Genomic DNA, 114,023 nt, shown 5'->3' with positions numbered 1-114,023 from the left:
CCTTCATCGTCGGCCTGCTCAATACCTTGTTGATATCCGCACTGGGTGTCATCGCCGCGACCGTGATCGGCTTCGTTATGGGGGTCGCGCGTCTGTCCCCCAACTGGCTGATCTCTCGGCTGGCGGCGGTCTATATCGAAGTCTTCCGCAACATCCCGCTGCTGCTGCAGATCTTCTTCTGGTATTTCGCCGTCCTGAGAACCCTGCCAAGTCCGCGTGGCTCGCTGTCGCTGGGCGAGGCGTTCTTCCTCAACGTGCGCGGTCTGTTCGTGCCGGCCCCCATCACCTCCAGCGGTTTCTCGGTGGTGATTGCCGTGTTCGTGCTGGCCGTCGTCGCCAGCGGCATCTTCAGCTACTGGAACCGTCAGCGTCAGGCGCGTACCGGGCAGCGCCTGCCGGCGGGCTGGATCTCGCTCGGTCTGATCATCGTGGCGCCACTGCTGGCCTACTTCGCGATGGGCATGCCGCTGAGCTGGGAACTGCCGGAACTCAAGGGCTTCAACTTCCGTGGCGGCATCACGGTCGTCCCCGAGTTCCTCGCCCTGTGGGTCGCGCTGTCGGTCTATACCGCAGCCTTCATCGCCGAGATCGTGCGTTCCGGTATCGAAGCGGTACCGCACGGCCAGACCGAAGCGTCACGGGCGCTGTCGCTGTCCGGTGGCATGACACTGCGTCTGGTGGTGGTGCCGCAGGCGCTGCGCGTCATCATCCCGCCGCTGACCAGCCAGTATCTGAACCTGATCAAGAACTCGTCGCTGGCCACGGCCATCGGCTATCCCGATCTGGTCTCGGTCTTCGCGGGTACCACGCTCAACCAGACCGGTCAGGCCATCGAGGTGATCGCCATGACGATGCTGGTCTATCTGACCATCAGTCTGCTGGTCTCCATGTTCATGAACTGGTTCAACGCCCGCATGGCGTTGGTCGAGCGCTGAGGGTCTGCCCATGTCGATTGAAAAGACCCTGTCACGGGTCACCGAGAAGATGATCGATTCCCGTCCGGCGCCGAGCGACAGCATCGGCGCGGTGGCCTGGTTGCGCAGCAATCTGTTCGCCGGACCGATCAATACGTTGTTCACGCTGTTCGCGCTGTATCTGGTCTATCTGCTGGTGGTGCCCAGCCTGCAGTGGGCGCTGATCGATGCCAGCTGGAGCGGCACCTCACGAGAGGACTGCACGGGGGAGGGCGCCTGCTGGGTGTTCATCAGTGCGCGTCTCGATCAGTTCATCTACGGCTTCTACCCGAGTGAGGAAACCTGGCGGGTCGATATCGTCTTCGCCGTCTTTGCGGCTCTGATCGCCTGGCTGGCGATTCCGAAGCTGCCGGCCAAGGGCTGGGTCGCCATCGTCAGCCTGGCGGTGTTCCCCTTCATTGCCTACTTCCTGCTGCATGGCGGCAGCTTCGGCCTCGAGATCGTCGGTACCCACGAGTGGGGCGGCCTGATGCTGACGCTGGTGCTGGCGGTGGTGGGTATCGTGGCGGCACTGCCGCTGGGGATCCTGCTGGCGCTGGGGCGTCGCTCCGAGATGCCGATCGTGAAGAGCATCTGTGTGGTGTTCATCGAGTTCTGGCGCGGTGTGCCGCTCATCACGGTGCTGTTCATGGCCTCGGTGATGCTGCCGCTGTTCGTGCCTGGCGAGGTCAATCTCGACAAGCTGGTGCGCGCGCTGATCGGCATCACCCTGTTCCAGAGTGCCTACATGGCGGAAGTGGTGCGTGGTGGCCTGCAGGCGATCCCGAAGGGACAGACCGAGGCCGGCATGGCGCTGGGGCTGGGCTACTGGCGCAACATGGGGCTGATCGTGCTGCCCCAGGCGCTCAAGCTGATGATTCCCGGCATCGTGAATACCTTCATCGCCCTGTTCAAGGACACCTCGCTGGTACTGATCATCGGGCTCTTCGATCTGCTCGCCATCGTGCAGGCCGGTCTCGCCGACCCCAAATGGCTGGGCTACTCCATCGAGGGCTACGCCTTCGTGGCGCTGGTCTTCTGGGTCTTCTGCTTCAGCATGTCGCGCTACAGCCAGTATCTCGAGCGCCTGCTGCATACCGGTCACAAGAAGCGCTGATCACGGCGCCAAGGAATCTTCATCATGACAACGACAACATCCGCCTCGCAGGGCAACACCGGCGCCGATGAGCGCCCGATGATCGAGCTCAAGGGTCTCAACAAGTGGTACGGCGACTTCCACGTGCTGCGCGACATCAATCTGAGCGTGCGCAAGGGCGAACGTATCGTCATCTGTGGCCCTTCGGGGTCCGGCAAGTCGACGATGATCCGCTGCATCAATCATCTCGAGGAGCATCAGGAAGGCGATATCGTGGTCAACGGCATGCCGCTGACCCAGGACATCAAGCAGATCGAGGCGATCCGTCGCAACGTCGGCATGGTGTTCCAGCACTTCAACCTGTTCCCGCACCTGACGGTGCTCGAGAACTGCTGTCTGGCGCCGATATGGGTGCAGAAGCGGCCGCGCCGCGAGGCGGAAGCGGAAGCCATGAAGTACCTGGAGCGCGTGCGCATCGCCGATCAGGCCCACAAGTTCCCCGGTCAGCTGTCCGGCGGCCAGCAGCAGCGTGTCGCGATCGCGCGCTCGCTGTGTCTGAGCCCGGAGGTGATGCTGTTCGACGAGCCGACCTCGGCGCTGGACCCGGAGATGATCAAGGAAGTGCTGGATGTCATGGTCGAACTGGCCAATGAAGGCATGACCATGCTGTGCGTGACCCACGAGATGGGTTTCGCCAAGACCGTCGCCGACCGCGTCATCTTCATGGATCAGGGCCAGATCATCGAAGAGAACGCGCCGGAGCCGTTCTTCAACAACCCGCAGTCCGAGCGGACCCAGCTGTTCCTCAGCCAGATTCTGGGGCATTGAGGCCACGGACTGACCGGATGCTGTAAGCCGTAAAAAGACAACGCCCCGCGTGATTTTCATCACGCGGGGCGTTTTCGTGTGTGAGTCGAAAGTCAGTCAGTGGGTGATCACTATCAATTCATTCCGCTGAATAAAGAGGCTCGCTTAGAGGCTGGGCTCGGTGCGGCGTACTTCGCTGCTGTTGGTGTCTGGCAGTTCTTCATCGCTGCCCAGGCTTGGCTCCTGCGGCTTGGCTGCGGCCTTGGGCGATGCAGCGGCAGGTGTATCGGCAGATGTCGCCGTCGCCGCTGTGGCAGTGGGCGCTTCTTCGCCTTCGCGCGGCCAGGTGACGCTGCGCGGCTTGCCGACCCAGCTGTCGTCATTGTCGTGCACCGCCGGGCGGCGCGAGATGGAGCGCGTCACCAGCGCCGCGGCATCCAGGGTGTGGTTGCCCCCGCGAATGCTCAGCAGGTGATGCGGCGCCATCAGCAACTCGAACAGCAGGCGCGTCATCACGAAGGCCAGCAGGAAGCCGCCGACACCTTGCGCCAGTACCGGCCACTGCGCGACCAGCGAGTTGTCAGGCCCGATGGGCGTCAAGTGCTGCAGCGTCCAGCCGCAGGCAGCCGCCAGCAATCCCAGCTGCAGCATCAGGTGAGCGGTGACCAGCACGCGCCGGGGCAGCGGGCGGCGCATCAGGAGCAGATTGCGCATCGAAACTTCTCCGAGAAAAGACCACAGGATGAGGGGAGCGGTGGCAGACGGGCAGGCGGCACCCCGCGTTGGGCGGATGTTAGCACGCACTTCGCCATCGATGTCATGTCCGGGAGTCGCGACGCCAGTGTCGGTTCTGGCGACGATGGAGGAGCGTTGCATGTGGCTGGCGGGGTAAAGGAAAGGCCGGGCATGCCGATACAGAGAGCGGCACGTACCGATGATGACGCCGGTACACCGCATGCCTGCATGCCTTGCCACCGAGGGGCAGACCGACGCGCTCTGCGCTGGCGCCCCCGGCCCCCTTCCCGATGGATTTGAACCAAGGAGTGGCGATGTTTGCCTCGTTACGTGCGCGCATCACGTTAGCCTGTGTGGCGATAGTGCTGGTGGCGCTGGTGGTCGTCAGCAGCCTGAATGCCTGGACCACGTTCCGCAATACGCATGCCGATGAGAGCGACTACCAGCAACAGTTGCTGAGATCGAACGCCGCCCAGCTGAGCCAGTGGTTCAGCGTGCATATCAATGCGGTGAGCGGCATCGCGGCCAGTAGCCTCGAGAACTTCCCCGATGCCGCCTTGACCCAGGCGATGAGGCAGGGCGACTTCAGCAAGACCTATGTCGGCTTCCCGGATGGTCGCTTCCGTTACTTCGATGGGCGCCCGGGGCGGGCAGGTTATGACCCGCGCCAACGTGGCTGGTATCAGGCGGCGGTGGCGACCGGCAAGCCCGTCATCACGGCGCCCTATGTCGGTGCCACCAGTGGCGAACTGGAAATCAGCGTGGCGGCGCCGGTCTATCGCGGCTCACGGCTGGTCGCCGTGGTCAGTGGTGATCTGCCGCTGGCGTTCATCACCCGCACGGTCGCCGAACTCTCGCCGACGCCCAACAGCTTCGCCTTCCTGATCGACGATACCGGCACGCTGATCGCCCACCCGGATGATGCCCTGGTGCTCAAGCCGATGAGTGCACTCGCATCGGCGCTGACGCCCGAGACCCTGGCCAGCAGCAATCGCCTGGTGGCCGCTGGCCAGTCGGCACTGGAGGTCGATATCCAGCAGCGCGACTACCGCATGTTCAGTGCCGAGCTGGATTCGGCAGGGCTGGGAGACACCGGCTGGCGTCTGGCGCTGGCCCTGGATGTGGCCGACTCGGATGCACCGCTTTATGCCCAGCTGTGGACCACGCTGGCCATGACGCTGCTGGTGTTGCTGGGGGCGGCCGCCGTGATGTCGTGGATCGCCAGCCGCAGTCTGCGCGGCCTGGCACTGGTGCGTGATGCGCTGGTGGATATCGCTGCAGGCGAGGGCGATCTCACGCGGCGCATTCAGGTCAGCGGGCGTGATGAAGTCGCCGAGATCGGCAATGCCTTCAATCGCTTCGTCTCGACTCTCAATGGCGTGCTCAGCGAGATTCGCCTCGCCAGCGGCGCGGTGCAGACCGCCGCCGCCGAGATCAGCCAGGGCAGTCAGGATCTGTCGTCACGTACCGAGCAGGCGGCGGCCAATCTGCAGGAAACCTCGGCCTCGATGGAGCAGATTTCCGGCACCGTCGCCCAGTCCGCGGACTCCGCACATGAAGCTGACGGGCTGGCCAAGTCGGCCAGTGAGGTCGCGCGTCGCGGGGGTGAGGTGATCGGAGAGGTCGTCACCACCATGCAGGGCATCGATGACGACTCGCGCAAGATCACCGAGATCGTCAGTGTCATGGACTCCATCGCCTTCCAGACCAACCTGCTGGCATTGAATGCCTCCGTCGAGGCGGCACGCGCCGGCGAGCAGGGACGTGGCTTCGCGGTGGTGGCCGGTGAGGTACGTACCCTCGCCCAGCGCTCTTCCGAGGCCTCGCGGGAAATCGCCACGCTGATCAGCTCCGCCAACGAGCGCACGCGCAATGGTGCCGAACAGGTCAGGGTGGCCGGCAGCACCATGAACGAGATCGTCGCCAGCGTGATGCGCGTCAGTGAGGTGATCGGCGAGATCAGCCATGCCACCCAAGAGCAGAATCACGGTGTCGGACAGGTCTCCAGCGCCGTGGCCGAGCTGGATCAGGTGACACAGCAGAATGCGGCACTGGTGGAGGAATCCGCCGCGGCAGCGGATGCGCTCTCCGAGCAGTCGGCGCGTCTGGCCGAGATGGTGGGCCGCTTCCGTCTGGATGGCCCTGCACAGCCGCCCGCAATGGCGCCGCGCAGCGCAGGCACCCTGTCCGCACAGGGCTCCCGTCCCCGCGCTGCCAGGCCCGTCGCATCGGAGGAGCTGGATTGGCAAGCCTGGTAAGGCCGTCAGCATGCGAGCCTGTCAGTCGCCAGTGACAGGCATCAAACGCCAGGGCCGCCCTTCGGGGCGGCCCTGGCGTTTTTGGTTATCTGCTTGCCTGTCGACCTTCAGGCGTCGGGCTGGCGGGGCGGTGTGCGGGAAATGAGCGGCAAGGGTTGAATGTGCGCAAGGGTGCCAGCATGTAGTCAATTGAAAGCGAAGCGATGATCGTCATTCTTCATCAACGACGCCTCACGAGAGACAGGGAGTGTGTAAATGGTTACTTACATCGTTGCTGCCGACGCCGCACGTGCACGTATCTTTGCCCGTGCCGCTGGCAAGGTCACCGAAGTGGAAAGCCTCGTACATCCTGAAAGCCGCCAGCATACCGGTGACCTGAGAACCGGTGGCAAGGGTGAATCCAGCGGCGGGCACGGCAGCCTGCATCAGACTGGCGATGATGGCGCGACCTCTGACAAGCATCAGGACTTCTTCGCCAAGGAAGTCGCGCAATACCTCAAGCAGACGGCCAATGACGGCAAGTTCGATCAGCTGATCATCGCCGCCGCGCCCAAGTTCCTGGGGGCGCTGCGCGACAAGCTCGACAAGCCGGTCGCCAAGCTGGTGACGGAAACCGTCGACAAGGACCTCTCCCACGAGAGCGCTGATGAGATCAAGGCACGTTTCACCGGCCTGACTCACTGATCACTCCCCCGTCATCCAGAGACCAGGACGCCGCCAGCGGAAACGCTGGCGGCGTCTGTGTGTGAGTGGTCACTATTGTTGTGAGCCTCACTTTATGAGGGGCTTATCTCAGGGGCCTGGTGTCATCCGGGGCTGGTGACATCAGGCTCGGTTGCTGAAGGCTATGCATGTACGAATCACGGCACCTGCGGCAGGATGATCTCGTCACTGCGTGAGGCGCTGCCGCTCAGGTTGCGGCAACCGGCGACGAATTCGCGCATCGCCTGGGTGATGAAGCGATCACGATGGTGGACGAAGCGATAGGCGCGCGTCAGCTCCAGCCATGGAGTGGGCAGCTCGACGAGACTGCCGCGCCGAAAGGCATCTCTCAGCGCGAGACGCGAGATGCAGCCGATGCCGAGCCCCGCTTCCACGGCGCGCTTGATGGCTTCGGTATGTTCCAGCTCCAGCATGATGTCGAGGCGCTGGGAAACGCTGGTCGAAGGCCCGTCCAGATGTGGGCGCAATGCCTGCTCGAAGGTGCCGCGTGTGCCGGAGCCACGCTCGCGCATGATCCAGCGTGCCGCCAGCAGGCGCTCAAGCGTGACCTCGCCCTGTGCCAGCGGGTGTGACGGCGCACAGAAGATGCTCAGCCGATCACTGACCCAGTGGGTCGCCTCCAGCAGCGGGTGCTCCACCTCGCCTTCCACCAGCCCGATGTCCAGTTCGAAGTGCACCAGCTTGTCGATCAGCTGATGGGTGTTGTGCACGTGCAGCTCGACGCGGCTGGCGGGGTGATGATGCAGAAAGTCACCGATGATCTGAGGCGCCAGATAGTTGCCGATGGTCAGCGTCGCGCCGATCTCCAGCGAGCCGGTGGCATCCTGCTGACCGAGCAGCTGCTCCAGTTCCTCGGCCTGGTCCAGCAGCGCGATCGCCTTGGGCAGCAGCTCACGCCCCAGGCCATTGAGCCGCAGGCGCTTGCCATGGCGATCGAACAGCCGGCAATCGAACTGACGCTCCAGCTCGGCCAGTGCCGTGCTGGCCGCTGATTGCGACATGGCCAGACTGTCGGCGGCCAGCGAGACATTGTCATGCCGCGCGACCGCCACGAAGACGGCCAGCTGGCGAAGGCTGTAGCGCATTCGACCTCCCGGGGCATGCAGTGAAGGGGCAGAGATGAGGAGGCGAAAGTGAACGCAACGCTGGATTCGCCGTCAGAGCGGACGGACCCTGCACGATCGAGGTTGAAATGCGATTCATTCGCAACCAATATTGGTAAACTAGATAACCTATATCCAGATAAACCATTTAACGCATAACCCTACAGTGACTACAATCGCTGCATAGTTCATTGGGTCATAAGCTGTTATTTGTTTATGCCAATAGAGAATATCGAATTCGAGGGGCCACGCCCCGGGAGGCCATCAGGTGAGCAGTCTGACCACAACCGAAGTCATCGACGTCCATCACTGGAACGATTCGCTGTTCAGCTTCCGCACTCAGCGTGAAGACAGCCTGCGCTTCAAGAACGGCCAGTTCGTGATGATCGGCCTGGAAGTCGAAGGCAAGCCGCTGATGCGCGCCTACTCGATCGCCAGCCCGAACTACGAGGAGCACCTCGAGTTCTTCTCCATCAAGGTGCAGGACGGCCCGCTGACCTCACGCCTGCAGCACCTGCAGCCGGGCGATCAGATCATGGTCTCTCGCAAGCCGACAGGCACGCTGGTACTGGACGACCTGCTGCCGGGCGAGAACCTTTACCTGTTCTCCACCGGCACTGGCCTGGCGCCCTTCCTGAGCGTCATCCAGGACCCGGAAACCTATGAGCGCTATGACAAGATCATCCTGATGCACGGCGTGCGCCATGTCTCCGAGCTGGCCTATGCCGACATGATCGCGGAAGAGCTGCCCAAGCACGAGTATCTGGGCGAAGAGATCGCCGAGAAGCTGATCTACTACCCGACCGTGACGCGCGAGGAGTTCCGCAACCAGGGCCGCATCACGGATCTGGTCGAGAACGGCAAGCTGTTCGAGGACATCGGCCTGCCGCCGCTGGACCCGAAGCGCGACTGCGCCATGATCTGTGGCAGCCCGGCGATGCTCGACGACATCAGCGCCATGCTGGATGCGCGCGGCTTCGCCATCTCGCCGAAGATGGGCGTGCCGGGTGACTACGTGATCGAGCGTGCCTTTGTCGAGAAGTGATCCGCGAGCATCACGCATGAGCGACAAGTGCTGAAACGAAAAAACCGCAGGCCGATGGCCTGCGGTTTTTTTGTGTGCTCATGTCACCCGTCGGGGCAGCACGTCAGTGCCAGGGGCTTGCGCCAGAGGCTCAGACGGCGTCCTTGCCGGTCTCGCCGGTACGGATGCGAATGACCTGCTCCAGCGGCGAGACGAAGATCTTGCCGTCGCCGATCTTGCCGGTGTTGGCGACATTGGTGATCGCCTCGATCACGGAATCGATCATGGCGTCATCCACCGCGACTTCCAGCTTCACCTTGGGAAGGAAGTCGACCACGTACTCGGCACCCCGATACAGCTCGGTATGGCCCTTCTGGCGGCCGAACCCCTTGACCTCGGTCACGGTGATACCCTGCACGCCAATCTCCGACAGGGATTCGCGCACGTCGTCGAGCTTGAATGGCTTGATGATGGCAGTGACCAGTTTCATCGTGTCTCTCCTTGGGTGATGGTGCGGGTAACGAGGCCTGCTCGTCACGCCGGTCTCTGACTCAAGCATACACCGCTTATCCAGTCAGGAAAAAAGACTCCCGCCAGGTGGCGGGAGTCTTGATGCTGCAGGTGCTGTCGCGTCCAGGCTTACTTGCGGCTGGAGGTGAATTCCGGATAGGCCTCCATACCACATTCGGCCAGATCCACACCTTCGTACTCTTCTTCCTCGCTGACGCGAATCCCCATGATGGCCTTGATGATCAGCCACACCACGAAGCTTGCGATGAACACCCAGGCGAAGATGGAGGCGGCGCCCAGCAGCTGTGCGGAGAAGGTGGCATCGTCATTGGTCAGCGGCACGGCCAGCAGACCCCAGAGACCGACCACACCGTGCACGGAGATGGCGCCGACCGGATCATCGATCTTCAGCTTGTCGAGACCGACGATGGAGAACACGACCAGCAGACCGCCGATGGCGCCGATCAGGGTGGCAGCACCGACGCTCGGTGCCAGCGGACCCGCAGTGATGGCGACCAGGCCAGCCAGCGCGCCGTTGAGGGCCATGGTCAGGTCAGCCTTGCGGAACCACAGACGGGCGAGGATCAGCGCGGCGATGACACCACCACAGGCGGCGGCATTGGTGTTGACGAAGACCTGAGCGACCGCGTTGGCCTCATCGATGTTGGACAGCACCAGCTCGGAGCCGCCGTTGAAGCCCAACCATCCCAGCCACAGGATGAAGGTACCCAGCGTGGCCAGCGGCAGGTTGGCGCCCGGGATGGCATTGATCTCGCCATTCTTGCCGTACTTGCCCTTGCGAGCGCCCAGCAGCAGCACGCCTGCCAGTGCGGCGGAAGCGCCGGCCATGTGCACGATGCCGGAACCGGCGAAGTCGCTGAAGCCCGCTGCGCTCAGGAAGCCGCCACCCCAGGTCCAGTAACCCTGCACCGGGTAGATGACGCCGGTCATGACCACGGCGAAGGCCAGGAAGGCCCACAGCTTCATGCGCTCGGCGACCGCACCGGAGACGATGGACATGGCGGTAGCCACGAACACGACCTGGAAGAAGAAGTCGGAACGTGCGCTGTAGTAGATGTCGCCACCGGAAGCGAGCGCTTCCTCAGCGGTATTCTCGGCACCGATCAGGAAGCCCAGGCTCGGCAGGAAGCCGCCTTCGGCGCTCGAGTACATGATGTGATACCCGACGACCATGTACATGGTGCAGGCGATGGCGAACAGCGCCACGTTCTTGGTCAGGATCTCGGTGGTGTTCTTGGCGCGGACCAGACCGGCCTCGAGCATGGCAAAGCCGGCTGCCATCCATAGCACCAGGGCGCCACAGACCAGGAAGTAGAAGGTATCAAGTGCGTACTTGACCTCGATGATCTCGTTCATGCGGGGTTCTCCTTGTTATTGTGCGCGGGGCTCAGACAGCGTCGGCGCCGCGTTCACCGGTGCGGATACGGATGACATCGTCCAGCGGAGTGACGAACAGCTTGCCGTCGCCGATCTTGCCGCTGTTGGCCGCCTGGGTGATGGCGTCCAGTACCGATTCCACACTGCTGTCATCGACAGCCACTTCAATCTTGACCTTGGGAAGGAAGTCGACGACGTACTCGGCACCGCGATACAGCTCGGTGTGCCCCTTCTGACGTCCGAAGCCCTTCACTTCGGTGACGGTAATCCCCTGCACGCCGTTGTCGGCCAGTGCTTCTCGCACGTCGTCCAACTTGAAGGGTTTGATGATGGCGGTGATCAGTTTCATGTGCTGCCCCCGTTCGCTACCGGAATGATCATTCTTGTTAAGCATGGCCAGTCAGATGAGCTGGCGGCCTGTTCCTGACAAGTGCATCGCACGAGATGTGCCATGCGGCTGAAAATCCTTGTAACTCATCTGGTTATCGCAGGATGGCTGACAGTCTTTCGGCCTGTGCAAAGATGGCTGAATCCGAAGGTCACCTGGCATGCACCGTAATGGTGCTGTTTCTGCGCCTTTGGGTGTGGGGGCAAGTGCTAATGTGGTGCAGGTGTGTGCCTGCCGATGAGGATTGTCTGGTGCAGGGCGATGCGGGGCATGCACCCGACTCCAGGGTTGCGTATCCTTGCAGCAGGACACGACGGCCCCATGTACAGGGGTGTCATCATTTTCTGACCGGCAGTCCGCACGACGCGGCCGCCGGCCCGCAACGGCTGAGGTGCAGCATGTTCAAGAATGACGTCATCGGGCGTATGGCCCAGCAGATCGGTGAGCGCCTGCAGGATGCCTCGCATGGCCCGGAAGAGCTGCAGAAGTCCGTGCAAGGGGTGATGCGCGGTGCCTTCGACCGCATGGAACTGGTCTCGCGTGAAGACTTCGACATCATGATGGATGTGCTGACGCGTACGCGCAGCCGCGTCGAGTCGTTGGAAAAGCAGGTCATCGCCCTCGAGGCACTGCTGGAAAAGCAGGGGCTGGTAGCGGGCAATGCACCGGCTGCCGAGCCCGCCACGCCAGTGGATGACGAGGGGGAAGCCGCGGTAGCGAAGCGTGAAGCCGCCAGTCACGCCGCGGAGATCGAGCGCCAGCGCGACGCCTGATTCCGTCAGGTGACGGCTGAACCAAAACCGCCACGCCCTTTCGGGGCGTGGCGGTTTTTTGCGTCATGGGCGCCGCTGATTCTGAGGGGCGGCCTCAGGCAGTCTGGGGACGAGTGCCCAGCATCCAGCGCACCAGACCTACCACTGAGGCGATGATCCAGAAGATCTCGATCACGAAGCTGGCGAGGTTGAAATTGATGCACAGGCTGATCAACAGCAGGATCGCCCCGCTCAGATTCATCAGGTTGTAGGTCAGGCTGCGGGCATCGAGTCTGCCGATCTGCAGCAGGAAGAAGGCGCCGACGACCAGAGCGGTGCCTAGCATGCCGATCACATCCGCCAGGGATGCCAGCGGGGCAAGCATGTCTTGCATGGGTAGTGCTCCTGAAACAAGCCGAAGTCGTCCTGAATGGCTGGCCCTTTCCGTGGGTTGGACGATTCTCTGCCGCGCAGCGGCGGCGTTCCGTGAGACAGCTTGGCGGTCATCCCGGCGAGGCCGGGACAACCGATCAAATATACAGCAGTCCCCGTCTGGCGGCACTCTTGTGGCTCTCTCGAGGGCGCTATCGGCCCTGTATGAGCACTTTCTTGGTGCAGGCAGGTCTCGAGTCGGCCCCACACCATGCCTGTATGGCGCCTAGCGGCGCTGGAATGCGCCAAAACAGGCGCTTTTGCGTGGAAAGTGCTGCCAAAACCGCTACTTTTAATTCGCCGCGAGCGTTTGTCGGCAATGCTGGCGAGCGACCCGCAGCGTCAGCACCCAGGCGCGTCGCGGCGCGTGAAGCTGGAATGGCAGTCGCAGCCGCAGATGCAGGGCACCAGACGCTCTCAATCACCAGGCAGCCGTGAGCCGTCACCCAGCGCCAGGTCCTCAGGCGCCAATCCCGGCATCAACGACCCGATGCTCGTGCAAAGTCCTCGAACGCAGCGCATGCACCTTCTCTGACTCCTCTTCGCCAGGCGCCTCATGAGCCCCTCTGGCTCAATCTGATCTCCGACATGGCTTTCATCACTCGACTGAGTCGATCGTCCAGCACCCTGCCTGCAGTTATTGAGTTTAATTTCTGTTGGTTGGTGCTTGTGAGTTGAGGTCGGGCTGTGGGTGTCCTGGTCTTACGTTGGCTCGCTTGATCATCGATGGTATCAGTGCCTTGAATGATGAAGTTTTGAGCGCTCAAAAAATGTCCACACGCAATGATTATGTAATCTTATCCACAGCCTGTCTTTTTGTTACGCATCCAGTAATTGCGTGAGCCTGAGGCGTAAAGAAATTTACGTTATAGGCGACAGAATCGTCACCTGAACACGTATTTCCAGGCGGCGCATGGCAGTGTCGTGGGGGTATGCGAAGCCTTGCGGCAATTGTCGAGCGCCCGAGCGTTGAGGCGCTCGCCTTCTGGGGAGTATGAGGTTTGCCATGCTGGGAGGGTTGGCAGCGGTGTGTGCCTTCATGCTCATGGCAGGCCAGTGCCTGCTCCGATTGCGCCGTGCAACTGAGAGGCGGCATCACGCAGGGAAGGCTCATGTCATTGGCAATGTTGCGCACGCGCGCGTCACTTGGTCTCGAAGCACCGGAAGTTCAGGTGGAGGTACACCTTTCCAACGGCTTGCCGGGGCTGTCCATCGTCGGCTTGCCGGAAGCGGCGGTGAAGGAGAGTCGCGAGCGGGTGCGCAGTGCGCTGCTCAATGCCGGGTTCGAGTTTCCGGCGCGGCGCATCACCCTCAATCTGGCGCCAGCGGACCTCCCTAAGGAAGGCGGACGCTTCGATCTGCCCATCGCGCTGGGGATTCTGGTCGCCTCAGGGCAGATACCGGAAGAGGCCGTGGCAGCGATGGAGTGCCTCGGCGAGCTGGCGCTGGATGGCAGCATCCGTGCCGTGACCGGCGTGCTGCCAGCCGCACTCTGCTGTCGCAAGGCGGGGCGGACGTTGGTGGTGCCGCGCGGCAATGCCGACGAGGCGGCGCTCGCCGAGGAGTTGGAAGTACTGGCGGTGGGGCATCTGCTGGAGTTGGTGGCTCACCTGCTGGGGCGCGAGCGCCTCACGCCGCATGTGTGTTCGATCATTCCCCAGGCGCGCCTGCCTGAGCCCGACCTGAGCGAGGTGCGTGGCCAGCATCAGGCACGCAGGGCATTGGAGATCGCCGCGGCCGGCGGCCACAACCTGCTGTTCGCTGGTCCGCCGGGCACCGGCAAGACGATGCTGGCCAGTCGCCTGTCCGGCATCTTGCCGCCACTGGGCGAAGGTGAGGCGCTGGAAGTCGCGGCGGTGCGCTCGGTATGTGGTCTGCCGATCATGGAGCGCTGGGGTCAGCGGCCATTCCGCGCCCCGCACCACACGGCCAGTGGGGTCGCGTTGGTGGGCGGTGGCTCCAAGCCGCGCCCGGGCGAGGTGTCGCTGGCGCATCATGGCGTGCTGTTTCTGGATGAGCTGGCGGAGTTCGACCGTGGCGTGCTGGAAGTGATGCGCGAGCCGCTGGAGAGTGGCCGTATCCTTATCTCGCGCGCCAGCCATCAACGCCGTTTCCCGGCGCGCTTCCAGCTGGTCGCGGCGATGAACCCCTGCCCCTGCGGCTACCTCGGCGACAGCCGCCGCAATTGCAGCTGCACCCCAGCGCAGATCCAGCGCTATCAGGCGCGTCTGTCCGGCCCGTTGCTGGACCGCATCGACCTGCAGGTCGAGGTGCCGGGCCTGCCCGCCGAGGAGCTGACGTCCGCCACTCCCGGCGAGGCCTCGGCCGGCGTGCGCGAACGAGTGCTGGCCGCTCGCGCGCGCCAATTGGCACGCGGCGGCCTGAATGCCCATCTGGATACCCACGCGCTGGAAGCCGCCTGTCAGCTGGAAGACGGCGAGCGCCAGTGGCTGGCCGGCGTGCTGTCACGCCTCAATCTCTCGGCGCGCGCCTATCACCGGGTGCTGCGTGTCGCGCTGACACTGAGTGATCTGATCGACCAGGACGGCGTGCAGCGGCCGCAGCTGATGGAGGCCATCGGCTATCGCCAGCTGGACCGCATGATGGGCAGGGACCCGGCTCGCCCGGGCGCCAGTGCCCAGCAGCGCAGCGCCTGATGTCGGCGGATCAGGATGTCAGCCCTGCTCGGGCTCAGTAGGAGGGTCTGTCCGCGCCGGGGATGCCCTCACGAATCAGGCGTGAGAAGTCGCCGTCCGGATGCTCATCGGCGGCGATGGCGGCGGGATTGATCAGGCTGCTGGCCTTGAGTTCCGCGAAGGGCGCAGCGTCACTCAGGGCGTTCTGGTCCGCGACATATTCCGGCAGATAGCCGGAGAGCAGCAGACGGTAGTCCAGCGGCAGACCGTCAGTCAGGCGCGTCATCATCGCGTAGACGAGGGTGGTGCAGTTGCTGGTGGCGGTGTTGTAGAAGCGTGGCTGAGTGCGCAATGTCTCGGCTTCGTCGACGTAGGTCAGCAATAGCTCGCGGATCATCTCGCGCGGCATCTGCACCCGATAGAGGTGTACCTGTTCGCCGCGCATGTTGCTGCGCACGCGGATGATGTCGCGTTCGTCGGCGGCGATCACCGCCAGTTCGTACTGCTTGAACATGCCGCCGAGGGTCGAGAACTGCTCGGTGCGCTCCTTGCGGATCTCCACCGAAAAGGCCAGATAGCGACCATCGGCAAAGCCGAAGCTGACCAGCGTATGGGCGATCTGCGGGCCCATCCAGTGACTGGTCAGCAGGTCCACCGAGGTCAGCTCCTCCAGCGGATAGTCGCGGCTTTCCCAGCGCGGCGTGTAATCCTCGGCGCTGTGCCATACGAAGTTGCGTACCTGCTCGAGATGCAGCACTTCACCCTGCGTGGCAGCCTCGGCCCTGGCGCTTGCCGGCGATGCCTCATCCCGTGCTGGCGTGACCACCTGCCCCTCGACCAGATGCGCCACCTCCGGTGCCCAGTCGCGGTCCGCCCGTGGCGTGATGCTGGCCCACCAGGCAAGGCTTGCGACCAGCAGCATCAGGTAGCTGCCCATCAGCCGCCAGCGAATCGCGCTGGCCTGTGGCCACCACAGGGCAATCACGCACACGAGCCCCAGCACCGCTGCGAGAGCAGCCACGGTGGTGCGCAGCCCTTCCGGCCCCGGCAGGCGGAACCACAGTGCGGGCACCAGCCAGAGGCTCGCGCCCACCACGGCGAGGCTGCTCAAGGCACGGGCCGCGAGGCTGACCAGCGTCATCGCGAGGCCCTCACGATAAATCGTTCATGAACGGCGCTCTTCGGCGATGGCCTGCTCGAGACGCGCGAGACGGCCCGGTACCAGACTGTCTTCGAGTGTCGAGATGCGCAGGATATGGCCAAGCGAAGGATGCGGGGAGCGAGTGATCAGCACGCCTTGAGCCATCAGCTGCTGCTGCACCTGCGCTGCCAGTTCGGCGCTCTTGAGGCGCACGCAGAGGAAGTTGGTCGCGCTGGGCAGCACTTCCGCGCCCAGCGAGCGCAGGTGCTCGGCAAGACGATCGCGACAGTCGATCACGCCGGCGACGTGCGCTGCCGCCTCTTCAGGGTGCGCAAGCAGCAGCTCACCTGCCGCCATTGCCGGGGCGCTGACCGCGAAGTGAATCCGTACCTTGGTCAGCATGGCGACATCGTCAGGCTCGGCGATCATGAAGCCGAGACGCAGGCCCGCCAGTCCATAGGCCTTGGAGAAGGTGCGCAGGCGGAAGGTGCGCGCCATCGGCGCATGGTCGGCGTGGGCGGCGTCCGGGCGGAAGTCGTGATAGGCCTCGTCCAGCAGCAGGCTGCAGTTCTCCGGCAGGGCGTCGCGCAGGGCGCGCACATCGGCGTCAGAATGCAGGTGGCCGCTGGGGTTGTCAGGGTTGGCGAGATAGACGACGCGGGCATCGTGCTGCCTTGCCGCGGCGAGCAGCGCCGCGAGGTCCGGTGCCAATCGCGACGATGAGGCGTCATCGGCCGTGGCGAAGCTCTCGCTGTAGGGCACCTCGATGACCTCGGCACCCAGCCCGCGGGCGAAGTACGCCAGGGTCGGATAGGTGCCGGCGCTGGTGATCACGCGCTCGCCCGCACAGACGGTGGCGCGCATCACCAGTGCCAGCAGGCTGTCGGCACCGGCATCGACCAGCAGGTTCTCGTAGGCGACTCCCAGACGCTCAGCCAGTTGCTGGCGCAGTTGCCAGGCATCGGCGTCGGCATAGCTGCGGCTCAGGTCGGCCAGGGCAGTGCCCAGCGCGCCGCCCAGCGTGTGGTGCGGCATGTCGAGCCCTTCGTTGGAGCCATACTGATACGGCAGCGCGTGTCCCAGTCTGCGTTCCAGCGCCTTGATGCCGGGGAACGGGTTATGCGGCCCATCCTGATAGAGGTGGGCAAGAAAGCGACGGGGGCTGGCGGTGGTCATGTTGGCTCCGGAAAAGCAGAAAGCGGTAAAGGGTGAATCAGGGGTGGCGGGGGCCACGGCGCAGCTGGGCGCAAGACTCTGGACTCAAGACCTGGAGCTCAGGGCGCGGGGTGATTGCGCGCCAGCGACTCGAGGGCCGCCTGGTCGAAGGCGCCGCTCAGGGTGAAGGTGCGCGTCTCATTGCGCTCGGCACTGGCGCTGCGGACCAGCGTCAGCTGCAGCTGGTACGGCTGCAGCGTGCGGTCTGACAGGGTCAGTGCGGCGCCGCTGGCCTCGAGAGTGGTCTCGAGACGCCACTGGCGGCTATCGACGGCGGGGCGGTCAGTGCTCCAGTTGAGCACCTGAGGCCCGTTCTTGAGCGCCAGCAGTGCGCGGGTCAGCGCCTCGTTCAGCGCGCCCGGGTTGGCCTGCAGCGTGGCATCCACCTCGGGCGGCGCGAGCAGCAATACCTGTTGTTCGAGCGGGGGTGTCCAGGGCTGCTCGGCGATCAGGCGCGCCGCGCTCTGGCCGAGACCATAGATGGGGTCGCGTTCGGCACGCGGCACCTGGTCCAGGCTCATGCAGCCCGCCAGCGTGGAGAGTAGCAGGGTCGCAGCCAGCATGCGCAGGCGATGCATGGCCATCATGCCGTGCGCCCCTGCTGCGGCAGGTCTGACGGGCGCTGCGACAGGGCATCGAGGAAGGCGTCCAGCTCGGCAAACAGCTCCTTGCGAATCGGCTCGGCTTCATTGACCAGGTGGTGCTGGGCCTCGGGATGGCGGTAGATGCGCGCATTGGGGAACTTGCTCGCCAACACGCCGAGATTCCACTGCCAATCGACGGTGGTGTCCTGCTCGCCCTGCAGGATCAGGGTCGGCAGTGAGCAGGGGGGGAGGGCGCGCAGACGGGGGATCCACTCCCGCATCGCCGTCACCCACTTCACCGCAAGGCGATCGGCCTGCAGCGGATCATTGGTGCTGAGAAACTCGTAGAAGGCCACGTCATTGGTATTCGCGCGGTACTTGCGCGGAATGGAATCGATGAAGGGGCGCGCCATGCTGTGCAGCCAGCGTGACTGCGACCAGCCCCAGGGCCGTACCAGCGGTGCGAGCAGGGCGATTCCCTGCCAGCGCGATTCATCGCCGCGCATCAGGGCGTCGGTGGCCAGCACCGAGCCGCCGGTGCTCTGGCCGATGCCGAACCACGGGTGCGGCGCCAGGCTGTGGTCTTCCAGGTAATCCTGGAAGGCCTGCAGGCAGCCGACATAGTCGCCGAAGTCATCGATGGAGGCGGGCTCGCCGGATGACAGGCCATGCCCCGGCAGGTCCCACAAGGCAACCTGCCAGCCGTTGCGCAGCAGATGCGCCAGCAGATGGCGATAGAGGGCGAGGTGGTCGAAGTAGCCGTGGACCACGAAGACGGTGCCGCGCGGCTTGCGCGGTGTCCACAGCTGGGCCCACAGGCGGAAGCCCCCGGCCTCCAGGTGGCCGGCATGCACGGCGATGTCCTCGCTGCGCAACGCATCGAGACCATAATGGCCCAGGTAACGCTCCAGTGGACTGGACGTCTGGCCCGGCAGCATGTCAGGCAGGCGGATAAAGGGGCCGTGGTCGAGCAGTTCACTGAAATCGGGCATGGTCATCTCCATAATGCTGCCATGCTAGCGGCTGGCGCGGCTGCGAGCTACACAAAGAACAGTGTTTCTTCACTGTTTTCCCCGCCTGTCGCCGAGCAACAACAGCGACGCGGAATCAACGCTGGGCGGGTAATCGGGCTCCATGGGCTTGTTCATTGGTCATAGCAGTCCTTTCGCCGGCCTCGCCATCGGGTATGGTGATGGGATTCGTCCCCGCCGGGCAGGTGACAGCGTCTTCCTGCCCGGCGTCTCGATGGCTCACGCTGGTCTGGCAGTCGCGCGTCAGCAGTCGCGTCAAACGCCGCGCCAGTGAGTGCCGTCTGGCGAAAATCCTTTTGAACACCACTGCTTGCAGTGTTGTCAGCCGTTGAGGGTTTCCAGCGATTCGTTTTCAGGGAGAGCAAACGCATGACCGACCGTATTCAACTTCAGCGCCTGGCCATCGACGCCAGCCTGCACCGCTTCATCGAGCAGGAAGCGCTGCCGGGCACAGGGATCGCGCCGGAGACCTTCTGGGCGGGTGTCGATTCACTGCTGCACGAACTGGCACCGCGCAACCGCGAACTGCTGGCGACCCGCGAGCAGCTGCAGGGCGAGATCGACGCCTGGCACCGCGAGCATCCGGGCAAGGTAGACCTCGAGGCCTACAAGGCGTTTCTGCACAGGATCGGCTATCTGCTGTCGGAGCCGAATACGGTCGAAGCCAGTACCGCCTTCGTGGATAGCGAGATCTGCCAGCAGGCCGGCCCGCAGCTGGTGGTACCGGTGATGAATGCCCGCTACGCCCTGAACGCCGCCAATGCGCGCTGGGGTTCCCTCTATGATGCGCTCTACGGCACCGACGCGATCAGCGAGGAAGATGGCGCCGAGCGTGGCAAGGACTACAACCCGGCGCGCGGGGCCAAGGTCGTCGCCTATGCGCGCCAGGTGCTGGATACCATCGCGCCGCTGGCCGGCGGCAGTCACCACGACAGCGAAGGCTACACGATTCGTGATGGTCATCTGCTGGTGCGTGCCGGAGGGCGTGACCTCAGCCTCAAGTCGCCGGAACGCTTCCTCGGCTATCGCGGCGATGAAAGCGCGCCGAGCGCGATCATCTTCGCCCACAACGGCCTGCACGCCGAGCTCGTGATCGATGCCGAGCACCCCATCGGTAAGACCGATCCCGCCAACGTCAGTGACCTGATCATGGAGGCCGCGCTCTCCACCATCATGGACTGCGAGGACTCGGTGGCCGCTGTCGATGCCGAAGACAAGGTGACGGTCTATCGCAACTGGCTGGGCCTGATGAAGGGCGACCTGACCGAGACGCTGGAGAAGAATGGCCGCAGCATGACGCGCAAGCTGAATGCGGACCGCGAATACACCGGCGCCGATGGCACCACGCGCGTGCTGCATGGTCGCTCGCTGATGCTGATTCGCAACGTCGGCCATCTGATGACCAACCCGGCCATCCTGCTCGAGGACGGCAGCGAAGCGCCGGAAGGCATCATGGACGCCATCTTTACCAGCCTGATCGCGCTGCACGACCTCAAGGGCGACAAGCAGGACCGCGGCGGCATCTGCAATTCGCGCACCGGCTCCGTCTACATCGTCAAGCCCAAGATGCATGGCCCCGAGGAAGTTGCCTTCGCCGATGAGCTGTTCGCGCGGGTCGAGCAGCTGCTGGGGCTGCCGGACTCCACGCTCAAGATGGGCATCATGGATGAGGAGCGCCGCACCACCGTCAACCTCAAGGCCTGCATCGCGGCCGCCAGTTCCCGCGTGGCCTTCATCAACACCGGCTTCCTGGACCGCACCGGTGACGAGATGCACACCTCGATGGAAGCCGGCCCGATGCTGCGCAAGGGCGACATGAAGGGCGCCGCCTGGATTCAGGCCTACGAGAAATGGAACGTGGATGTCGGCCTGGAATGTGGCCTGCGGGGCCGTGCCCAGATCGGCAAGGGCATGTGGGCCATGCCCGACCTGATGGCCGCGATGCTCGAGCAGAAGATCGGCCATCCGCGCGCCGGTGCCAACACCGCCTGGGTGCCGTCACCGACCGCCGCCGTGCTGCATGCGCTGCACTATCACCAGGTCTCGGTGAAGGACGTGCAGCATGATCTGCTCAGCCGTACGCGTGCCAGCCTCGATGACCTGCTGACCATCCCGCTGGAGCTCGATCCCCAGTGGAGCGCCGAGGAGATCCAGGCCGAGCTGGACAACAATGCCCAGGGGATCCTCGGTTATGTGGTGCGCTGGATCGATCACGGCACCGGCTGCTCCAAGGTGCCGGACATCCACGATGTCGGCCTGATGGAAGACCGCGCCACGCTGCGCATCTCCAGCCAGCACATCGCCAACTGGCTGCATCACGGCATCGTCGACAGCGCCCAGGTGCAGGACACGCTGGAGCGCATGGCCGGCGTGGTGGACCGCCAGAATGCCGCGGACCCCAGCTATCAGGCGATGACGGATGACCTCGAGGGCTCCATCGCCTTCCAGGCCGCCTGCGAGCTGGTCTTCCAGGGGCGTGTGCAGCCGAGCGGCTACACCGAGCCGGTCCTGCATCGCCGTCGTCTCGAGAAAAAGCAGCAGGCGCGCTGATCGCAGGGCGGCTGACGACAGGAAACAGTGAACACGACAACGGCGACCCTGGGTCGCCGTTGTCGTCTGTCGGCGAGCAGGAATTGCCCGGCCACTATTTTGCCAGGCGCATGTTTCCCGAGACCGCATTTGCCGCTAGCCTTGCCCCAGAAACCGCGTAACCGCGCGATCGGACCCAGTGTGTCGAGGAGAATGTCATGCCCGTGATGAGCGCCGCCGCCATCGAGGATTTCCTCGATGAAGTCTTCCCCCAGCGTCTGGGTACCATCGAGGCCGTCGGCGATCGCTGGGCGACCATGGGGCTGGCCATCGAGGACGAGCACCTGCGTCCCGGCAGCTGTGTGTCCGGGCCGACGATGATGGCGCTGGCGGATGTCTGCCTGTATGTCGCGATTCTCGGCGAGATCGGCCCGGAGCCGATGGCCGTCACCAGTGACCTCAGCATCCACTTCCTGCGTCGTGCGCGCGGCGACCGCGATCTGATGGCCACCGCGCGTATCCGCAAGCTGGGTCGGCGGCTGGCCGTCGGCGAGATCGAGCTTTTCAGCCACGGTGATACGGACCCGGTCGCCATCGTGACCGCGACCTATACCTTGCCGGACAGCGATGACTGACCCCGGGGCGGTCGTGGGCCACGCCTTGGGCCAGTCCGCTACAGCTTGTTGATGTCCTTCTCTTCGCTGCCGCGCTGACGCCAGCCGGTGACGGCCAGGCTCAGCCAGCCGGCGATCAGCAGCAGGCCGCCGATGGGCGTGATGATGCCCAGCTGGGTGCGCGCCGTGGTCGCCAGGGCATACAGCGACCCCGAGAACATCAGGATGCCGGCGGCCCACAGCCCCAGCGTCAGCATCTGGCCGCGCAGCGGCTGCACCGAGCGCCAGGCGAGTACCCCGACCGCCGCCAGCACGTGCCACATCTGATAGCGGACGCCGGTCTCGAACACTCGCAGCATGTCCGCGCTCAGGGTGCCGCGCAGGCCATGACTGGCGAAGGCACCCAGCGCGACGGTGGACATGCCGGCCAGTCCCATGGCCAGCCACCAGTGGCGGGAGTGGGTGTCGTTGTGACGCATAGACAATAATTCCTTGAGGGCAGGTGGCGCGGCACGATGTGCCTACGCCTGTCCACGTAAAGCCGCTACAATAGCGGCCTCTTTTCGCGGGAGGACAGCATGCAGATACAGCTCAACGGTGAAGACCACGTGGTGACGGACGACACGACGATTGCCGCCCTGGTCGAGAGTCTCGGTCTCCAGGGCCGCCGACTGGCAGTGGAACGCAATGAAGACATCGTGCCACGTAGCGCGCACGCCGACACCCGTCTGCATGCCGGTGACCGCATCGAGATCGTCCATGCCATCGGTGGTGGCTGATTCGTCCTGTTTCCAGGATTGACACTTTTCACTACTCGCTCGCGCTCAGCGCGTTCACGTCCAGCTCGATGAGGTCATCATGACAGACAGTTCTGCCCCGACATTGAACAATCCCGTCACCCAGGTCGCCGGCGACAGCCCGTTGATCGTCGCCGGTCGCGAGTTCTCCTCGCGCCTGCTGGTCGGTACCGGCAAGTACAAGGACATGGACGAGACACGCTCCGCCATCGAGACGTCCGGCGCGGAAGTGGTCACCTTTGCGGTCCGCCGTACCAACCTGGGTCAGAACGCTGACGAGCCGAACCTGCTCGACGTGCTGTCACCGGATCGCTATACCTTCCTGCCCAACACCGCCGGCTGCTACAACGCGCGTGACGCGGTGCGTACCTGCAAGCTGGCTCGTGAACTGCTGGATGGCCACAACCTGGTCAAGCTGGAAGTGCTGGGCGATCAGGACACGCTGTATCCCAATATCGTCGAGACGCTCAAGGCCGCTGAAGAGCTGGTCGCCGATGGCTTCGACGTGATGGTGTATACCTCCGACGACCCCATCGTCGCGCGCCAGCTCGAGGAAATCGGCTGCTGCGCCATCATGCCGCTGGGCTCGCTGATCGGTTCCGGCCTCGGCATTCTCAACCCGCACACCCTATCGCTGATCATCGAGCGCGCCAATGTGCCGGTGCTGGTCGATGCCGGTCTGGGTACGGCGTCAGAAGCCGCCTTCGCCATGGAGCTGGGCTGTGATGGCGTGCTGATGAACAGCGCCATCGCCCACGCGCGCCAGCCGCTGTTGATGGCAGATGCCATGCGTCAGGCCGTGATTTCCGGCCGTGGTGCCTTCCTGGCCGGCCGCATGCCGACTCGCCTGACGGCACGTGCCTCCTCACCGGGCGCTGGCCTGATCACTGGCTGAGCCCTGAAACATTCGAATCCGATGCTCGCGCATCGTTCATGCAAAGACCAAGACGACCCCATGACTGACGAGACTTCCAAGCCGCAGGACGACACGTCCACTTCTGCTCCCGCTGACGATGCGCAGCAAGAGAGTGTGCAGAACGAGAGCGCGCAGCCCGAAAGCGTGCAGACCGAAAGCGCGCCAGCGACCCCTTCCGTTGCCGATGAAGCCGTCGCCCGCAAGCGTGGCATCAAGAGCTACGTGATTCGTGGTGGCCGCATGACCCAGGCCCAGACCCGTGGGCTCGAAGAGGTCTTCCCGCGCCTTGGCCTGCGTCACGAGCAGGGCGAGCTGGATCTCGAAGCGCTGTTCGGGCGTCGGGCACCGCTGGTGATCGAAGTCGGCTTCGGCATGGGCAAGTCACTGTGTGAACAGGCGCAGGCCAACCCGGACACCGACTTCATCGGCATCGAAGTGCACGCGCCGGGCGTCGGCAAGCTGCTGGATGATGTCGACAAGCTGGGCCTGACCAACCTGCGTGTCTATCGTCACGACGCGCTGGAAGTGCTGGCGGATTGCGTGCCGGCCGGTTGCGCCGACACCTTCCAGCTGTTTTTCCCGGACCCGTGGCCGAAGAAGAAGCACCACAAGCGTCGTATCGTTCAGCCGGCCTTCGTCGAGCTGGTGCGTCGTGTGCTCAAGCCGGGCGGCCACTTCCACATGGCCACCGACTGGGCCAACTACGCCGAAGCGATGGCGGAAGAGATGGCCGAAGCGCCGGGCTTTGCCAACACCGCTCCGGCGGAAACCGCGCCCTACGTGCCGCGTCCGGACTTCCGTCCGCTGACCAAGTTCGAACAGCGCGGCGAGCGTCTCGGCCACGGCGTGTGGGACCTGATCTTCGTCAAGCAGGACTGATCAGCGCCTCGTGCGCAGTGGCGGCGTCTTCATGACGCTGCATCGCGGCCGCCTTCGGGTGGCCGCTTGCGTGTGAGGCCCATCGCCATGGCGCGGTTCTGCGTGCCAAGGCCATTTGCCTGCGTGGCGGCCTGTGCCGCTTGCCGTGTTTGCTGCCCTTTTCTTTTCCCGTCCCGAGAGTTGCTGACCATGACGACGCCTACCGCCGACTCGGCTGATCGCCCGACCATGACCCCGCTGACGGCCCTGACCTGTCCGCTGGATGCCCAGCCGCTGGTACGTGATGGCCAGAGCTGGTGCTGTGCCGACGGGCATCGCTTCGATATCGCACGCCAGGGGCATGTCAATCTGCTGCCGGTGCAGCGCAAGCGCAGCCTGGACCCCGGCGACAGCAAGGCGATGGTGAGTGCCCGTCAGCGCCTGTTCGCCCTCGGCGGCTATCAGCCGTTGGCGGCGGCCCTGGCCAGCCGTGTGCTGGCATTGGCGGCGGCCCAGACGACTCAGGCGCCGCTGGCCGTGCTGGATGCCGGCTGCGGCGAAGGCTTCTATCTGCGTCAGCTGGCGTGCACTGCCGGTGAGCAGAATCTCTCGCTGACGGCGGCGGGGCTGGATATCTCCAAGCACGCGGTGCTGGCCGCGGCGAAGCAGTCACGTGATGCCGCCTGGCTGGTGGGCACCAACGCGGCTCTGCCGCTGGAAGATGCATGTGTGGATGTCGTCATCTGCGCCTTCGGCTTCCCTGTCTGGCAGGAATTCGCGCGAGTCCTCAAGCCCGGTGGCCACGTCGTGCTGCTGGAAGCGGGGGGCGAGCATCTGCTGGCGTTGCGCAAGATTCTCTACCGCGAGCTGAAGCCCGCGCGTGGCGAGGCCGGACTGAGCGCTGCCGAGTCCGCTGGCTTCGCCATCAGTGGCGAGGTCGAGCATCTGCATGCGGGGCTGTCATTGACCAGCAATGAGCAGATTCGGGACCTGCTGACCATGACCCCGCATCTGTATCGCGCCGAGCGTGATGGCCTGGCGCGTGCGGAAGCCATGACGGCGTTGGAGGTCGAGCTGCATGCGGAGTTGAGGGTGTTCTCGCTCGAGGATGTAAAAGATAAAGCTTAAATAGAAATTCTTCGCATTTGCCTTGCAAAAGCAAATGAGAATGATTATCTTGTCTGTGCGGTGTCCGGGCAGACATCGCAGGGCGCAAGCCCAGCCGTAGCGGCGGAGTCAGGCCCCCGCTACGGTGTTTCTCCTCATCAAGCTAGTCACGGTCTTGGGCATCCTCATCTGGGGATGCCCTTTTTCTTGTGCGCTTTGCGCATTTTGTTGTGCGCTGCGCACACTGCGAGTTCTCACGTCGCGTTCGGATGTGCGGTCGTCAGCTCGACAACTCGACAGGAGCTCAGGTCGACAAGAGCTCAGGCCGCCAGCCACAGGGGCAGGGTCAGCATCGCCAGTAGCGTCTGGGCGGTGATCAACGCCGCCATCAGCTCGGCATTGCCGCCCAGCTGGCGGGCCAGAATATAGGCGGAGGTCGCGGTGGGCAGCGCCGCGAACAGAATCGCCACATCACGCGCCACTCCCTCGAGGCCGAACCACCGGCAGAGCACGACCACCAGTGCCGGCATCGCCAGCAGCTTCAGCAGGCTTGCCAGCCACGCCACGCTGCCACTGCTCACCAGTACACGCGGACGCAGCGCCACGCCCACCGCGACCAGGCCGAGCGGCAAGGCGGCGCGCCCCAGCAGGCTGATGGCGTCACCACTCCAGCCCGGCAAGCCGATGCCGCTCAGGTTGAGCGCCGTGCCGGCCAGACACGCCAGCACCAGCGGATTGCGGGTCAGCGCCTTGAGCGAGCGCAGCAGACCGCCTTCGCCCAGGGTGCCTGCCCCGATGAAGGCCATCACGCACAGCAGGTTGGCGGCCGGCACCATCAGCGCCAGCGCCACGGCCGCGACGGTTGCCCCGGCACTGCCATGCAGCGCTGCTGCCCCGGCCACGCCGACGTAGCTGTTGAAGCGGATGCTGCCCTGGAAGAGCGAGGTAAAGGAGGCGGCGTCGCCCATATGACGGCTCAGCCAGTCCGGCGCGTGACGCCAGCTCAGCCATAGCGCGGCGGCGAACAGCAGCATCGCGCCCAGCATCACGCTGGCCAGCGCCACGACCGGCACGCTGGCCATGTCGGCGCGTGCCAGCGTGGACACCAGCATGGCGGGGAACAGCACGTAATAGATCAGGCGTTCCAGTTCGCTCCAGAAGCCTTCGCCGGGGAAACGCTTCCACCCGAGTAGCGCCCCCGCGAGGATCAACAGGAAGAGGGGGCCGAGCGCCTGCTGTACACTTGCCATGCTGACTCCTTGTCGGGGCTGAGTGCGAATGCCTTGAGAGCGATGTGGCGTGCGCGTGACATGATGTCTCGCCTGCTGCCGCGGTGAGGCGGGCTGGTAAGCTTGTCATGACTCGCTCAGCGCTGCACTTGGACTCAGGTCTTGTTCGCCGGTCACGCGTGCCGTCATGTCGTGACTGAGCGCAGACCATTCCCATCACGTCACTTTCTTTCCCATTCGGGGCGCCTTGCCTGTCGATGCGCTGCCGGACCGTTGCCGGAACTGCCATGTATCGCGTAGAAGAAGACAATGCCCGCCCGCGGCTGCTCAATCTGCTGATCATCGTCACGCTGATCACCATCGTGGTCTCGCTGTATTACCTGATCGACTATTACCTGGTACGCGATGGCAGCAACGGCAAGGTGACCTGGTTTGCGCCCAATCAGTCCTGCGAGCTCAATCATGCCCCCTGTACTGCCGAGCTGGGCCGCTTCGGGCGTATTACCCTGGCGCTGGAGGGCGATATCAGTCCGCTGACGCCGCTGGGCATTCGCGTGATGACGGAAGGCGTCTCACCGGAGGGGGTCGAGGTGGACTTCATCGGCCGCCACATGGACATGGGCGTGAAGCGCAGCGTGCTGAACACCACCGATGCCCAGAGCCTCGAGCGCCAGCATTGGCAGGGGGAAGGGCAGCTGGGGTTCTGCAGCAGCGCGACCATGGCGTGGCGTGCGCAGGTGATCGTCACCACCGAGCGTGGCCGACTGGGCAGCTGGTTCGATTTCGATAGCCACCCGCAGGCCACCACGGCAGAGCAGCTCGAAAGCTCGGTCGATCAATTGTTTCGCAGTGATACCCGCCCGACGCATCAGGGCAGCTAGCCGCTGGCGCTGAGCCCGGCCGGCAGGGACGTCGTTTCAGGCAGAAGGCACCGGGAGGCAGGGATGGGCGCAGAGCGAAAGTCACAGGACGGGCAAGCAGGCACTCGCCGACAAGAGAGCCATCAGCTGGACAAGGGCGTCGCCAGACGCTGGTGGCTGCTGGGTGCCGTCGGCCTGGCGGCCGTGATCGGTGCCGGTGTCGCCTGGCAGCAGGCGCAGCGGGATCTGGCGCCGGTCGCGGGCATGCAGGCCTGGGCCAGTCTGGGCGGCCCCATCCAGCTCGAATCACAGCAGGGTGACTTCACGCTCGCGGAGGTGACGATGGGCGAGGCCGCAGACGCGCAGGCCACGCCGGTCGTCGCGCTCTACTTCGGCTATACCCAGTGCCCGGATGTCTGCCCGATGACGCTGGCGGCGCTGCGTCAGGTGATGTCTGAACTGCCACCCCAGGCGGCGGCGCGCGTGGTGCCGGTGATGGTGTCGCTGGACCCCGAGCGCGACACCCCTGCCCGGCTGGCCGAATACACCGGGCACTTCGGGCCGCGCTTTCAGGGCATCACCGGCAGTCAGGCGGCACTCGCCGATGTGGCGCAGCGCTATGGCGTCAGCTATCGGCGTGTCGAGGCACAGGACTCCGCGCTGGGTTACACCATCGATCATGGCGCCGCGCTCTATCTCGTCTCTGCCCAGGGGCGCATCTACGATCGCATTCCATTCACGCCGGGGCCCGCCGGTGTTCGCGCTGGCGTGACGCGCGTCCTGAGCGCGACCGCCGATTGAGCGCTGCGAGGCACTCGCTGAATGCGCCGCGTCTTGAGGCCTTTCTCAGGGGTGAAATACACATTGTCCACAAGTTGGCAAGCGCTCAAGGAAAATTTTGTGGATAATCATGACGCCTCGAACACGCAACGCAGTGCCGTCAAGTGCTGATTTATAAAGGCTAGTAAAAACAAACTGTTACGCGATATCGACTAAAAATATCAAGTCAGTGGTTGCTTTGCGTTCAACCAGCATCACTGCCGCGACAGGCCCCGGAAAGGCCGGTTGTCAACCTGTGGTCAATAGCTTCCCCACAGATTTATCCACAGGCTGGCGGCGTCCGCACCGGGCCTTCTGGAGGGGAGAATCAGCGGACATCAGCCATTGCCGTAGTGATGGCATGCACCGTTGTCCTGTGCGCAGCATGCGCTTGGATGAGCTTGCCACTGGCCCTCATCCGGCCTTGCCAGAAACGCAAAGAGCCGCCCGATGGGCGGCTCTTTCGTTGCTACCGGCAGCAGTGCTTGCCGGTTACCAGCAGGGGAGGCTCACGCCGCCATTACTGCTTGGCGTCGGCCTTGGTCACGTCGAGCAGCTCGACCTTGAAGGTCAGCGTCTCGTTCGGGCCGATCGGGCCGCCGGTGCCAGCCTTGCCGTAGGCAAGCTCGGCCGGGACGTAGAGCATCCAGGTGTCGCCGACGCTCATTTCCTGCAGTGCTTCCTGCCAGCCCTTGATGACCTGGTTGACCTTGAAGCTGACCGGCTCGCCACGCTGATAGGAGCTGTCGAAGACGGTGCCGTCCAGCAGCTTGCCTTCGTAGTTCACCTTGACGGTATCTTCAGCGGACGGGGTCGCGCCGTCACCGGATTCCAGCACCTTGTACTGCAGGCCGGAATCCAGTGTCTTCACGCCGTCCTTCTTGGCGTTGTCGGCGAGGAACTTGTCACCCTCTGCCTTGTTGTCGGTCGCTTCCTGCTCGACCATCTTCTTCTGCTCTTCCATCTTCTTCTGCTGGAAGCGGGAAAGCGAATCCGCGATTTCCTGGTCGCTCATCTTCATGTCGCCCTTGGCGTAGACATCACGAACGGCTTGAGTGAAGGCGTCGAGATCCAGATCGGTGATGTCCTGGGAAAGGCTCTTGCCCAGAGTTGCACCGATGCCATAGCTGAGCTGTGCCTGCTCGTCTGCGAGGCTGTCATCGGCGGCAAAGCTGAACGGGGTGACCAGGAGGGCGCCGAGCGCGACGGCACTGACCAGCTGTTTCATGAAAACTCCTTCAGGATGGAATGGGCCTGAGACGGGCCCGAAACACGCAATTGGCACCGAGGCGGCATGGCCTGCCTCGGGCACTAGTGTTACTCCGACTCTACCAGCCGCGTACAAGTTCCGCATCTCGCTGGCGTTGTCAGGCGCCGGCGGGCACGCGGGCCAGTGCCAGGCGGCGCAGGGCACGTGCCGACGGGTGGTCCCCCACGGCGAGCGTCGTCTTGCCGCTCAGCAGGGCCAGCGATTGCTGAAAGGCCTGCAGCGGGTCCGCGACATGCGCGAAGGGCGCCCGCAGGCCGGTCGCGCCTTCGGCTGACGACAGCGCAGGACTCAGCTCTTCCAGCTGGGCGAGGGTCTCCTGCTCGGCGGAAAGCTCGCAGGCCTTGAGCTGCTGATAGAGGCGTTCCAGGCGTTGCACCGCGGCCGGGTCCTGGGTCGCGGGCAGCGTCGTCAGCTCCTGCTTCAGCTGGCGGCGCCGCTCGCGCAGCATGCCGGTCATCCAGCCCTGCCAGTCGCGCACGTCTTCCAGCAGGCGAGTGGGCGAGGCGGCCAGGGCGATGCCGTGGGCGGACAGCCAGTGAATCCACAGCAGCTCGCAGACATCGAGGCCCGCCTCGTCCTGCAGCAGCAGGCAGGTACTCATCATGTCCGGCGTCGGCTGAGGGTTGCCCGCAGAGCCGACCTCGCCGGGCAGGGCATACAGAGACAGCGCGTAGTCCCACAATCCGATAGAATATGCGCCCATCAAGTCGGCCTCTTCGTGTGTCACGGATGATGTCTCTTCATGTGTCACGGATGATGTCTCTTCATGTGTCACGGATGATGTCTCTTCACGTGCCACCGATGATGTCTCTTCACGTGCCACCGATGATGTCTCTTCACGAGTCGCGCCCAGCAGCTTGCTGAGTCGTAGCGCTCGTGTCGGTGGCGGTGAACGGGAGCCCGACGTCCCCCGTATTTTCTGATCGAGGTTGTCATGATTGCACTGCGCCAGCTCGCCCTGCAACGCGGCGGAGCACCGCTGATCGACGAAGCGGACCTGACGCTGCATGCCGGTCACAAGGCCGGTATCGTCGGCCCCAACGGCGCCGGCAAGTCGAGCCTGTTCGGCCTGATCCTCGGCGAGCTGACGCCCGACAGCGGCACGGTATCGCTGGCCGGTGGCGTGCGTGTCGCGCACATGGCGCAGGAAATCGATGCGCTGGAGCGTCCGATCGTCGACTACGTCATGGACGGAGACCACGCGCTGCGCGAGACCGAGCGCGCCCTGGCGGCCGCCGAAGAGAGCGGTGAGCACCAGCGTCAGGCCGAGCTGCACGCCCATTTCGACACCCTCGATGGCTACACCGCGCGGGCACGTGCCGAGCAGCTGCTGGTCGGCCTCGGCTTCAGTCAGGCGCAGCTCAGTCAGCCGCTGGCGGCCTTCTCGGGTGGCTGGCGCATGCGTGCCAATCTGGCGCGTACCCTGTTCACGCCCTCTGACCTGCTGCTGCTGGATGAGCCGACCAACCACCTGGATCTCGATGCGCTGCTGTGGCTTGAGCAATGGCTGGCGCGTTATCCCGGCGCGCTGCTGCTGATCTCCCACGACCGCGACTTCCTCGATGCGGTGTGTGATCACATCATTCACTTCGATCGCCGCAAGCTGGTGGTCTACAAGGGCAACTACAGCCGCTTCGAGCGCACGCGTTCCGAGCGTCTGGTGCGTGAGCAGGTCGAGCACGAGAAGACCATGGCGCGGCGCGCCGAGATCGAGGATTTCGTGCGCCGCTTCAAGGCCAAGGCCACCAAGGCGCGTCAGGCCCAGAGTCGCATGAAGATGCTGGAGCGCATGGAAGAGACGGCGGCGGTCAAGGCCGATTCCCCGTTCCACTTCACCATCCCGTGCTCCGACAAGATCTCGCATCCGCTGCTGGGGCTGGACCGCGCGGTGATCGGCTATCCCGGTCAGCCGCCGCAGCTCTCCGGGGTGCGCTTCTCGCTGCTGCCGGGGCAGCGCATCGGCCTGCTCGGCCCCAACGGCGCCGGCAAGTCGACGCTGATCAAGGCGCTCACCGGCGAGCTTGCGCTGGTCGAGGGGCAGCGTACCGCCGGCGAGCATCTGGCCATCGGCTACTTCGCCCAGCATCAGGTGGACGGGCTCGACCTGTCCTCGACGCCCTTCAATCATGTGCTGCGCCTGTCACCGTCGGCGGGCGAGCTGGAGATCCGCACCTTCCTCGGCAGCTTCGGCTTCCACGGCGATGAGGTCTACGCCACGGTGGAGTCGTTCTCCGGTGGCGAGAAGGCGCGTCTGGCGCTGTCGCTGATCGCGTGGCAGAAGCCCAATCTACTGCTGCTGGATGAGCCGACCAACCACCTGGACCTCGACATGCGCGAGGCGCTCACCGATGCACTGGCGACCTTCGAGGGCACCGTGATTCTGGTCTCCCACGACCGCCACCTGCTGCGTGCCTGCGTCGATGAATTCTGGTGCATCGCCGATGGCCGCGTGACGCCCTTCGATGGTGATCTGGATGACTACCGTGCCTGGCTCAAGGCGCGGGTCGAGGGCGAGCGGCGGGAAGCGCGCGCCCAGAAGGATGCCGATGCAGGGACAGACAGCACGCGCACGCCGGACCGCAAGGAAGCGCGCCGTCAGGCGGCTGAACTGCGCGAGAAGCTGCGTCCGCTCAAGAAGGTCAGCGACAAGGCCGAGCAGAAGATGAGCAAGGCGCAGGGCGAGCTGGACAAGATCGAGGAAGCGCTGGGCGATGCCACGCTCTACGAGGCGGACCGCAAGGCGGAGCTGACCAAGCTGCTGGCCAGCCAGGGCGAGATCAAGAGTCGCCTCGATGAGGCCGAAGCCGAATGGTTCGAGGCTCAGGAAGCGCTGGAAGAGATGGAAGCTCAGCTCAAGGCGGCGGACTAGGCCATGCGGCTGGACCGCTGGCTGACACGTCAGCCACAGCTCAACCGTCGCCATGCGCTCTCGGCGCTGGCGGCGGGGCGCGTGCGGGTCAACGGCGCGACGATCAGTGACCCGCTGCATGAGGTCGGCCCCTTCGATGACATCCACCTGTCAGCGCCTGACGCGACCGTCTGCCTGCAGGTCGCGCGGCGTCCGCGTCATATCCTGCTCAACAAGCCCGCCGGGGTCGTGACGGCCTGTCATGACCCCGAACACCCCACCGTGATCGATGTGCTGCGTGACACGCTGAATGCACGCGGCGAGGACAGCGGCTGGCTGGCCGAGATCCACCATGTCGGGCGTCTCGACCGTGCGACGACCGGTGCCCTGCTGCTGACCAACGACGGCGATGTCTCGGCGCGCATCAGCGATGCGGGGCTCGAGGGGCCCGCCAAGCGCTATCGCATGGGGCTGGAGCGGCCCCTGACGGAGGCCGAACAGGAAAGCGCGATCGCACAGGTTCGCCAGGGGGTGCTGCTCGAACATGATCCGCGCCCGACACTGCCGGCCCAGCTTGCGTTTCTCACCGCGGACCAGGCACGCCTGACGCTGCACGAGGGCCGCCATCATCACGTCAAGCGACTGTGGCGCAGCCTGGGCAATCGCGTGGTGTGGCTGCACCGTGAGTCGGTGGCGGGCTTGAGTCTCGAGGGGCTGGCGCCGGGGGAGTGGCGCGAGCTTACCCGCGAGGAGTGTTCACGGCTGGGGGCCGCGCAGCTTCGCGGGTGAGGCCACCCGGCGGGTGGCGTCTTGCCGACACCGGGTTATCCACACCCGCCTGGCGCGGCGCCAGCGCGTGCCGGCTGCGATGGGGTGTGGATAGATCGTGCTGAATCGTCGTCAGCGCTGCTCAGCTGCCGGTCGCCTGACTGGGCAAATCCTCTGCCGTGATGCTCGCCTCATCATCGTCGCTGGAGCTTGCCTCCGGCGTCGACAGGCTGACCAGCTCGCCCTCGGCATTGCGCGTGAAGTTGCGCACGATGACCCCGATATCCTCCGGTAGCGGCGCAAACTGGCTGCAGCGGCTCAGCACTTCCTGCATGTCCTGATAGCCACTGTCGCGACGCGAGTCGATGGTCGCGCGCGAGAAGTCGATATCCTTCAGTGAGGTCTCGCCCGGGCGCGCCGAGGCCAGCAGGCGCACCACGTTGATCGAGGGCTGCTGGGTCATGGCGAGGATACGCTGGATCTTCGGCGACTGGCGCAGCTCCTCCGGCAGATGGTCGGCGAGATTCTCGATCCCCATGCGCAGCGCCTGATTCTCTTCCAGCAGATTGAGGTGCTCGCCGGCACGGCTGGAATACTGGATATCCTTCTCGCGCAGCTGCGCCTCCTGCAATGTCTCCGGCACCTTGCCATCGGCACTCCACAGGTCGATCACGTAGCAGTTGACCACCGTCTCGCCATGCGGACGCTCCGACAGCACCCAACTGACGGGCGTATTGGAGTACAGGCCGCCATCCCAATAGGCTTCGCCATCGACCCACACCGGCGGGAAGGCCGGTGGCAGGGCGCCGCTGGCCAGAATATGGCGGTGATCCAGCGCTTCATGCGAGGAATCGAAGTAGCGCAGCGCGCCGCTGCCGATATTCACCGCCCCGACCGATAGGCGAACGTTCTCCGGGTGGCGGGCATCCAGGCGCTCGAAGTCCACCAGCCGGTTGAGCGTGTCGCCCAGCGGCTCGGTGTCGTAGAGGCTGGGCGGCTCGCCGAAGAAGCTCTGCCAGATCGGTACCGTCCACAGCGGGCGCGGGCGGAAGAAGCCCGGAATGCCCCACAGCATGGCGGAGGTACGCGCGACACTGCGCTCCCACGGATGAAAGGCGGGCCCCATGCTGGCAGCGGGTTGGGCGATGCCATACCAGAATGACTCGAGGGCCTTGAGGCGCTCGCCCTCCGGATTGCCGGCGATCAGGGCACCATTGATGGCGCCGACCGAGGTGCCGACCACCCAGTCGGGCTGGATGCCGGCTTCGGCCAGCGCCTCGAAGATGCCGATCTGGTAGGCGCCGAGCGCACCACCGCCTTGCAGCACCAGAATATTGAGCGCATCGGCGCAGAAGTCGCAGGATGTATCACGCATGAAACCTTCTCCTCTCTAGCAGTGCAGCACTCCGCCGGGGAATGCCCGAGGTCAGGGGGACCGTCGCGAGCGTGACGCCATGTGATGGGGGAGGCGTGGGCTCGTGGAGGCGGCGCAAGGGTGACGAGGTGCATATCAAGGGCAGCGAAGCACCTGATCAAGGCAATGAGGCACTGGTGAAAAGCAATGAAAGTGCTTTTATTGTGCAGTGCAGCATGGCGCCTGTCAGCATAGCACGCATCCTCGCCTTGCGTGTCTGCGATCTCATTCAAGCGACTGTCTGAGGCAGCAGGGACAAAGACGAGGGTGAGGTTAGGAACAGGAACAGGAGCAGGAGCAGCAGCCGTGCGGCGGTCATTGGCACCAGGGCGTCAGCCACAGGTCGGCTGCCAGCAGCAGCAATGCATAGCGTCCGCCCTTGGCGATCACGATCAGGACGATGCTTTTCCACCACGCCAGCCGGAAGATACCTGCCAGCACCGTCAGCGGGTCGCCGATCAGCGGGGCCCAGCTCAGCAGCAGGCTCCAGGCGCCGAAGCGGCGATACCACAGGGTGCCGCGCGCCAATGCGCGCCGCGAGACCGGAAACCAGCGCCGTGTGCGCAGACGACGGGCGCCACGCCCCAGGGCGACGTTGATCAGGCTGCCGAGCGTGTTGCCCAGCGTCGCCGCGATCCATAGCGCCCAGGGCGCGTGCCCCTGGCACCACAGCCCCGCGAAGGCCGCCTCCGATCCGCCGGGCAGCAGGGTGGCGCTGGCCAGCGAGATCACGGCGAGCGAGATCAATGCCGGCAATGACAGTAGGGCCACTTCATTCATATCACTTTCTTCTGTTTTTCACGGTGGCAGGGCGCTGGGGGTGGCTTTCTTCCCACCTCAGCTCGGGTATGCTGTTGGCACGTCAAAGCCATATTTCGGGAGCTTCCTGCATGCATATTCCGTGCGTCCTGACGATAGCGGGCTCAGACCCCTCCGGGGGAGCCGGCATTCAGGCGGACCTCAAGACATTCTCTGCGCTGGGCGCCTACGGGGCCAGCGTGATCACGGCGCTGACGGCGCAGAATACCTGCGGTGTGCGCAGCGTGGAGGCGGTCTCGCGGGAATTCATCGCCGCACAGCTGGACGCCGTGCTGGATGATCTCGATATCCGCGCCGCCAAGATCGGCATGGTGGCCGATCCGCTGGTGGTGGAAATGCTTGCCGACCGCCTTCAGCAGCGTCGCCCGCGCTGGGTCGTGCTCGACCCGGTGCTGGTCGCCAAGAGTGGCGATGCGCTGGTCAATGATGCTGCCATCCAGTCGGTGGCCGAGCACCTGGTGCCGCTGGCCGACATCATCACGCCCAACCTGCATGAAGCCGCGGTGCTGCTGGGCGAGCGGCGCCTGATCGGGCGCTCCGACATGCCCGAGGTCGCCCGCGAGCTGCGTGCCCGAGGCGCGAAGGCGGTGTTGATCAAGGGCGGGGCGCTTGAGGGGCAGGCCTGTGATGACCTGCTGGTCAGCGATGCCGGCGAGCAATGGCTGTGCGCGCCGCGTATCGAGACCGACAATCTGCACGGCACCGGCTGCTCGATGTCTTCCGCCATCACGGCGCGACTGGCGAACGGTCTGCCGTTGCCGCAGGCGGTGGTCGAGGCGCGCGAATGGCTGCTGGGCGCGCTGCGCGCCTCCGACCAGCTCAACGTCGGCAAGGGCCGTGGGCCGGTGCATCATTTCCACGCCCTGTGGTAAGCCAGCCAGAGCCAGGCCTGTGAAACCCAGTCTGCAGGAGTGATGAACCCCGCAAGCTCCCCTTTATCACTGCCAGACAACGAGTAGATGCCATGCCTATATCGCCGCTGTATCGCTTGTCCGTGTCAGCTGTCCGTGGCGCCGCTTGCAGCCTGAACGCCGCCTGTCATGCCGTCAGCCTGCCGGTGGCGAGTGCGTCGCGCTGGCTGGCCGCGGGCGTGATGGGGGCGTTGCTTGCCACCACCAGCCCGGCGGCGCTCGCCGTCGAGATCAAGGGGGTGACCTTCGCGGATCAGGTGACCACACAGTCCGGCCAGCCGCTGACGCTGATCGGCAGTGGGCTCTTCACCTACCTGCTGTGGGACGCCTATGTCGGCGCCTATTATCAGGATGCGCGTCGCCCGCGCCCGGCGCCGCTCAAGGATGTCTCGCGTCGCCTGGTGCTGGAGTACTTCCATGCCATCGATGCCGAGGATTTCGCCAAGGCGACCACCAAGGGCGTACGCAAGAACCTGGCAGCGGCGGATTTCGCGGTGATCGAGCCTGAATTGACGCGCTTCAATCGCGCCTATCAGGACGTCGTGCCGGGGGATCGCTATGCGCTGCAATGGCTGTCCGCCGGTGGCGGCAGCGGCAGCGGCACGCTGTCGCTGGTGCTGAACGGGCAGGTCATCTTCGAAAGCGATTCACTGGCGCTGGCCAACGGCCTGTTCGCGATCTGGCTGGGCGATGAACCGGCCCAGCAGGATTTCCGTACCCAGCTGCTGGGGCAGTAGCGCGCGCTCTCCATCTGGCCCCTCTCTAGCTTATCTAGCCTATCTGGCCCATCTGTCGCGGCATCGCCATCGTCTTGCACCTCTGTCGCGCCTCTATCGAGACACCACGAAAAACGCCCCTGCCGGGAGTCCCGGCAGGGGCGTTTTTTCATGCTCGCCTTTCTATCTTTCTAACATTCCAACTTTCTATCTTTCCATCACTCTTTCGATCCTTGCTATCTCCCTGGTGGGGCTGACGCGCCTGCCTGGGGCTTACTTGCCTTCGGCAGCCTTGATGTCGGCCTGCAGGGTGTCGAGGATCTTGCTGCCGCGCTCACCGGATTGCTCACGATAGACTTCCCAGCCCTTCTCGCCGACCGGGCGGAAGGCTTCGCGCTGCTCATCGGTCAGCGTGATGATCTCGATGTCACTGTCTTCCTTGATCTTCTCCAGGCGGTCGGCGTTGTACTCCTCCTGCTTCTCGAAGATGTACGGACGCATCTCGTTGGTGACCTTGTCGAGCATCTGCTGCTGCTCGTCATCCAGACCGGAATAGAAGTCACTGGAGGCCACCAGCGTGGTGATGAACTGCGCCTGCTTGGCCTGGATCATGTAGTCCTGAACTTCGTAGAAGCTCATTTCCTGGATGGCGAAAACCGGGTTCACCTGGCCGTCGATCTGGCCCAGCTGCAGGCCGGAGTAGACCTCGGAATAGGGCATCGGCGTCGGGTTGGCACCGTAGCCGCGATAGCTCTCGACCAGAATCGGCGAGGTCATGGTGCGGATCTTGAAGCCTTCCATGTCCTCGGGTGTCTTGATGTCACGGTTGCCGGTCCACACCATCCAGCCTTCCGGAATCACGCCCAGCAGCTGGAGATTCTGCTCGGTGTAGGCCTCGGACAGCATGTCGATGGCCTTGGAGTTGCCGAGTACCTCTTCATTGACGGCATTGTCGTCGGAGAACAGGAAGTGCAGCGTGAAGACGCCCGACTCCGGAATCACCGAGGCCAGGTGACCCGGTGAGGCAAAGGTCAGCTGGATGGCATCGCTCTGCACCAGTTCGGTGAGCTGTGAGGAGGTACCCAGTGCACCGTAGGGGTAGATCTCGACATCGATGTCACCACCGGAAGCCTCTTCGATGCGCTTCTTGAATTCCTGGGCGTAGGCATCCTGAACACTGCCGGAGACCTCCTCCAGCGCGAAACGCCAGGTGTCCGCCTGCACGCCCGCGGAGGCCAGCGCCGCCATGCCCAGGCCGGACGCGAGGGCGCCTCCCTTGATGAACGCGGCGAGACGAGAAAGGGGAACAGGAGTCCTGGACGTCTCGCGATTCTGCTCGGGTGACGGGTTCCATTGCATCGTCATCTTGTTCTCCTTGTGTGATTTCCATCAGCGTCGGGCGGCTCTGGGCATACCCGGCGTGCAACTTGCATCATTTAGATAATATTGCCATTCTTAATATAATAAAAAAATTACCAAATTGGATAGTATGATTAGAATTTATTATGAATAAGCTGAGCCTGTGCGCATGAGTCTCTGGTACTCGAGCTCTGGTGCTTGAGCTCTGGTGCTCGAGGATCTGTCCGTCGCTCGCCAGAGCTTCGCGCTCGGTCTTCACGATCGGCCCCGGCGCCAGACCGACATGCCGCGCGTCGGCCGCATACTGATTTCAAGCGCCGCTAATAAAGCTAGAACAAGAGTAGCCAAAGTGAAAATCACGGCGGCGCCGCGGAAAATTTCAATGGATCGTACTGGCAAATGCAGGCCGTCTGGCGCAAACCACTGCGCTCATGACGTCTGATAGAAAGCCTATCTGGCAGGATGCCACATCAACAGGAAGCCGCTTCATGAACTCGCCCCCCTCCAAGTCTCCCTCCGCTGACGAGACCCGCCCCGCCCCGGCCGAGACGAATGGCGCTCAGGACCCCCTTGCACATCTGCCTGCGCCGCTGCGCCGTCTGGCCGCCTGGTTCGAACGTGGTGACCAGGGCCTGGCGCATGTCGAGCGCTGGTTGATCGCCCTGTGCGTGCTGGGCATGGCGACGGCCAGCATCGCCAATGTCATCGGGCGCAACGTCTTCAACTACAGCCTGCCGTTCACCGAAGAGCTGATGCAGATCCTGCAGCTGTGGCTGACCTTCCTCGGCATCAGTTACGGCGCGCGCGCCGGGCGCCATATCCGCGTGACGGCGCTGCTGGACTTCATGCCGCCGTGGTTGCGCAAGGTGCTGCTGATCGCCGGACAGGTCATCACCTGTGCCTTGCTGGCCTACCTCGCCTGGCTGGCGGTGGATTATCTGCAGAGCCTGGCCAAGTCCGGGCGTGTCACGCCGTCGCTGCGCTGGTCGCTGGCGGCGCTCTATGCCGTGGTCCCGCTGGGGCTGGCGCTCGGGGCGCTCCAGTACCTGATGGCGATTCTGCGCAATCTGCTGGCGCAGGGCGCCTGGCTGTCATGGCGTACGGCGGAGATGGACGAGAACGAGGAAGTCGACGGCAGTGGCGCGCTCTAGCCACTGCGTCGGGAATGTCTTCTCGATGTCTCGATAGACGATTGATCACACTTCATTGACCCAGGGACGGAAGCTGCGATGTGGATTCTGCTCGTGATGGTGGGGCTGCTGTTGCTTGGGGTACCCATGATGGTGCCATTGAGCGTCGGCACCTTTTTCTTGTTGTTCAGCGATTTTCCCTTCCTCAAGCCGGAGCTGGTGATCCAGCAGATGATCGGTGGCCTGCAGCCGGTGGTACTGACGGCGGTGCCGATGTTCATTCTGGCGGCCGATATCATGCTCAAGGGCTCCACTGCCCAGCGCCTGCTGGATCTGGTCGAGCGCTTCGTCGGCCACTGGCGCGGCGGCCTGCCGGTGACCACCGCGCTGGGCTGCACCCTGTTCGGCGCGGTGTCCGGCTCCACCCAGGCCACGGTGGTGGCGATGGGGCGCCCGCTGCGCCCGCGGCTGCTGGAAGCCGGTTACAGTGACAAGTTCACCATCGCGTTGATCATCAATGCCTCCGATATCGCGCTGCTGATCCCGCCCTCCATCGGCATGATCATCTATGGCGTCGCGACCGGTACCTCTGTGGGTGACCTGTTCATCGCCGGTATCGGCCCGGGGCTGATGATCCTGGTGCTGTTCTCGCTCTACTGCATGTGGAAGTCGTGGAAGCTGGGCATCGCCCCGCAGCCCAAGGCGGACTGGCCCGCACGCCTCAAGGCCTTGAAGCGCGCCAGCCTGCCGGCGGGCTTCCCGGTGATCATCATCGGCGGCATCTACTCGGGCATGTTCTCGCCGACGGAGGCCGCCACGGTCTCGGTGATCTACGCGCTGATTCTCGAGATGCTGATCTATCGCGGCGTGACCCTGAAGGACCTTCCCAGTGTGGCCTTCTCCACGGGGCTGATCACCGCGGTGGTGTTCATCCTGGTAGCGGCGGGGGCGGGCTTCTCGTGGATGATCTCCTTCGCCAAGATTCCGGATGCCATCCTCGGCGGCTACATCCCCTACCTGTCGGAGCATGCGCTGGCGCTCTTGGCGGTGATCGCGGCGGCCTACTTCGTCGGTTGCATGTTCGTGGACCCCATCGTGGTGATCCTGATTCTGGCACCGGTGTTTGCGCCGGCAGTCGATGCCGCCGGACTGGACCCGGTGCTGGTCGGTACCCTGGTCACCCTGCAGGCGGCGATAGGTTCGGCGACTCCGCCCTTCGGCTGCGACATCTTCACGGCGGTGGCGGTGTTCCGAAAACCGTACATGGAGGTCATCCGGGGGACGCCGCCCTTCATTGCCCTGCTGTTGCTGGCGACGGTGCTGCTGATGCTGTTCCCGCAGATCGCGCTGTTCCTGCCCAGCCTCGCCAACTAGCAGCTCGCCAACTGGCAGCTCGCCCAATCGAGTAACACCTGTCGCGCCCCGCAGGCTCAGTCTGCGGGGCGTTCGCGTCTGGTATGCTCCCGAACACGAAATGTCATGAACATCATCCATCTCTTGAAGGAGCAAGCGGCATGCGAGCATTGATCCAGCGCGTCACACGGGCGGAAGTCGTGGTCGAGGACGAGAGCGTCGGCGCCATCGAGGGCGGTCTGCTGGTACTGGTGGGCGTCGAGAAGGGCGATGATGAGGCGCGTGCCGACAAGCTGCTGCACAAGCTGCTGCATTACCGGGTCTTCGCTGACGAGAACGACAAGATGAACCTCAATGTCCAGCAGGCGGGAGGCAGTCTGCTGCTGGTCTCGCAGTTCACGCTGGCGGCGGACACCGGCAGCGGCATGCGCCCCAGCTTTTCCTCGGCGGCGCCACCGGCGGAGGGCGAGCGGCTGTTCGCCTATCTGGTCGACAAGGCGCGTGAGCACGGGCGAGAACTGGGGGTGGGAATCGAGACCGGACGCTTCGGTGCCAACATGCAGGTCTCGCTGCTCAATGACGGGCCGGTGACCTTCCTGCTCGAGAGCTGATCGCGCAGACCCAAAAAAGCCGCCCCCGAGGGGGCGGCTGCAAGCATTGGATGACAAGACTGCGCCGTCTCGCGGGAGCGCGGCGCAGGTAACGCAGTCTTACTGCACGCCTTCCGGGTTGCGTGCGTTCAGGTAGGCCTGCTCAGAGACCTCATGCCACTTCTCGACCTTGCCTTCGAAGGTGGTGTAGGACTCGTAGATGCGGCCTGCCAGCTCATTGGAGTCGCCGAGTTTCTTGACCACTTCGCCGGACAGCTCACGCGCCTTGTCGAGCACGTCCTGCGGGTAGCGGCGCAGCTCGACCTTGTGCTCGTTGAGCAGTGTCTCGAGGGCGTCGTTGTTGCGCGCGGTGTACTCGTCGAGCATGTCCTGGTTCACGTCACGTACCGCGGAACGCAGGATGGCCTGCAGGTCCTTGGGCAGCTCGGCCATGGCGTCGTCATTGACGATGGCCTCGAAGGTGACGGTCGGCTCGTGCCAGCCCGGATAGTAGTAATACTTGGCGGCCTGATAGAGACCGAAGGCCAGGTCGTTGTACGGACCGATCCACTCGGTGGCATCGATGGCCCCGGACTGCAGCGAGGTGAAGATCTCGCCGCCCGGCATGCTGACCGTCGCCACGCCCATCTGCTGCATGACATCGCCACCCAGACCCGGGATACGCATCTTCAGACCATCGAGGTCGGCGACCGAGTTGATCTCCTTGTTGAACCAGCCGCCCATCTGCACGCCCGAGGCGCCGCCCGCCATGACTTCGACGCCGAACTTGTCGTAGACCTCGTTCCACAGCTCCAGACCGCCGCCGTAATGCAGCCAGGCGTTCATTTCCTGCGCGGTCATGCCGAAGGGCACGGCGGCGAAGAACTGGGCTTCCGGCGCCTTGCCTTTCCAGTAGTAGGAAGCCGAGTGACCGATCTGCGCGGTACCGGAAGATACGGAGTCGAGGACCTCGAAGCCCGGGACCAGCTGGCCTGCGCCATAGACCTTGATCTTGAGACGGCCGTCGGACATCTCATCGACCAGACGTGCAAGGCGTTCCGGCCCCTGGCCCACCCCCGGGAAGTTCTTCGGCCACGAGGTGACCATCTTCCAGGTGAAGGTATCTGCGGCGTTGGCGACGGCCGGCAGGGTGCCCATGGCGGTCATGGTGCCGACGGCGATGCCGAAGGCGAGTTTGTTGAGTTGCATGGCATGCTCCTTGAAGTGCCCGATTGTTGTTGTGCACCGGTCATGAACTGGCGCTGGGCAAGAGGTGGGCCGCGAACGACCCCCGGATATGATGCATCTGCATGAGCCGACTGGCGGCTCTCCCATCAGCTGGCGGGGCAGGCCCCGCCAATTCAGTTGCTGGTCTGTCTTTGTTCTGTCCGTGTTCTGTATTTGTTCTGTCCGTGCTCTGTCCTTGTGCTGTCTCGTCAGTCGTGGCCTAGAACTGGGCCGGCAGCCAGGTCGCCAGCCCCGGGAAGGCGGCCAGGGCGCCCAGCATGCACAGCTGGATCAGGATGAACGGCACGACACCCTTGTAGATCTGGCTGGTGCTGACTTCCTTGGGCGCCACGCCGCGCAGGTAGAACAGCGCGAACCCGAAGGGCGGCGTCAGGAAGGAGGTCTGCAGGTTGATGGCGATCATGATGCCCAGCCAGATCGGATCGAGGCCCATGGCCAGCAGCACCGGACCGACGATCGGCACCACCACGAAGGTGATCTCGATGAAGTCGAGGATGAAGCCGAGCAGGAAGATCACCAGCATCACCACCAGGGTGGCACCGATGACGCCGCCGGGCATGTTCTCGAAGATCTCGGTGACGACCTCTTCGCCGCCGAAGCCGCGGAACACCAGCGAGAACAGCGCCGCACCGATCAGGATCAGGAACACCATCGAGGTGACATTGGTGGTGGAGCGCACCACTTCCGTCAGGGTCTTCAGGCTCAGCTTGCGGTTGGCGAGGGCCAGCATCAGCGCACCGAATGCACCCACGGCAGAGGCTTCGGTCGGGGTCGCGAGACCGCCGAGAATCGAGCCGAGCACACAGACGATCAGCACGATCGGCGGCACCAGCCCCTTCATCAGCAGCCAGAAGATGCTGCCGGTATGCCCCAGCTCTTCCATCAGCGCATCACGATCGACGGCCGGCGCCTTCTCCGGCTTCAGCCAGGCGACCATGGCGATGTAGACGATATAGGCGAGCACCAGGATCAGGCCCGGAATCAGCGCGCCGATGAACAGGTCACCCACCGAGACGGTCTTCGGGCTCCAGATACCCATCGACAGCTGCGCCTGCTGATAGGCGGAAGACAGCACGTCGCCCAGCAGAACCAGCGCGATGGATGGGGGGATGATTTGCCCTAGGGTGCCGGTGGCACAGATGGCGCCGGTGGCCAGTGACGGGTCATAACCGCGCTTGAGCATGGTCGGCAGTGACAGCAGGCCCATGGTGACGACGGTCGCGCCGACGATACCGGTGGAGGCGGCCAGCAGCATGCCGACGATGGTCACGGAAATCCCCAGCCCGCCACGCAGCGAGCCGAACATCAGTGCCATGGCGTCGAGCAGCGTCTCGGCGACCTTGGACTTCTCCAGCAGCACGCCCATCAACACGAACAATGGCACGGCAAGCAGGGTCTGGTTGGTCATGGTGCCGTAGAGGCGGTTGGGCATCGCGGACAGGAAGCTGGCATCGAATACGCCCTGGGTAATGCCCAGCGCATCCAGCCCCATGCCGAGTCCGGCGAAGGCAAGCGCGGTACCGGCCAGTGACAGCGCCACCGGATAGCCCAGCATCAAGACGATACAGATACACACGAACAGCAGCAGTGGCATGATCTCGAGCATTACACCAGCTCCTCATCGTGGTCAGGGGTGTCATCGCTCGCATGCGGAGAGGGCAGGCGGCCCATCAGGAACAGCAGATGGCGGCCGGCTTCCGCCACGCCTTGCAGCATCATCAGGATGGCGATGGCCGGAATCAGGGTCTTGAGCAGGTAGACGCCCGGCAGGCCGCCGGATTCGGGCGAGGCTTCCTTGATGCCCCAGGAATCGCCCACGTAACCGAGGCTGGAGAGCAGGATGAAGGTCATCACCGGGAACAGCAGGAACAGGGTGCCGCCGAGATCGACCCACGACTTACCGCGGTGCGACATGCGCTGATAGAAGATATCCACCCGCACATGGCCGTCGTGCTTGAGCGTGTAGCTGGCGGCGAGCAGGAAGACGGCCGCGTGCATGTACATCACGGATTCCTGCATGGGGATGCTGTTGATGTTGAAGGCGTAGCGCAGCATCACGATGGTGAATTCGACCAGCATCATGATGACGACCAGCCAGGACACGCAGCGTCCCAGCCCCTCGGTCATGCGGTCGAGCCCTGTGAGCCAGCCGGGGGTAGAGGCATTGGCAGACATGGAGTCCCCTTGGCCTGCGGGTAGCAGGTGATGATTGTTGGTGTTGTTGTTGCTTTGCCGACAGCGTCTGCTGTGTCTTTGCCAAGCGCTTGTGTTGCAAGCGCTTGTGTTGCAAGCGATTGCTGGCAAGGTCGCCAATTCAGATGTTGCTCATGTTGTGGTCAGTCGCGGTGTCCAGCAAGCCGTGATGGCATCGCTTTGAACAACGCTATTCCACGCTTCATCCCTGTAAGTGACGTCGCTCGGATACGGCATGCCATCAGTCATCGCTAAGTCAACGATTAATCCACGTCATTGGCAGACAAAGAGTAGCGAGCGGCGCCGCAACAACAAATGGATCATTGGTCTGACAGGCGGTTTTTGTCTTTGCTTACAGTGAGATAGGCGAAAAAATACCGTCAGGCAGGCAAGGAAACGGGCAAGTAAGGGCGCGGCAGATCGCGTCATGCGCATCCAACAGCCCGCAAGCGATGCGCCGCAGACGCGGCGGCAGGGGTGAGCATCATGGCGCAGACAGCTGCCGGCAAGCCGTAGCTGAGGGAAGCCTGGGTCGGGAGAGTCAGGCGGGAAAGCCAGGTGGGAGAGCCAGGTGGGAGAGCCAGGCAGCAGAGGGGCGATATGCGAGGGATCGATATCCGAGGGGCAGGCGTCAGAGATGCCTATGCAAGAGAGACAGGCGTCAGGCGAGCCCGATCGCCTTGCGGCATGCGGCTGGCAGATGGACTTCTACCGCAAGCGGCAGATGGTCGGAGAACAGGTGCGACAGCGTGGTCGGGTGGCTCAAGCGCAGCGTCGAGGAGACCAGGATATGGTCGAGCCCACGGCGTGGCTGCCAGGCCGGGTAGCTGTTGATGGCCTTGCTGGGGCGGGAGTCGAGTGCCTCGCTGAACGCCTTGTGCTGACGAAGCTGGGCCAGCGTGCAATTGAGGTCGCCCATCACGATGACATGCTTGAGGGGCGCGATCAGCTCGCCGAGGTACTGCAGCTGACGATGCTGGATACGGGCACCGAGTGCCAGGTGGGTCACGAAGACATGCAGGGCGTGTTCGCCTTCGCCGAAGCGGGCATGGATGGCTCCGCGTCCCGGCAGCGTACCGGGCAGACTGTGCTCTTCGAGATGGCTGATCGGCAGGCGCGACAGCAGGCCGTTGCTGTGCTGAGCCAGGCGGCCCAGATTGCGATTGAGCTGCTGATAGCGATGCGGGAATTCGGCCGTTTCGGCCAGTGAATCGACCTGATTGACGTTGCCGGAGCGGAAACTGCCACCGTCCACTTCCTGCAGCCCGACGATATCGTAGGGCGTGATGGCGGCGGCGATCAGCTCCAGACGCTTGCGGCGCATCGGGTGTGGCAGCACATGCTGCCAACCGCGGGTGACGTAGTGATGCCACGCCGCGGTATGGATACCGACCTGCATGTTGAAGGTCAGCAGACGCAGGGGAGGTGCCGTCTCGTCGAGTCCGGCACCTCCCGCGGCGCTGGCGGCCACTGGGTCAGCAGCCGCTGCCATCAAGCGGCGTCCTTGCTGCCGGCTTTCTCTTCACGTACCTGCTCGACCAGCTCGTCGGTGATCTTGAGCATGTTCTGCAGTGAGCCAGCCGTGCTCGGCGAGATGACATAGCGGCCATCCACGATCAGTGCCGGTACGCCCATGATCTTGTAGGCGCGCATCTGGGCGTGGGCCTGATTGACCTGGCTCTTCACGCCGAAGGAGGTCAGAGACTTCTTGGCGTCTTCTTCGCTGACGCCGTAGTCGCTGTAGAACTTGGCGATATCATCCGGATCGGTCAGACGCTGGTGGTCCTGATGGATGGCATCGAAGAAGGCCTTGTGGGTCTCGTCGAGGATGCCCAGGTCCTTGGCGGCATAGAAGGCATAGGCGTGCTTGACCCAGTCCTGCCCCATGGTGGCCGGCAGACGGTTGAAGGTCACGTCACTCGGCAGCTCGTCGACCCACGGCTCGAGGCTGGATTCCAGCTTGTAGCAGTGCGGGCAGCCATACCAGAACGCTTCGACCACTTCGACATTGCCCGCCGGCGCGTCGGTCTTCACCGGCTCGTCGAGTACCTGGTAGTCCTTGCCAGCTTCAGCGGCGAACACGCTTGCTGACAGGCCAAGGCCCGCCACCAGAGTCAGTAGGGGTTTCCACTTCATGGAACATCTCCATCGGATTGAGGCATGCCCGGGCATGATACCCGGCAACATTAGTGATGCATCGAGTATGCGTGTCAGCCACCACTGCTGTCGAGACTGCCGGGCGGGACACGGCGGATCACTGTCGGGCCAGCCTAGCGTGACAAGGTTGACCGTTGGATGAACGCCGTTCGATCACGCGCCGTACAAGGCGTCGCTCGATCACGCCCCGTGAATGGCGTGCTGGTGCCGGTCGTCATCAAGTCAGTCATACGCGACAACCGGCTGAACGGATGCCTCAGCGCAGGCCGTGGAGATATTCGGCCACCTGCTGCATGTCGCTGTCACTCATGCGCGCGGCGATGCTGCTCATGATGGCGTTCGGGTCGTTGTCGCGGCTGCCGTCGCGGAAGGCCTTGAGCGCCGTCACGGTATAGGCGGGGAATTGCCCGGCCAGCGCCGGATAGCCTGCCGAGTCGATGCCTTCACCACGCGGACCATGACAGGCTGTGCAGGCCGCGATGCCGCGCTCGAGCGAGCCGGCCCGATACAGCACCTCGCCTGCACGGGCCGCCTCTGGCTCGGCCTGGCCGCGATTGGCGGGCTGCGCGGCGTAATGGGCCGCGATATCGGCGATGTCCTGATCGCTCAGGTTGTCGGCGATACCGGCCATCTGCGGCACCGAGCGGCGACCATCCCGGATGTCGGCCGTCTGCTTGCGCAGGTAGTGGGCCTGCTGGCCAGCAAGATGGGGGAAGGCCGGCGTCGGCGAGATGCCCTGGGCGCCATGACAGGCAGCACAGACGGCAGCCTTGGCCTTGCCTGCCGCGGCATCGCCGACCAGCGACTCGGCGGCGGCCCCCGTCGGCAAGGTGGCGGCCAGCGTCGTGGCAGCAAGTGCCAGCAGCAGGCGCAAGGGGCGCTCGGGGGTCTGCCTTGGTCTCATCAGCTCATCCATTTCACTGGTCCCTGTTTCACGAAGAGGCCCGTTCGGGGCTTGTATCATCCGGCGTGGATGGTGGCCTCTGTCATTTCCCCGGTGCCCGCGCCGTGCTGCGCGCGGTGAGAAGTGCACCCCACTCTCGCAGCCCGTGAGAGCGGGGTGGTACACTAGGCCTCATGATCGCCATGCTGACCTTGCAGGCAGTATAGCGAATCCCCTCAGGGCGCGTGAGCGTGCCTGTCGCCAGTCGTGTCATCGCAGTAATCCAGAGCATCTTCCCGCTGTCGTCGGCAAGTTGCAGCGCCGATGGCAGGGCATGCGGCACTCTTTTTCGTTACACCGGTCGTTTCTTCTGCTCTCTCGTGATGTCGCGCGGGCGAGACGTCCGCCTTCAACAGGTATTCAGAACTCCCATGGCCGAATCAGCTCCTTCGACCCCCAAGCTCCATTATCGTCAGGCGCGCTTCCTGATCAGTGCCGCGACTCTGGCCCAGTGCCCGACGGACGTGGGTGCCGAAGTGGCCTTCGCGGGTCGCTCCAATGCCGGCAAGTCCAGCGCCATCAATGCGCTGACCTCGCAGAAGGCGTTGGCCCGTACCTCCAAGACCCCCGGCCGCACCCAGCTGATCAACTATTTCACCATCGGTGAAACGGGCCGCCATCTGGTCGATCTGCCCGGCTATGGCTATGCCAAGGTGCCGGACAAGGTGAAGCGCGAGTGGCAGTCACATCTGTCCAACTACCTGCGCAACCGCCAGTCGCTGCGGGGCCTGGTGCTGCTGATGGATGTGCGCCATCCGCTGTCCGAATTCGACCAGATGATGCTGGGCTGGGCCGATGAGGCCAAGATGCCGGTGCATATCCTGCTGACCAAGGCGGACAAGCTGAAGCGCGGGCCTGCTGCGGCAAGCCTGCAGAAAGTGCGTCACGCGCTCAAGGAGTGGGAAGACCTGGTCACCGTGCAGCTGTTCTCGTCGCTGAAGTACTCTGGTGTCGAGCAGGTGCATGCCAAGCTCGACGAGTGGCTGGCGGACCCGTCGGTGATGGACGGCGTGGAAGAGATGGCAGGCGATGAGGCACCGCAGGACCCCTTCGACGACTGACTGAAGGTGTAAGGCGATTTGGGGCGAATCCTCGAACTACGCCACCTTGCATGACGAAACGGCCACCCCTCGGGGTGGCCGTTTGCGTTACGACAGGCGCGCTATCACTCACATCTGCACTGCTGCCCTTCCCCAAGGCCCACTCACATGAACAGGCTGCGCGGCGCGCTGCTGATGGGGTCAAGGCGGGTCAGGGAGCTCGTCTCCCTGGGCGCCGAGAGAATATGCGGCACCTTTGCCGCGGGCTCGACGACTTCTGGCATCGTCACGGCCTCGCTGGGGACGAGCAGGCTGCGCATGGCCTCCTGTGGTGAGGCTGCCGGGGCCTCCTGCACGCCGGATTGCAGCGTCGCGAGGCTGGCACGCCCACTGTAGACCGCCACGATGACCAGCAACGCGGATGCCAGCACGATGGCGACGCCTTTCAGCAGGGCGCGGCTGGTCTGACGCGAGGGCGTCATGATCGGCGCGCGTTGCTCGCCTTCACCATGCAGGGGCGGCCTCTGGGGAGAGGAAGATGACACACGGTAGCGCGGGAGTGAGTGGGTGCTCATGCTGGCCTCTCCTTTTGAGGTCGAGGTGGCAGGCATCTCCCAGCGCAGATTCAGGAACCCCAGACAGGGTTCAATATCGACGACGCTGAGAAACTTGTACATGAAATATGGTTGAGGCGTCATTTTTGTACAAGTTTTAATTCACTCAGCCATTGGGCACACCAGGCGCATCAGGCGCGCCACACCTTGAGCCTCAGCCGTCGGTCGTTCAGTCATTCCCACACTCAGTCATTCCGCCACTTGCACCGTCACTCACTCATTCCGTCACTCAGTCATTCAGGCGTGCAATCAGCGCCGGCAGCTCGCGGACATGCGAGATGACATGTACGCCTGCCGGGACGGGGCCCGGTGCGCCCTGGCCCTTGACGTCGATCCAGGCGGCCTGCATGCCCAGGCGCGCGGCAGGCAAGGCATCTTCCTTCCATGAGTCACCGACATGCAGGGTGGTGGAGGGGCGGCTGCCCAGGCGTGCCATGGCGGCGAGGAAGGGGCGCGCATCCGGCTTGGGCGCCAGCCATTCGCCGGCGGCGATGCTGAACTCGAAATGATGATCCAGCGCGAGGCGAGCCAGGTCGACATTGCCATTGGTGATGGCACCAAGACGGTAATCGCGGGCGAGGGAGTCGAGCAGCTCGCTGGCTTCCGGGAAGGGCGTCAATTCGTGGCGCAGCGCCAGGAAGCGCTCGATGGCGGCGCGTGACCAGTGGCCCGCCTGCTCATCATCATGCCCGGCATCGCGCAGCATGGCGTGCATGGCCTCGCGGCGCAGCCAGGTGAAGTCACCGCGGCGCAGCGGGTGCTCCAGCCCCAGCGCCATGCGACGACGCGTGTATTCCTCGAGGGGGAAATCGTTGGCATGCCCGATCTCTCCATCCAGCCAGGCGTAATGCTCGGCCTCGGCGCGCTCCATCACCGCGCGATTGGCCCACAGGGTGTCATCGAGATCGAAGGTCAAGGCCGTCAGGCGAGGCGCGTTGGCAGGCGTCACAGGGTGTCATCCTTGAGTGGGGCATCAATAGGGGAGGTGGCGTCGGTGTCTGACGTTGCCGTCGCTGATCCGCGCTGGCGGCGGGCGCGAGGGTGCGCCTGATCATAGGCGCTGGCCAGTTGCTGCCAGTCGAGGCGCGTATAGACCTGGGTGGTCGAGAGGTGGGCGTGTCCCAGCAGTTCCTGCACGGCGCGCAGATCGCCGCTGGATTCGAGCAGATGACTGGCGAAGGAGTGGCGCAGGCGGTGCGGGTGCAGATGCTCGGGCAGGCCACGTTCTTTCGCCTGCGTCACCAGCCTGAGCTGCACGCCACGCTGACCGAGGCGACGCCCCTGCTGGCCGACGAACAATGCCGGCTCGTCCCGGGCGGCGAGCTGGCCACGCACCACCAGCCAGGCATCCAGCGCCTGGCGGGCGCGTGAGCCGATCGGCAGCTGGCGGGGCTTGTCGCCCTTGCCGCGTACGCGCAGGCGGCGGGTTTCCAGCATGTCGAGGTCGAGGCTGACCAGCTCCGAGAGACGCAAGCCCGCGCCGTAGAGCAGTTCCAGCATTGCCTGATCGCGGATCGCCAGCGGCGTGCCGTCATGTGGGCAGTCGAGAAAGCGCGCCAGACTGTCGATATCCACCGGGCGTGGCAGATGGTCCGGCAGGCGCGGGGTCTGCACCAGCCCCGCCGGGTTGTGTGGCAGCACATCCTGCTCGACCAACCAGCCACAGAAACGGCTGATCGCCGCGCGCCGCCGCGCCAATGAGCGCGGCGCGAGGCCACGACTGCGCTCGGCACCCAGGAAACGCCTGAGCGTCGGTACGTCCAGCGCCTGCCAATCCTGCGGCAGGGGCGGCGCGTCCTTTGCACGAGCGGCGCTGCTGTCCGCTGCGGGGCGCAGCATGAAAGCGGTCAACGCCTGCAGATCACGCGCGTAGGCGCTGACGGTCGCGTGGCTGCTGTCGAGGGCAAGCTCGGCCAGAAATTTCCGACAGGTCGCGGACAGCGCCTGCTCGGCGGCAACACGCTCGGCGCTGCTCGCTGAGGCGTCGTCGGTGGATGTGTCGACGACCGAGGTGCCGTGGACCGTCTCGAGGCGACTCATCGGCTGGCCTGGTCGTCACGGCTCGAGGAGCGCAGTGGCGCCTGGCTCGGGGCATCGCGGCCCAGGCAGCGGGCCAGCACGTCGCCGAGATATTCGGGAAACAGGGTGTCGAGACCGGCCCGGAACTGCTCGGCATCGGCACTCGCCACCACCAGATAGCCGAGGCACTCGCCACGGGTCAGGCGCACGATGACGGCAGAGCCGCGCGTGGCATCGGCCTGGCTGGCATCGACGAGGTCTGCGCAGTCGGCGCCGAGTGGCCATTGATGGTCGGGCAGCAGGGCTTCCCAACGCGTGCGTGGCATGGCCAGGCAGCGACTGGCGCGACCCTCGAGCAGACGCTCGAACTGCTCGCCGCGTGCATCGTCGAGTGCCTGGCGCGGTGGCTGTGCCGAGGCACCGGCATCGCGCTGCCACAGACAGACGGCCGCGATGTCGAACAGCTCGCTGAGACGCGTGGCCAGCGTTTCGGCCAGCGCATCATCGGACTCGGCATCGAGCAGATCCAGCACCAGCTGACGCAGACGCTGATAGCGACTCTCGTTGTCGCGCGCGGCGGTCAACAACTCCTCGAGGCGCTCTTCTGCCTGATCGGTCCGCCCGCGCAGGTCATGTACCAGCCGCTCCAGCAACGAGATGCTGCCGCCGCGCGCTTCCGGGTGTGGCACCCGCATGCGTTGCAGCAACCCTTCACGCCCCTCGAAGAAATCGGGATGCGTGGCCAGCCATTCGGCGACCCGATCCGGGTCCAGCGTGCGCGGGCGACGTGACACGGGTGACTCGGCCATGTGGGACTCCTTGCGGACGGTTGGCAGCGGGGCGCTGTCGGCCATGTTTCCGGCAGCGTCCCTCGGCTGGGGCTGGCGCTCTACAGGATGATGCGGCCTTCGAATACGGTCTCGGCGGGGCCGGTCATGAATACCGGCTGGCCGTCGCCAGCCCATTCGATGCTCAGGGTACCGCCGGGCAGCGTGACATTGACCGGGCTTGCCAGCAGGCCGCGGCGAATGCCGGACGCGACCGCCGCACAGGCGCCGGTACCACAGGCCAGCGTCTCGCCGACGCCGCGCTCGAAGACGCGCAGGCGCGCTTCGTGCGGCGAGACGACCTCGAGGAAGCCGGCATTGACGCGCTTGGCGAAGCGCGGATGCGCCTCGATCAGCGGGCCCAGCGTCAGCACCGGGGCCTGTTCGACACTGTCGACCAGCAGCACTGCGTGGGGGTTGCCCATCGAGACGACGCCGATTTCCAGCGTCTCGCCGTCGATGTCCAGGGTGTGCACCGGCAGGTCGGCCTCGGCCTCGAAGGGCAACGCGGCCGGGGCGAAGCGCGGCGCGCCCATGTCGACGCGCACACGGCCATCTTCGGCCACGACCAGGGTCAGCGGGCCGCCGGCCGTCTCGACGCGAATCTCGCGCTTGGTGGTCAGGCGCTGTTCACGCACGAAGCGCGCGAAGCAGCGCGCCCCGTTGCCGCAGTTCTCGACTTCACTGCCATCGGCATTGTAGATGCGATAGCGGAAGTCCATGTCCGGGTCGCGGGGCGGCTCGACCACCAGCAGCTGGTCGAAGCCGATGCCGAAGTTGCGGTCCGCCAGACGGCGGATATCGGCATCGCGCAGGCGACTGCGCTGCGAGATCAGGTCAATGACCATGAAGTCATTGCCCAGTCCGTGCATCTTGGTGAAGTTCACCAGCATCAGGCATCACCTTCCGGCAGCAGTTGCTCACCGGTCCACAGTTCTTCGAGGCGCTCGCGACGACGCACCAGGTGCATCTCGGGGCCATCTACCATCACCTCGGCAGGACGGCAGCGGCTGTTGTAGCTCGAGGCCATCACGAAGCCGTAGGCACCGGAAGAGCGCACGGCGAGCAGGTCGCCCGGCGCGATGGCCAGCTCGCGGTCCTTGCCGAGGAAGTCACCGGTCTCGCAGACCGGGCCGACCACATCGTAGCTGGCGGACTTGCGCGCCTCGCGCGTATCGACGGTGACGATGTTCTGCCACGCCTGATACAGCGACGGACGGATCAGGTCATTCATGCCGGCATCGATGATGGCGAAGTTCTTCTCTTCACCGGGCTTGAGGTACTCGACGCGGGTCAGCAGCACGCCGGCGTTGGCGGCGATGGAGCGGCCCGGTTCGAACAGCAGCGTCATCTCACTGCCGTGCTCATAGCGGGCCAGACGCTCCAGCAGGGCGCTGGCGTAGGCGAAGGGCTCCGGCGGTGTCTCGTTCTGGTAGGGCACGCCGAGGCCGCCGCCGAGATCGAGGTGCTCGATGACGATGCCGCGTTCACGCAGGCGATCCAGCAGCACCAGCAGGCGTTCGAGGGAATCGAGGAAGGGCGCCAGCTCGGTCAGCTGGGAGCCGATATGGCAGTCGGCACCGACCACCTGCACGTGCTCCATGGCGTTGGCGATCTCGTAGACCTCCAGCGCCTGTTCGACCGGAATGCCGAACTTGTTGGCCTTGAGGCCAGTGGAGATGTACGGGTGAGTGCCGGCATCGACGTCGGGATTGATGCGCAGTGACACCGGCGCGACGCGTCCGAGACGGCCGGCGACGGCGTTGAGGCGCTCAAGCTCCGGCAGCGACTCGACGTTGAAGCACTTGATGCCCAGCTCCAGTGCACGCTCCATCTCGCCTGCCTGCTTGGCGACGCCGGAGAACACCACCTTGGCGGGGTCGCCGCCGGCCTTGATGACGCGCTCCAGCTCACCGGCGGAGACGATGTCGAAGCCGGCGCCCAGACGTGCCAGCACATTGAGCACCGCCAGGTTGGAATTGGCCTTCACGGCATAGCAGATGAGATGCGGGTGGTCGCCCAGCGCATCCTGATAGGCCTTGAAGTGGCGCTCGAGCGTGGCACGGCTGTAGACGTAGCACGGCGTGCCGAATTGCTCGGCCAGCGTGGCGAGCGAGACGTCTTCGGCGTGCAGCACGCCATCCTGATAAACGAAGTGATCCATGATCCGGCCTGCAAGATGTCGCGCCGGCGGGCATCACCCGCCGGAGATGAATAAGGGGGCTCAGGCGTCGCTGCCGGAAGTCTCGGCAGCGGCAGTGCTCTCTGTCTCGGAGGCGTCAGCGGCCGGCGCGGGGGCTTCGGCACGCTGACCACCGGCATCGGCGTCCGCCGGCAGATAGAGCGGGCCTTTCTGGCCGCAGCCGGCCAGCAGGCCAGCACCCAGCAGCAGCGCCGCGAGGGTGCGAAGGGTATGACGGGCGGACTGGCTCATCAGATGACGCATCGGGCGGCCTCCTGGCAGCAAGCGATAGAGCGATGCGGGCCCGGTTGCCATAGGTGGCGACCAGGCCCGAAAGAGGATGATCAGGCGCGCGAGGCCAGGGCGTCACGCGCGCGCTGCACGGCAGCGCGGACCTGGTTCGGCGCGGTGCCACCGATGTGGTTGCGCGCCGCGACGGAGCCTTCCAGCGTCAGCACGTCGAAGACGTCCTGCTCGATGGTGTCGGAGAACTGCTGGAGCTCTGCCAGGGTCATCTCGGACAGGTCGCGCTGCTGCTCGATGCCGAAGGCGACGGACTTGCCGACGATCTCGTGGGCATCACGGAAGGCGACGCCCTTGCGCACCAGGTAATCCGCCAGGTCGGTCGCGGTGGCGAAGCCCTTGCTGGCCGAGGCGTACATGTTGTCGGACTTGGCGCGGATCGCCGGAATCATGTCGGCGAAGGCACGCAGGCTGCCGCGCACGGTATCGATGGTATCGAACAGCGGCTCCTTGTCTTCCTGATTGTCCTTGTTGTACGCCAGCGGCTGGGACTTCATCAGGGTCAGCAGGCTCATCAGGTGGCCATAGACACGGCCGGTCTTGCCGCGCACCAGCTCCGGCACGTCCGGGTTCTTCTTCTGCGGCATGATGGAGGAGCCGGTGCAGAAGCGGTCAGGCAGGTCGATGAAGTCGAACTGGGCGCTGGTCCACAGCACCAGCTCTTCGCTCATGCGTGACAGGTGCATCATCAGCAGGCTGGCGAAGCTGGTGAATTCGATGGCGAAGTCACGGTCGCTGACTGAATCGAGGCTGTTCTCGGTCGGACGGTCGAAGCCGAGCAGCTCGCTGGTGACGTGACGGTCGATGGGGAAGGTGGTGCCGGCCAGCGCCGCGGCGCCCAGTGGCAGCACGTTCATGCGCACGCGGCAGTCACGCAGGCGGTCCTGGTCGCGGGCGACCATTTCCTGCCAGGCCAGCAGGTGGTGGCCGAAGGTGACCGGCTGAGCGCTCTGCAGGTGAGTGAAGCCCGGCATGATGGTGTCGGCTTCCTGCTCGGCCAGCCCCAGCATGCCTTCGCGCAGACGCGTCAGTTCGGCGTCGATGGCGTCGATCTCGTCACGCAGATAGAGGCGGATGTCGGTGGCGACCTGGTCGTTGCGTGAACGGCCGGTGTGCAGCTTCTTGCCGGTGATGCCGATCTTGGCGGTCAGGCGTGCCTCGATGTTCATGTGCACGTCTTCCAGTGCCACGGACCACTCGAATTCGCCCCGCGCGATCTCTTCACTGATTTCCTTCAGTCCCGCGATGATGACGTCGCGTTCTTCTTCGCTCAGCACGCCGACACCGGCCAGCATGGTGGCGTGGGCGATGGAGCCCTGGATGTCGTGCTGCGCCATGCGCTGATCAAAATCGACGGAGGCGGTGAAACGTGCCACGAAGGCATCGGTCGGCTCGCTGAAGCGGCCGCCCCAGGACTGATTGGTAGATTCGCTCATCGGGATCTCGAATTGTGGTGACGTGTCCAGAGTTCGGCGTCCGGTGCACGGTCGCGCAGCCGGTATCGTTGACCTTGGAGTGTACCAGACTCCTGCGCGTGGGCGAGGGGCCGCGGCCAGTCCGGCGGATCGCAGGAAAGCGTGCCACGGATTTTCCCCCTGAGGTGACTGGCTTTATGATAAGTGTCATCAGAGGGCAGCGCTGTTCGTCAGTCAGGTTTGCTCAACAACTTCGAATCAGATGGCGTGCATTGCGCGCCACCAAGGAGAATGCCGTGCCCCGCCGTGAGATTCTGCGTATCGCGACCCGCAAGAGCCTGCTCGCCCTGTGGCAGGCCGAACACGTCAAGGCGCGACTCGAGGCCCTGCATCCTGGCCTGAGCGTCGAGCTGGTGCCGATGTCGACGCGTGGTGACAAGATTCTCGATACCCCGCTGGCCAAGATCGGCGGCAAGGGGCTGTTCGTGAAGGAGCTGGAAGAGGCGATGCTCGACGGTCGCGCCGATATCGCCGTGCATTCCATGAAGGACGTGCCGATGCACTTCCCGGAGTCGTTGGGACTGGCGGTGATTCTCGAGCGTCACGCCCCGACCGACGCCTTCGTGTCCAACACCTGTGCCAACTTCGATGCCCTGCCGCAGGGCGCGCGCCTGGGCACCTCCAGCCTGCGTCGTGGTCTGCAGGCCAAGGCGGCACGCCCGGACCTGGAAGTGCTGAGCCTGCGCGGCAATGTCCAGACGCGTCTCGGCAAGCTGGATGCCGGCGAGTTCGATGCCATCATCCTGGCCACTTCCGGCCTGCAGCGCCTCGAGCTGGATGCGCGCATCACCGCCGAGATGGACGCCGAGACCTGCCTGCCAGCCTGTGGCCAGGGCGCGCTCGGTATCGAGTGCAACCTGCAGGACGAGGAGATTCTTGCGCTGCTCGAGCCGCTGGCCCATGAAGACTCCAGCCGTTGCGTGCTGGCCGAGCGCGCCATGAACACGCATCTGGAAGGTGGCTGTCAGGTGCCGATCGGCGGCTATGCCGTGCTCGAGGAAGGCGGCAGCCAGCTGTGGCTGCGTGCGCTGGTCGGCAACCCCGACGGGACGGTCATCCTGCGCGCCGAAGCGCGTGGCCCGTCCGATGCCCCGGAGGCGCTGGGCGTCGCCGTTGCCGAAGACCTGCTCTCCCAGGGTGCCGGCGAGATTCTGGCGGCGGTCTACGGCGACGCTCGTGGCTGAGGTGTCAGCGATGGCAAAGGCGTCGCGTCTTGAGGTGTTGACGACGCGGCCGGGCTCGCGCGGAGCGGTTCTCGATGCGATGCTGAACGAGGCCGGCTGCGAGGTGGAATGCCTCAAGCTGATGGCGCTCGAGGCCTTGCCGCTGGAACCCGCCGCGCGCCAGGCGATCATCGATGTCGATCTGTATCGCGGCGTGATCGTGATCTCGCCCCAGGCCGCCGGCTATCTGGCCGATTGGCTGGAGGAGTGGTGGCCACAGCTGCCTGAAGGCGTCAGCTTCTATGCCGTCGGCGCGGCCACGGCCGAAGTGCTGCATTCGCGGCTGGGCGTGCCGGTGCGTGTTCCGCCGCGCGCCACGCGCGGTGAGCATGGCGAGCGCGATGCGCCGGTCGGCACCACCAGCGAAGCCTTGCTGTCGCTGCCATCGCTCAGGGCGCTTGCGGGTCAGCGCTGGTTGCTGGTGGCCGGTGAAGGCGGGCGTCCGCTGCTGGAAGAGACGCTGGTGGCACGGGGCGCTCAGGTCACGCGTCTGGCACTTTATCGACGCCTTCCGTTGGCTTTGTCGCCGCAACAGGCTGGCCGTCTGGCGGCGGGCGCGTATGATGCAATGGTGGTGACCAGCAATGAACTGCTCGAGACGGTGATGGCATCAGTGACGCCGCAGGCCTTGCACCAACCGCTAATCGTGTCGAGCCACCGTTTGGCTACACTGGCACACGCTCATGGTTTCGAGCGCGTGACGGTCGCCGAGGACGCTTCACCCGGGGCCCTGACGCAGGCAGTACTTCGCGCCTGCGCCCCCATCATCAAGACTCGCCATGCAGTGACCGGCGCCACTGCGCCTGGTCCGCGTGAGGCCATCGATTCCCAAGAATCCGGAAAAGGGCAAGCGTAGATGAGCAACCGAGAACACGATCAGGAAGATAACGGCTCTGCCGGCATGACGCCCGGCAAGTCGGGCGACAAGGATGCTGCCGCTCGCGCATCAGATGCTTCTTCCGCTTCCGGCGTTTCCGCCGATGACACTGCCTCTGGCCGCCCTGGCGCCGAGGCCTCCCGTTCGTCCTCTTCCTCGTCATCCGACACGGCTGATGCCCCGCGCGAGCGCCGCTCGCGAGGTGGGCGCAATCGTCGTGGGCGTGGCAAGGGGCAGGGCAGCTCCTCCTCTTCAACCTCATCCTCCACTGCCAGTGAGTCCACGCCCGTGAGCCAGACTTCAGACGACAACGCATCGACGCCTTCCGGCGCAAAATCGCCGCTTCCGGAGCGTAGCGAACCCGCCAAGGAGGCGTCTGCCGCCAAGCCGAGTGCTGGCAAGGCCTCTTCCAGCAAGGCGACTCCCGGCAAGCCCTCCACGCCGGCTGGCAAGACGGCCGGCGCGGGTGGTGCAGGCCTGGGTGGCACGACGGCACCCGGTACGCCGCCGCCCGGCGAGCCGCAGGGCAAGAAGAGCAAGGCCGGCAGCATCGCGCTGATTCTCGTCATCGTGCTGGCCATCGTGGTCGCGGTGCTGGCGTGGTTCGGCTGGCAGCGTCTGAATGCGCTGCCGGATGCCCAGGGCCTCGACAAGCAGGTCAGCGAGAGCGTGACCCAGCAGGTCGGCCAGGTCTCCAGCAAGGTCGATGGCCTGTCGAGCACGCTGGAGAAGAACGAATCCCGCGTCAGCGAGCTCGACAAGCGTCTGTCCAGCGAAAGCCAGGACACCGAGCAGGCCCTCAACAAGGTGCTCGAGGAGCTCAGCAAGTCCCAGCAGACCGACGCGCGTGACTGGCACTACGCGGAAGCCGAGTACCTGCTGCGCCTCGCCAACCAGCGTCTGCAGCTGGAGCGTGACGTGAACGGTGCCGATGCGCTGCTCGAGAACGCCGATGCGCGCATCGCGGCAGCCAACAACCCGGCGCTGCTGCCGGTGCGCAAGGCTATCCAGTCCGAACTGGCCAGCCTGGACAGCGTGCCGCGCGTCGATCGCAGCGGTATCTATCTGGCGCTGCTCGCCGAGCAGGAACAGCTGGCGCGTCTGCCGCTCAAGCAGGACGTGGCCGAGATCGCCGCCAAGGTCGAGAACGACGAAGCGCCGACAGGCGGTTGGCAGCAGCAGCTGGCCCGCTTCGGCAACGAGCTGAAGGACCTGGTCACCGTGCGTCGTCATGACGAGGCACTGGAAGCCTTGATCACGCCGGAGCAGGAATCCTACCTGCGTCAGAACGTGCGTCTGGTGCTGGAACAGGCGCAGCTGGCGCTGCTCAAGGAAGAGCCGAAGCTCTACCAGGCCGCCATCGACAAGGCCATCACGCTGGTCAATGGCTACTACGACACCAAGACCGATGGCGTGCAGAATGCCGTCGCCAAGCTGGAAGAGCTCAAGAGCCAGACCATCCGTCCGGAGCTGCCTGACATCTCCGCCTCTCTGAGCAAGCTGCGTGAGCTGATCGAGCGTCGCGCCCAGCAAGGGGGTGGCAACGCATGAGAGTCCTGATACTGCTGATCATCATCGGGCTGGCCATCGGTGCCCTGTTCGGGCAACTGATGCAGGCCTTCCCGGGCTACTGGCTGATTCGCGTCGGCGATACCTCGGTCCAGACCTCCTTCTGGTTCGGCTTGATCCTGCTGTTCGCGGGCTTCGTGGTGCTGCACTTCGGTCTGCGCCTGCTGTCGCGCTTCGCGCATCCGTTCTCCCGCCTCAAGGTGTGGAACAGCCGTACCCGTCACCGCAATGCCACGCGCAAGACCGTACGGGGTCTGGTGGCGCTGGCCGAAGGCCGCTGGAAGCGGGCCGAGAAGTCGCTGACTCACTCGGCGGAAGATTCCAGCACGCCGCTGGTCAACTACCTGTCCGCCGCCCTGGCCGCGCACTATCAGGGACGTTTCGAGCAGGCGGACACGCTGCTCAAGCGGGCGCACGAGTCCACCCAGGGCTCCGAGAGTGCCGTGGGTCTGGTGCAGGCACAGCTGATGCTGGACCGCCAGCAGCATGAACAGGCGCTGGCGACCCTGACGCGTCTCGACAAGCAGCTGGGCGAGCACCCGCAGGTGCTCAAGCTGCTCAAGCAGGCCTATCTGGCGGTCAATGACTGGGATGGTCTGCGTCGTCTGATGCCGCGTCTCGACAAGCAGGACCTCATCTCCCCCGAGGAGAAGAAGGAGCTGGAACAGCGTGCCTATGTGGCGCTGATCCAGCAGGCCGCGCGCAATCCGGAAGACATCGAGCGCGTGCGCAACCTGTGGGCCGACATGCCGGACCACCTGCGTACCGACGTGAATCTGGTCGCGCTCTACGCCGAGGCGCTGATCGCCGGTGGTCAGGAAGGTCTGGCCGAGCGTCTGCTGCGTCACTCCCTCAAGGAGTGCTGGGATTCGCGTCTGGTGCTGCGTTACGGGCTACTGGACGTGGATGCACCGCGTCAGCTGGTGTATGCCGAGAAGTGGCTGCAGGAGCGTCCGAATGATCCGGACCTGCTGCTGTCGCTGGGCCGTCTGGCACTGCGCAACGCCAGCTGGGGCAAGGCTCAGGAGTACTTCGAGGCTAGCCAGCGCCAGCGTCCGAGCGGTACGGTGTGTGCTGAACTCGCGCGTCTGTTCGCCAACCTGGGCGAGCACAACAAGAGTCAGCTCTACTACCGTCAGAGCGTCGAGCTGCTGGATCGCTCACTGCCGGCCCTGCCGCAGCCGAGCAAGGACAACGCCTGAGGGGCGGCCGCCGAGTGTCAGTCAACCGTCGAGCGCCAGCCGCCTGTTGCCAACCCCCGAGTGCCAACTAAGGCACGACAGGCGTCATGAGGGCTGGCGGACAAGACACTCGGCGGCTTGCACGATGTTTCCTTGTTTGATGAAAGGTATTGCCCAATTGCACCGGTCGCGCTGTCGGCCGGTGATGCAGGTTTCTCTCCGGGGTATCCACGTTCACACGCTGTGTGACGGGATGCCCTTCTTTTTGCCCGTATGACGGGCGCTGTGGGCATTCTCGCCCAGGCTTTCGCCCTATCAGCACGCCGCCGTGAGATGTCGGCGGGTGCATGCTGGCGTGGGCATGGCCGGTGCCGGATTTCTCGTTGCTGATCCGGCAACGATGCGTCCGGGCCTTCACGGCCGGAGCGTGATCGTGTGGCGCTGGCTGGAAGCGATTCCTCCGTGCGATGATTCTGCGTGTCGGATGCGCCCATGCACGTGGTGCATCTTCGGGCCGAGTCCGGTCCGTTTCCCCAAGCGATGATGGAGTCTGCATGTTGCATAAGTCCCTGGCCCTGATGGGCGCCTCTGTACTGGCCGTGTCACTGGCCGGTTGTGCCGCTACCGGTAACAGCTCTTCCAGCAACGCCGCCAGCTCCTCCAGCTCGCCCAGCTCCATGATGAGCCTTGCCAGCAGCATGCTGAGCAGCCAGACAGGCCAGTCCCTGCCGGCGGCCGACCTGATGTCCAGCCTGACCTCCCAGCTGGGTGTGTCTTCCACTCAGGCGCTGGGTGGCTCCGCTGCCATGCTGGCCCTGGCCCAGTCCCAGCTTGGCACCAGCGCGACCTCCGAGCTGTCCACCGACGTGCCGCAGCTGTCCAGCCTGACCAGCAGCAGCTCGCTGTCCACGCTCTCCAGTCTGGCGAGCCTGAGCGGCAACGACAATGCCACGGCATTGGCCAGCACCGTCGGCAATGTCGATGACAGCGCGTCTCTGGACAGCGCCTTCTCCGCGCTGGGCATGGACAGCAGCATGGTCTCCCAGTTCGCGCCGGTGCTGCTCAGCTACATGGGCGGCGAAGGCGTCAGCTCGACGCTGCTGAGCTCGCTGTCCAGCATGTGGGGCACCGGCTCCTGAGCCAGCCTCGTGCATGAGGCGTGAGGCAGCATTTTAAGCCCGCACATGAAAACGCCCCCGAGCCAGTGGCTCGGGGGCGTTTTCGTTTCAGTATGGCTGCCTGCGCAGGCAGCCGTGTCGGGATAGCCGTGTCGGGATAGTGCAGGCGCTTGATCAGTCGCCGTCGGCATCCGGTTGGGTGGTCTGACGGATGCGTTGTTCCTCGGCATCCACGACTTCGCCGTCTTCGGTGGCATGACGCGTCAGCGGATTCTCCTCACGACGCTTGGCGACCTTGGCGGCTGCCTCGCGCTGCTCGGGGGTCTTCGGCTGACCGGCGGCCGAGCCATCGATCACGAACGGCGCCTGCATGGTGCGCACGTTGGCCGGCGGCGCGCCACCGTCCTTGTCCTGACCGAAGTACATGGTCATGTGCGGGAACGGGATCTCGATGCCAGCGGCGTCGAAGTGCTGCTTCACGAGCTTGTTGTACTCGCGGCCGATGGCCCACTGGTTGCCCGGGCTGGTCTTGATCATCACGCGGATATTGACCGAGCTGTCGGCCAGGGCCGAGACGCCGGCGATGGTGACCGGTTCGAGAATCTCCGGACCATAGCTGCCTGCCTCGAGCTCATCGAAGGCCGCACGCAGGTGCACGATGGCGTGGTCGACATTCTCGCGATAGGAGATGCCGTATTCGCCGACATGGTAGGCGAAGTCACGCATGTAGTTGGAGACGGTATCCACCGACGAGAACGGCACGATATGGAAGGTGCCGGACAGGTCACGGATGCCCACCGAGCGGATGGTCAGGCGTTCCGCGGTACCGGTCACGCCACCGGCAGAGACCACATCGCCGGTGTTGATGGCGTTCTCCAGCTGGATGAACACCCCGGTGATGATGTCCTGCACCATCTTCTGGGCGCCGAAGCCGATCGCCAGACCCAGTACCCCGGCACCGGCCAGCAGCGGCGCGATGTCGATGCCGATCTCGGACAGCACGATCATCGCGGTGAAGACGATCATCGCGATGGCGATGGCATTGCGGAACAACGCCAGCAGGGTTTCCACCCGCGAGGACGGCTTGCCCTTGCCGGTGTCCGGATTGAGCTTGTGCTCGATCAGGCTGGCGATACCGACCCAGACCGCGATGGCGAAGGCGAGAATGAACAGCACATGGAAGATGCGCGACAGCAGCAGGGCACCGGCATCGGTTGCCAGCCACTCGCCGAGCGCCACGATGTGCCAGGCATTCAGCACCATGCCGACCACCACGATCAGGATGATGGCGCGCATGATGCGCAGCGCGGTGGGGATGTAGGAGTTGAGGCGCTTCTCGAGCAGCGGCAGCTGGCCGCGCAGCTTGTCGGAGATCTGGATGCGCTTGCCGATCAGCTGCGTCACCACGCGCGACAGCAGAGCACCGCCGCCGATGGCGAGCAGCGTCTTGAGCGTCGCCCCCATCATGAACGGCAGCGCCTCTTCAGGCGTCGTCTGCGAGATGATGAACAGGGTGGCGAAGTAGGCCAGCGCGATCAGATGCCAGGTGCGCGCCAGAATGCGCAGGCACACGGCGATGAGCGCGTTGTTCGCCTCGCGGGCCTGAGTGAGCAGGCGGTCACGCAGAATGATGCGATTGCGCGAGATCACCACGATGGCCCAGACGAGGGTGATGGCCATGATCAGCAGATTGACGAAGCTGCCGACGGCCGGCGCCAGGTTGTTGTTGATCATCGGCACCACGACCAGGATGCCGTAGCCGATGAAGCCGGCCAGCATGGCCAGGGAGCGGTTCCAGTACCGCGCCACCTCATCCGGCATCGGCAGCAGACGCAGCCCCTTGTAGCCGGAGGAGAACAGCATGCGCATCAGGGCCTTGAACAGCTCGATGACCAGATAGGCGTTCAGGAACATCGACTCGCGCTGACCGATCACGCCCTGTTCGCCATAGGCGAAGATGGCGAGCAGATAGCCGCCGAGGAAGGCGAGACCGATGACCGCGATGTCCACCACCGCCGCGACCAGTACCGCCAGCAGGGTGCGCAGCAGCGGGCTGCGGTGCTGGCCATCCAGTGACCACTGGCTGACACGTGAGAACAGCGGCTTGGCGAGTCTGCGCAGCACGAGGAACAGCGCGATGGTCGAGATGACGACCAGCCCGAGGCTCACGGCCTCGCTGGTGAAGCGACTCCAGTCGATCTCGTCGGCGTCCTCGTTGGCCAGACCGTCGAGGGTGCCCAGCATGCGGTCCAGCGTGGCGGAGAGATCCGCGACCAGGTCCTGGCTGATGGCCGCCAGCTGGCGCGACAGTGACGGCGAGTCCTCGCTCAGGGTGACGTCTTCCCCCGCCACCTCGACGGCTTGTTCACTCGCCTTGCTGTCCAGCTGTCGCAGGCCTTCGATCAGGGCCTCGCGCTGACTGGGGTCTTCCAGCAGCGTGGCCAGGCTCTCATAGGAGGATGTCGCGCCATCGCCGCTGCCGTCCTCGGCCGGGGCGGCATGGGACAGGCTGCTGAACCCGAGGCTCAACACCATCAACAGCATCATCAGGGCGGACATCAGCCAGGCAGGTCGCCATGAGTCCGGTTGGCGCGAGGCAGCAAGGGCGGGAGGGGAGTGCGGGGGTGTCGGAATCGCCACAGATGGCTTCTCCATGTCGGTGAGTGTGTGAGGCGTCGGGGTAGAGAGTGAGCGCAGACTCCGCAGGTGCATCAGAGGCTCGCAAGCGTCCCATCAATAACGCGAGGATCTGTCAGGTAGATGTTGAAGGGGCGTCACGCGCGTCCTGCGCGCACGCCAAGCAAGAGTCCATCCCTCAGTTATCGGGGCACTTGCTGCTATCCCAACCCCTGCGGGGACTCCGCCAGAGACATTCTTGCGCACAGCCTGCGGCAGGCGCCGCCAACCTTCAAGGTCTTCAGGCGCTGCTCGGGGGGGGGGGCGGGGCCTGCTGCCACGCAGGATGTTGCAATGTCGCGTTGCATGAACTGGTGTGGTGAGTCACAGGATGAGTCGGTATTGTTGCGATTGATTATTATTCGTTGTTCAGGTGTGATAGTCATGCGCACAGGGGCCGCCTTGCGGTATCGTCCTGCGCAGGATCACGCCTGCCTTCGCTTGAGTGCGAGATCATTTCCTTCATTTCGGAGTACTGCATGACCGTCTCGTCGACTGCTTTTACTGCTCGTGGCATGACCCGGCCTGCATGGTTCAAACAGGGCCTGATGGCGACCTTGGCGGTAGCGCTGATGGGGGCTTCCCTGTCTGCCGAGGCACGCAGTGTCGAGACGGCCTACGGTGAGCTGGACATCGAGGGCACGCCGCAGCGTGTCGTCACCCTGTACGAAGGTGCGCTGGATGTGGCCGTCGCCAGTCAGGTGACGCCGCTGGGTACCGTAACCACACGCGGCGGTGATGGCGTGGCGAGCTATATCCAGCCGCAGGTGCCGGACATCAAGATCATCGGCACGCCGCGTGAGTTCAATCTCGAGGCGATCGTCGCGCTCAAGCCGGACCTGATCCTGGCGCCGCCGGGCCTCGACAAGACCCAGTACCAGCTGATGTCGCGTCTGGCGCCGACCGTCGTGCCGAGCGCTTCGGCGCTGAGCCAGCAGGGCTGGAAGGAGCAGAGTCGTGTCTATGCCGAGGCGCTGGGCGAGACGGCCGAAGCGGAACTCGAGACACGTCTAGCTGCCATCGACGCGCACGCCGCGCGTCTGAAGGCCGAGATGACCACCCCGGAAACCGCCAGCCTGGTGCGTCGCATGCCGGGTGGTCTGATGGCGATGTCCGACCAGCTGTTCGCGACCGGCCTGATGGCGGCCAGCGGCTATGAGCTGGTCGGCGGTGATCTGGTCAAGCCGGGTCGCCCGCATTCCGATCCGCTCAGCGACGAGAACATGGCACGCATCGATGCGCAGACCATCTTCCTCGCCACCATGGACGACTCCTCTGATGCCGCGGTTGACGCCCTGGCGGCAGAGCCGGCCTTCCAGCGTCTCGAGACAGCGGACCGCGACAGCCTGGTCGGCGTGAATGGCCAGCTGTGGACCAGCGCCAGCGGACCGTTGGCCGCGGAAGCACTGCTGAAGGATATCGACCGGGCGCGCGATGATGGCTAGTCGCAGTCATGTCGGTGCACCACGTTTGACCCCTGCGCAGGCAGGGGACCTCTCGCAACCGCGACGCGGGAGGTGGTATGCAGGCTGAAGAGACCTCTCCACAGGTCCGCAGGCCACGCGCACATGCCGCCCGGATGACCCACAAGGTCTCCGGGCGTCTTGCGTTGCGTCAGGTGATGCCGCTGGCCTGCCTGAGTGCCCTGCTGACCTGTCTGGCCAGCCTGCTGTGGGGGGCTGGCGATGTCGGCCCCTGGCAGGCGTTGCAGGTGCTGGCCGGACAGGGCAGCGATCAGGCGCGCTTCGTGGTGCTCGAGCTGCGCGCGCCGCGTACCCTGATCGGCATGGTGGTCGGCATGATGCTCGCCTGTGGCGGCGCCCTGATGCAGGTGGTGGCACGCAACCCACTGGCGGAGCCGGGCTTGCTGGGCGTGAGTGCCGGGGCCTCCTTTGCCGTGGCCGTGGCCTTGTTGCTGGGGATGGAAGCGACCGGCATGCACGTGATGGTGGCGCAGAGTGGTGCGCTGCTGGGCTGTCTGTTCGTGATGAGCACCGTGCGGATGAGCGGCGCACGTCAGGACCCGGTGCGCCTGGTGCTGGCCGGCGCGGCGCTGTCGAGCCTGCTGGTGGCGCTGACGTCTCTGGCCTTGCTGATCGACCAGCGCGCGGCCGACGAAATCCGCTTCTGGGTGATCGGCAGTCTGGCCGGGCGCTCGCTGGAGGCGCTTTACAGCAGCCTGCCCAGTATCCTGCTCGCGGTGCTGCTGACGCTGTGGCTGGCGCGGCCGCTCTCCGCGATGGTGCTGGGTGAGCAGGTCGCCAGTGGCCTGGGCCATCATCCCAAGCGCGTGCGCAAGGTCGCGATCCTGGTGGTGGCGCTGCTGGTCGGTGCCGCGACGGCCCTGGCAGGGCCGGTGGCCTTCGTCGGCCTCGCCGTGCCCTATGTGGCGCGAGCGCTGTGCGGCGCCGATGTGCGGCGCACGCTGTGGCTGTGCCTGCCGCTGGGCGTGACCATGCTGCTGAGCGCCGATGTGGTGTCGCGGCTGGTCGTGCCGCCCTCGGAGCTGCCGCTGGGGGTGCTGACGACCCTGATGGGCGCGCCCGTGCTGATTGCCGTGGTGCGTGCCCGTCGTCTGCCCACCCTGTAGCGACTGGTGCCTCTGGCGCTTGCGGCGTGAATGATGATGGAGGCCAGGCTGGCGCGCATGCCGGCGCCATCGCCTCATTGCTTGAATCGACCGGCCCTGTCAGGCGTTGTCCTGACAGGGCCTTGTTTGGAATCGATGATGTCTAGACCTTCACCGCTTGACCCCCTCCGCTCGGCCCCTACCGGCACGCTCTGGTGGCGACATGGCAAGCTGTCCCTGCTGCTGTTGCGTGCGCCATTGCTGGCGGCCGGAATACTGCTGCTGGCGCTGCTGATGGCCAGTGTCGCCTCGCTGATGCTGGGCAGTGCCGGCCTCGGGCCGTGGGATGCCTTCAAGGCGGCCTTCGGGCACGGCGAGTTCGCCACCGTCTTCGTGGTGCAGGAACTGCGCCTGCCGCGCCTGCTGGCCGGTATCGCCACAGGCGCTGCCTTCTCGCTGGCGGGCTGTCTGATGCAGACCCTGGCCGGCAACCGTCTGGCGACGCCGGGCATTATCGGCATCGACAATGGCGCGACCGCCTTCGCGGTGGCCTCCGTGGTCGGGATGGGCATCTCGCTGGCGCCGCCGGTGATGGCGCTGAGCGGTGCCGTGATCGCCACTGCGCTGGCCTTCGGGCTCTCCGGCGGTATCGGCACGCGCGGCTATCGCTTCCTGGTCGCCGGTATCGGGGTCGGGGCGCTGTTCGGTGCCGGAACGCAGCTGATGCTGGCAAGAGTCTCCATCGATGCCGCCAACAGCGCCTATCCGTGGACGGTCGGCAGCCTCAATGCGCGTGACGCCGATTCGCTCACCTGGCTCGGGCTGGCCCTGCTGATCGGCGTGCCGATCGCACTCTGGCTGGGACGCGGGCTGAATACGCTGCGCTTCACCGACCGCGTGGCGACCGGGCTGGGGCAGCCGGTCTCGCGTGTACGCCTGATCACGCTGTGGCTGTCGGTCGTGCTGACGGCGGCGGCTGTCGCGGTGGCCGGGCCGGTAGGCATGGTGGCGCTGGTGGGCCCCGAGATCGCACGTTACCTGTCGCGTCACAAGGGCGTGCCGCTGCTGGCCTCGGCGCTGGCCGGCGCGCTGGTGATGGTGCTGGCAGACCTCGCCGGGCGTACCCTGCTGTCGCCGCTGGAAATCCCGGTAGGTATCGTGATGGCCGTGGTCGGCAGCCCTTATCTGCTGTGGATACTGCTGCGCAGCCCGCGCTAGCCGTTGCCCCTATTTTCCTGCTGAGCGGCCCAGGGCCAGCCCTTGCCGCTCAGCGTCGCACGACATGTTTCAGCGGCTGATGATGTTCCAGCGGCCGATGATGTTTCAGGAGAGTGCGCCATGAGCGCTGAGACGATGCTTGATCCGCGAGCGATGAATTCCCCGGCCGATCGCCACGCCGCGGCTACCACCGACACCCTGCGAGCGAACGAGCTGTCGCTGGGCTATGGCGCGCGTCAGCGCCATGTCACCGTGATCGATTCGCTGACCCTGGGGCTGCCCGACGGCAAGGTGACGGCGATCGTCGGGCCCAACGGCTGTGGCAAGTCGACACTGCTGGCAGGGCTGGCTCGCCTGCAGTTGCCTGAGTCAGGCGCGGTGCTGCTGGAAGGCAAGGACATTCACGCCTACAAGCGGCGCGAAGTGGCCCAGCGCATCGCGCTGCTGCCTCAGGAGACGCATTCGCCCGAGGGGGTGACGGTGCATGAGCTGGTGCGTTTCGGTCGTCAGCCCTATCAGGGCGCGCTGAGTCAGTGGTCTGAGGAGGATCAACGCCTGGTAGCCGAGGCGATGGCCGCCGCCGATATCGAGAGCCTGGCGGACCGTGAGCTGGCCTCGATGTCCGGTGGGCAGCGCCAGCGCGCCTGGATCGCCATGGCGCTGGCACAGCAGACACCCTTGCTGCTGCTGGATGAGCCGACCTCGGCGCTCGATCTCGGTCACCAGATCGAGGTCTTCGAGCTGATCCAGCGGCTGGCCCATGAAGAGGGCAAGACCATCGTGATGGTGGTGCATGACCTGGCCAGCGCCTGCCGCTATGCCGACCACATCGTGGCCATGCACGCCGGCCACGTGATCGCCGAGGGTGCGCCCTCCGAGGTGGTGACGCCGGAGCTGGTGCGCAAGCTCTATGGGGTCGAGTGCCGCCTGATCCCCGACCCCGACACCGGCACGCCGCTGCTGATCGGCGTGCGCCGCACCAGCGAGCGCCTGAGCGGCAGCGCGACCTGAGCCCGAGGCTGTGGCCATGATGGGCGCTGTGGCGCCTGCGTGGCCGCTGCCGGGCCTTGCGCAGGCCTGAGAGAGGGGCTTGAGAGGCCTGAGAGGGCGACTTGAGGGGCGGTCTGCCACTGACAGGAAAAGGTCAGCCAGAACTGATCGCCCACAAACAGAAAGGCCTCCCCGAAGGGAGGCCTTTCTATCACGGATATGGTGGAGGCGACGGGAGTCGAACCCGTGTCCGCCGGCACTCCGCCTTCGGCTCTACATGCTTAGTTTCATTATTTGATTTAACACGACTGCCGCCAATGAACAGGCTACAGCAATGCGATTCTCTGAGTTTTAATCTCGACCTTAGAGACGTCGGCCAAGACGATCCTGTTTATACGGGCTCGTTCTCAATCCACCTTGAACAGGCGCAACGGTATCATGAGCAGCTTATGCAGCTAGAGCGTAGTTGTCGTCGTTTGCGACTATATATTTGCAACGTTTTATTTACGAGATACGTTACGATCTCGGCATGCACCTCAGGGTTTGCCACCAGCGTCGAATGCCAGAACGCCCCCATAACAGTGTTACCACTTTACTGCGTTGCTACGTCTTCATCATAACAGGTGGGGACTGTGCTACGCCAGTTCAAGCGTTCAGGAAAATTTCTGACCTGACAGTAGCTTGCTGGCGTGAGCTGCCTCACGCTGCCCTCAGCGGTCGCGCAGGATACGGGCTTTCTGACGGTTCCAGTCACGGTCTTTCTCGGTGGCGCGCTTGTCGTGCAGCTTCTTGCCTTCCACCAGCGCGATCTCGCACTTCACGATCGCATTCTTCCAGTACAGCTTGACCGGCACACAGGTGTGGCCCTTGTCCTGGGTGCGCGAGAAGATGCGTGCGATCTGCTTCTTGTGCAACAGCAGCTTGCGCGTACGCTGCGGGTCCGCCACCGCGTGGGTGTTGGCGGTTTCCAGCGGGTGGATGTGGCAGCCCAGCAGCCAGGCTTCGGCATTCTTGATCACGATATAGGTATCGGTCAGCTGGCCCTTGCCTGCGCGCAGCGCCTTCACTTCCCAGCCTGCCAGTACCAGACCCGCTTCGAAGGTTTCCTCGATGTGGTACTCGTGGCGTGCCTTTTTGTTCTGGGCGATCAGACTGCCGCCCTGTTCGGGTTTCTTTTTCTTGCCCATGTTGCCTCATTTGTCGTGTGCGCCTGCCGTCATCCAGTGTGGATATGGCACATCCTTCTGGATGGGGGGAGGCGTGTTACCATTCAAGGCCAGACGGCACTTCATGCGCCGGCCCATTGTTCATGATACGCATGCTGCGTATCCAAGTCAGCGGAGAGCTAGATGCCTACGGTCAACCGGTCTGCCCTGGTGCGGCATTCGGCCCGGGCAATGTTCGATCTGGTCAATGATTTCGAGCGTTATCCCGAATTCCTGTCCGGCTGCAGCAACGCGGAATTGCTGGAACGTGATGAGGACCATCTCAAGGGCAGGCTTACCCTGTCCAAGGCAGGCATGCAGCAGAGCTTCGTCACGCGCAATGACCTGTATGCCCCCGAGCGGATAGAGCTGAACCTGGTCGATGGCCCCTTCAAGCGTCTGCAGGGGACCTGGCTGTTCACTCCACTGGGCGAAGACGCCTGCAAGGTCTCGCTCGAGATGGACTTCGAGTTCAGCAATCGCCTGCTGGGCATGGCGTTCGGCAAGCTGTTCAGTCAGGTCGCCGCTCAGATGGTCGAGGCCTTCACGCGCCGCGCTGACCAGATCTATACCCAGCGCTGACACATGGCCGTTGGCCAGGGTGGAACGCCGCGCAGGTGATATATCGCACAGGTGGTATATAAAGGTGGCGAGAGCAAAGGAGCAGACATGACAGACAGAATCACGGTCGAGGTGGCCTATGCGCTGCCCGACAAGCAGAAGATCGTCTCGCTGGCGGTCGCCCCCGGCACCACGGCGCGCGAGGCCGTGCGCATGGCGCGTCTGGAGCAGCACTTTCCGACGATTGCCGCCGAGGTGTTTCTCGAGGCGGACCTGGGCATCTTCGGCAAGGCGCTGCGCAAACCCGATGAGCATGTGCTGGACGCCGGGGATCGAGTCGAGGTCTATCGCGCCTTGATCACCGACCCCAAGCTTGCACGCAAGCGGCGCGCCGACAAGGCCGCTCGCGCCGCTCAGTAAGACGAGATACCGGCGAGAATCAAAAACAGCGGGGCACCTTGAAAGGTGCCCCGCTGTTGTTCTGGCTTGTCACTGAGTGAAGAGGACAGTGATCAGCGCTCTTCAGGCAGGTCGGCTGCGCCTGCCTTGGGTTCAGCACGGTTAGGCTGTGCCGCGCGAGGGTCGATGTCCAGGTCCGGCACGATGACGGTTTCCTGGTCGATGTCGCCGCTCTTGTCGATGTTGGAGAGTGAATCGCCTGCGAAGGTCAACGTCACGCGCTTGTTGATGATTTCGCCATCCGCTTTCTTGAGGCGATAGACGTAGTCCCAGCTATCCTCACTGAAGGGGGCGGTCAGCAGCGGTGAGCCCATCACGTAGATGACCTGTTCGCGGCTCATGCCCGGCTTCAATTGCTCGACCATTTCCGGCTTGATCAGGTTGCCCTGAGGAAGGTCGCGCTTGTAGACGCTGAAGTAGCTGCACCCGGTGAGCAGCGACAGGGCGCTGCAAAAGGCGACTGTTTTGATCAAGTTTTGCATTTGCCCTGAAGATTCCCTATCGTTTTGCCTTGGCCGATCATACCTGATACATCAAGCGACTGCGAAGAGTACCCCAGCATGGCCGATCAGAACCATGAACTGCGCAAGGCGGGACTCAAGGTAACCCTACCGCGAGTCAAGATCCTGCAGATCCTCGAGAAATCGACGGATCGACACCTGAGTGCCGAGGACGTGTACAAGGCGTTGCTTGAGGCTGGCGAAGATGTCGGTCTGGCGACGGTTTATCGTGTGCTCACACAGTTTGAAACAGCGGGACTGGTGATGCGTCACAACTTCGATGGCGGTCACGCCGTCTTCGAACTGTCCCAGGAAGAACACCATGACCACATGGTATGTCTGGACAGCGGCGAGATCATAGAGTTCTGTGATCCCGAGATCGAGCGCCGTCAGCGCGAGATCGTCGAGGAGCACGGCTATGAGCTGGTCGAGCATGCGCTAGTGCTCTACGTGCGCCCCAAGGGCGACAAGAGCGACAGCTGACGCGGGTTGCGTCAGGGATGACGTGGCCGGAGAGCCTTCTCCGGCCAGATACACGAACGGCCGCCCACAGGGGCGGCCGTTCGTGTATCTGGCGTTCATGTTTCCTCAATCCATGACTCTGGCGTTCGTCTTGTAGAGGAGCATCATTGGACGAATGGACGTCGCTGGCAGTGCATGAACGGCGACTTTGACGACAGCGCTCAGTGGCGGCTGTCGGCAGCGCCCAGCATCTCGCGGGCATGGGCGAGGGTCTGCTCGGAAAGGTGAATGCCGCCCAGCATGCGTGCCAGCTCGCGCACACGGCCGCTTTCATCCAGTAGCGCCATGTGCGTGCGGGTCGTGTCCTTCTCGGCCTGCTTCTCTATATGCAGGTGCTGATGCGCCTGTGCGGCGACCTGCGGCAGGTGAGTGACGGTCAGCACCTGGCCCTTGTCGCCCAGGCGACGCAGCAGCTGGCCGACGATCTCGGCGGTAGCGCCGGAGATGCCGACATCGACTTCATCGAAGACCAGGCTGGGGATGGTCGAGCGACTGGCGGCCACGACCTGGATCGCCAGTGACACACGCGAGAGCTCACCGCCGGAGGCGACCTTGGCCAGCGCACGTGGCGGCTGGCCCGGGTTGGCGCTGATGCGGAAGTGGATACGCTCCATGCCTTCCGGCTGCGGGCGCTCCCGCGCCTCGATGGCGACCTCGAAGGTGGCCTTGCCCATGCCGAGGAAGGCCAGCTGGTCCTGGATGTCGCTGGCCAGTTGCGGGGCGGCAGTGGCGCGTTTGGCGCTTACCTCACTCGCCAGCCCCTTCCAGGCCTCGCGACGCTGAGCCACTTCTTCGCGCAAGGCTTCGATGGCCTCCTCATCGCCACCCAGGCCGTCGAGTTCTTCGCTCAGGCGCTGATGAAGGCCATGCAGCTCGTCCGGCATCACATGATGCTTGCGCGCGATCTGATGAATGCGGCTCAGGCGCTCATCGACGAAGGCCAGACGCTCGGGATCGAGTTCGGTGACTTCCACGAAGCGATGCAGTTCACGCGCCGCTTCTTCTATCTGGATGCGCGCTTCCTCGAGCATGCCCAGTGCACTGGCCAGTGAGCCGTGCTCGTTGCCCGGCAGATGCGCCAGGCGCGCCAGGGCCTGGTTGAGGCGCGGCAACGCACCTTCTTCGTCGTGATCACAGCATTCGGCGGCGGACTGCGCCTCGGCCAGAATCTGCTCGGCATTGGCCAGCGTTTCCTGCTCCTGCTCCAGGGCTTCCAGCTCCCCTTCGCACAGCGCCAGTTCATCGAGCTCCTCGACCTGATAGCGCAGCAGCTGGCGGCGCGCACGCACCTCATCGCCATCATTGCTCATGCGCTTGAGGCGACGATGCGCCTCCTGCCAGTGACGGAAGTCCTCGCGCAACTGGGCAGCCTGAGTCTCCAGGCCCGCATATTCGTCGAGCTGACGCAGATGCGTCTCTTCCTTGAGCAGGGAGTGATGGGCGTGCTGCGAGTGGATGTCGATCAGGTGCTCGCCCAGCTCGCGCAGGTCGGCGATGGTGCAGGGCGTGCCGTTGATCCAGGCCTTGGAGCGGCCGCTGGCAGTGATGACGCGACGCAGCAGGCAGTCGTCGCTGCCCAGTTCGCGCTCATCCAGCCACTGACGGGCGTCGCCAAGCTCACTGATATCGAAACGCGCGATGAGGTCGGCGCGGTCGGCGCCATGCCGCACGCTGCCGGCATCGGCGCGCTCGCCCAGACACAGGCCGAGGGCGCCGAGCAGGATGGACTTGCCAGCACCGGTCTCGCCGGTGATAGCGGTCATGCCGCGGCGGAAATCGAGTTCCAGCGTTTCGACGATGGCAAAATCTTGGATGGCGAGTTGCAGCAGCATGACTACCTCCGAGGGGGCTTTGACGTACGCCGTGCTGGGGAAACATCAGCGGACCCGGACTCGATGGGCGGGCTACGGTGTCGCCATACAGTATGTTTATACAGTGAACATGGCTTTTTATACAGCACGTTCGGGTGGCCTTCAATCCACGCCGGACTCAGTGGGGAGAAAAGCCCGCGGCAAGGCTTGAGAAGCGATGTGCTGTCCCCATATAGAGGCACTGACACTTTCAGTCGGCAGCAATGGCCTGGCCTTGCTGCCTCTCAAGGCAACTCATGGCCTGTCTGTCAGCCAGTGCGCGTAATGCTTCGCGACAAGCTCAGCAGGCCACGAATCAGGGCAATGGCGCATAGACGCCGGCCCGCAGGAGATCAGCATGGCTCAGGACCCGCAGACCCCGATGGATGAAGAGCTTCAGCGTGCCGCTCGCGATGCCGAGCCGCAGCCGGAAACGCCGGAAGGTGAAGTGATCGACAACGTACTGGATGCCGACGATACCGGCGCCGAAGGCTCTCTGGTGGACAACCCGGAAGCCGAGATGCTGGCCGCCCAGGTCGAAGAGCTTGAGCAGGCCGTCAAGGAAGCCAAGGACCAGGCGCTGCGTGCGGCTGCCGATGCGCAGAACGCGCGCCGTCGTGCCGAGCAGGACGCCGAGAAGGCGCGCAAGTTCGCGCTGGAGAAGTTCGTCAAGGAAATGCTGCCGGTGGTGGATTCCCTCGAGAAGGCGCTGGAATCCATGTCGGGTGACGAAGCGGCCAAGACCCACGTCGAAGGCATCGAGATGACCTTGAAAATGCAGCTGGATGCCCTGAACAAGTCAGGCGTCGAGCAGCTGGATCCGCACGGCGAGCCCTTCGATCCGGAATACCATCAGGCTGTCGCCATGGTGCCGTCCCCGGACGCGGAGCCGAACAGCGTCATCGACGTGATGCAGAAGGGTTACACCCTCAATGGCCGCCTGGTGCGTCCGGCGATGGTGGCAGTCAGCAAGGCCTCCTGAGGCCTGCGCGCTCCCGACGCCCGATAGGCGTTGGATCGCGCCCTGTGGGGGCTCAGGGCGATCCGGCCCGGGAAAATTTGCCCGGCCGGGTCTTGAAACCCTGACACGCGACCCCATCTAGAGAAACAAGTTCAGGCACCGACACAAGGTGCCGACATCCAGACTTATCTTTCAGGCTAGCAACAGATTCGAGGTATACGATTATGGGACGCATCATCGGTATTGACTTGGGTACTACCAACTCCTGTGTGGCAGTGCTCGACGGCGAGAAAACTAAGGTCATCGAAAACGCTGAAGGCGGTCGCACCACACCGTCCATCATCGCTTACACCGACGACAACGAGATTCTGGTCGGCCAGTCGGCCAAGCGTCAGGCAGTGACCAACCCGGAGAACACTCTCTTCGCGGTCAAGCGCCTGATCGGTCGCAAGTTCAAGGATGATGTGGTTCAGAAAGACATCAAGATGGTGCCGTACAAGATTGTCGAAGCCGACAACGGCGACGCCTGGGTGCAGGTGAAAGACAAGAAGATGGCACCGCCGCAGATCAGTGCGGAAATCCTCAAGAAGATGAAGAAGACCGCGGAAGACTACCTCGGTGAAGAAGTCACCGAAGCCGTCATCACCGTTCCGGCCTACTTCAACGATTCCCAGCGTCAGGCGACCAAGGACGCCGGCCGCATCGCGGGTCTCGACGTCAAGCGCATCATCAACGAGCCGACTGCCGCAGCCCTCGCCTACGGCATGGACAAGTCTCGTGGTGACAAGACCATCGCGGTCTACGACCTGGGTGGCGGTACCTTCGATATCTCCATCATCGAAGTCGCCGACGTCGACGGTGAGACCCAGTTCGAAGTGCTCGCCACCAACGGCGACACCTTCCTGGGTGGTGAAGATTTCGACATGCACCTGATCAACTACCTGGTTGACCAGTTCAAGGCAGACAGTGGTATCGATCTGTCCGGCGACAACCTCGCCATGCAGCGTCTGAAGGAAGCCGCCGAGAAGGCCAAGATCGAGCTGTCCAGCGCTCAGCAGACCGACGTGAACCTGCCGTACATCACGGCTGACAACACCGGTCCGAAGCACCTGAACGTCAAGGTGACTCGTTCCAAGCTCGAGTCTCTGGTCGACGACCTGGTCGCACGCTCCCTGAAGCCGTGCCAGACCGCACTGTCCGACGCCGGCCTGTCCGCCTCCGAGATCGACGACGTCATCCTGGTCGGTGGTCAGACCCGCATGCCGCTGGTGCAGTCCAAGGTGGCCGAGTTCTTCGGCAAGGAAGCCCGCAAGGACGTCAACCCGGATGAAGCGGTCGCCGTCGGCGCCGGTATCCAGGGCGGCGTGCTGGGCGGCGACGTCAAGGACGTGCTGCTGCTGGACGTGACGCCGCTGACCCTCGGTATCGAGACCATGGGTGGCGTGCTGACGCCGCTGATCGAGAAGAACACCACCATCCCGACCAAGAAGTCCCAGGTGTTCTCCACCGCTGACGACAACCAGGGCGCGGTGACCATCCACGTCCTGCAGGGTGAGCGCAAGCAGGCCGCGCAGAACAAGTCTCTGGGTCGCTTCGACCTGGCCGACATTCCGCCGGCACCGCGCGGCGTGCCGCAGATCGAAGTCGCCTTCGACCTGGATGCCAACGGTATCCTGAACGTGTCCGCCAAGGACAAGGCGACCGGCAAGGAACAGTCCATCGTCATCAAGTCTTCCGGCGGGCTGTCCGACGACGAGATCGAACAGATGGTGCGTGACGCGGAAGCCAACGCCGACGAAGACAAGAAGTTCGAGGAAATGGTCCAGCTGCGCAATCAGGCCGACGGCATGATTCACGCGACCAGGAAGACCCTGACCGAAGCCGGTGACAAGGCCGAAGCCAGCGAGAAGGAAGCCATCGAGACGGCGATCTCCGAGCTGGAAGAAGCCCTGAAAGGCGACGACAAGGATGCGATCCAGGCCAAGCTGGATGCACTGACCGAAGCGTCCGGCAACCTGGCGCAGAAGCTCTACGCTGAGCAGGGCGCCCAGGGTGAGCAGGCTGCCGAAGGTCAGGCTGGCAAGAAGCAGGACGACGACGTGGTTGACGCCGAGTACGAGGAAGTCAACGACGACAAGAAGTCCTGAGGGATTTCTTGAACGACGTCTGATGACAGCGCGGGAGCCTTGTGAAGGTGTCCCGCGTTGTCGTTTGCATCGGTGGCGCCTTGCGCTAGCCGCGAGCCACCGGTGACAACCGGCATTCCAGAACAGACCGGCAGCCTCAGGCTGCCAGCAATCCAGGCGGACCTGATCCATGTCCAAGCGTGATTATTACGAAGTGCTTGGTGTCGAGCGTGGCGCCGACACCAAGGACATCAAGAAGGCGTACCGACGCCTGGCCCAGAAGCATCACCCGGACCGCAACCCGGATGATGAAACTTCGGCCGAGAAGTTCCGTGAAGTCTCTGAAGCCTACGAAGTGCTGTCTGATGCTGACAAGCGCGCCGCCTATGACCAGTTCGGTCATGCCGGTGTCGATGGTCAGGGCGGCGGTGGCTTCGGTGGCGGCGGCTTTGGCGGTGGTGGTGCCGGCGGCTTCGGCGATGTGTTCGGCGATGTCTTCGGTGACATCTTCGGTGGCGGCGGTGGTCGTCGCAACCCGAACGCTCCGCAGCGCGGCAGCGACCTGCGTTACAACCTGGATCTCGATCTGGAATCGGCGGTTGCCGGTACCACGGTCGATATCCGCGTGCCGCGTCTGGCCGCCTGTGGCCACTGCGATGGCGATGGTGCCGAGCCGGGTTCCAGCAAGGAAACCTGCCCGACCTGCAATGGCATGGGCAAGGTGCGCATGCAGCAGGGCTTCTTCGCGGTCGAGCAGGCATGTCCGACCTGCCACGGTCGTGGCGAGAAGATCAGCGTGCCGTGTCGCAAGTGTCACGGCGAAGGCCGCGTCCAGGAATCCAAGACCCTCTCGGTCAAGATTCCGCCGGGCGTCGACACCGGCGATCGCATCCGCCTGAACGGCGAAGGCGAGGGCGGTGTCAACGGCGGGCCGTCAGGTGATCTGTATGTGCAGGTCAACCTGCGCGAGCACGAGATCTTCAAGCGCGATGGTCGTCATCTGCAGTGTGAAGTGCCGATCAGCTTCGTCGATGCGGCGCTGGGCGGTGAGCTCAACGTGCCGACCCTCGACGGACGTGTCGTGCTGAAGATTCCGGCCGAGACCCAGACCGGCAAGCTGTTCCGTCTGCGCGGCAAGGGCGTCAAGCCGGTGCGCGGCGGCCCCGCCGGGGACCTGCTGTGCAAGGTGGTCATCGAGACCCCGGTCAGCCTGAATGAAGAGCAGAAGGAGCTGCTGCGTCAGTTCCAGCAGAGCCTCGGTGATACCGGCAAGAGCCATTCACCGAAGGAGAACAGCTTCTTCGATGGCGTGAAGAAGTTCTTCGAAGACATGAAGCCCTAGGCATTCGCCTTGCTGTCCGCGGGCCAGCCCCGTGGATGGCCTTCATGCCAGAGAACCCCGCATTCGACTTGTCGAGTGCGGGGTTCTCGCGTTTCAGGCTCGGTGGCTCGGTCAGGCAATTCAGTCCAGTAACTCAGTCTGGTAACTCAATCCAGTAACCCAGCCCGGGGGCATGGCTATTCCGGCACCGATTCAGCCGTGAAGGCTTCTGGTTCGATGACGGCAAAGCAGCTCAGCAGCGTGGTCTGGAAGCTGCTGAAGTTGTCATCCGAGATCATCAGGAAGCGATTGCCTTCCAGATGCGTCAGCCCTTCGAAGTTGTCCAGCGACCAGCCATCGCCGCTCGACAGGCGTGCCAGGGTACGCACCTCGGCCTGGGTGCCGGGCTCACCGAGATGCGCGCGGCGCAGACTGATCACCAGCGGGAAGGGCGGCGAGAAGGCGCGCTCCAGCATCAGCATGTCACCGTCGGGCAGCATCTCCATTGCGGTCAGGCTCGAGCCGGTGTCGCTGGCCAGCGGGTAGCTCCACTCGTGCTTGTCATCGAGGCTGAAGATGCGCGTCATACCGTCGCTCATGCCCTCGGGCGTGGCTTCCAGTCCGGCGAGCATGCCGTATTCCGGGTGCAGGGTCAGGGCTTCCATGCCGTTGTTGGGCGCCGCGCCGCGCGCGCCCATCGGGGTGAAGGGCTCGCTGACGGCCAGGCCGCTGGGCAGGAAGTGCTCGACGCGTGGCTGCTGCTCGAAGCTGATCACCAGGCGGGAATCGCCACGGCGGTCATTGTTCGCGCGCAGCAGCTGCAGGCCCTCGGCATCACTGAGGGCGCCGCGCAGCGAGACATCGGTCTCGTCGCGCAGGGTGTAGGTATTGAGCGCCTTGGCCCCGACCAGCTCACCGTGACGGAAGGCGAGCCGCAGACGATGCAGCCAGCCGCGGTCCGACACGGCATACAGCAGTGACTCGTCCTGGTCCCAGCCGATGTCCGACAGGCCCCCGACGGGAGTGTCATCCAGCCATTTGCCCGGCAGCCTGAGCGTGCCGCACCACTGGATTTCCGGGAACTCGCTCTTCTGTTCCGGCGATGCCAGCGTGTAGGGGCGCGGATGAACGCCGCAGGCGCTCAACAGGCCGGCGAGCGCCGTGGTGACAGCGAGGGTCTGGAGCATGCGCCAGCGGCGCGAGGCGGGGGATTGGCGTGCAGGCATGCTGACTCCGGAGACTGAGCGGTGATGAGAAAAATGACGATCAACAGGAGACAACCTGGTACGAGGCTACTCTAGCGCGTAACCGGCACAAATACATGACGTCAGCCAACGCTGCAGGCGGCTGATATACTCGTGGCCACAGCATAGGTGGCACGCTCGCTCGGGGCATGCTCGCGGGCTGTCACCCTCAAGACCCACAACAGGCAGGAGTCAGCATGACCCGTATCGCAATCATGGGCGTCGCCGGACGCATGGGACGCACGTTGGTCGAGGCCGTCGGTGCAGTGGAAGGTCTGACGCTGGCGGCGGGCATCGTCGAATCCGGCAGCTCCCTGGCGGGCGTCGACATCGGTGAGCTGGCCGGTCAGGGTCGTCTGGGCGTGGTCGCCAGCGACAGTCTGGCTGCCGTGGTGGATGACTTCGATGTGGTGATCGATTTCACCGCACCGCAGGTGACGCTGGCCAACCTGGCGCTGTGCGCCGAGCACGGCAAGCGCATGGTGATCGGCACGACCGGTTTCACGCCGGAGCAGCTCGAGCAGCTGGATGGCTACCGTGACAGCGTGCCCTTCGTGTTCGCGGCCAACATGAGCTCCGGCGTCAACCTGACCCTCAAGCTGCTGGAAACCGCCGCGCGTGCCCTGGGCGATGCCGGCTACGACATCGAGATCATCGAGGCGCACCACCGCCACAAGGTCGATGCTCCTTCCGGCACGGCGCTGGCGATGGGCGAAGCCGTGGCGCATTCCATCGGGCGTGATCTCGCCACCCACGGTGTCTTTGCACGTGAAGGTCAGTGCGGCCCGCGTACCGACAAGGAAATCGGCTTCGCCACCGTGCGTGCCGGTGACATCGTCGGTGAGCACACCGTGATGTTCGCCACCGAAGGCGAGCGCATCGAGATTACCCACAAGGCGTCGAGCCGCATGACCTTCGCCAAGGGCGCGGCACGCGCGGCCGAATGGCTGTCAGGACGCGAAGTCGGCCGCTATGACATGCAGGATGTGCTGGGGCTCAAGTGAGTGAAGTAGAGAGCAAAGTGGGGAGCGAAATGGAGAGCCAAGCGCTGAGATGACAGTCTGGCGACATTCAGGAGAATTTCTTGAAAGCTGTCTCGGTGGGCAGGATGCGGCGCAAGCGTGAGCCATTCTGGCCGCCTTGCGCCGCTGGACTGCGTCGCTTTACAAGCGCTGTGCAGTGTCCCGGCTCGGCCAAGGGTTTCGTCAAGCTGACCGCGGCGACGAAACGACCGTATCGTGGGCCTTGTCGCCTGCTGGCGGGGCATGCGTGGGGTGGTCAGCACCCAAGGATTCCGGTAATCTCTACCCAATTTGGCCACGTTCTTGGCCGCCCTATTGGTTGCCGTTTTGGCAGCGCTCGGGCCAGCAGCATTCCGAAGAATGATAACAAGCGGGATGAAACCTGATTTTTCGGTTTCGTCCCGCTTTTTTGCAACCTGAATTTGCCGCTTCTGGCGCGCGTCTGTCCAGTGACAGGCACCTGGCCGAAGTCGGCAGCGGGACACAGGCTCGGCGAATGCCGAGCACGATAATCAAGCAGCATGTCCGGTGTTCGACCGCGGATTCCGGGCAGGAAAGTGGACACTATGGGGAGGACGTTGCGTTGATCAAACCCGCGATACTGGCCTTGGAAGACGGCAGTGTATTTCACGGCAGCGCCATCGGTGCTGATGGGCAGACCAGCGGCGAGGTAGTGTTCAACACTGCCATGACCGGCTACCAGGAAATCCTGACCGATCCCTCCTACACCCGACAGATCGTCACTCTGACGTATCCGCACATCGGCAATACCGGCATCAACGACGAGGACACCGAGTCCGACAGCGTCGCAGCCGCCGGCCTGGTCATCCGCGACCTCCCGCTGCTGGCCAGCAACTTCCGTTCCACTCGCTCCCTCGATCAGTACCTGCGCGACGAGAATGTCGTCGGCATCGCTGATATCGACACGCGTCGCCTGACGCGCATCCTGCGCGAGAAGGGCTCCCTGAACGGTGCCATCCTCGCCGGTGAAGATGCCCAGGGTGATGACGCCGTCGAGCGCGCGCTGGAAGCGGCACGCGCCTTCCCGGGTCTGAAGGGCATGGACCTGGCCAAGGAAGCCTCCTGCAGCGAGCAGTTCGAGTGGCACGAAGGCGAATGGACACTGGGCGAAGGCTACGCCGATACCCGTGAGTCCGAGCGTCCCTTCCACGTGGTCGCCTACGACTACGGCGTCAAGCACAACATCCTGCGCATGCTGGCATCCCGCGGCTGCCGCCTGACCGTCGTGCCGGCGCAGACGCCTGCCGCCGAGGTACTGGCGCTCAACCCGGATGGCGTCTTCCTGTCCAACGGTCCGGGCGACCCCGAGCCCTGCGACTACGCCATCACCGCGATTCGTGAAGTGCTCGAGACCGACACGCCGGTCTTCGGCATCTGCCTGGGTCACCAGCTGCTGGCGCTGGCCTCCGGCGCGACTACGGTCAAGATGGGCCACGGTCACCATGGTGCCAACCACCCGGTGCAGGACCTCGACAGCGGTGTGGTGATGATCACCAGCCAGAACCACGGCTTCGCAGTGGATGAAGCGGGCATGCCGAGCAGCCTGCGCGCGACCCACAAGTCGCTGTTTGACGGTAGCCTGCAGGGCATCGAGCGCACCGACCGCCCGGCCTTCAGCTTCCAGGGTCACCCGGAAGCCAGTCCCGGCCCGCAGGACGTCGCCCCGCTGTTCGATCGTTTCATCGAGATGATGCGCGCGCGACGCTGAGCCGAGCGCAGGCCCGAGGGCCTGATCCATCGTTGAGTTCAGTCACCAGATCATTGCGGGAAGAGACATGCCGAAACGTACAGACCTAAACAGCATCCTGATCATCGGCGCCGGCCCCATCGTCATCGGCCAGGCGTGCGAGTTCGACTATTCCGGCGCACAGGCCTGCAAGGCCCTGCGTGAAGAGGGTTACCGGGTCATCCTGGTCAACTCCAACCCGGCAACCATCATGACCGACCCGGTGATGGCCGATGCGACCTACATCGAGCCGATCACCTGGGAAACCGTGGCGCGCATCATCGAGAAGGAACGCCCGGACGCCATCCTGCCGACCATGGGCGGCCAGACCGCACTGAACTGTGCGCTGGCGCTGGAGCGCGAAGGCGTGCTCGAGCAGTACGGTGTCGAGATGATCGGTGCCAACGCCGACACCATCGACAAGGCCGAAGACCGTGATCGCTTCGACAAGGCGATGAAGAAGATCGGTCTGGCGTGCCCGAAGGCCAAGGTCGCGCACTCCATGGAAGAAGCCTGGGAAATCCAGGCCGAGCTGGGCTTCCCGTCCATCATCCGTCCCAGCTTCACCATGGGTGGTTCCGGCGGCGGCGTGGCGTACAACCGTGAAGAATTCGAAGAGATCTGCCATCGCGGCTTCGAGCTGTCGCCGACCCGCGAGCTGTTGATCGACGAGTCGCTGCTGGGCTGGAAGGAATACGAGATGGAGGTCGTTCGTGACAAGAACGACAACTGCATCATCGTCTGCGCCATCGAGAACTTCGACCCGATGGGCGTGCACACTGGCGATTCCATCACTGTCGCCCCGGCCCAGACCCTGACCGACAAGGAATACCAGCTGATGCGTGATGCATCGCTGGCCGTTCTGCGTGAGATCGGCGTCGAGACCGGCGGTTCCAACGTCCAGTTCGGCATCTGCCCGGACACTGGCCGCATGGTCGTGATCGAGATGAACCCGCGCGTGTCGCGTTCCTCGGCGCTGGCTTCCAAGGCGACCGGCTTCCCGATCGCCAAGATCGCCGCCAAGCTGGCCGTCGGCTACACCCTGGATGAGCTGCAGAACGACATCACCGGTGGCAAGACGCCGGCGTCCTTCGAGCCGTCCATCGATTACGTCGTCACCAAGATTCCGCGCTTCACCTTCGAGAAGTTCCCGCAGGCCAATGACCGCCTGACCACGCAGATGAAGTCGGTCGGCGAAGTCATGGCCATCGGCCGTACCTTCCAGGAATCCCTGCAGAAGGCGCTGCGTGGCATGGAGACCGGCGTTGACGGTCTCGACCCGATCGTCGAGAACTTCAGCGACGAGAACATGGCGCGTATCAAGGGCGAGCTGCAGGCCGCCGGTGCTGAGCGTATCTTCTACATCGCCGATGCCATGCGTGCCGGTCTCGATATCGAAGAGATCTTCCGCCTCACCAACATTGACCGCTGGTACCTGGTGCAGCTGGCCGACCTGATCGCTCAGGAAGGCGCAGTGGCCGCAAGCTCGCTGGGCGAGATGGACGCTGATCGTCTGTTCCGTCTCAAGCGCAAGGGCTTCAGCGATGCGCGCCTGGCGCGTCTGATGGGCGTGTCCGAGAAGGCCTTCCGCAAGCACCGTCAGAAGCAGGGCATCCGTCCGGTCTACAAGCGCGTCGACACCTGTGCCGCCGAATTCGCGTCCGACACCGCCTACATGTACTCCACCTATGAGGAAGAGTGCGAGGCGGAAGTCAGCGACAAGAAGAAGATCATGGTGCTGGGTGGCGGGCCGAACCGTATCGGTCAGGGCATCGAGTTCGACTACTGCTGTGTCCACGCCTCCCTCGCCATGCGCGCGGACGGCTACGAGACCATCATGGTCAACTGCAACCCGGAAACGGTCTCGACCGACTACGACACTTCCGATCGCCTCTACTTCGAGCCGGTCACCCTGGAGGACGTGCTGGAGATCGCCGACAAGGAACAGCCGGTCGGTGTCATCGTCCAGTTCGGTGGTCAGACGCCGCTGAAGCTGGCGCGTGAGCTCGAAGCCGCCGGTGTGCCGATCATCGGTACCACGCCGGACGCCATCGACCGCGCCGAAGACCGCGAACGTTTCCAGCAGATGATCGAGAAGCTCGGTCTGATCCAGCCGGAAAACGCCACCGCGCGCAGCTTCGAGGAAGCCTTCGTCAAGGCCGAGGTCATCGGTTACCCGCTGGTGGTGCGCCCGAGCTACGTGCTGGGCGGCCGCGCGATGGAAATCGTCTACTCCGCCGCCGAGCTCGAGAATTACATGACCCACGCGGTCAAGGTCTCCAATGACTCGCCGGTGCTACTGGATCACTTCCTGAACGCGGCCATCGAGGTCGACATCGACGCGGTGTCCGACGGCAAGCAGGTCGTGATCGGCGCCATCATGCAGCACATCGAGCAGGCCGGTATCCACTCCGGTGACTCCGCGTGCGCACTGCCGCCGTACTCGCTGCCGGCAGACGTCCAGGAAGAGATGCGCGAGCAGGTCAAGCGCATGGCGCTGGAACTCAACGTCGTCGGCCTGATGAACGTGCAGCTGGCCTGGCAGGATGGCGTGATCTACGTCATCGAGGTCAACCCGCGCGCTTCACGTACCGTGCCGTTCGTCTCCAAGTGCATCGGCCAGTCGCTGGCGCAGATCGCCGCACGCTGCATGGCCGGCCAGACCCTGGAAGAGATCGGTTTCACCCAGGAAATCGTGCCGACCTTCTACAGTGTGAAGGAAGCGGTGCTGCCGTTCGCCAAGTTCCCGGGGGTCGACCCGATCCTGTCGCCGGAAATGAAGTCCACCGGCGAAGTGATGGGCTCCGGCGATACCTTCGCGGAAGCCTTCTACAAGGCGCAGCTGGGTGCCGGTGAAGCCATCCCGACCCTGACTGGCGATCGCAAGGCCTTCCTGTCCGTGCGTGAGTTCGACAAGGCGGGCGTTATCGAGGTGGCCCGCTCTCTGGTAACATTAGGCTTTACGCTTTGTGCTACCCGTGGCACGGCAGAGGTGATCGCCGCTGCCGGCCTCGAGGTTGAACCCGTCAACAAGGTGTTCGAAGGGCGGCCGCATATCGTCGACATGATCAAGAACGGCGAGATCGCCTATATCGTCAACACCACAGAGGGACGTCAGGCCATCAATGACTCGTCCGTGATCCGTCGCACGGCGCTGGCGCACAAGGTGCCCTACGCCACGACGCTGGCGGGTGCCAATGCCGTGTGCATGGCGCTTGCCTACGGCAACGACGTCAAGGTCCGTCGTCTCCAGGATATGCATGCAGGAGTCATGATATGAGTAGAAGTCCGATGACCGTCGAAGGCGAAGACCGCCTTCGCAAGGAGCTCGAGCACCTAAAGGGCACTGAGCGTCCCCGGGTCATCGCTGACATCGCGGAAGCCCGTGAGCACGGCGATCTCAAGGAGAATGCCGAGTACCACGCCGCGCGTGAACAGCAGGGTTTCATCGAGGGTCGTATCCAGGAGATCGAGTCCAAGCTCTCCATGTCCCAGGTGATCGACGTCACCAAGTTGCCGAAGACCGGCAAGGTGATCTTCGGCACCACGGTCGACCTGATGAACCTCGATGACGATAGCGAAGTGCGCTATCGCATCGTTGGCGAAGATGAAGCCAGCATCAAGGACGGCAAGATCTCCGTCACCTCTCCGATCGCGCGTGCGCTGATCGGCAAGGAAGAAGGGGATGTCGTGGTCGTGCGTACCCCGGGTGGCGATGTGGAGTATGAAATCTCCGAAGTGCATCACATCTGAAGTGCATCGCCTCTGATTCGTCAGATCCTGATGTCGTGACAGCCCTGCCGGTAACCCCGGCAGGGCTGTTTTTTTGCCTGCGGGCACGAAATCCTTCAGGGAGGCGGCTCTCAGCGTCATCAGGTCGTGATTGTCAGCAACAGAAAACAGAAACGCCGCCCTCGATGAGGGCGGCGTTTCTGTCTGCAGCAGGCGTGGCGTGCGAGGTGAACCTCGTCAGGCCTGGGCCCGGCGGCTTACTTCTCGCTGAAGCGCTGTACGTTCGACAGCTTCGGCTTGGCCTGCGGGTTGCGGCGATACAGCAGAGCGATCTTGCCGATGCTCTGGATCAGGGTCGCGCCGGTTTCGCTGCACAGGTGGCGAGCCACCTCGCCGCGCGCTTCGCGATCGTTGATCGCCAGCTTCAGCTTGATCAGTTCGTGATCGTGCAGTGCGCGCTCCAATTCGGTCACGACGCCTTCGGAAAGGCCGTTTTCCGAGACGGTGACGATCGGGTCAAGATGGTGCCCGATGCTGCGAAATGCTTTCTTTTGTGACTGTGACAAGCTCATGGTATCGTAAAGTTTCCCTGTTGGCGTCCGATGGGAGCGGGGAGCGTAGCGAAAGACAGGGTCGACTCCAGGGCTTGAAATCCAGGGGTGTGAACCCGTCTGTTGCGCAGGCAATGTCTGTGCCCACGGGCGGAACCGCGCGCAGGACCCGCCATTCTACTCCATGACGACGCTCATGACACGACCCCGTGCGCAAGCTTGCCACGCCTTTCGTGTCGTCGTTATCCCCCGCGCTATCTCCCGCCAGTATTCGATTTTCCCCGACATTCCAGGTGACAACGTGGCTCACCCCAGCAAGAGCAGTGCTGGCTGGATGAAGGAACACTTTGATGACGCCTATGTCCAGCGCAGCTGGGCCGACGGTTATCGTTCCCGTGCCAGCTACAAACTGATTGAAATCGATGACAAGGACCGCCTGCTCAAGCCGGGCGCCACCGTCATCGACCTTGGCGCAGCCCCCGGTGGCTGGAGCCAGATCGCCGCTGACCGCGTCGGCATGGAAGGCGTGGTCATCGCCTCCGACATTCTCGAGATGGACGCCCTGGCCGGTGTCGACTTCATTCAGGGCGACTTCACCGAAGAGGCCGTGCTGAACCAGATTCTGGCCACTCTGGGGGATCGCCCGGTGGATCTCGTGATCTCCGACATGGCGCCCAACATGAGCGGCATGAGCGCGATCGATCAGCCTGCCGGCATGTATCTGGTCGAGCTGGCGCTGGATCTGGCGCGCCAGACTCTCAAGCCGGGCGGCAATTTCCTGGTCAAGGTCTTCCAGGGCGAGGGCTTCGATGCCTATCTGAAGGACATGCGTGGCAGCTTCAAGAAGGTCGTGACCCGCAAGCCGGAAGCATCGCGTGCACGCTCACGCGAAGTCTATCTGCTGGGGCAGGGCTTCAAGGGCTGACGGCCCGTGTCCTTGCATGCCGCTGCACGCGGCAGGCACTGACTCGCGGTGGCGAGATTTCCACGTTGCTGTTCGCATGCTTCATCGCGGGTTAAGGCGAGCCATGCGATGCTCGTCCAGACTGGCGCCAATGTGTCCGGGCGAGTCGCAGCGCTGGCTGATGCAGGCTGTCTATCGGCGCAATAGTCCATTGTCGGGCTTTAAGCAATGGTTGCCAGCCCCCATCTGGTGTAGTGTCGATATCATTGGGTCTTGAGTACGATGGGCCAGTGACAGTTCGGTGGGTTTCAATGCCTTACCGATGCTGGCAGGCAAGTAGCACAATGCACGGCAAGCTTTGAGTGACTCGGTAGGCGAAGTGGCGCGTTGCGCTGACTTGATACCCCGCAGGCACGATCAGATAGCATGGCAGGCCACCACAAGACGGCAGTCGGAGTATTCACGGCATGCCAAGACAGATTCATGCAATGAGGGTGTCCCCTTGAACGACATGGCGAAGAACCTGATTCTCTGGTTGATCATCGCAGCAGTGCTGCTGACGGTGTTCAACAACTTCAGCGTCGATACCTCGCCGCAGGCGATGAACTATTCACAGTTCGTCCAGCAGGTGCAGAACGACCGGATCAAGAGTGTGACCATCGATGGTTACACCATTGAGGGTGAGCGGGCCGATGGCTCCAGCTTCACCACCATCCGGCCGGCGGCGTCCGATCCCAAGCTGATGGATGACCTGCTTGCCAACAAGGTGGAGGTCATCGGCAAGAAGCCTGAGCAGCAGTCGCTGTGGACACGCCTGTTGATTGCCAGCTTCCCGATTCTGATCATTCTGGCCATTTTCATGTTCTTCATGCGCCAGATGCAGGGTGGCGGTGCCGGCAAGGGTGGCCCGATGAGCTTCGGCAAGTCCAAGGCCAAGCTGCTGAGCCAGGACCAGATCAAGACCACCTTCAGTGACGTCGCAGGCTGTGACGAAGCGAAGGAAGAGGTCGAGGAGCTGGTCGACTTCCTCAAGGACCCCAGCAAGTTCCAGCGTCTTGGCGGTCAGATTCCGCGTGGCGTCCTGATGGTAGGCCCGCCGGGTACCGGTAAGACCCTGCTCGCCAAGGCGATCGCCGGTGAAGCCAAGGTGCCGTTCTTCAGCATCTCCGGCTCTGACTTCGTCGAGATGTTCGTCGGTGTCGGTGCCTCCCGTGTGCGTGACATGTTCGAGCAGGCCAAGAAGCAGGCGCCGTGCATCATCTTCATCGATGAGATCGACGCCGTCGGCCGTCACCGTGGTTCCGGCATGGGCGGTGGTCACGATGAGCGTGAGCAGACCCTGAACCAGCTGCTGGTCGAGATGGATGGTTTCGAGGCGAACGACGGCATCATCGTCATCGCCGCGACCAACCGTCCTGACGTGCTTGACCCCGCGCTGCTGCGTCCGGGCCGCTTCGACCGTCAGGTGACCGTCGCACTGCCGGACATCCGTGGCCGCGAGCACATCCTCGGCGTTCACCTGCGCAAGGTGCCGATGGGCGATGACGTCGTGCCGGTCAACATTGCACGTGGTACACCGGGCTTCTCCGGTGCGGACCTGGCCAACCTGGTCAATGAAGCCGCCCTGTTCGCCGCGCGTCGCAACAAGCGCCTGGTCGGCATGGAAGAGCTGGAGCTGGCCAAGGACAAGATCATGATGGGCGCCGAGCGCAAATCGATGGTCATGTCCGAGAAGGAGAAGCGCAATACGGCCTATCACGAGTCTGGCCACGCCATCATCGGCCTGGTGATGCCCGAGCATGATCCGGTCTACAAGGTGTCGATCATTCCGCGCGGTCGTGCGCTGGGTGTGACGATGTTCCTGCCGGAAGAGGATCGCTACAGCTACTCGCGTCAGCAGATCATCAGTCAGATTTGCTCGCTGTTCGGCGGTCGTATCGCCGAAGAGATGACGCTGGGCCCGAACGGTGTCACCACCGGCGCGTCCAACGACATCAAGCGTGCTACCGAGCTTGCCCACAACATGGTCGCCAAGTGGGGTCTCTCCAGCGAGATGGGCCCGATCATGTACGACGAGGACGAGTCCCATCAGTTCCTCGGTGGCCCGGGTCAGGGTGGCGGCAAGCTGAAGTCTGGCGACACCACCTCGCGTCTCGACAAGGAAGTGCGTCGTATCATCGACGAGTGCTACGCCAAGGCGCAGCAGATCCTGGAAGAGAATCGCGACAAGCTGGATGCGATGACCGAAGCGCTGATGACCTACGAGACCATCGATGCCGAGCAGCTGGCGGACATCATGGCAGGTCGTGCTCCGCGTCCGCCGAAGGACTGGGGTGGCCCGGCGAGCGGCGGTGACGGTGGCCTGGTGGCCCCGGTTGCCGACACTCCGAAGGCGGAAGCGCCGGAAGCTCCCAAGGCGGATGATGACGCTGATGGCAGTGAAGATGACGACAGCAACCGCCGTCGCCCGTCTGATCCGCTAGGTGGTCCGAGCGGCCATTGATGTACGCCTGATGTAGGCCTGATCTAGGCCTGAGGGGGCGCGCCCGATATCGCATGCGATATCTGAGCCTCTGAAAGGAAAAACGCCCGACTGGCTTGCCAGTCGGGCGTTTTCTTGTCTGCAGCAATGGTGACCTGTACCGCTGAAGCAATGACGCTGGTGAAGTTAAGGTACTGCTGATGAGTGGCCTACGCCGTGGTGTGACGGCGTCGACTCATGTCTCTGCACGGGCATTGTCAGCGCCATGATGAGCGTGGGGTGAAAGGTCTGAGCCAATGGCGTTGCCATCTGCTGACGCCCCGTGTGGCGGCCATTCCACGCCTTGCGCGCCATGGGCTGGCTCTTTAAAGTGGTGCGCAATCATTTCTGAACGGGCTGCGAAGCCACCTTCGTGCCCCTCTCGCCTGCATGGAATGCCATGACGAATTCTGCCTTGAGTACGCCTCTCGAGCCTCGAGTGGGCCATCTGATGTCATTGGAGTGCGCTGGACATCATCTCGATCTCTCGCGTCCGCGGGTGATGGGGATTCTCAACGTGACGCCGGACTCCTTCTCGGATGGCGGCCGCAGCGCGACTCTGGACGCCGCGCTGCGCAATGCCGAGCAGATGCTGGTCGATGGTGCCGCGATGATCGATGTCGGCGGTGAGTCGACGCGACCCGGGGCGACGCCGGTCAGCACCGAGGAAGAGCTTGAGCGGGTCTGCCCGGTGGTGGAGCGGCTGGTGAGTGAGCTGGGCGCGTTGGTGAGCATCGATACCAGCAACCCGCAAGTCATGCGCGAAACCGCACGGCTGGGGGTCGGCATGATCAATGACGTGCGTGCGCTGAATCGAGACGGCGCGCTCGAGGCCGCCGCTGCCAGCGGGCTGCCCGTCTGTCTGATGCACATGCGCGGTGAGCCGGACACCATGCAGCAGGATACGCATTATGCTCAGTCCATCGAGCAGGAAGTCCGGACGTTCCTGGCGGCACGTATCGCGGCCTGTGAGGCGGCGGGCATCGCGCGTGAGCGACTGCTGCTGGACCCCGGCTTCGGCTTCGGCAAGTCACTGCAAGACAATCTGCGCCTGTATCACCGCATGGCGCAGTTGCATGAATTCAACCTCCCGCTGCTGATCGGCACGTCACGCAAGAGCATGATCGGCAATGCCCTCGGGCGCGCGGTAGAGGATCGCTTGGCTGGTAACCTGGCACTGACGGCATTGGCCGTTCGTGACGGGGCCAGACTGTTTCGCGTTCACGACGTGGCCCCGACTGTCGACGCTGTCGACATGGCATGGGCCGTGCTACAGGAAGGCACGATACGATGAGTCGACGTTATTTTGGTACGGATGGTATTCGCGGCACGGTCGGGGAATTCCCCATCACGCCAGACTTCATGCTCAAGCTGGGCTGGGCGGCAGGCCGCGTATTCGCCCGTCACGGCCGCGGCAAGGTATTGATCGGCAAGGACACGCGCATCTCGGGCTACATGTTCGAATCCGCGCTCGAGTCCGGCCTTTCGGCAGCGGGCGTCGATGTGTCCCTGCTCGGCCCGATGCCGACACCGGGGATCGCCTATCTGACGCGCACCTTCCGCGCTGATGCCGGCATCGTCATCTCGGCCTCCCACAACGCCTATCCGGACAACGGCATCAAGTTCTTCTCCGCTGCCGGCACCAAGCTGGATGATGCGCTGGAAGCCGAGATCGAAGCCGAGCTGGACCGCGACATCGTGATAGTCGGCCCGGACAGCCTGGGCAAGGCGTCACGCATCCAGGATGCGGCCGGTCGCTATATCGAATTCTGCAAGTCCACGTTGCCGGGCCGTCTGGGGCTGCACGGCATGAAGGTGGTGCTGGATTGCGCGCATGGTGCGACCTATCACATCGCGCCGAACGTCTTCCGCGAGCTGGGCGCCAAGGTCAGCGTCATCGGCGGTGAGCCGGATGGCCTCAACATCAATCAGGGCGTCGGCTCCACGCACCCGCAGGCGCTGCGCGCGGCCGTCATCGAGCAGGGCGCCGATCTGGGCGTGGCCTTCGATGGGGATGGTGACCGCCTGATCCTGGTCGATGCCGATGGCCGTGTCATCGATGGTGACGACATCCTCTACATGATCGCGCGTGACCGTCACGAGCGCGGTGTGCTGGGCGGCGGTGTCGTCGGCACCCTGATGTCCAACTTCGGCCTGGCGGCAGCACTGGAAGGCCTGGGAATTCCCTTCGAGCGTGCCAAGGTCGGTGACCGCTACGTCATCGAGCGTCTGGAAGCCAATGGCTGGCAGCTGGGTGGCGAATCCTCCGGCCACATCGTCTGCAGTCATATCCAGAGCACCGGTGATGGCATCGTCTCGGCGCTGCAGGTGCTGGCGATCATGGCGCGTGAAGAGTGCTCGCTCAGTGAATTGCTGGTCGGCTTCGAAAAGGCCCCTCAGGCGCTGATCAATGTGCGTCTGGCGCCGGGGTGTGACAACAAGGCGCTGATGGCGGCGGATGCCGTGCAGGCCGCCGTGGTCGAAGTGGAGCAGACGCTGGGTAACGAAGGGCGCGTGCTGCTGCGCCCCAGCGGCACGGAACCGCTGATTCGCGTCATGGTCGAAGGGCGTCCGCACTTCGATGTCGATGCGCTGGCGGGTCAGATCGCCGCGACGGTCGAATCCAGCATGTCGGCGTGATGCGCTGACAAGGCGACTCGCCGGGGCGACGGTTCACGTCGCCGAGTGGTCGGGTTGCACAGGACGACAACAGGCGCCGAGTGCGCCTGTTGTCGTTTCTGGCAGTTGCCCCGAGCCTGATCGTGCCGGATCACGGGGCTTGACAGGGGTCGCGAAGGTTGTCAGTCAAGGGCGGCTCCATTACCATCCTCGCACTGCTCACAAGGGAGAAGCACATGCGTACACCGCTGATTGCCGGAAACTGGAAGATGAATGGTGATCTTGCCCTGGTCGATGAGTTTGCCCGGGGTCTGCAGGCGGCTGAGCTGCCGCAGGGCATTCAGGTGGCGCTGGCAGTGCCTTTCCCTTATCTGAGCGCCGCTCGCGCGAGCATGCCTGTGAGCGTGGCGCTGGCGGGGCAGACGCTGAACCCGGCGAGCGAGGGTGCCTTTACCGGCGAAGTGGCGGGTCAGATGCTCAAGGATGTCGGTGCCACGATGGTGCTGGTCGGTCACTCGGAGCGTCGAAGCCTGTATGCTGAAGACGATGCGGCGGTACTGGCGCGCGTCGAGGCGGCGCTTGCCGCTGGCCTCACACCGGTGCTGTGCGTCGGTGAGACGCTCGAGGAGCGTGAAGCCGGTGACACGGAGCGTGTCGTGCTGGGACAGCTGGAGGCGGTGTTCTCCGCGCTCTCCGCCGATGCGCGCACGCGTCTGGTCGTCGCCTATGAGCCCGTCTGGGCCATCGGTACCGGGCGCACCGCCTCGCCCCAGCAGGCGCAGGAGGTCCATGCGGCCATTCGCGCGCGCCTGGCCGAGTGGTCTGCCTCGCTCGCCGAGGCAATGCAATTGTTGTACGGCGGCAGCATGAAAGCTGCCAATGCCGCCGAGCTGCTTGCGCAGCCGGATATCGACGGCGGTCTCGTGGGCGGTGCCTCGCTCCAGATCGACGAATTCCTAGCCATTTGCCAGTCTGCAGGTTGAATCTCATGCAAGTAGCCGTTCTGATGGTCCATGTGGTACTCGCGGTCGCGCTGATCGTGCTCGTCCTTCTCCAGCAGGGCAAGGGTGCCGAAGCTGGCGCTGCCTTTGGTGGCGGTGGTGCTTCCCAGACCGTTTTCGGGTCCAGCGGTAGCGGCAACTTCCTCGCGCGCTTCACGGGTGTTCTGGCCGCGGGCTTCTTCGCGACCTCTCTGACACTGGCCTGGTTCGCGTCCAACGCCAACCAGCCGTCAGTCGAAGCGGGCATTCCGAATGCCAGCGTGATCGAGCAGCAGAAAAATTCACTGCCATCACTTGACGACTCCGAGGAAAGTGTGGAGAATACGTCGCCAGTGCTTGAGGAAAGCGGCAACGCAGACCAACCAGCACTCTAAGGAATTCAAGGCGTTAACTTTGAATTCTTCCGGGTAACGTCTCAGGCGATACCCGCCCCCGTGCCGAAGTGGTGGAATTGGTAGACACGCTATCTTGAGGGGGTAGTGACCTTATGGTCGTGGGGGTTCAAGTCCCCCCTTCGGCACCATCTTGTTAGATCGATTGGCAGTCTGGACGCAACTCTGCCACCTTGGAAAGACGTCATTCCTTGACCTCCTTTTTCGGTGACATTACCATCGTCCGACTATTGTTGCGGGGTGGAGCAGTCTGGTAGCTCGTCGGGCTCATAACCCGAAGGTCATCGGTTCAAATCCGGTCCCCGCTACCAAGTTTCTTGAAAGGCCCCTTCCTATGAAGGGGCTTTTTGTTAGCACCAGTGCCAATCAGCCACCTAGCTCTCTTCTCTACTCCCGGTCAGGTGCCTGATGCAACTGCTGTAGGAGCCTCGTCTGTGTCAACCAAGGACGCTGCGCTTAACGCGCTTATCGATCCAGTCGTCTCTGCTCTGGGCTTCGAGCTCTGGGGTATCGACTATCTCTCCCAAGGCAAGCAGTCCCGTCTGGTGATCTATATCGACCATCCCGATGGCATTACCGTGGACAACTGCGCAAACGTCAGTCGTCAGGTGGGTGCCGTACTGGATGTCGAAGACCCCATTACCGGTCAGTTCCAGCTTGAAGTCTCGTCTCCAGGCATGGATCGTCCGTTGTTCACGCTTGACCAGTACGAGCGCTACATCGGTCACGTGGTGGCACTGCGACTTCGCCAGGCCTTCGATGGCCAGCGCAAGTTCCAGGGGCTGGTGACTGGCACCGAAGACGGTGATGTCGTGATCCGGGTCGATGAAGAAGAATACTGCTTTCCCATTGAAAGCATCGACCAGGCACGCATTGTGCCGCAGTTCAAATAACTGACGTTGTCGGCACACCGCTCGCGTTGCGAGCCCGGGTCGATGCGCAAGGACAGGTTTCTGGCGAGGCAAAGTCATGAGCAAAGAGATTCTGCTGGTCGTTGACGCCATCTCCAACGAGAAAGGCGTGCCGCGGGATGTGATTTTCGAAGCCGTCGAAGCGGCATTGGCTTCGGCGTCACGCAAGCGTTTCGATCAGGAAGAGGCGGATATCCGCGTCAAGATCGATCGTGTCACCGGTGATTACGCGACCTACCGTCGCTGGACCGTCGTCGAAGACGACGAGTTCGAGACGCCGGACTACGAGATCAAGGCCAGCATCGCCGAACAGCGCGAAGAGCCGCTGGCGCTGGGTGCCGTGGTCGAGAAGCAGATCGAATCCGAAGCGTTCGGTCGCATTGCTGCACAGACCGCCAAGCAGGTCATCGTGCAGAAGGTGCGCGAGGCCGAGCGTGCGGAAGTGGTGCGCCTTTACGCCGAGCGTGAAGGTGAGCTGGTCGCGGGTATCGTCAAGAAGACGACACGTGATGGCCTCATCATCGATCTGGGCGACAACGCCGAAGGCTTCCTGCCGCGCGGTGAGATGATTCACGGCGAGCGCTACCGCTTGAACGAGCGGGTTCGTGCCCTGCTGTGGAAAGTCGACGCGGATGCTCGTGGTTCTCAGCTGATCCTGTCGCGTACGCGTCCTGAGCTGATCATCGAGCTGTTCAAGATCGAAGTCCCGGAAATCGCCGAGCAGCTGATCGAGATCAAGGGTGCTGCCCGTGATCCGGGCTCGCGCGCCAAGATCGCGGTCAAGAGCAACGACAAGCGTATCGATCCGATCGGTGCCTGTGTCGGCATGCGTGGTTCACGCGTGCAGGCCGTGTCCAATGAACTACGTAACGAACGCGTGGATATCATCCTGTGGGATGACAATCCTGCCCAGCTCGTCATCAACGCCATGGCGCCGGCAGATGTCGGTTCCATTCTGGTCGACGAAGACACCCATTCCATGGATGTCGCTGTCGCTGCGGACAACCTGGCTCAGGCCATCGGTCGCAGCGGTCAGAACGTTCGTCTGGCCAGTGAGCTGACCGGTTGGCAGCTCAACGTCATGACCGAGGCGGAAGCCGAGGGCAAGCGCGAGCAGGAAATCGACAGTTTCGTCGAATATTTCATCACTCATCTCGAGATTGAAGAGGATCTAGCCCGTGTCCTGGTGGACGAGGGCTTCACCTCACTCGAGGAAATCGCCTATGTCCCGCTCGAGGAAATGCTCGAGGTCGAGGGCTTTGACCAGGATCTGGTCGAGGAGCTGCGCGCTCGGGCCAAGGATGAACTGCTGAATCTCGCCATCGCCACTGAAGAGCAACTGGACGGCGCACAGCCGGCCGAAGACCTGCTCAACATGGAAGGCATGGAGAGTCATCTGGCATACATCCTGGCCAGCAAGGGTATCGTCACCATGGAAGACCTTGCTGAGCAGGCCATCGATGATCTGAAAGACATCGAAGGCGTCGACGAAGAGCGAGCAGCGGCGTTGATCATGACCGCCCGCGCGCCCTGGTTCGCAAGCGAACAGTAACTAGGTCACGGGCTCAGGAGGGTCGTACATGTCAGAAATGACAGTCAAAGAATTCGCCAAGAAGGTGGGCCGCGAGTCAGCCCGCCTACTGGAACAGATGCATGAAGCGGGTCTGAAGCACAAGTCAGAGAACGACGCCGTCTCTGAGGTCGACAAGCAGAAGCTGCTTGATCACCTCACCAAGAGCCACGGTGGTGGCGCCGCTCCGGCAGCGCCCAAGAACCGCATTACCCTGACCCGCAAGACCAAGTCTCGCATCAACACGGGTAGCGGTCGCGGCAAGTCCATCGAGGTGCAGGTGCGCAAGAAGCGTACCTACGTCAAAGAGGGCGAAGAGCAGGCTGCAGAAGCGCCGGCTGCTGCTGCACCGGCAGCTGCCGTTGCGGACAAGCCGGCTGCGGCACCGCAGCGCGAAGAGCGTCGTGGCAATGACAACCGTCGCGAAGAGCGTCCGCGTCAGAGTGCACCGGCTGCTGCCGCTGCACCGGCCGCCGACGCTGCGCCGGAAGTCAATGCGCCGCCGAAGGAGCCGCGTGGTGATGCGCCGCGTCGCGCCAAGGCTGCGCCGCGTGATGAATCACGTGATCGTCGCGAAGCCCGTGAAGACCGTAGCGAACGCAAGCGTGGCGGGGCCAAGAAGGTCAAGCGCGCCGAGCGTCGCGGTGGTCGCCGTGGTGGCCGTGATGCCAACCGTCAGCCGCCGAAGCCGGTCCAGACCTTCGTCCGTGAAGTCTCCATCCCTGAGTCCATCTCAGTGGCAGACCTCGCCGACAAGATGGCCGTCAAGGCGTCTGAAGTGATCAAGACCATGTTCAACATGGGCGCTGCGGTCACCATCAACCAGACGATCGATCAGGAAACCGCGACCATCGTGGTCGAGGAAATGGGCCACACGCCCAAGCTGATCAAGGATGACGCACTCGAGACAGCCGTTCTCGAAGGCATCTCCTACGAAGGTGAGCAGATCACCCGCGCGCCGGTCGTTACCGTCATGGGTCACGTCGACCACGGCAAGACCTCGCTGCTGGATTACATCCGCCGCACCAAGGTCGCCACAGGTGAAGCGGGTGGTATCACCCAGCACATCGGTGCCTACCACGTCGAACACGACAACGGTGACATCACCTTCCTGGATACCCCGGGCCACGCGGCGTTCACCGCCATGCGTGCTCGTGGTGCCAAGGCGACCGACGTCGTCATCCTGGTGGTGGCTGCCGATGATGGCGTGATGCCGCAGACCATCGAGGCTGTCGAGCACTCCAAGGCCGCGGGTGTCCCGATGGTCGTGGCGGTGAACAAGATCGACAAGCCGGGTGCTGATCCGGACCGCGTCAAGAATGAGCTGTCCCAGCACGGTGTCATCTCCGAGGAATGGGGTGGTGATACCCAGTTCGTCCACGTTTCCGCCAAGACCGGCGAAAACATCGACGCGCTGCTCGAAGGTGTCCTGCTGGTCTCCGAAGTTCTCGAACTTCAGGCCGTGCCGTCCGCGCCGGGTAAAGGCGTCGTGGTCGAGTCCCGTCTCGACAAGGGCCGTGGCCCGGTCGCGACCGTGCTGGTCCAGAACGGTACGCTGAAGAAGGGCGACATCGTCCTCGCCGGCCTGCATTACGGCCGTGTGCGTGCGCTGATCAACGAACTCGGCAAGCAGGTCGATTCCGTGGGTCCGGCCATGCCGGTCGAGATCCAGGGCCTGGGTGGCACGCCGGACGCCGGTGAAGAGTTCACCGTGGTCCCGGACGAGAAGAAGGCACGTGAAGTCGCCAACTTCCGTCAGGGCAAGTACCGCGAAGTGCGCCTGGCACGTCAGCAGAAGGCCAAGCTGGAGAACATGTTCTCCCAGATGGGCCAGGACGAAGTCGCCAAGGTCAACGTCGTCCTCAAGGCCGACGTGCAGGGTTCTCTGGAAGCCATCCGTGGCGCGCTGGAAGAACTCTCCACCGAAGAAGTCAAGGTGGCCGTGGTCTCTTCCGGTGTCGGTGGTATCACCGGTACCGATGCCAACCTGGCACTCGCTTCCGAAGCGATCCTGGTCGGCTTCAACGTCCGTGCCGACGCCTCCGCGCGTGAGATCGTCGAACGTGAAGGTCTGGATCTGCGCTACTACAGCGTCATCTACCAGCTGATCGACGAGGTCAAGCTGGCCATGACTGGCATGCTGGCACCGGAATTCCGCGAGCAGATCGTCGGTGTTGCCGAAGTGCGCGATGTCTTCAAGGCACCGAAGATCGGCGCGATCGCCGGTTGTATGGTCGTCGAAGGCAACATGTACCGCTCCAAGCGCATCCGCGTGCTGCGTGACAACGTGGTCATCTATGAAGGCGAGCTGGAATCACTGCGTCGCTTCAAGGATGACGTCAACGAAGTCCGCAACGGCATGGAATGTGGTATCGGCGTCAAGAACTACAACGACGTGCAGGTTGGCGACAAGATCGAGGTGTTCGACCAGATCCAGGTCGAGCGCACGCTCTGATAGCGCCCCTGCAAGGAGAGATCACGGATGCGTGAATACAGCCGTACTGACCGCGTGGCGGACCAGATCCAGCAAGAGCTCGCGCTGTTGATTCAGCGCGAGGTCAAGGACCCGCGCCTTGGCATGCTGACGGTCAGCGCCGCCAAGGTCAGCCGCGACCTGTCCTACTCCGATGTCTACGTGACCCTGCTGGGTGACGACAGCCCGGAACGCATCAAGGAAAACCTCGCCGTGCTCAAGCGCGCGGCAGGTTTCCTGCGCTCCCAGCTGGCGCGCACCATTCAGCTGCGCCACGTGCCGGAACTGCGTTTTCATTACGATGAAAGCGTCGTTCGTGGCCATCACCTGTCCTCACTGATCAACGATGCGGTCGCCGACGATCGCAAGCGCAGTGCTGAACGCGGTGATGACGACAGCGAAGATGGTGCCCCGGGCACCACGCCGGACGCCTGATGGCGCGTCGTCGTCGCGGCTTGCCGATCGATGGCGTTCTGTTGCTGGACAAGCCCAAGGGCATGTCCAGCAACTATGCGCTTCAGAAGGCTCGTCGCCTCTACCAGGCGCAGAAGGCCGGTCATACCGGCACGCTCGACCCGATGGCGACCGGCTTGTTGCCGGTCTGCTTCGGGGAAGCGACCAAGTTCTCCTCGCATCTTCTCGAGGCAGACAAGGTCTATCGGGCACGGATCAAGTTTGGCCAGGTCACCGATACCGGTGATGCGGAAGGCACGGTGATTCGCGAGCGGGAGATTCCCGAGATTGCGCAGGCCGAGCTGGACGCGGTGCTGGACAGGTTCCGTGGCGAGATAGATCAGGTGCCGCCGATGTACTCCGCGCTCAAGCACCAGGGACGTCCGCTCTACGAGCTGGCGCGCCAGGGGATTGAAATCGAGCGTGCAGTCCGTCGCGTTACCATCTACAATATGGCGCTTCTTGCGCGGCACTCCGATGGCATCGAGATCGAAGTGGCGGTCAGCAAGGGTACCTACATACGCAGTCTGGCCGAGGATATCGGCGAGGCGCTGGGCTGTGGAGCCCACCTCACGGCACTGCGTCGTCTCAAGACGGGCCCGTTCACGGGTGATGCCATGCTGGATTTCGAGCGCCTCGAGGCGCTGGCTGACCAGCAGGCACGTGAAGGCGTTCTGTTACCTGTCGACATCCTGCTCGATCATCTCCCGCGTCTCGACATCACTGCCGAGATGGCGCGGATGATATTGCGTGGTCAACAGGCTGAAACGACGACAGGGTCGCTGGAAGTGGGCTCCCTGGCTCGTGTGTATCAGGACCAGCAGTTGCTCGGGCTGGTCCGGATTGCGGCGGAGGGCGTCATCGCTCCTCGCCGACTGCTCAGTTCTGCCGTCGAGGCGGCGGCTGGGTGAGCTGATTGCGGCCTCGCCGCAAGCCGCATGAAGACTGCAAATATGCGTGGTCTTCGACATTTCTAATCTATCAAGCATATTGCTTACTGGAGAGACAGATGGCACTTACCGCTGAGAAGAAGGCTGAGATCGTTACCGAATTCGGCCGTGGCGAGAACGACACCGGTTCCCCGGAAGTTCAGGTTGCTCTGCTGAGCGCCAACATTGATGGCCTGCAGGGTCACTTCAAGGCCAACAAGCAGGATCACCACTCCCGTCGTGGTCTGATCCGCATGGTCAACCAGCGCCGCAAGCTGCTTGACTACCTCAAGCGCAAGGACTTCGAGCGTTACACCGCTCTGATCCAGCGTCTGGGTCTGCGTCGCTAATCAGCGATGTTGCCGCCATGCACTTCGGTGCATGGCGGGCCCCCGGTGGGCACAGGAAAACCGACACTGCCTGCGGGCGGTGTCGGTTTTTTTGTGCCTGATACCGAGGTGATCCGGGCTTCAGATCAGAGGCTCGACCCGCGCTGCAGCCCGCTTGTCGCGTGGGATCAACCCGCTTTTCATTGCCTGTGGCGCGCTTTACCATGAGCGCCTGGCATCGATGACTATCAGATTAAAGGACATGCGCCGTGAACCCGGTAACGCACAGCTTCCAGTACGGTAATGACACCATCACCCTCGAGACCGGCCGCATCGCGCGTCAGGCGACCGGTAGCGTGATGGTGACCATGGGCAATACCTCGGTGTTGTGCACCGTGGTGGCCAAGGCGTCGCCGAAACCCGGCCAGTCCTTCTTCCCGTTGTCGGTCCATTATCAGGAGAAGGCTTACGCGGCGGGGCGTATCCCCGGCGGCTTCCTCAAGCGCGAAGGGCGTCCCACCGAGAAGGAAACCCTGACCTCGCGCTTGATCGACCGTCCGATGCGCCCGCTGTTTCCCGAAGGCTTCATGAATGAGGTGCAGGTGGTCTGCACGGTGATGTCGGCGGAGCGCAATGTCGACCCGGACATCGCGGCACTGCTCGGTACCTCTGCAGCGCTTTGCATCTCCGGGGTGCCCTTCGCGGGCCCCGTGGGCGCGGCGCGCGTCGGCTTCAGCGAGCAGCGCGGCTACTTCCTGAATCCCGGCTACAGCGAACTGGCGCATTCCGAGCTGGACATGGTGGTGGCGGGGACCGAGAAGGCCGTGTTGATGGTCGAGTCCGAGGCCCAGGAGCTGCTGGAAGATGAGATGCTCGGCGCCGTGCTCTATGGCCATCACGAGATGCAGAAGGCCATCACGGGGATCGAGACGTTCGCCGCCAAGGTCAATCGTCCCAAGTGGGCGTGGGTGCCGCAGAAGCTCGACCGTGTGCTGGTCGAGGCGCTGGAGCAGAGCTTCGCCACCCGGATCGGTGATGCCTATCGCCTGAGTGACAAGATGGCGCGTCAGGACAGTCTGTCGGCGCTCAAGGCGCAGGCCATCGACCTGCTGGGCGCCGAGGATGACGCGCGCTTCAGTGTCGAGGCCGTCGCCACGGCCTTCGCGGCGCTCGAGAAGCGTATCGTGCGTCAGCGCGTGATCGCCGGCGAGCCGCGTATCGATGGTCGTGATACGCGCACCGTGCGACCGCTGGACATGGCGGTGGGCGTGTTGCCTAAGGCGCATGGCTCGGCGCTGTTCACCCGCGGCGAGACCCAGGCGATCGCCACTGCTACCCTGGGGACCACGCGCGACTCACAGCTGATCGAAGGGCTGTCCGGCGAGAAGCAGGACCGCTTCATGCTGCACTACAACTTCCCGCCCTACTGCGTCGGCGAGACAGGCTTCATCGGCGCGCCCAAGCGGCGTGAGATCGGCCATGGGCGTCTGGCGCGTCGGGGCATCGAATCCATGTTGCCGTCGTTGCAGGCCTTCCCCTACGCGATCCGTGTCGTCTCCGAGATCACCGAATCCAATGGTTCGAGCTCGATGGCATCCGTGTGTGGCGCCTCGCTTGCGCTGATGGACGCCGGTGTGCCGCTCAAGGCACCGGTCGCGGGTATCGCCATGGGGCTGGTCAAGGACGCCAATGGCGTCGCGATACTGACCGATATCCTCGGCGATGAGGATCACCTCGGCGACATGGACTTCAAGGTCGCGGGTACCGCGGAAGGTGTTACCGCGCTGCAGATGGACATCAAGATCGAAGGAATCGACGAGGAGATTCTTGAGCAGGCGCTGGAACAGGCCCTCGAGGCACGCCTGACCATCCTCGCGCAGATGAATGAGGTGCTGGCCGCCAGTCGCCAGGAAGTCTCGGACAATGCCCCGGCGATGCTGTCCCTCAAGATCGCGCCCAACAAGGTGCGTGACGTGATCGGCAAGGGCGGCTCCACCATCCGCAAGATCTGTGAAGAGACCGGCGCCAATGTCGATCTCGACGATGATGGCAGCGTGCGCATCTATGCCGAGCACAAGGCGCAGGCACAGGCGGCTGCCAAATATGTCGAGGGCATCATTGCCGAGGCCGAGATCGGCAAGCTCTATGTCGGCAAGGTGGCGCGCATCGCCGACTTCGGTGCCTTCATCACCTTCATGCCGGGCACCGATGGTCTGCTGCACATCTCGCAGATCGTCGAGGAGCGGGTCAATGACGTACGTGACTACCTCAACGAAGGCGATGAAGTGGTGGTCAAGGTGCTCGACATCGACAACCGCAATCGCGTCAAGCTGTCGCTGAAAGAGATCAGCGAAGAAGAGAAGGCGGCCTTTGCCGCTGCTCAGGCTGAAGAGGCCGCCGCCCAGGACTGACCGATCGTCGCGGAGCGTCCCCGCCCCGGTCTTGCCTGCTCTGCATGAGAGGTGAGCCCTCGGGGCAAGAAAAAGCCCCCGCCAGGTTACTGGCGGGGGCTTTTGCATATCTCCCTGCTCGAGATTGCGCGAGCAGGGAGGGTTCAGGCGGGGGGTCAGATATGTGAGCGATCAGCTGCGCTCGATGGCCAGCGCGACACCCTGACCGCCACCGATGCACAGGGTCGCCAGACCCTTCTTGGCATCACGCTCGATCATCTCGTGCACCAGCGAGACCAGCACACGGCAGCCGGAGGCACCGATCGGGTGGCCGAGGGCAATGGCGCCGCCATTGACGTTGACCTTGTCGACATCCCAGCCCAGCTCCTTGTTGACCGACAGGGCCTGGGCGGCGAAGGCTTCGTTGGCTTCGATCAGGTCGAGGTCTTCCAGGCTCCAGCCGGCCTTCTTGAGGCACAGGCGAGTCGCCGGCGCCGGGCCGATGCCCATGATCTTCGGATCAACACCCGCGTTGGAGTAGGCCTTGATGGTCGCCAGCGGCGTCAGACCCAGCTCGCGTGCCTTGTCGGCGGAGCACAGCATGACCACGGCAGCGCCGTCGTTGAGCGCCGAGGCGTTGCCGGCGGTGACGGTGCCGTCCTTCTTGAAGGCCGGGCGCATGCCAGCGAGTTTCTCGGCCGTGGTGCCGGCGCGCGGGTTCTCGTCGGTATCGAAGACGATCGGGTCGCCCTTGCGCTGCGGGATCTCGACCGGGACGATCTGGCCCTTGAAGCGGCCAGCTTCGATGGCTGCGCAGGCCTTCTGCTGAGAGGCGGCCGCGAAGGCGTCCTGGGCTTCACGGCTGATCTCGTATTTCTCGGCCAGATTCTCGGCGGTGATGCCCATGTGGATGTCATTGAAGGCATCCCACAGACCATCGTGAACCATGGAGTCGATCGCCTTCCAGTCGCCCATGCGCTTGCCGTCACGCGAGTTGGGCAGCACGTGCGGAGACAGGGACATGTTTTCCTGGCCGCCGGCCAGAATCAGCTCGGCATCGCCGCAACGGATGGCCTGGGTGGCCAGGTGCAGCGCCTTGAGGCCAGACCCGCAGACCTTGTTGATGGTCATGGCGGGCACGCCTTCCGGCAAGCCTGCCTTGATGACCGCCTGACGTGCCGGGTTCTGACCGCATCCTGCTGTCAGCACCTGGCCCAGAAGCACTTCATCGACCTGATCGCCACTGACACCCGTGCTGGCGAGGATATCCTTGATGACATGTGCGCCGAGATCCGCGGCGGAAATGCCAGCCAGGCTGCCACCGAAGGCGCCTACGGCGGTACGACGGGCTGCTACGATCACCACATCCTGCATCTGAACGCTCCTGTTCTCTTGCGAGACTGTCTGAGTCAATTGGCTGCGACTATGGCCATGCCATCAAGCGGGCGAGGCGCAGTCCTGCTGAGGTGAGATTCCAGCATAAGGCAGTTTTGTGCGGTGCGGCAATCGCCAAAGGGCATCTCCAGTGTCAGCCTTTAGCCATACGTATCGCCTGTCCAGACGGCACGACGCCAGCGCTCTGACAGGCAGGGCTGGCGTCGTGTTGGAGCGCTCGCGGTAGGCTCAAGGCCTGAAAGCATCAGCCCTCAGGGCGTGGAGCAGCAGGCAGCAAGGGGTGCTCAGGCCATCTGGACCGGGATGGCGTTGGCCGTATGGCTGACCTCGTTGCCTTCCATCAGATAGACCATGGAGGGCTTGTGCGCGTCCAGCTCGCTCTCGGCGTAGTGGGCGAAGGCGCAGATGATCACGCGGTCGCCGACATCGGCCTGGTGGGCTGCGGCGCCGTTCACCGAAATGATCTTCGAGCCTTCTTCGCCGCGAATGGCATAGGTGGTGAAGCGCTTGCCGTTGTCCACGTTGTAGATCTGGATCTGTTCGTACTCACGAATGCCTGCCATGTCGAGCAGGTCGCCATCGATGGCGCAGGAGCCCTCGTAGTTGAGGACGGCGTGAGTCACGCGGGCCATGTGCAGCTTGGCCTTGAGCATGATGGCTTGCATCAGGATGTCTCCAGTTGAGCGCCGCCGGGCGCAGATCAAGGCCCTGGGACCAGGGCCATGGCGCGTATGGCGTGGCGGACAGTGCCACGCCAGGGTGCAAGGCGGCGCAGTCTAATCAGGCATCAGGCCACCGGCAAGGCGACCTTCAGGTTATCGAGCAGGCGCGTACGGCCCAGGTGTGCGGCGACCAGAATCACCGCCTCGCGCGTGTCATCCTCGACCGCCCCCAGGTCAGCCGCGCGGCGCAGCTCGAGGTAGTCCGGCTTGAAGCCGCTCTCGCTGATGGCGGCCAGTGCCTCGCGCAGTGCCACATCACGCGTCACGCCCTGTTCAAGGCGAGCCTTCAGGGCGTCGAGGCACTGCTTGAGGCGCGGCGCGATGGCGCGCTCCTGCTCACTCAGGTAGCCGTTGCGTGATGACAGCGCCAGCCCATCCTCGGCACGCACGATGGGCACACCGATGATCTCGATGCCGAAGTGCAGGTCGTGGTTGAGCTTGCGGATCACGGCCAGCTGCTGGAAGTCCTTCTCGCCGAAACAGGCGACTTCAGGGCGTACCAGATTGAACAGGATGCTGACGACGGTGGCGACGCCATCGAAGTGACCCGGACGGTTGCCGCCGCACAGGCCTTCGGAAACGCCCGGCACCTGCACGTTGCACAGCCCGTCGCGGCCCGCGGGGTAGAGTTCCGCCGTCGAGGGGGCGAACAGCAGGTCACATCCTTCTGCGGCCAGCGCATTCTGGTCGGCCTCGAGGGTGCGCGGATAGCTGTCGAGGTCTTCGCCGGGGCCGAACTGCAGCGGGTTGACGAAGATGCTCGCGACGACCATGTCGGCATGGCGGCGCGCTTCACGGACCAGCGACAGGTGGCCGGCATGCAGGTTGCCCATGGTCGGCACCAGCGCGATACGCAGGCCATCGCGGCGCGCCTGGGCGAGTTGCTCGCGCAGGGCATTGATCTGGGAGACGGTTTTCATCAGAAGCCGTGCTCCGGCGCCGGGAAGCTGCGCGTCTTGACCGCCTGGTGGTAGGCGGCGAAGGCCTCCTGCACGCTGCCGGCATCACTCATGAAATTCTTGACGAAGCGTGGCTTGCGGCCGGGCGTCAGGTCGAGCATGTCGTGCATGACCAGAATCTGGCCATCGACGTCCACGCCGGCGCCGATGCCGATCACCGGCACCTCGACGGCATCACGAATGCGCGCGGCCAGCTCGGACGGCACGCATTCGAGCAGGATGATCGCGGCACCCGCGGCTTCCAGCGTGCGCGCGTCGGCGATGATCTGCTCGGCGCGCGCCTCGTCGCGACCCTGTACCTTGTAGCCGCCGAAGGCATGCACGTGCTGTGGCGTCAGGCCCATGTGCACGCAGACCGGCACGCCACGCTGGACGAGCGCGGTGACGGCATCGGCCAGCCAGGCTTCGCCTTCGACCTTGACCATCTCGGCACCGGCACGCATCAGACGCGCCGCATGGTCGAGCAGGATGTCGGTGCTGGCATTGCTCATGAAGGGCAGGTCGGCCATCAGCAGGCTGCCTTGCTTGCCACGTGCCACGGCGGCGGTGTGGTAGCAGATGTCATCGATGGTGACGGGCAGGGTGCTGGTATGGCCCTGCAGGACCATACCGAGAGAGTCGCCGACCAGCAGCACTTCAATGCCGGCATCGCTGGCAAGATGAGCAAAGGTGGCATCGTAGGCGGTGAGGCAACTGAACGTCTCACCATCGGCCTTGAGGCGGCGCAGGGTGCTCAGGGTGACGTTTTTCATCGGGACGCTTACTCGTTGCGGCGCGTATGACGCAGCTGCCCGTGGCGTCGAGCAGCCGCGATCGCGAGAAGGCCGCCGAGGGCGGACTGCGGGCGACACGGGCCGGTGTTACCAGAAAGTGTTACCGCACAGGCCAAAGTGGGCACGACGGTAACAAGATGGCGAAACTCTACTCCTGAGGTCCGAGGGGGAGCAAGTCATCGCCCTCAACTTGAGACGCCAGTGTTTCGAGATTCTCCTCGCCCAGCACGCTTAGGCGCTGCGGGCCCAGCAGGTCAGCCAACGGACGCATCACGAAACCACGTTTGAGCATTTCGCGATGGGGCACGACGAGACGCGGCGTCGAGATCCTGCTGTCATTGAAGAGCAGCAGGTCCAGATCCAGCGTGCGGGGGCCCCAGTGACGCAGCCGCACGCGGCGATGCTGCTGTTCGAGGGCTTGCAGTTGATCGAGCAGGGCGAGGGGAGACAGGCGGGTCGATAGCTCGGCGACGGCATTGACGAAGTCGGGCTGGTCCTGCGGGCCGACCGGCTTGCTGGCATACAGGCGAGAATGTCGCGTGCAGCGGGTCAGCGGCAGCCGGTCGAGAGCCTCAAGCGCGCGCTCCAGTTGAGCGCGCGGATCGTCAAGATTGGCACCGAGGCCAATCAAGGCTGTCGAAATCATGCGGAGTTCCTGCGTGGAGACGGCAGTGGCTCAGACGAGCCACTGCTCAGCCCTGGCCGCGACCATTGCGCCGACGCTTGCCGCGACGCTTGGTGCCGACCGGCTTGCTGCCGGCGGGGCCTTCATCGGAGACACCTTCGATCATCGTGACCTGGGTGCGAGCATCGACTTCCTGGAAGTCGGTCCACCACTTGCCCAGCCCCGGCTTCACTTCGCCGGCGAATTCGCGCAGCAGCAGGAAGTCGTAGGCGGCGCGGAAGCGCGGATGCTCACGGGTCTGGAAGGCGCGTTTGCCACGGCGACGCGGCAACTTGGCCTGCATGTCCCAGATCTCGCGCATCGGAATGCTGAAGCGCTTCGGGATCGAGGTATGGTTGAGCTGGCGAGCGATCGCCTGCTGAGCCGCCTGATGGGCTGCCGGAATATCGGGCATGCCACTGGCGATCAGCTGGTCGGTACGCGCCTTTACGCCCGGCCACAGCAGGGCGGCATACAGGAAGGCCGGCGTGACCGGCTTGTCTTCGCGGATGCGGTCGTCCGTGCTGGCCAGCGCCTTCTCGATCAGCGGCATGGACCACTGATAATGCGCGAAGCTCTCTTCCGTCTCGGGGAACAGCATCTGGAACAGACCAAACTCACGCAGGAGATGGAAGGTTTCCAGTGCATAGCCGGACATGAACAGCTTGAGCACTTCCTCGAACATGCGCGCCGGCGGAATCTGCAGCAGCAGCGGGGCCAGTTCGTACATCGGTTCGGCCGTGGCCTCCTCGATGTCGAAGTCCAGCTTGCCGGCGAAGCGGACGGCGCGCAGCATGCGCACCGGATCTTCGCGATAGCGTGTTTCCGGATCACCGATCAGGCGAATCATGCGCGCTTCGATATCGCGTACGCCATTGGCCCAGTCGTGGATCGTGAAGTCGGACACGTCGTAATAGAGGGCATTGATCGTGAAGTCGCGGCGCAGCGCGTCCTCCTCGATGGAGCCAAAGACGTTGTCACGCAGCAGCATGCCGTCTTCCGACTGCTGGGTATGCTGGCTGGGCGTGCTATCGGCCGGCTTGCCGCGGAAGGTGGTGACCTCGATCACCTCACGACCGAAGCGCACGTGCACGATACGGAAACGACGGCCGATGATGCGGGCATTGCGGAACAGCTCGCGGACCTGTTCCGGCGTGGCGTTGGTGGCCACGTCGAAGTCCTTGGGGCGTTGTCCGAGCAGGGCATCACGGATACAGCCACCGACCAGATAGGCCTGATATCCACCGCTTTGCAGGCGATAGAGTACCTTCAGCGCATTCTCGCTGAGCTGGCGGCGGGACACGGGATGCTCATCCCGCGGTATCACACGCAGGCTGGGCAATGGGGCCGCGGGCGCGTCAGTTGCATTGAAAAGCGTCTTCAAGCGGTCACCGGGGCGTTGTAGAAAGCGGGTAAATCCTTTGAGCATGCAGCGATTCGACTCGTGCGTGGCAGGCCGCCCAGTGTAGCCGAGGGCAGATACCTTGGCAAAGCGCCGGTCTGCCATCCAGGGGCCGACTCTGCACTTCAAGGCGTCTGACGAGGCGAAAATCACCTCTCAGACAAGGAAAAAGGGAGACCGATCACTCGGTCTCCCTTGCAGGTAGGGTACACGCATCCTTGAGCGGATGTTCTTTTTCGTGATGGCGCATCGCCCTGAATACGCACCACAGTCACAAATCAATGCAGACAGATCCTTCGTGTTGCAGATCATGTTGTTGTTGTCTGGCTGTCTGTTCGGTGACCATCTCGTATTCAAAACAATCTTCCATTCACCGACGGCTGAGTAGCCTCCCCCCGCGAGTTGTTGTTGTTTCGGGGGTGATCCGGGGTCGAGCCTGTTGTTCTTGTTGGTGCTCGAGGCCGGATTCGTCGCGTCCTGGTCAGTAGATTCCGGACTGCCGATATCTTGTTGTTGTTGGATCGGCGGATAATGAACTGCGGCCGTTTGTTCTTGTTTTGGCTCTTGCCTGTCACCACTCATGTAGTGAGGCATGCGGTTCATCATCAATGTCACGCGCTCGACGGGTATTGTTCTTGTTGGTGTCGAGGGTTTTCGAAGCATTGCGCGTTCTTGTTGTTGTTGGGCGCACTTCGTATTTCCGGTTGTTCTTTTTCTTGACCGTGTTATTGCATCGGATGTGCCACAGCTTAAAAAAAACCAGCAATTCAGTCATTTAGACATAGGTCGCTGAGACGTGAGGTGTAGAGAGGTGCGAGGTGTTACCTGACGTGGCCATTGGTGCGCTGGATGGGGTCATGATTTGGGGTCGATGGTAACAATTGGTGCGAAGGTCTAACGAAGTGCCTTGCAAGCTAATGATTGAGCTGGGTTTTTTGCGAGTCTTTCGACACTAAAGTCTAGCGATGCCCTCGATGATGCGGGGATCTCTGGCATGCAAGGTGGCGCCGCAGGCGGGTTGCTCGCTCGGGAGGGCACCTGCATGGTGCAGTAACTTCAGCACAGTGACTTCAGCGCAGTGACTTCTGTGCGCCAGCGTCAGTGCTCCAGCGTCGCTCCAGCTTCATTGCACCGACGTCAGTTTGCGGGAGAGCTGCGGCGGCCCTTGCGACGTGGAATGCCCAGGCGCTGACGTCGCTCCCAGAGGTTCTTGCGGCTGATGCCGAGGCGGCGTGCGAGCTCGGTCTCGCTCATGTGGTCCTGATGCTCGAGCACGAAGTGCTGGAAGTAGTCCTCCAGCGAGAGGTCTTCCTCTTCACCGGCATCGCCGACCACCGAGAGGCCGCTGCGTGGGGTGTCCGCAGGCGGTGGCTGGCCCATGTCCTGTTGGCCGGTCGCGGGCTGACCTGTCACAGGCGCTGCGGCCGTCTCGAGACTTGCGTCCCTGGCGGCGCCTTGCACTGTGCCTTTCATCGACCCTTTCATTGCTCCTTTTGCCGCCCCTTTGCCCGCTGTCTTCGGCGCCTGAGCAGTCGGCGGGGGCACAGGGTCTGCCGTTGCGGCGGGCGCTGCCTGAAGCGGCTGCCCTGAGGGCGTGCGCAGGCCGAGGTCTTCCGGGGCGATGATGCGGCGCTCCGCCAGGATGACGCCCCGCTCGAGGGCGTTTTCCAGCTCACGGACATTGCCGGGCCAGGCGTAGTGATGGATTTCCTGACGCGCCCGCTGAGAGAGTCGCATGCCGTCACGACCATGCTTGCGGGCGATGCCGGCCAGCAGGTGCTCGGCCAGTTCCAGCACGTCATCGCCGCGCTCACGCAGGGGCGGCAGGTCGATCTCCATCACGTTCAAGCGGTAGTAGAGGTCGAGGCGGAACTCGCCGCTGGCCGAGAGCTGATGCAGGTTGCGATGGGTCGCGGCGATGAGGCGGATGTCGACGTAGCGCGTCTCGATGGCCCCCACGCGGCGAATCTCGCCCTCCTGCAGCACTCGCAGCAGGCGTGCCTGGGCATCCAGCGGCAGTTCGCCGATCTCATCCAGGAACAGTGTGCCGCCGTCGGCGGCTTCGATCAGACCGGTGCGCGAGCTGGTGGCGCCGGTGAAGGCGCCTTTTTCATGGCCGAACAGCTCGGACTCGATCAACGTCTCGGGAATGGCGGCGCAGTTGACGCAGATCAGCGGCGCCTGATGGCGTTCGCTCTGGCGGTGAATGGCGCGTGCGACCAGCTCCTTGCCGGTGCCGGACTCACCGAGCACCAGCACGGTGACGTCGGCGGGCGCAACCTTGCGGATGCGGGTATAGACCTGTTGCATGGCGCGACAATGGCCAATCATCTCCACCGGCTTGTTGGCCGTGCCAGCATGCGCCTGGGGAGGAGGGGGCGCGGCGCTCGGCGCCCCCTGGCGTGGCAGCGACAGCGCATCTCGCACGCTGCGCGCGAAGGCCTGCTGGTCGAACGGCTTGGGCAGATAGTCGGCTGCCCCCGCTTTCAGGCAGCTGATGGCGGCGTGCAGGCTGGGGTTGTCGGCCAGCAGCAGCACGGGAGTTGGCTGGCTGGCGCGCAGGATCGGGTCGGCATGCTCTCCGGCCAGTTCGCTGTCGCAGATCACCAGCGCGAAGTCGGCAGGGTGCTGCAGACGGGCATCCTCCAGGCCGCTGGCCTGCACCACGTCGTGACCCTCGCGCTCCAGCAGATGCTGCAGCGTGTTGCGCGAAGCACCTTCCTTTTCGACGATCAGAATCCGGGCCATGGGGTGATGTCGCTCGCCTGAGGGTGTGCATGAGGGAATGACTGTCGTTTGAGTCTGTCCTGTTCCCACAGGGGAGGCAATCCGACAATCGTGGCTGTTGTCAGGCGTCCCGAGTGCATGGCGTGCCTGGTCTCAGCTTCCCTCAGCTGCCCTCAGCTGCCCTCAGCGGTCCTTGGCATTGGAGCAGTGGCCGCACTGAGTGACGGCGAGGTGCCGACCGCCGCGAGTGACCAGCAAGGAGTGGCGTGGGCGAGTTGCTCAGCGGGGCTGGCGGTCGCCAGTTCGGGCGGCGGCGCCTGACCGAGCAGCGTCAGGGTATGGTGCAGCAGCGTTCGAATCGCGCTGGCGTCTTCCGGCAGGGCCGGTGCCAGATTCTGCTTGGAGAGCTTCTGGCCATTGGCGGCCGTGATCAGCGGCAGGTGCGTCAGGCGGGGCATCGGCAGGTCGAGCGCGGCCTGCAGCAGACGTTGCCAGGGGCTGTTGTCGAGCAGATCGAGCCCGCGCACGACATCGGTGATGCCCTGCTCGGCGTCATCCACCACCACGGCCAGCTGATAGGCCCACAGGCCATCGCGTCGCTTGAGCACCACGTCGCCGAGCGCGGCGAGATCCAGCTGGACCGCGCCTTGCAGGCGGTCCTGCCAGCCAGCAATGGCCCGGGTGCCGCCTAAGCGCTCTGCCGCACGCACATCCAGCCGCCAGGCATGCTCGCCCGTGGGAGGTTCGGCTCGCTCTCGGCACCAGCCGGGGTAGATGGCATGCTCGCGCCACTGCTTGCGCGAGCAATCACACGGGTAGGCGATACCACTGGCCTTGAGTTGCTCCAGCGCCTCGGCGTAGGCGGCGTGACGCTGGCTCTGATAGCGGAGCACGCCATCGCGCTGCAGACCGAAGGCATCCAGCTGGCGCAGGATGGTATCGGCGCTCCCGGCGGGGCAGCGCGGCGGGTCGA

At 63.9% G+C, this 114,023-nt stretch carries 101 protein-coding genes, 2 tRNA genes and 1 other RNA gene (1 of these 104 running past the window's edge); 58 read left to right on the top strand and 46 right to left on the bottom strand.

The features are described 5' to 3' along the window. The 3 genes from QD280_RS07700 to QD280_RS07690 all read left to right on the top strand — a co-directional run. Window positions 1-935 carry the 3' portion of an amino acid ABC transporter permease gene (locus QD280_RS07700; protein ID WP_043331589.1) on the top strand. The gene continues 256 nt to the left of window position 1, outside the view, so 935 of the gene's 1,191 nt are visible here — the last part of the coding sequence; its start codon lies off the left edge, out of view; the stop codon is at window positions 933-935. A gap of 10 nt (window positions 936-945) precedes the next feature. Then, window positions 946-2,070: an amino acid ABC transporter permease gene (locus tag QD280_RS07695; protein WP_043331588.1), complete on the top strand. Its 1,125-nt coding sequence runs from the start codon at window positions 946-948 to the stop codon at window positions 2,068-2,070. Window positions 2,071-2,148: 78 nt separating this feature from the next. Beyond that, window positions 2,149-2,877, top strand: coding sequence for an amino acid ABC transporter ATP-binding protein (locus tag QD280_RS07690; RefSeq protein ID WP_043331784.1), 729 nt, complete (start codon window positions 2,149-2,151; stop codon window positions 2,875-2,877). 144 nt (window positions 2,878-3,021) lie between these two features. On the opposite strand, the gene QD280_RS07685 is transcribed toward QD280_RS07690, so the two are convergent. After that, complete coding sequence (locus QD280_RS07685) at window positions 3,022-3,570, bottom strand: hypothetical protein (protein WP_279838836.1); 549 nt, start codon at window positions 3,568-3,570, stop codon at window positions 3,022-3,024. A gap of 335 nt (window positions 3,571-3,905) precedes the next feature. Here QD280_RS07685 and QD280_RS07680 point away from each other — a divergent pair, with 335 nt between their 5' ends. Continuing rightward, on the top strand, window positions 3,906-5,849 hold the full coding sequence (locus tag QD280_RS07680; protein ID WP_279838835.1) for a methyl-accepting chemotaxis protein: 1,944 nt from the start codon (window positions 3,906-3,908) through the stop codon (window positions 5,847-5,849). A gap of 255 nt (window positions 5,850-6,104) precedes the next feature. Further along, a complete protein-coding gene (locus tag QD280_RS07675) occupies window positions 6,105-6,533 on the top strand; it encodes a host attachment protein (RefSeq protein ID WP_043331587.1) in 429 nt (142 codons plus the stop codon). Window positions 6,534-6,709: 176 nt separating this feature from the next. Here QD280_RS07675 and QD280_RS07670 read toward each other — a convergent pair whose 3' ends face one another. Next, on the bottom strand, window positions 6,710-7,657 hold the full coding sequence (locus QD280_RS07670; RefSeq protein WP_107335730.1) for a LysR family transcriptional regulator: 948 nt from the start codon (window positions 7,655-7,657) through the stop codon (window positions 6,710-6,712). 286 nt (window positions 7,658-7,943) lie between these two features. Here QD280_RS07670 and QD280_RS07665 point away from each other — a divergent pair, with 286 nt between their 5' ends. Beyond that, window positions 7,944-8,720 (top strand): ferredoxin--NADP reductase, encoded by a 777-nt coding sequence (locus QD280_RS07665; RefSeq protein ID WP_279838834.1) that lies wholly within the window; start codon window positions 7,944-7,946, stop codon window positions 8,718-8,720. 130 nt (window positions 8,721-8,850) lie between these two features. Here QD280_RS07665 and glnK read toward each other — a convergent pair whose 3' ends face one another. The 3 genes from glnK to QD280_RS07650 all read right to left on the bottom strand — a co-directional run bounded on the left by glnK (window position 8,851) and on the right by QD280_RS07650 (window position 10,956). Further along, window positions 8,851-9,189 (bottom strand): P-II family nitrogen regulator, encoded by a 339-nt coding sequence (gene glnK / locus QD280_RS07660; protein WP_024951507.1) that lies wholly within the window; start codon window positions 9,187-9,189, stop codon window positions 8,851-8,853. 149 nt (window positions 9,190-9,338) lie between these two features. Then, on the bottom strand, window positions 9,339-10,586 hold the full coding sequence (locus QD280_RS07655) for an ammonium transporter (RefSeq protein ID WP_279838833.1): 1,248 nt from the start codon (window positions 10,584-10,586) through the stop codon (window positions 9,339-9,341). 31 nt (window positions 10,587-10,617) lie between these two features. Further along, complete coding sequence (locus QD280_RS07650; protein ID WP_043331582.1) at window positions 10,618-10,956, bottom strand: P-II family nitrogen regulator; 339 nt, start codon at window positions 10,954-10,956, stop codon at window positions 10,618-10,620. A gap of 437 nt (window positions 10,957-11,393) precedes the next feature. Between QD280_RS07650 and QD280_RS07645 the strand changes: the two genes are divergently transcribed. Then, a complete protein-coding gene (locus QD280_RS07645; RefSeq protein WP_192839057.1) occupies window positions 11,394-11,768 on the top strand; it encodes an accessory factor UbiK family protein in 375 nt (124 codons plus the stop codon). 94 nt (window positions 11,769-11,862) lie between these two features. Here QD280_RS07645 and QD280_RS07640 read toward each other — a convergent pair whose 3' ends face one another. Continuing rightward, on the bottom strand, window positions 11,863-12,141 hold the full coding sequence (locus tag QD280_RS07640; RefSeq protein WP_225996600.1) for a hypothetical protein: 279 nt from the start codon (window positions 12,139-12,141) through the stop codon (window positions 11,863-11,865). Window positions 12,142-13,291: 1,150 nt separating this feature from the next. Between QD280_RS07640 and QD280_RS07635 the strand changes: the two genes are divergently transcribed. Next, window positions 13,292-14,836 (top strand): YifB family Mg chelatase-like AAA ATPase, encoded by a 1,545-nt coding sequence (locus QD280_RS07635; protein WP_166019070.1) that lies wholly within the window; start codon window positions 13,292-13,294, stop codon window positions 14,834-14,836. A 34-nt stretch (window positions 14,837-14,870) separates the two neighbouring features. On the opposite strand, the gene QD280_RS07630 is transcribed toward QD280_RS07635, so the two are convergent. The 4 genes from QD280_RS07630 to QD280_RS07615 all read right to left on the bottom strand — a co-directional run bounded on the left by QD280_RS07630 (window position 14,871) and on the right by QD280_RS07615 (window position 18,693). After that, window positions 14,871-15,956 carry a DUF4105 domain-containing protein gene (locus tag QD280_RS07630; RefSeq protein WP_279838832.1) on the bottom strand — a complete coding sequence of 362 codons (1,086 nt, stop codon included), beginning with the start codon at window positions 15,954-15,956 and terminating at the stop codon, window positions 14,871-14,873. Window positions 15,957-15,980: 24 nt separating this feature from the next. Next, window positions 15,981-17,132, bottom strand: coding sequence for an aminotransferase class I/II-fold pyridoxal phosphate-dependent enzyme (locus tag QD280_RS07625; protein WP_213114154.1), 1,152 nt, complete (start codon window positions 17,130-17,132; stop codon window positions 15,981-15,983). Between the two features lie 98 nt (window positions 17,133-17,230). Next, window positions 17,231-17,758, bottom strand: a complete 528-nt coding sequence (locus QD280_RS07620) for a hypothetical protein (protein ID WP_279838831.1) — start codon at window positions 17,756-17,758, stop codon at window positions 17,231-17,233. Beyond that, window positions 17,755-18,693, bottom strand: coding sequence for an alpha/beta hydrolase (locus QD280_RS07615; RefSeq protein ID WP_225348087.1), 939 nt, complete (start codon window positions 18,691-18,693; stop codon window positions 17,755-17,757). Before QD280_RS07615 ends, QD280_RS07620 begins: the two co-directional genes overlap by 4 nt. A 462-nt stretch (window positions 18,694-19,155) precedes the next feature. Between QD280_RS07615 and QD280_RS07610 the strand changes: the two genes are divergently transcribed. Together QD280_RS07610 and QD280_RS07605 are read left to right on the top strand one after the other, a co-directional pair. Further along, complete coding sequence (locus tag QD280_RS07610; RefSeq protein ID WP_279838830.1) at window positions 19,156-21,336, top strand: malate synthase G; 2,181 nt, start codon at window positions 19,156-19,158, stop codon at window positions 21,334-21,336. A gap of 197 nt (window positions 21,337-21,533) precedes the next feature. Beyond that, window positions 21,534-21,950 (top strand): PaaI family thioesterase, encoded by a 417-nt coding sequence (locus QD280_RS07605; RefSeq protein ID WP_043336979.1) that lies wholly within the window; start codon window positions 21,534-21,536, stop codon window positions 21,948-21,950. A 38-nt stretch (window positions 21,951-21,988) separates the two neighbouring features. Here QD280_RS07605 and QD280_RS07600 read toward each other — a convergent pair whose 3' ends face one another. Next, entirely contained in the window at window positions 21,989-22,408 is a 420-nt protein-coding gene (locus QD280_RS07600) for a DUF423 domain-containing protein (RefSeq protein WP_279838829.1), read from the bottom strand. A gap of 99 nt (window positions 22,409-22,507) precedes the next feature. Between QD280_RS07600 and thiS the strand changes: the two genes are divergently transcribed. The 4 genes from thiS to QD280_RS07580 all read left to right on the top strand — a co-directional run bounded on the left by thiS (window position 22,508) and on the right by QD280_RS07580 (window position 25,628). Then, on the top strand, window positions 22,508-22,708 hold the full coding sequence (gene thiS / locus QD280_RS07595; protein ID WP_043336981.1) for a sulfur carrier protein ThiS: 201 nt from the start codon (window positions 22,508-22,510) through the stop codon (window positions 22,706-22,708). 79 nt (window positions 22,709-22,787) lie between these two features. Beyond that, window positions 22,788-23,621, top strand: coding sequence for a thiazole synthase (locus QD280_RS07590; RefSeq protein ID WP_052384900.1), 834 nt, complete (start codon window positions 22,788-22,790; stop codon window positions 23,619-23,621). A gap of 60 nt (window positions 23,622-23,681) precedes the next feature. Further along, entirely contained in the window at window positions 23,682-24,521 is an 840-nt protein-coding gene (gene trmB / locus QD280_RS07585; protein WP_082388702.1) for a tRNA (guanosine(46)-N7)-methyltransferase TrmB, read from the top strand. Between the two features lie 189 nt (window positions 24,522-24,710). Beyond that, the gene (locus tag QD280_RS07580) at window positions 24,711-25,628 is read left to right on the top strand and encodes a putative RNA methyltransferase (protein WP_279838828.1); all 918 of its coding nucleotides are present in this window, start codon (window positions 24,711-24,713) and stop codon (window positions 25,626-25,628) included. 299 nt (window positions 25,629-25,927) lie between these two features. Here the strand turns inward: QD280_RS07580 and QD280_RS07575 are convergent, their stop codons facing one another. Next, window positions 25,928-26,857: an AEC family transporter gene (locus QD280_RS07575; protein ID WP_279838827.1), complete on the bottom strand. Its 930-nt coding sequence runs from the start codon at window positions 26,855-26,857 to the stop codon at window positions 25,928-25,930. 266 nt (window positions 26,858-27,123) lie between these two features. Between QD280_RS07575 and QD280_RS07570 the strand changes: the two genes are divergently transcribed. Together QD280_RS07570 and QD280_RS07565 are read left to right on the top strand one after the other, a co-directional pair. Further along, window positions 27,124-27,717 carry a hypothetical protein gene (locus QD280_RS07570; RefSeq protein WP_052384509.1) on the top strand — a complete coding sequence of 198 codons (594 nt, stop codon included), beginning with the start codon at window positions 27,124-27,126 and terminating at the stop codon, window positions 27,715-27,717. Window positions 27,718-27,780: 63 nt separating this feature from the next. Then, window positions 27,781-28,497 carry an SCO family protein gene (locus QD280_RS07565; RefSeq protein WP_279838826.1) on the top strand — a complete coding sequence of 239 codons (717 nt, stop codon included), beginning with the start codon at window positions 27,781-27,783 and terminating at the stop codon, window positions 28,495-28,497. A 538-nt stretch (window positions 28,498-29,035) separates the two neighbouring features. Here the strand turns inward: QD280_RS07565 and QD280_RS07560 are convergent. After that, the gene (locus QD280_RS07560) at window positions 29,036-29,743 is read right to left on the bottom strand and encodes an FKBP-type peptidyl-prolyl cis-trans isomerase (protein ID WP_043333314.1); all 708 of its coding nucleotides are present in this window, start codon (window positions 29,741-29,743) and stop codon (window positions 29,036-29,038) included. A 139-nt stretch (window positions 29,744-29,882) separates the two neighbouring features. Beyond that, window positions 29,883-30,488: a TIGR02444 family protein gene (locus tag QD280_RS07555; RefSeq protein ID WP_160317873.1), complete on the bottom strand. Its 606-nt coding sequence runs from the start codon at window positions 30,486-30,488 to the stop codon at window positions 29,883-29,885. A 231-nt stretch (window positions 30,489-30,719) separates the two neighbouring features. Here QD280_RS07555 and QD280_RS07550 point away from each other — a divergent pair, with 231 nt between their 5' ends. Further along, window positions 30,720-32,654 (top strand): ATP-binding cassette domain-containing protein, encoded by a 1,935-nt coding sequence (locus QD280_RS07550; RefSeq protein WP_107335718.1) that lies wholly within the window; start codon window positions 30,720-30,722, stop codon window positions 32,652-32,654. 3 nt (window positions 32,655-32,657) lie between these two features. After that, window positions 32,658-33,422 carry a pseudouridine synthase gene (locus QD280_RS07545; RefSeq protein ID WP_279838825.1) on the top strand — a complete coding sequence of 255 codons (765 nt, stop codon included), beginning with the start codon at window positions 32,658-32,660 and terminating at the stop codon, window positions 33,420-33,422. 121 nt (window positions 33,423-33,543) lie between these two features. Here the strand turns inward: QD280_RS07545 and QD280_RS07540 are convergent, their stop codons facing one another. After that, window positions 33,544-34,776, bottom strand: coding sequence for a patatin-like phospholipase family protein (locus tag QD280_RS07540; RefSeq protein ID WP_192839066.1), 1,233 nt, complete (start codon window positions 34,774-34,776; stop codon window positions 33,544-33,546). Window positions 34,777-35,130: 354 nt separating this feature from the next. Further along, window positions 35,131-35,562 carry a DedA family protein gene (locus QD280_RS07535; protein WP_279838944.1) on the bottom strand — a complete coding sequence of 144 codons (432 nt, stop codon included), beginning with the start codon at window positions 35,560-35,562 and terminating at the stop codon, window positions 35,131-35,133. Window positions 35,563-35,705: 143 nt separating this feature from the next. Here QD280_RS07535 and thiD point away from each other — a divergent pair, with 143 nt between their 5' ends. Together thiD and QD280_RS07525 are read left to right on the top strand one after the other, a co-directional pair. Continuing rightward, window positions 35,706-36,506: a bifunctional hydroxymethylpyrimidine kinase/phosphomethylpyrimidine kinase gene (gene thiD, locus QD280_RS07530; RefSeq protein ID WP_043333319.1), complete on the top strand. Its 801-nt coding sequence runs from the start codon at window positions 35,706-35,708 to the stop codon at window positions 36,504-36,506. 92 nt (window positions 36,507-36,598) lie between these two features. After that, window positions 36,599-37,282, top strand: a complete 684-nt coding sequence (locus tag QD280_RS07525) for a chalcone isomerase family protein (RefSeq protein ID WP_279838824.1) — start codon at window positions 36,599-36,601, stop codon at window positions 37,280-37,282. Between the two features lie 252 nt (window positions 37,283-37,534). On the opposite strand, the gene dctP is transcribed toward QD280_RS07525, so the two are convergent. Next, window positions 37,535-38,626: a TRAP transporter substrate-binding protein DctP gene (gene dctP / locus QD280_RS07520; RefSeq protein WP_234368071.1), complete on the bottom strand. Its 1,092-nt coding sequence runs from the start codon at window positions 38,624-38,626 to the stop codon at window positions 37,535-37,537. 482 nt (window positions 38,627-39,108) lie between these two features. Between dctP and QD280_RS07515 the strand changes: the two genes are divergently transcribed. The 3 genes from QD280_RS07515 (at window position 39,109) to dtd (ending at window position 41,714) form a co-directional block, all read left to right on the top strand. Further along, complete coding sequence (locus QD280_RS07515) at window positions 39,109-39,771, top strand: TRAP transporter small permease (RefSeq protein WP_159055814.1); 663 nt, start codon at window positions 39,109-39,111, stop codon at window positions 39,769-39,771. Between the two features lie 78 nt (window positions 39,772-39,849). Beyond that, window positions 39,850-41,124, top strand: a complete 1,275-nt coding sequence (locus tag QD280_RS07510; RefSeq protein ID WP_054556427.1) for a TRAP transporter large permease — start codon at window positions 39,850-39,852, stop codon at window positions 41,122-41,124. 140 nt (window positions 41,125-41,264) lie between these two features. Continuing rightward, window positions 41,265-41,714, top strand: a complete 450-nt coding sequence (gene dtd / locus QD280_RS07505; RefSeq protein ID WP_279838823.1) for a D-aminoacyl-tRNA deacylase — start codon at window positions 41,265-41,267, stop codon at window positions 41,712-41,714. 99 nt (window positions 41,715-41,813) lie between these two features. Here the strand turns inward: dtd and QD280_RS07500 are convergent, their stop codons facing one another. From QD280_RS07500 to QD280_RS07475, 6 genes are all read right to left on the bottom strand, one after another. Further along, window positions 41,814-42,860 (bottom strand): TRAP transporter substrate-binding protein, encoded by a 1,047-nt coding sequence (locus QD280_RS07500; RefSeq protein ID WP_279834210.1) that lies wholly within the window; start codon window positions 42,858-42,860, stop codon window positions 41,814-41,816. Window positions 42,861-43,140: 280 nt separating this feature from the next. After that, a complete protein-coding gene (locus tag QD280_RS07495) occupies window positions 43,141-44,547 on the bottom strand; it encodes a TRAP transporter large permease subunit (protein ID WP_054556429.1) in 1,407 nt (468 codons plus the stop codon). Next, window positions 44,547-45,116: a TRAP transporter small permease subunit gene (locus QD280_RS07490; RefSeq protein WP_043333327.1), complete on the bottom strand. Its 570-nt coding sequence runs from the start codon at window positions 45,114-45,116 to the stop codon at window positions 44,547-44,549. The genes QD280_RS07495 and QD280_RS07490 overlap by 1 nt, the downstream gene beginning before the upstream one ends. Before the next feature lie 679 nt (window positions 45,117-45,795). Beyond that, window positions 45,796-46,533 (bottom strand): endonuclease/exonuclease/phosphatase family protein, encoded by a 738-nt coding sequence (locus tag QD280_RS07485; protein ID WP_225996620.1) that lies wholly within the window; start codon window positions 46,531-46,533, stop codon window positions 45,796-45,798. A gap of 92 nt (window positions 46,534-46,625) precedes the next feature. Continuing rightward, entirely contained in the window at window positions 46,626-47,270 is a 645-nt protein-coding gene (locus QD280_RS07480) for a thiol:disulfide interchange protein DsbA/DsbL (protein WP_043333328.1), read from the bottom strand. A 277-nt stretch (window positions 47,271-47,547) separates the two neighbouring features. Next, window positions 47,548-48,207, bottom strand: coding sequence for a c-type cytochrome (locus tag QD280_RS07475; protein ID WP_347881955.1), 660 nt, complete (start codon window positions 48,205-48,207; stop codon window positions 47,548-47,550). 398 nt (window positions 48,208-48,605) lie between these two features. Here QD280_RS07475 and yihA point away from each other — a divergent pair, with 398 nt between their 5' ends. Further along, window positions 48,606-49,295 (top strand): ribosome biogenesis GTP-binding protein YihA/YsxC, encoded by a 690-nt coding sequence (yihA, locus tag QD280_RS07470; protein ID WP_054556430.1) that lies wholly within the window; start codon window positions 48,606-48,608, stop codon window positions 49,293-49,295. A gap of 143 nt (window positions 49,296-49,438) precedes the next feature. Here the strand turns inward: yihA and QD280_RS07465 are convergent, their stop codons facing one another. The 8 genes from QD280_RS07465 to argH all read right to left on the bottom strand — a co-directional run bounded on the left by QD280_RS07465 (window position 49,439) and on the right by argH (window position 56,655). After that, window positions 49,439-49,849 (bottom strand): hypothetical protein, encoded by a 411-nt coding sequence (locus tag QD280_RS07465; RefSeq protein ID WP_192839073.1) that lies wholly within the window; start codon window positions 49,847-49,849, stop codon window positions 49,439-49,441. Window positions 49,850-50,117: 268 nt separating this feature from the next. After that, on the bottom strand, window positions 50,118-50,837 hold the full coding sequence (locus QD280_RS07460) for an HAD family hydrolase (RefSeq protein WP_192839074.1): 720 nt from the start codon (window positions 50,835-50,837) through the stop codon (window positions 50,118-50,120). After that, window positions 50,834-51,928: a tyrosine recombinase XerC gene (locus tag QD280_RS07455; RefSeq protein WP_279838822.1), complete on the bottom strand. Its 1,095-nt coding sequence runs from the start codon at window positions 51,926-51,928 to the stop codon at window positions 50,834-50,836. Before QD280_RS07455 ends, QD280_RS07460 begins: the two co-directional genes overlap by 4 nt. Further along, a complete protein-coding gene (locus tag QD280_RS07450) occupies window positions 51,925-52,716 on the bottom strand; it encodes a DUF484 family protein (RefSeq protein ID WP_279834134.1) in 792 nt (263 codons plus the stop codon). Before QD280_RS07450 ends, QD280_RS07455 begins: the two co-directional genes overlap by 4 nt. A gap of 80 nt (window positions 52,717-52,796) precedes the next feature. After that, on the bottom strand, window positions 52,797-53,627 hold the full coding sequence (gene dapF / locus QD280_RS07445; RefSeq protein ID WP_192839077.1) for a diaminopimelate epimerase: 831 nt from the start codon (window positions 53,625-53,627) through the stop codon (window positions 52,797-52,799). Next, on the bottom strand, window positions 53,627-54,898 hold the full coding sequence (gene lysA / locus QD280_RS07440; RefSeq protein ID WP_153635055.1) for a diaminopimelate decarboxylase: 1,272 nt from the start codon (window positions 54,896-54,898) through the stop codon (window positions 53,627-53,629). Before lysA ends, dapF begins: the two co-directional genes overlap by 1 nt. Window positions 54,899-54,958: 60 nt before the next feature. Then, window positions 54,959-55,180 carry a lipoprotein gene (locus QD280_RS07435; protein ID WP_240548660.1) on the bottom strand — a complete coding sequence of 74 codons (222 nt, stop codon included), beginning with the start codon at window positions 55,178-55,180 and terminating at the stop codon, window positions 54,959-54,961. 80 nt (window positions 55,181-55,260) lie between these two features. Next, window positions 55,261-56,655 carry an argininosuccinate lyase gene (gene argH, locus QD280_RS07430; RefSeq protein WP_043333338.1) on the bottom strand — a complete coding sequence of 465 codons (1,395 nt, stop codon included), beginning with the start codon at window positions 56,653-56,655 and terminating at the stop codon, window positions 55,261-55,263. Between the two features lie 275 nt (window positions 56,656-56,930). Here argH and hemC point away from each other — a divergent pair, with 275 nt between their 5' ends. From hemC to QD280_RS07405, 5 genes are all read left to right on the top strand, one after another. Continuing rightward, window positions 56,931-57,878 (top strand): hydroxymethylbilane synthase, encoded by a 948-nt coding sequence (gene hemC / locus QD280_RS07425; protein WP_043333340.1) that lies wholly within the window; start codon window positions 56,931-56,933, stop codon window positions 57,876-57,878. Between the two features lie 10 nt (window positions 57,879-57,888). Further along, on the top strand, window positions 57,889-58,773 hold the full coding sequence (locus QD280_RS07420) for a uroporphyrinogen-III synthase (protein ID WP_279838821.1): 885 nt from the start codon (window positions 57,889-57,891) through the stop codon (window positions 58,771-58,773). Beyond that, window positions 58,774-60,345 (top strand): uroporphyrinogen-III C-methyltransferase, encoded by a 1,572-nt coding sequence (locus tag QD280_RS07415; protein ID WP_279838820.1) that lies wholly within the window; start codon window positions 58,774-58,776, stop codon window positions 60,343-60,345. Further along, window positions 60,342-61,565 carry a heme biosynthesis HemY N-terminal domain-containing protein gene (locus tag QD280_RS07410; protein ID WP_043333341.1) on the top strand — a complete coding sequence of 408 codons (1,224 nt, stop codon included), beginning with the start codon at window positions 60,342-60,344 and terminating at the stop codon, window positions 61,563-61,565. Before QD280_RS07415 ends, QD280_RS07410 begins: the two co-directional genes overlap by 4 nt. A gap of 533 nt (window positions 61,566-62,098) precedes the next feature. Further along, window positions 62,099-62,683 carry a DUF2780 domain-containing protein gene (locus tag QD280_RS07405; RefSeq protein WP_279838819.1) on the top strand — a complete coding sequence of 195 codons (585 nt, stop codon included), beginning with the start codon at window positions 62,099-62,101 and terminating at the stop codon, window positions 62,681-62,683. Window positions 62,684-62,836: 153 nt separating this feature from the next. Here QD280_RS07405 and QD280_RS07400 read toward each other — a convergent pair whose 3' ends face one another. Beyond that, a complete protein-coding gene (locus QD280_RS07400; RefSeq protein ID WP_279838818.1) occupies window positions 62,837-65,221 on the bottom strand; it encodes a mechanosensitive ion channel domain-containing protein in 2,385 nt (794 codons plus the stop codon). 665 nt (window positions 65,222-65,886) lie between these two features. On the opposite strand from QD280_RS07400, the gene QD280_RS07395 reads away from it, so the two are divergent. The 4 genes from QD280_RS07395 to QD280_RS07380 all read left to right on the top strand — a co-directional run bounded on the left by QD280_RS07395 (window position 65,887) and on the right by QD280_RS07380 (window position 70,136). Beyond that, window positions 65,887-66,783: an ABC transporter substrate-binding protein gene (locus tag QD280_RS07395; protein ID WP_279838817.1), complete on the top strand. Its 897-nt coding sequence runs from the start codon at window positions 65,887-65,889 to the stop codon at window positions 66,781-66,783. A gap of 176 nt (window positions 66,784-66,959) precedes the next feature. Further along, entirely contained in the window at window positions 66,960-67,928 is a 969-nt protein-coding gene (locus tag QD280_RS07390) for an iron ABC transporter permease (RefSeq protein ID WP_043333495.1), read from the top strand. Window positions 67,929-68,066: 138 nt separating this feature from the next. After that, window positions 68,067-69,125, top strand: a complete 1,059-nt coding sequence (locus QD280_RS07385) for an iron ABC transporter permease (protein WP_082388719.1) — start codon at window positions 68,067-68,069, stop codon at window positions 69,123-69,125. A 153-nt stretch (window positions 69,126-69,278) separates the two neighbouring features. Then, on the top strand, window positions 69,279-70,136 hold the full coding sequence (locus QD280_RS07380) for an ABC transporter ATP-binding protein (RefSeq protein WP_279838943.1): 858 nt from the start codon (window positions 69,279-69,281) through the stop codon (window positions 70,134-70,136). Between the two features lie 199 nt (window positions 70,137-70,335). Here QD280_RS07380 and ssrA read toward each other — a convergent pair. Next, window positions 70,336-70,690, bottom strand: a transfer-messenger RNA (tmRNA) gene (ssrA, locus tag QD280_RS07375). Window positions 70,691-70,825: 135 nt separating this feature from the next. Next, window positions 70,826-71,302, bottom strand: a complete 477-nt coding sequence (gene smpB, locus QD280_RS07370; protein WP_107335700.1) for an SsrA-binding protein SmpB — start codon at window positions 71,300-71,302, stop codon at window positions 70,826-70,828. Window positions 71,303-71,464: 162 nt separating this feature from the next. Between smpB and QD280_RS07365 the strand changes: the two genes are divergently transcribed. Next, window positions 71,465-71,902, top strand: coding sequence for a type II toxin-antitoxin system RatA family toxin (locus QD280_RS07365; RefSeq protein WP_043333347.1), 438 nt, complete (start codon window positions 71,465-71,467; stop codon window positions 71,900-71,902). An 87-nt stretch (window positions 71,903-71,989) separates the two neighbouring features. Continuing rightward, the gene (locus QD280_RS07360; protein ID WP_043333350.1) at window positions 71,990-72,301 is read left to right on the top strand and encodes an RnfH family protein; all 312 of its coding nucleotides are present in this window, start codon (window positions 71,990-71,992) and stop codon (window positions 72,299-72,301) included. A 92-nt stretch (window positions 72,302-72,393) separates the two neighbouring features. Here QD280_RS07360 and bamE read toward each other — a convergent pair whose 3' ends face one another. After that, window positions 72,394-72,822 (bottom strand): outer membrane protein assembly factor BamE, encoded by a 429-nt coding sequence (gene bamE, locus QD280_RS07355; protein ID WP_052384519.1) that lies wholly within the window; start codon window positions 72,820-72,822, stop codon window positions 72,394-72,396. Between the two features lie 78 nt (window positions 72,823-72,900). Between bamE and fur the strand changes: the two genes are divergently transcribed. Continuing rightward, window positions 72,901-73,323, top strand: coding sequence for a ferric iron uptake transcriptional regulator (gene fur, locus QD280_RS07350; RefSeq protein ID WP_043333352.1), 423 nt, complete (start codon window positions 72,901-72,903; stop codon window positions 73,321-73,323). A 200-nt stretch (window positions 73,324-73,523) separates the two neighbouring features. Here the strand turns inward: fur and recN are convergent, their stop codons facing one another. Beyond that, on the bottom strand, window positions 73,524-75,194 hold the full coding sequence (recN, locus tag QD280_RS07345) for a DNA repair protein RecN (RefSeq protein WP_107335699.1): 1,671 nt from the start codon (window positions 75,192-75,194) through the stop codon (window positions 73,524-73,526). Between the two features lie 376 nt (window positions 75,195-75,570). Between recN and grpE the strand changes: the two genes are divergently transcribed. From grpE to dnaJ, 3 genes are all read left to right on the top strand, one after another. Then, window positions 75,571-76,194: a nucleotide exchange factor GrpE gene (gene grpE / locus QD280_RS07340; protein WP_043333357.1), complete on the top strand. Its 624-nt coding sequence runs from the start codon at window positions 75,571-75,573 to the stop codon at window positions 76,192-76,194. A gap of 203 nt (window positions 76,195-76,397) precedes the next feature. Next, entirely contained in the window at window positions 76,398-78,320 is a 1,923-nt protein-coding gene (dnaK, locus tag QD280_RS07335) for a molecular chaperone DnaK (RefSeq protein WP_279838816.1), read from the top strand. 169 nt (window positions 78,321-78,489) lie between these two features. Then, window positions 78,490-79,641: a molecular chaperone DnaJ gene (dnaJ, locus tag QD280_RS07330; RefSeq protein ID WP_043333362.1), complete on the top strand. Its 1,152-nt coding sequence runs from the start codon at window positions 78,490-78,492 to the stop codon at window positions 79,639-79,641. Between the two features lie 176 nt (window positions 79,642-79,817). On the opposite strand, the gene QD280_RS07325 is transcribed toward dnaJ, so the two are convergent. After that, the gene (locus QD280_RS07325) at window positions 79,818-80,846 is read right to left on the bottom strand and encodes an esterase-like activity of phytase family protein (RefSeq protein WP_279834161.1); all 1,029 of its coding nucleotides are present in this window, start codon (window positions 80,844-80,846) and stop codon (window positions 79,818-79,820) included. Between the two features lie 215 nt (window positions 80,847-81,061). Here QD280_RS07325 and dapB point away from each other — a divergent pair, with 215 nt between their 5' ends. The 4 genes from dapB (at window position 81,062) to greA (ending at window position 87,386) form a co-directional block, all read left to right on the top strand. Continuing rightward, window positions 81,062-81,868 (top strand): 4-hydroxy-tetrahydrodipicolinate reductase, encoded by an 807-nt coding sequence (gene dapB / locus QD280_RS07320; protein ID WP_043333367.1) that lies wholly within the window; start codon window positions 81,062-81,064, stop codon window positions 81,866-81,868. Between the two features lie 601 nt (window positions 81,869-82,469). After that, window positions 82,470-83,615, top strand: coding sequence for a glutamine-hydrolyzing carbamoyl-phosphate synthase small subunit (gene carA, locus QD280_RS07315; protein ID WP_192839084.1), 1,146 nt, complete (start codon window positions 82,470-82,472; stop codon window positions 83,613-83,615). A 67-nt stretch (window positions 83,616-83,682) separates the two neighbouring features. Then, window positions 83,683-86,913, top strand: a complete 3,231-nt coding sequence (gene carB / locus QD280_RS07310; RefSeq protein WP_107335696.1) for a carbamoyl-phosphate synthase large subunit — start codon at window positions 83,683-83,685, stop codon at window positions 86,911-86,913. After that, complete coding sequence (gene greA, locus QD280_RS07305) at window positions 86,910-87,386, top strand: transcription elongation factor GreA (protein WP_043333374.1); 477 nt, start codon at window positions 86,910-86,912, stop codon at window positions 87,384-87,386. Before carB ends, greA begins: the two co-directional genes overlap by 4 nt. 236 nt (window positions 87,387-87,622) lie before the next feature. Here greA and yhbY read toward each other — a convergent pair whose 3' ends face one another. Then, window positions 87,623-87,937: a ribosome assembly RNA-binding protein YhbY gene (gene yhbY / locus QD280_RS07300; protein WP_043333380.1), complete on the bottom strand. Its 315-nt coding sequence runs from the start codon at window positions 87,935-87,937 to the stop codon at window positions 87,623-87,625. Window positions 87,938-88,217: 280 nt separating this feature from the next. Between yhbY and rlmE the strand changes: the two genes are divergently transcribed. From rlmE to pnp, 15 genes are all read left to right on the top strand, one after another. After that, window positions 88,218-88,841 (top strand): 23S rRNA (uridine(2552)-2'-O)-methyltransferase RlmE, encoded by a 624-nt coding sequence (gene rlmE, locus QD280_RS07295; protein ID WP_225347478.1) that lies wholly within the window; start codon window positions 88,218-88,220, stop codon window positions 88,839-88,841. A gap of 481 nt (window positions 88,842-89,322) precedes the next feature. Further along, window positions 89,323-91,323, top strand: coding sequence for an ATP-dependent zinc metalloprotease FtsH (gene ftsH / locus QD280_RS07290; RefSeq protein WP_054556443.1), 2,001 nt, complete (start codon window positions 89,323-89,325; stop codon window positions 91,321-91,323). Window positions 91,324-91,792: 469 nt separating this feature from the next. Continuing rightward, complete coding sequence (gene folP, locus QD280_RS07285) at window positions 91,793-92,635, top strand: dihydropteroate synthase (protein ID WP_279838942.1); 843 nt, start codon at window positions 91,793-91,795, stop codon at window positions 92,633-92,635. Beyond that, window positions 92,632-93,981, top strand: coding sequence for a phosphoglucosamine mutase (gene glmM, locus QD280_RS07280; RefSeq protein ID WP_043333386.1), 1,350 nt, complete (start codon window positions 92,632-92,634; stop codon window positions 93,979-93,981). The genes folP and glmM overlap by 4 nt, the downstream gene beginning before the upstream one ends. 215 nt (window positions 93,982-94,196) lie before the next feature. Further along, window positions 94,197-94,943, top strand: a complete 747-nt coding sequence (tpiA, locus tag QD280_RS07275) for a triose-phosphate isomerase (RefSeq protein ID WP_107335694.1) — start codon at window positions 94,197-94,199, stop codon at window positions 94,941-94,943. Between the two features lie 5 nt (window positions 94,944-94,948). After that, window positions 94,949-95,335, top strand: coding sequence for a preprotein translocase subunit SecG (gene secG / locus QD280_RS07270; RefSeq protein WP_043333391.1), 387 nt, complete (start codon window positions 94,949-94,951; stop codon window positions 95,333-95,335). A gap of 62 nt (window positions 95,336-95,397) precedes the next feature. Next, window positions 95,398-95,484: transfer RNA gene (locus tag QD280_RS07265), tRNA-Leu, on the top strand. Window positions 95,485-95,587: 103 nt separating this feature from the next. Continuing rightward, window positions 95,588-95,664: transfer RNA gene (locus tag QD280_RS07260), tRNA-Met, on the top strand. 123 nt (window positions 95,665-95,787) lie between these two features. Continuing rightward, window positions 95,788-96,246: a ribosome maturation factor RimP gene (rimP, locus tag QD280_RS07255; protein WP_043333393.1), complete on the top strand. Its 459-nt coding sequence runs from the start codon at window positions 95,788-95,790 to the stop codon at window positions 96,244-96,246. A 76-nt stretch (window positions 96,247-96,322) separates the two neighbouring features. After that, complete coding sequence (nusA, locus tag QD280_RS07250) at window positions 96,323-97,816, top strand: transcription termination factor NusA (protein ID WP_054556444.1); 1,494 nt, start codon at window positions 96,323-96,325, stop codon at window positions 97,814-97,816. A gap of 28 nt (window positions 97,817-97,844) precedes the next feature. After that, window positions 97,845-100,289 (top strand): translation initiation factor IF-2, encoded by a 2,445-nt coding sequence (infB, locus tag QD280_RS07245; RefSeq protein ID WP_043333398.1) that lies wholly within the window; start codon window positions 97,845-97,847, stop codon window positions 100,287-100,289. Between the two features lie 27 nt (window positions 100,290-100,316). Then, window positions 100,317-100,742 carry a 30S ribosome-binding factor RbfA gene (gene rbfA / locus QD280_RS07240; RefSeq protein WP_043333400.1) on the top strand — a complete coding sequence of 142 codons (426 nt, stop codon included), beginning with the start codon at window positions 100,317-100,319 and terminating at the stop codon, window positions 100,740-100,742. Beyond that, window positions 100,742-101,671 carry a tRNA pseudouridine(55) synthase TruB gene (truB, locus tag QD280_RS07235; protein WP_279838815.1) on the top strand — a complete coding sequence of 310 codons (930 nt, stop codon included), beginning with the start codon at window positions 100,742-100,744 and terminating at the stop codon, window positions 101,669-101,671. The genes rbfA and truB overlap by 1 nt, the downstream gene beginning before the upstream one ends. Window positions 101,672-101,769: 98 nt before the next feature. Then, complete coding sequence (gene rpsO / locus QD280_RS07230) at window positions 101,770-102,039, top strand: 30S ribosomal protein S15 (RefSeq protein WP_024952154.1); 270 nt, start codon at window positions 101,770-101,772, stop codon at window positions 102,037-102,039. Between the two features lie 248 nt (window positions 102,040-102,287). Beyond that, window positions 102,288-104,429 carry a polyribonucleotide nucleotidyltransferase gene (gene pnp / locus QD280_RS07225; RefSeq protein ID WP_279838814.1) on the top strand — a complete coding sequence of 714 codons (2,142 nt, stop codon included), beginning with the start codon at window positions 102,288-102,290 and terminating at the stop codon, window positions 104,427-104,429. 171 nt (window positions 104,430-104,600) lie between these two features. Here pnp and QD280_RS07220 read toward each other — a convergent pair whose 3' ends face one another. The 8 genes from QD280_RS07220 to QD280_RS07185 all read right to left on the bottom strand — a co-directional run. Then, the gene (locus QD280_RS07220) at window positions 104,601-105,782 is read right to left on the bottom strand and encodes an acetyl-CoA C-acetyltransferase (RefSeq protein WP_192839087.1); all 1,182 of its coding nucleotides are present in this window, start codon (window positions 105,780-105,782) and stop codon (window positions 104,601-104,603) included. A gap of 305 nt (window positions 105,783-106,087) precedes the next feature. After that, window positions 106,088-106,468, bottom strand: coding sequence for an aspartate 1-decarboxylase (panD, locus tag QD280_RS07215; RefSeq protein ID WP_043333409.1), 381 nt, complete (start codon window positions 106,466-106,468; stop codon window positions 106,088-106,090). 122 nt (window positions 106,469-106,590) lie between these two features. Further along, window positions 106,591-107,445, bottom strand: coding sequence for a pantoate--beta-alanine ligase (gene panC, locus QD280_RS07210; RefSeq protein ID WP_279838813.1), 855 nt, complete (start codon window positions 107,443-107,445; stop codon window positions 106,591-106,593). Then, window positions 107,445-108,236 carry a 3-methyl-2-oxobutanoate hydroxymethyltransferase gene (gene panB / locus QD280_RS07205; RefSeq protein WP_054556449.1) on the bottom strand — a complete coding sequence of 264 codons (792 nt, stop codon included), beginning with the start codon at window positions 108,234-108,236 and terminating at the stop codon, window positions 107,445-107,447. Before panB ends, panC begins: the two co-directional genes overlap by 1 nt. Window positions 108,237-108,405: 169 nt before the next feature. After that, window positions 108,406-108,903 carry a 2-amino-4-hydroxy-6-hydroxymethyldihydropteridine diphosphokinase gene (gene folK, locus QD280_RS07200; RefSeq protein WP_279838812.1) on the bottom strand — a complete coding sequence of 166 codons (498 nt, stop codon included), beginning with the start codon at window positions 108,901-108,903 and terminating at the stop codon, window positions 108,406-108,408. A 46-nt stretch (window positions 108,904-108,949) separates the two neighbouring features. Further along, window positions 108,950-110,350: a polynucleotide adenylyltransferase PcnB gene (gene pcnB, locus QD280_RS07195; protein ID WP_131431144.1), complete on the bottom strand. Its 1,401-nt coding sequence runs from the start codon at window positions 110,348-110,350 to the stop codon at window positions 108,950-108,952. A 1,110-nt stretch (window positions 110,351-111,460) separates the two neighbouring features. Then, the gene (locus QD280_RS07190) at window positions 111,461-113,071 is read right to left on the bottom strand and encodes a sigma 54-interacting transcriptional regulator (RefSeq protein WP_279838811.1); all 1,611 of its coding nucleotides are present in this window, start codon (window positions 113,069-113,071) and stop codon (window positions 111,461-111,463) included. Between the two features lie 152 nt (window positions 113,072-113,223). Continuing rightward, window positions 113,224-114,023: glutamate--tRNA ligase family protein (locus QD280_RS07185; protein WP_279838810.1), on the bottom strand; the 800-nt coding region annotated here is incomplete at its 5' end.

The organism is Cobetia sp. 1AS1 (assembly GCF_029846435.1).
GTDB lineage: Bacteria > Pseudomonadota > Gammaproteobacteria > Pseudomonadales > Halomonadaceae > Cobetia > Cobetia amphilecti.
Note: the sequence above shows the minus strand (reverse complement) of the source record. Positions and strands in the feature narration are given on the sequence as shown.

Bases quoted from the DNA above. Each gene is read 5' to 3' on its own strand.
- dnaJ (WP_043333362.1), top strand. From the start codon at position 78,490: ATGTCCAAGCGTGATTATTACGAAGTGCTTGGTGTCGAGCGTGGCGCC.
- dapB (WP_043333367.1), top strand. From the start codon at position 81,062: ATGACCCGTATCGCAATCATGGGCGTCGCCGGACGCATGGGACGCACG.
- QD280_RS07490 (WP_043333327.1), bottom strand. From the start codon at position 45,116: ATGTCTGCCAATGCCTCTACCCCCGGCTGGCTCACAGGGCTCGACCGC.
- QD280_RS07605 (WP_043336979.1), top strand. From the start codon at position 21,534: ATGCCCGTGATGAGCGCCGCCGCCATCGAGGATTTCCTCGATGAAGTC.
- QD280_RS07620 (WP_279838831.1), bottom strand. From the start codon at position 17,758: ATGATGGCCATGCATCGCCTGCGCATGCTGGCTGCGACCCTGCTACTC.
- QD280_RS07410 (WP_043333341.1), top strand. From the start codon at position 60,342: ATGAGAGTCCTGATACTGCTGATCATCATCGGGCTGGCCATCGGTGCC.
- QD280_RS07385 (WP_082388719.1), top strand. From the start codon at position 68,067: ATGTCTAGACCTTCACCGCTTGACCCCCTCCGCTCGGCCCCTACCGGC.
- QD280_RS07690 (WP_043331784.1), top strand. From the start codon at position 2,149: ATGATCGAGCTCAAGGGTCTCAACAAGTGGTACGGCGACTTCCACGTG.
- glmM (WP_043333386.1), top strand. From the start codon at position 92,632: ATGAGTCGACGTTATTTTGGTACGGATGGTATTCGCGGCACGGTCGGG.
- thiD (WP_043333319.1), top strand. From the start codon at position 35,706: ATGCATATTCCGTGCGTCCTGACGATAGCGGGCTCAGACCCCTCCGGG.
- QD280_RS07325 (WP_279834161.1), bottom strand. From the start codon at position 80,846: ATGCCTGCACGCCAATCCCCCGCCTCGCGCCGCTGGCGCATGCTCCAG.
- QD280_RS07675 (WP_043331587.1), top strand. From the start codon at position 6,105: ATGGTTACTTACATCGTTGCTGCCGACGCCGCACGTGCACGTATCTTT.
- QD280_RS07525 (WP_279838824.1), top strand. From the start codon at position 36,599: ATGCCTATATCGCCGCTGTATCGCTTGTCCGTGTCAGCTGTCCGTGGC.
- QD280_RS07475 (WP_347881955.1), bottom strand. From the start codon at position 48,207: ATGGATGAGCTGATGAGACCAAGGCAGACCCCCGAGCGCCCCTTGCGC.
- QD280_RS07495 (WP_054556429.1), bottom strand. From the start codon at position 44,547: ATGCTCGAGATCATGCCACTGCTGCTGTTCGTGTGTATCTGTATCGTC.
- QD280_RS07640 (WP_225996600.1), bottom strand. From the start codon at position 12,141: ATGCAAGACATGCTTGCCCCGCTGGCATCCCTGGCGGATGTGATCGGC.
- dnaK (WP_279838816.1), top strand. From the start codon at position 76,398: ATGGGACGCATCATCGGTATTGACTTGGGTACTACCAACTCCTGTGTG.
- nusA (WP_054556444.1), top strand. From the start codon at position 96,323: ATGAGCAAAGAGATTCTGCTGGTCGTTGACGCCATCTCCAACGAGAAA.
- QD280_RS07570 (WP_052384509.1), top strand. From the start codon at position 27,124: ATGTATCGCGTAGAAGAAGACAATGCCCGCCCGCGGCTGCTCAATCTG.
- carB (WP_107335696.1), top strand. From the start codon at position 83,683: ATGCCGAAACGTACAGACCTAAACAGCATCCTGATCATCGGCGCCGGC.
- QD280_RS07565 (WP_279838826.1), top strand. From the start codon at position 27,781: ATGGGCGCAGAGCGAAAGTCACAGGACGGGCAAGCAGGCACTCGCCGA.
- smpB (WP_107335700.1), bottom strand. From the start codon at position 71,302: ATGGGCAAGAAAAAGAAACCCGAACAGGGCGGCAGTCTGATCGCCCAG.
- pcnB (WP_131431144.1), bottom strand. From the start codon at position 110,350: ATGCTCAAAGGATTTACCCGCTTTCTACAACGCCCCGGTGACCGCTTG.
- QD280_RS07485 (WP_225996620.1), bottom strand. From the start codon at position 46,533: ATGCAGGTCGGTATCCATACCGCGGCGTGGCATCACTACGTCACCCGC.
- QD280_RS07625 (WP_213114154.1), bottom strand. From the start codon at position 17,132: ATGACCACCGCCAGCCCCCGTCGCTTTCTTGCCCACCTCTATCAGGAT.
- QD280_RS07405 (WP_279838819.1), top strand. From the start codon at position 62,099: ATGTTGCATAAGTCCCTGGCCCTGATGGGCGCCTCTGTACTGGCCGTG.
- QD280_RS07450 (WP_279834134.1), bottom strand. From the start codon at position 52,716: ATGGCCGAGTCACCCGTGTCACGTCGCCCGCGCACGCTGGACCCGGAT.
- rpsO (WP_024952154.1), top strand. From the start codon at position 101,770: ATGGCACTTACCGCTGAGAAGAAGGCTGAGATCGTTACCGAATTCGGC.
- QD280_RS07480 (WP_043333328.1), bottom strand. From the start codon at position 47,270: ATGAAGTGGAAACCCCTACTGACTCTGGTGGCGGGCCTTGGCCTGTCA.
- QD280_RS07655 (WP_279838833.1), bottom strand. From the start codon at position 10,586: ATGAACGAGATCATCGAGGTCAAGTACGCACTTGATACCTTCTACTTC.
- QD280_RS07465 (WP_192839073.1), bottom strand. From the start codon at position 49,849: ATGAGCACCCACTCACTCCCGCGCTACCGTGTGTCATCTTCCTCTCCC.
- QD280_RS07515 (WP_159055814.1), top strand. From the start codon at position 39,109: ATGAACTCGCCCCCCTCCAAGTCTCCCTCCGCTGACGAGACCCGCCCC.
- QD280_RS07400 (WP_279838818.1), bottom strand. From the start codon at position 65,221: ATGTCCGCCCTGATGATGCTGTTGATGGTGTTGAGCCTCGGGTTCAGC.
- argH (WP_043333338.1), bottom strand. From the start codon at position 56,655: ATGAGCGAATCTACCAATCAGTCCTGGGGCGGCCGCTTCAGCGAGCCG.
- yhbY (WP_043333380.1), bottom strand. From the start codon at position 87,937: ATGAGCTTGTCACAGTCACAAAAGAAAGCATTTCGCAGCATCGGGCAC.
- QD280_RS07685 (WP_279838836.1), bottom strand. From the start codon at position 3,570: ATGCGCAATCTGCTCCTGATGCGCCGCCCGCTGCCCCGGCGCGTGCTG.
- QD280_RS07580 (WP_279838828.1), top strand. From the start codon at position 24,711: ATGACGACGCCTACCGCCGACTCGGCTGATCGCCCGACCATGACCCCG.
- QD280_RS07680 (WP_279838835.1), top strand. From the start codon at position 3,906: ATGTTTGCCTCGTTACGTGCGCGCATCACGTTAGCCTGTGTGGCGATA.
- dctP (WP_234368071.1), bottom strand. From the start codon at position 38,626: ATGACGATGCAATGGAACCCGTCACCCGAGCAGAATCGCGAGACGTCC.
- QD280_RS07670 (WP_107335730.1), bottom strand. From the start codon at position 7,657: ATGCGCTACAGCCTTCGCCAGCTGGCCGTCTTCGTGGCGGTCGCGCGG.
- panD (WP_043333409.1), bottom strand. From the start codon at position 106,468: ATGCAAGCCATCATGCTCAAGGCCAAGCTGCACATGGCCCGCGTGACT.
- QD280_RS07500 (WP_279834210.1), bottom strand. From the start codon at position 42,860: ATGACCGCCATGGGCACCCTGCCGGCCGTCGCCAACGCCGCAGATACC.
- QD280_RS07415 (WP_279838820.1), top strand. From the start codon at position 58,774: ATGAGCAACCGAGAACACGATCAGGAAGATAACGGCTCTGCCGGCATG.
- QD280_RS07550 (WP_107335718.1), top strand. From the start codon at position 30,720: ATGATTGCACTGCGCCAGCTCGCCCTGCAACGCGGCGGAGCACCGCTG.
- folP (WP_279838942.1), top strand. From the start codon at position 91,793: ATGTCATTGGAGTGCGCTGGACATCATCTCGATCTCTCGCGTCCGCGG.
- thiS (WP_043336981.1), top strand. From the start codon at position 22,508: ATGCAGATACAGCTCAACGGTGAAGACCACGTGGTGACGGACGACACG.
- secG (WP_043333391.1), top strand. From the start codon at position 94,949: ATGCAAGTAGCCGTTCTGATGGTCCATGTGGTACTCGCGGTCGCGCTG.
- trmB (WP_082388702.1), top strand. From the start codon at position 23,682: ATGACTGACGAGACTTCCAAGCCGCAGGACGACACGTCCACTTCTGCT.
- QD280_RS07420 (WP_279838821.1), top strand. From the start codon at position 57,889: ATGGCAAAGGCGTCGCGTCTTGAGGTGTTGACGACGCGGCCGGGCTCG.
- QD280_RS07615 (WP_225348087.1), bottom strand. From the start codon at position 18,693: ATGCTGCCGGGCCAGACGTCCAGTCCACTGGAGCGTTACCTGGGCCAT.
- QD280_RS07540 (WP_192839066.1), bottom strand. From the start codon at position 34,776: ATGCGTGATACATCCTGCGACTTCTGCGCCGATGCGCTCAATATTCTG.
- bamE (WP_052384519.1), bottom strand. From the start codon at position 72,822: ATGCAAAACTTGATCAAAACAGTCGCCTTTTGCAGCGCCCTGTCGCTG.
- QD280_RS07545 (WP_279838825.1), top strand. From the start codon at position 32,658: ATGCGGCTGGACCGCTGGCTGACACGTCAGCCACAGCTCAACCGTCGC.
- QD280_RS07555 (WP_160317873.1), bottom strand. From the start codon at position 30,488: ATGGGCGCATATTCTATCGGATTGTGGGACTACGCGCTGTCTCTGTAT.
- QD280_RS07560 (WP_043333314.1), bottom strand. From the start codon at position 29,743: ATGAAACAGCTGGTCAGTGCCGTCGCGCTCGGCGCCCTCCTGGTCACC.
- QD280_RS07190 (WP_279838811.1), bottom strand. From the start codon at position 113,071: ATGGCCCGGATTCTGATCGTCGAAAAGGAAGGTGCTTCGCGCAACACG.
- QD280_RS07600 (WP_279838829.1), bottom strand. From the start codon at position 22,408: ATGCGTCACAACGACACCCACTCCCGCCACTGGTGGCTGGCCATGGGA.
- QD280_RS07360 (WP_043333350.1), top strand. From the start codon at position 71,990: ATGACAGACAGAATCACGGTCGAGGTGGCCTATGCGCTGCCCGACAAG.
- folK (WP_279838812.1), bottom strand. From the start codon at position 108,903: ATGATTTCGACAGCCTTGATTGGCCTCGGTGCCAATCTTGACGATCCG.
- greA (WP_043333374.1), top strand. From the start codon at position 86,910: ATGAGTAGAAGTCCGATGACCGTCGAAGGCGAAGACCGCCTTCGCAAG.
- grpE (WP_043333357.1), top strand. From the start codon at position 75,571: ATGGCTCAGGACCCGCAGACCCCGATGGATGAAGAGCTTCAGCGTGCC.
- rbfA (WP_043333400.1), top strand. From the start codon at position 100,317: ATGCGTGAATACAGCCGTACTGACCGCGTGGCGGACCAGATCCAGCAA.
- panB (WP_054556449.1), bottom strand. From the start codon at position 108,236: ATGAAAAACGTCACCCTGAGCACCCTGCGCCGCCTCAAGGCCGATGGT.
- QD280_RS07395 (WP_279838817.1), top strand. From the start codon at position 65,887: ATGGCGACCTTGGCGGTAGCGCTGATGGGGGCTTCCCTGTCTGCCGAG.
- glnK (WP_024951507.1), bottom strand. From the start codon at position 9,189: ATGAAACTGGTCACTGCCATCATCAAGCCATTCAAGCTCGACGACGTG.
- QD280_RS07650 (WP_043331582.1), bottom strand. From the start codon at position 10,956: ATGAAACTGATCACCGCCATCATCAAACCCTTCAAGTTGGACGACGTG.
- QD280_RS07365 (WP_043333347.1), top strand. From the start codon at position 71,465: ATGCCTACGGTCAACCGGTCTGCCCTGGTGCGGCATTCGGCCCGGGCA.
- fur (WP_043333352.1), top strand. From the start codon at position 72,901: ATGGCCGATCAGAACCATGAACTGCGCAAGGCGGGACTCAAGGTAACC.
- QD280_RS07575 (WP_279838827.1), bottom strand. From the start codon at position 26,857: ATGGCAAGTGTACAGCAGGCGCTCGGCCCCCTCTTCCTGTTGATCCTC.
- QD280_RS07590 (WP_052384900.1), top strand. From the start codon at position 22,788: ATGACAGACAGTTCTGCCCCGACATTGAACAATCCCGTCACCCAGGTC.
- QD280_RS07220 (WP_192839087.1), bottom strand. From the start codon at position 105,782: ATGCAGGATGTGGTGATCGTAGCAGCCCGTCGTACCGCCGTAGGCGCC.
- QD280_RS07630 (WP_279838832.1), bottom strand. From the start codon at position 15,956: ATGACGCTGGTCAGCCTCGCGGCCCGTGCCTTGAGCAGCCTCGCCGTG.
- QD280_RS07380 (WP_279838943.1), top strand. From the start codon at position 69,279: ATGAATTCCCCGGCCGATCGCCACGCCGCGGCTACCACCGACACCCTG.
- panC (WP_279838813.1), bottom strand. From the start codon at position 107,445: ATGAAAACCGTCTCCCAGATCAATGCCCTGCGCGAGCAACTCGCCCAG.
- QD280_RS07510 (WP_054556427.1), top strand. From the start codon at position 39,850: ATGTGGATTCTGCTCGTGATGGTGGGGCTGCTGTTGCTTGGGGTACCC.
- QD280_RS07695 (WP_043331588.1), top strand. From the start codon at position 946: ATGTCGATTGAAAAGACCCTGTCACGGGTCACCGAGAAGATGATCGAT.
- yihA (WP_054556430.1), top strand. From the start codon at position 48,606: ATGGCCGAATCAGCTCCTTCGACCCCCAAGCTCCATTATCGTCAGGCG.
- lysA (WP_153635055.1), bottom strand. From the start codon at position 54,898: ATGGATCACTTCGTTTATCAGGATGGCGTGCTGCACGCCGAAGACGTC.
- truB (WP_279838815.1), top strand. From the start codon at position 100,742: ATGGCGCGTCGTCGTCGCGGCTTGCCGATCGATGGCGTTCTGTTGCTG.
- QD280_RS07435 (WP_240548660.1), bottom strand. From the start codon at position 55,180: ATGCGTCATCTGATGAGCCAGTCCGCCCGTCATACCCTTCGCACCCTC.
- infB (WP_043333398.1), top strand. From the start codon at position 97,845: ATGTCAGAAATGACAGTCAAAGAATTCGCCAAGAAGGTGGGCCGCGAG.
- tpiA (WP_107335694.1), top strand. From the start codon at position 94,197: ATGCGTACACCGCTGATTGCCGGAAACTGGAAGATGAATGGTGATCTT.
- recN (WP_107335699.1), bottom strand. From the start codon at position 75,194: ATGCTGCTGCAACTCGCCATCCAAGATTTTGCCATCGTCGAAACGCTG.
- QD280_RS07390 (WP_043333495.1), top strand. From the start codon at position 66,960: ATGCCGCTGGCCTGCCTGAGTGCCCTGCTGACCTGTCTGGCCAGCCTG.
- QD280_RS07455 (WP_279838822.1), bottom strand. From the start codon at position 51,928: ATGAGTCGCCTCGAGACGGTCCACGGCACCTCGGTCGTCGACACATCC.
- dtd (WP_279838823.1), top strand. From the start codon at position 41,265: ATGCGAGCATTGATCCAGCGCGTCACACGGGCGGAAGTCGTGGTCGAG.
- QD280_RS07635 (WP_166019070.1), top strand. From the start codon at position 13,292: ATGTCATTGGCAATGTTGCGCACGCGCGCGTCACTTGGTCTCGAAGCA.
- QD280_RS07610 (WP_279838830.1), top strand. From the start codon at position 19,156: ATGACCGACCGTATTCAACTTCAGCGCCTGGCCATCGACGCCAGCCTG.
- QD280_RS07645 (WP_192839057.1), top strand. From the start codon at position 11,394: ATGTTCAAGAATGACGTCATCGGGCGTATGGCCCAGCAGATCGGTGAG.
- dapF (WP_192839077.1), bottom strand. From the start codon at position 53,627: ATGCTGGTGAACTTCACCAAGATGCACGGACTGGGCAATGACTTCATG.